Annotated in this window: 99 protein-coding genes, 1 tRNA gene and 1 CRISPR repeat array (2 of these 101 only partly in view); of the genes, 47 read left to right on the top strand and 53 right to left on the bottom strand. The window is 43.6% G+C overall.

Features of this window, described 5'->3' with window-relative positions; all coding sequences use genetic code 11:
- On the bottom strand, positions 1-403 hold the 5' end (the start) of the coding sequence (locus AC3E9V_RS24805; protein WP_488750865.1) for a bile acid:sodium symporter family protein. It extends 515 nt beyond the left edge of the window; the window shows 403 of its 918 coding nt (coding positions 1-403); the start codon lies at positions 401-403; its stop codon lies off the left edge, out of view.
- Between the two features lie 226 nt (positions 404-629).
- Between AC3E9V_RS24805 and AC3E9V_RS24800 the strand changes: the two genes are divergently transcribed.
- From AC3E9V_RS24800 to AC3E9V_RS24790, 3 genes are read left to right on the top strand one after another with little or no spacing between them, the layout of a single operon-like run.
- The gene (locus AC3E9V_RS24800; RefSeq protein ID WP_488750864.1) at positions 630-1211 is read left to right on the top strand and encodes a penicillin-binding protein activator LpoB; all 582 of its coding nucleotides are present in this window, start codon (positions 630-632) and stop codon (positions 1209-1211) included.
- A gap of 10 nt (positions 1212-1221) precedes the next feature.
- Entirely contained in the window at positions 1222-3531 is a 2310-nt protein-coding gene (locus tag AC3E9V_RS24795) for a COG3014 family protein (RefSeq protein ID WP_488750863.1), read from the top strand.
- A gap of 18 nt (positions 3532-3549) precedes the next feature.
- The gene (locus tag AC3E9V_RS24790) at positions 3550-4083 is read left to right on the top strand and encodes a hypothetical protein (RefSeq protein ID WP_488750862.1); all 534 of its coding nucleotides are present in this window, start codon (positions 3550-3552) and stop codon (positions 4081-4083) included.
- A 65-nt stretch (positions 4084-4148) separates the two neighbouring features.
- Here AC3E9V_RS24790 and AC3E9V_RS24785 read toward each other — a convergent pair whose 3' ends face one another.
- The 6 genes from AC3E9V_RS24785 to AC3E9V_RS24760 all read right to left on the bottom strand — a co-directional run bounded on the left by AC3E9V_RS24785 (position 4149) and on the right by AC3E9V_RS24760 (position 8569).
- Positions 4149-4964, bottom strand: coding sequence for a DUF4097 family beta strand repeat-containing protein (locus AC3E9V_RS24785; RefSeq protein WP_488750861.1), 816 nt, complete (start codon positions 4962-4964; stop codon positions 4149-4151).
- A gap of 11 nt (positions 4965-4975) precedes the next feature.
- Positions 4976-5818, bottom strand: a complete 843-nt coding sequence (locus tag AC3E9V_RS24780) for a DUF4097 family beta strand repeat-containing protein (RefSeq protein WP_488750860.1) — start codon at positions 5816-5818, stop codon at positions 4976-4978.
- A gap of 145 nt (positions 5819-5963) precedes the next feature.
- The gene (locus AC3E9V_RS24775; protein ID WP_488750859.1) at positions 5964-6752 is read right to left on the bottom strand and encodes a HEAT repeat domain-containing protein; all 789 of its coding nucleotides are present in this window, start codon (positions 6750-6752) and stop codon (positions 5964-5966) included.
- Positions 6749-7357: an RNA polymerase sigma factor gene (locus tag AC3E9V_RS24770; protein ID WP_488750858.1), complete on the bottom strand. Its 609-nt coding sequence runs from the start codon at positions 7355-7357 to the stop codon at positions 6749-6751. The genes AC3E9V_RS24775 and AC3E9V_RS24770 overlap by 4 nt, the downstream gene beginning before the upstream one ends.
- Before the next feature lie 5 nt (positions 7358-7362).
- On the bottom strand, positions 7363-7836 hold the full coding sequence (locus AC3E9V_RS24765; protein WP_488750857.1) for a serine hydrolase domain-containing protein: 474 nt from the start codon (positions 7834-7836) through the stop codon (positions 7363-7365).
- Positions 7829-8569 (bottom strand): serine hydrolase domain-containing protein, encoded by a 741-nt coding sequence (locus tag AC3E9V_RS24760; RefSeq protein ID WP_488750856.1) that lies wholly within the window; start codon positions 8567-8569, stop codon positions 7829-7831. The genes AC3E9V_RS24765 and AC3E9V_RS24760 overlap by 8 nt, the downstream gene beginning before the upstream one ends.
- Before the next feature lie 282 nt (positions 8570-8851).
- On the opposite strand from AC3E9V_RS24760, the gene AC3E9V_RS24755 reads away from it, so the two are divergent.
- The 6 genes from AC3E9V_RS24755 to AC3E9V_RS24730 all read left to right on the top strand — a co-directional run bounded on the left by AC3E9V_RS24755 (position 8852) and on the right by AC3E9V_RS24730 (position 16528).
- Positions 8852-10870: an alpha amylase C-terminal domain-containing protein gene (locus tag AC3E9V_RS24755; RefSeq protein WP_488750855.1), complete on the top strand. Its 2019-nt coding sequence runs from the start codon at positions 8852-8854 to the stop codon at positions 10868-10870.
- Positions 10870-11703, top strand: a complete 834-nt coding sequence (locus tag AC3E9V_RS24750) for an endonuclease/exonuclease/phosphatase family protein (RefSeq protein ID WP_488750854.1) — start codon at positions 10870-10872, stop codon at positions 11701-11703. Before AC3E9V_RS24755 ends, AC3E9V_RS24750 begins: the two co-directional genes overlap by 1 nt.
- Positions 11704-11805: 102 nt before the next feature.
- Positions 11806-14730 carry an FAD-binding and (Fe-S)-binding domain-containing protein gene (locus tag AC3E9V_RS24745; protein ID WP_488750853.1) on the top strand — a complete coding sequence of 975 codons (2925 nt, stop codon included), beginning with the start codon at positions 11806-11808 and terminating at the stop codon, positions 14728-14730.
- 103 nt (positions 14731-14833) lie between these two features.
- Positions 14834-15244 carry a type VII toxin-antitoxin system MntA family adenylyltransferase antitoxin gene (mntA, locus tag AC3E9V_RS24740; protein WP_488750852.1) on the top strand — a complete coding sequence of 137 codons (411 nt, stop codon included), beginning with the start codon at positions 14834-14836 and terminating at the stop codon, positions 15242-15244.
- Positions 15237-15635: a type VII toxin-antitoxin system HepT family RNase toxin gene (gene hepT / locus AC3E9V_RS24735; RefSeq protein ID WP_488750851.1), complete on the top strand. Its 399-nt coding sequence runs from the start codon at positions 15237-15239 to the stop codon at positions 15633-15635. Before mntA ends, hepT begins: the two co-directional genes overlap by 8 nt.
- Before the next feature lie 2 nt (positions 15636-15637).
- Positions 15638-16528: a patatin-like phospholipase family protein gene (locus AC3E9V_RS24730; protein WP_488750850.1), complete on the top strand. Its 891-nt coding sequence runs from the start codon at positions 15638-15640 to the stop codon at positions 16526-16528.
- Positions 16529-16664: 136 nt separating this feature from the next.
- Here the strand turns inward: AC3E9V_RS24730 and AC3E9V_RS24725 are convergent, their stop codons facing one another.
- From AC3E9V_RS24725 to AC3E9V_RS24715, 3 genes are all read right to left on the bottom strand, one after another.
- Positions 16665-17549 (bottom strand): hypothetical protein, encoded by an 885-nt coding sequence (locus AC3E9V_RS24725; RefSeq protein WP_488750849.1) that lies wholly within the window; start codon positions 17547-17549, stop codon positions 16665-16667.
- Between the two features lie 68 nt (positions 17550-17617).
- Positions 17618-19033, bottom strand: a complete 1416-nt coding sequence (locus AC3E9V_RS24720) for a sensor histidine kinase (protein ID WP_488750848.1) — start codon at positions 19031-19033, stop codon at positions 17618-17620.
- Positions 19030-19707 carry a response regulator transcription factor gene (locus tag AC3E9V_RS24715; RefSeq protein WP_488750847.1) on the bottom strand — a complete coding sequence of 226 codons (678 nt, stop codon included), beginning with the start codon at positions 19705-19707 and terminating at the stop codon, positions 19030-19032. Before AC3E9V_RS24715 ends, AC3E9V_RS24720 begins: the two co-directional genes overlap by 4 nt.
- Before the next feature lie 402 nt (positions 19708-20109).
- Here AC3E9V_RS24715 and AC3E9V_RS24710 point away from each other — a divergent pair, with 402 nt between their 5' ends.
- Positions 20110-20880, top strand: coding sequence for an AMP nucleosidase (locus tag AC3E9V_RS24710; RefSeq protein ID WP_488750846.1), 771 nt, complete (start codon positions 20110-20112; stop codon positions 20878-20880).
- Between the two features lie 60 nt (positions 20881-20940).
- On the top strand, positions 20941-21276 hold the full coding sequence (locus AC3E9V_RS24705) for a hypothetical protein (RefSeq protein WP_488750845.1): 336 nt from the start codon (positions 20941-20943) through the stop codon (positions 21274-21276).
- A gap of 547 nt (positions 21277-21823) precedes the next feature.
- On the opposite strand, the gene AC3E9V_RS24700 is transcribed toward AC3E9V_RS24705, so the two are convergent.
- On the bottom strand, positions 21824-22711 hold the full coding sequence (locus tag AC3E9V_RS24700; protein WP_488750844.1) for a DUF4382 domain-containing protein: 888 nt from the start codon (positions 22709-22711) through the stop codon (positions 21824-21826).
- A gap of 413 nt (positions 22712-23124) precedes the next feature.
- Here AC3E9V_RS24700 and AC3E9V_RS24695 point away from each other — a divergent pair, with 413 nt between their 5' ends.
- From AC3E9V_RS24695 to trhA, 4 genes are all read left to right on the top strand, one after another.
- Positions 23125-23619 (top strand): holin family protein, encoded by a 495-nt coding sequence (locus AC3E9V_RS24695; protein ID WP_488750843.1) that lies wholly within the window; start codon positions 23125-23127, stop codon positions 23617-23619.
- The gene (locus AC3E9V_RS24690; RefSeq protein WP_488750842.1) at positions 23616-24452 is read left to right on the top strand and encodes an N-acetylmuramoyl-L-alanine amidase; all 837 of its coding nucleotides are present in this window, start codon (positions 23616-23618) and stop codon (positions 24450-24452) included. The genes AC3E9V_RS24695 and AC3E9V_RS24690 overlap by 4 nt, the downstream gene beginning before the upstream one ends.
- A 17-nt stretch (positions 24453-24469) precedes the next feature.
- The gene (locus tag AC3E9V_RS24685; protein WP_488750841.1) at positions 24470-25471 is read left to right on the top strand and encodes a patatin-like phospholipase family protein; all 1002 of its coding nucleotides are present in this window, start codon (positions 24470-24472) and stop codon (positions 25469-25471) included.
- A 220-nt stretch (positions 25472-25691) separates the two neighbouring features.
- Positions 25692-26330 (top strand): PAQR family membrane homeostasis protein TrhA, encoded by a 639-nt coding sequence (gene trhA / locus AC3E9V_RS24680; protein WP_488750840.1) that lies wholly within the window; start codon positions 25692-25694, stop codon positions 26328-26330.
- Here the strand turns inward: trhA and AC3E9V_RS24675 are convergent, their stop codons facing one another.
- Both AC3E9V_RS24675 and AC3E9V_RS24670 read right to left on the bottom strand, forming a co-directional pair.
- On the bottom strand, positions 26331-27227 hold the full coding sequence (locus AC3E9V_RS24675; protein ID WP_488750839.1) for a hypothetical protein: 897 nt from the start codon (positions 27225-27227) through the stop codon (positions 26331-26333).
- Positions 27228-27295: 68 nt separating this feature from the next.
- Positions 27296-28864 carry an NAD(P)/FAD-dependent oxidoreductase gene (locus tag AC3E9V_RS24670; RefSeq protein WP_488750838.1) on the bottom strand — a complete coding sequence of 523 codons (1569 nt, stop codon included), beginning with the start codon at positions 28862-28864 and terminating at the stop codon, positions 27296-27298.
- Positions 28865-28977: 113 nt separating this feature from the next.
- On the opposite strand from AC3E9V_RS24670, the gene AC3E9V_RS24665 reads away from it, so the two are divergent.
- Positions 28978-29544: an EF-hand domain-containing protein gene (locus AC3E9V_RS24665; RefSeq protein WP_488750837.1), complete on the top strand. Its 567-nt coding sequence runs from the start codon at positions 28978-28980 to the stop codon at positions 29542-29544.
- A 2-nt stretch (positions 29545-29546) separates the two neighbouring features.
- Here AC3E9V_RS24665 and AC3E9V_RS24660 read toward each other — a convergent pair whose 3' ends face one another.
- The 4 genes from AC3E9V_RS24660 to AC3E9V_RS24645 all read right to left on the bottom strand — a co-directional run bounded on the left by AC3E9V_RS24660 (position 29547) and on the right by AC3E9V_RS24645 (position 34157).
- Complete coding sequence (locus tag AC3E9V_RS24660) at positions 29547-30131, bottom strand: NifU family protein (protein WP_488750836.1); 585 nt, start codon at positions 30129-30131, stop codon at positions 29547-29549.
- 71 nt (positions 30132-30202) lie between these two features.
- Positions 30203-31615, bottom strand: coding sequence for a dicarboxylate/amino acid:cation symporter (locus AC3E9V_RS24655; protein ID WP_488750835.1), 1413 nt, complete (start codon positions 31613-31615; stop codon positions 30203-30205).
- Positions 31616-31631: 16 nt separating this feature from the next.
- Positions 31632-32714, bottom strand: coding sequence for a chorismate synthase (gene aroC / locus AC3E9V_RS24650; protein WP_488750834.1), 1083 nt, complete (start codon positions 32712-32714; stop codon positions 31632-31634).
- A gap of 6 nt (positions 32715-32720) precedes the next feature.
- Positions 32721-34157 (bottom strand): BatD family protein, encoded by a 1437-nt coding sequence (locus AC3E9V_RS24645; RefSeq protein WP_488750833.1) that lies wholly within the window; start codon positions 34155-34157, stop codon positions 32721-32723.
- Between the two features lie 144 nt (positions 34158-34301).
- Here AC3E9V_RS24645 and AC3E9V_RS24640 point away from each other — a divergent pair, with 144 nt between their 5' ends.
- Complete coding sequence (locus AC3E9V_RS24640; RefSeq protein WP_488750832.1) at positions 34302-34493, top strand: hypothetical protein; 192 nt, start codon at positions 34302-34304, stop codon at positions 34491-34493.
- Between the two features lie 76 nt (positions 34494-34569).
- Here the strand turns inward: AC3E9V_RS24640 and AC3E9V_RS24635 are convergent, their stop codons facing one another.
- The 7 genes from AC3E9V_RS24635 to AC3E9V_RS24605 form a co-directional block, all read right to left on the bottom strand.
- A complete protein-coding gene (locus AC3E9V_RS24635) occupies positions 34570-35907 on the bottom strand; it encodes a PhoH family protein (RefSeq protein ID WP_488750831.1) in 1338 nt (445 codons plus the stop codon).
- 98 nt (positions 35908-36005) lie between these two features.
- On the bottom strand, positions 36006-36650 hold the full coding sequence (locus tag AC3E9V_RS24630) for an AlbA family DNA-binding domain-containing protein (RefSeq protein ID WP_488750830.1): 645 nt from the start codon (positions 36648-36650) through the stop codon (positions 36006-36008).
- 17 nt (positions 36651-36667) lie between these two features.
- A complete protein-coding gene (locus AC3E9V_RS24625; RefSeq protein ID WP_488750829.1) occupies positions 36668-38191 on the bottom strand; it encodes a sigma 54-interacting transcriptional regulator in 1524 nt (507 codons plus the stop codon).
- Positions 38192-38200: 9 nt separating this feature from the next.
- On the bottom strand, positions 38201-39298 hold the full coding sequence (locus tag AC3E9V_RS24620; RefSeq protein ID WP_488750828.1) for a vWA domain-containing protein: 1098 nt from the start codon (positions 39296-39298) through the stop codon (positions 38201-38203).
- A gap of 339 nt (positions 39299-39637) precedes the next feature.
- On the bottom strand, positions 39638-40252 hold the full coding sequence (locus tag AC3E9V_RS24615; protein ID WP_488750827.1) for a sterol desaturase family protein: 615 nt from the start codon (positions 40250-40252) through the stop codon (positions 39638-39640).
- Positions 40253-40319: 67 nt separating this feature from the next.
- Complete coding sequence (bshA, locus tag AC3E9V_RS24610; protein WP_488750826.1) at positions 40320-41468, bottom strand: N-acetyl-alpha-D-glucosaminyl L-malate synthase BshA; 1149 nt, start codon at positions 41466-41468, stop codon at positions 40320-40322.
- Between the two features lie 41 nt (positions 41469-41509).
- A complete protein-coding gene (locus AC3E9V_RS24605; protein WP_488750825.1) occupies positions 41510-43882 on the bottom strand; it encodes a serine hydrolase domain-containing protein in 2373 nt (790 codons plus the stop codon).
- 103 nt (positions 43883-43985) lie between these two features.
- Here AC3E9V_RS24605 and AC3E9V_RS24600 point away from each other — a divergent pair, with 103 nt between their 5' ends.
- The 5 genes from AC3E9V_RS24600 to AC3E9V_RS24580 all read left to right on the top strand — a co-directional run bounded on the left by AC3E9V_RS24600 (position 43986) and on the right by AC3E9V_RS24580 (position 56453).
- Entirely contained in the window at positions 43986-44330 is a 345-nt protein-coding gene (locus AC3E9V_RS24600; protein ID WP_488750824.1) for a hypothetical protein, read from the top strand.
- Complete coding sequence (mutL, locus tag AC3E9V_RS24595) at positions 44331-46175, top strand: DNA mismatch repair endonuclease MutL (RefSeq protein WP_488750823.1); 1845 nt, start codon at positions 44331-44333, stop codon at positions 46173-46175.
- Entirely contained in the window at positions 46172-46966 is a 795-nt protein-coding gene (locus tag AC3E9V_RS24590; RefSeq protein WP_488750822.1) for a rhomboid family intramembrane serine protease, read from the top strand. The genes mutL and AC3E9V_RS24590 overlap by 4 nt, the downstream gene beginning before the upstream one ends.
- Before the next feature lie 2 nt (positions 46967-46968).
- A complete protein-coding gene (locus tag AC3E9V_RS24585) occupies positions 46969-47913 on the top strand; it encodes a rhomboid family intramembrane serine protease (protein ID WP_488750821.1) in 945 nt (314 codons plus the stop codon).
- 191 nt (positions 47914-48104) lie between these two features.
- Positions 48105-56453 (top strand): DUF8202 domain-containing protein, encoded by an 8349-nt coding sequence (locus tag AC3E9V_RS24580; protein ID WP_488750820.1) that lies wholly within the window; start codon positions 48105-48107, stop codon positions 56451-56453.
- A 225-nt stretch (positions 56454-56678) separates the two neighbouring features.
- A CRISPR array of direct repeats spans positions 56679-58296; the repeat unit is 36 nt; unit sequence GTTGTGATTAGCTTTCAGATTGTATTTTAGCAGAGG.
- A gap of 105 nt (positions 58297-58401) precedes the next feature.
- Here AC3E9V_RS24580 and cas2 read toward each other — a convergent pair.
- From cas2 to AC3E9V_RS24550, 6 genes are all read right to left on the bottom strand, one after another.
- Positions 58402-58755 carry a CRISPR-associated endonuclease Cas2 gene (cas2, locus tag AC3E9V_RS24575; RefSeq protein WP_488750819.1) on the bottom strand — a complete coding sequence of 118 codons (354 nt, stop codon included), beginning with the start codon at positions 58753-58755 and terminating at the stop codon, positions 58402-58404.
- Positions 58752-59645: a type II CRISPR-associated endonuclease Cas1 gene (cas1, locus tag AC3E9V_RS24570; protein WP_488750818.1), complete on the bottom strand. Its 894-nt coding sequence runs from the start codon at positions 59643-59645 to the stop codon at positions 58752-58754. Before cas1 ends, cas2 begins: the two co-directional genes overlap by 4 nt.
- Before the next feature lie 33 nt (positions 59646-59678).
- Entirely contained in the window at positions 59679-64403 is a 4725-nt protein-coding gene (cas9, locus tag AC3E9V_RS24565; RefSeq protein WP_488750817.1) for a type II CRISPR RNA-guided endonuclease Cas9, read from the bottom strand.
- A gap of 431 nt (positions 64404-64834) precedes the next feature.
- Positions 64835-65074 (bottom strand): hypothetical protein, encoded by a 240-nt coding sequence (locus tag AC3E9V_RS24560; protein ID WP_488750816.1) that lies wholly within the window; start codon positions 65072-65074, stop codon positions 64835-64837.
- A 41-nt stretch (positions 65075-65115) separates the two neighbouring features.
- Complete coding sequence (locus tag AC3E9V_RS24555) at positions 65116-65760, bottom strand: hypothetical protein (protein ID WP_488750815.1); 645 nt, start codon at positions 65758-65760, stop codon at positions 65116-65118.
- A gap of 11 nt (positions 65761-65771) precedes the next feature.
- Positions 65772-66107 carry a hypothetical protein gene (locus tag AC3E9V_RS24550; protein ID WP_488750814.1) on the bottom strand — a complete coding sequence of 112 codons (336 nt, stop codon included), beginning with the start codon at positions 66105-66107 and terminating at the stop codon, positions 65772-65774.
- A 383-nt stretch (positions 66108-66490) separates the two neighbouring features.
- Here AC3E9V_RS24550 and AC3E9V_RS24545 point away from each other — a divergent pair, with 383 nt between their 5' ends.
- On the top strand, positions 66491-66745 hold the full coding sequence (locus tag AC3E9V_RS24545) for a hypothetical protein (protein ID WP_488750813.1): 255 nt from the start codon (positions 66491-66493) through the stop codon (positions 66743-66745).
- 4 nt (positions 66746-66749) lie between these two features.
- Here the strand turns inward: AC3E9V_RS24545 and rlmN are convergent, their stop codons facing one another.
- On the bottom strand, positions 66750-67793 hold the full coding sequence (gene rlmN / locus AC3E9V_RS24540; RefSeq protein ID WP_488750812.1) for a dual-specificity RNA methyltransferase RlmN: 1044 nt from the start codon (positions 67791-67793) through the stop codon (positions 66750-66752).
- 240 nt (positions 67794-68033) lie between these two features.
- Here rlmN and AC3E9V_RS24535 point away from each other — a divergent pair, with 240 nt between their 5' ends.
- Together AC3E9V_RS24535 and AC3E9V_RS24530 are read left to right on the top strand one after the other, a co-directional pair.
- A complete protein-coding gene (locus AC3E9V_RS24535) occupies positions 68034-68597 on the top strand; it encodes a hypothetical protein (RefSeq protein WP_488750811.1) in 564 nt (187 codons plus the stop codon).
- Positions 68594-68980, top strand: a complete 387-nt coding sequence (locus AC3E9V_RS24530) for a hypothetical protein (protein WP_488750810.1) — start codon at positions 68594-68596, stop codon at positions 68978-68980. The genes AC3E9V_RS24535 and AC3E9V_RS24530 overlap by 4 nt, the downstream gene beginning before the upstream one ends.
- Here AC3E9V_RS24530 and AC3E9V_RS24525 read toward each other — a convergent pair.
- From AC3E9V_RS24525 to AC3E9V_RS24510, 4 genes are read right to left on the bottom strand one after another with little or no spacing between them, the layout of a single operon-like run.
- On the bottom strand, positions 68977-71226 hold the full coding sequence (locus tag AC3E9V_RS24525) for a hypothetical protein (RefSeq protein WP_488750809.1): 2250 nt from the start codon (positions 71224-71226) through the stop codon (positions 68977-68979). The two genes, AC3E9V_RS24530 and AC3E9V_RS24525, sit on opposite strands and share 4 nt — an antisense overlap.
- 2 nt (positions 71227-71228) lie before the next feature.
- Positions 71229-72416 (bottom strand): DUF4249 domain-containing protein, encoded by a 1188-nt coding sequence (locus AC3E9V_RS24520; protein WP_488750808.1) that lies wholly within the window; start codon positions 72414-72416, stop codon positions 71229-71231.
- A 12-nt stretch (positions 72417-72428) separates the two neighbouring features.
- On the bottom strand, positions 72429-75176 hold the full coding sequence (locus AC3E9V_RS24515) for a TonB-dependent receptor (protein WP_488750807.1): 2748 nt from the start codon (positions 75174-75176) through the stop codon (positions 72429-72431).
- A 38-nt stretch (positions 75177-75214) separates the two neighbouring features.
- Positions 75215-75988, bottom strand: coding sequence for a hypothetical protein (locus AC3E9V_RS24510; RefSeq protein WP_488750806.1), 774 nt, complete (start codon positions 75986-75988; stop codon positions 75215-75217).
- A 114-nt stretch (positions 75989-76102) separates the two neighbouring features.
- Here AC3E9V_RS24510 and AC3E9V_RS24505 point away from each other — a divergent pair, with 114 nt between their 5' ends.
- The 4 genes from AC3E9V_RS24505 to AC3E9V_RS24490 all read left to right on the top strand — a co-directional run bounded on the left by AC3E9V_RS24505 (position 76103) and on the right by AC3E9V_RS24490 (position 79531).
- Positions 76103-76618: a TRAP transporter small permease subunit gene (locus tag AC3E9V_RS24505; RefSeq protein WP_488750805.1), complete on the top strand. Its 516-nt coding sequence runs from the start codon at positions 76103-76105 to the stop codon at positions 76616-76618.
- On the top strand, positions 76593-77900 hold the full coding sequence (locus AC3E9V_RS24500) for a hypothetical protein (protein ID WP_488750804.1): 1308 nt from the start codon (positions 76593-76595) through the stop codon (positions 77898-77900). Before AC3E9V_RS24505 ends, AC3E9V_RS24500 begins: the two co-directional genes overlap by 26 nt.
- Positions 77897-79201, top strand: a complete 1305-nt coding sequence (locus AC3E9V_RS24495; protein ID WP_488750803.1) for a TRAP transporter large permease — start codon at positions 77897-77899, stop codon at positions 79199-79201. Before AC3E9V_RS24500 ends, AC3E9V_RS24495 begins: the two co-directional genes overlap by 4 nt.
- Before the next feature lie 75 nt (positions 79202-79276).
- Positions 79277-79531, top strand: a complete 255-nt coding sequence (locus AC3E9V_RS24490) for a hypothetical protein (RefSeq protein ID WP_488750802.1) — start codon at positions 79277-79279, stop codon at positions 79529-79531.
- 182 nt (positions 79532-79713) lie between these two features.
- On the opposite strand, the gene AC3E9V_RS24485 is transcribed toward AC3E9V_RS24490, so the two are convergent.
- Positions 79714-80889 carry a trans-sulfuration enzyme family protein gene (locus AC3E9V_RS24485; RefSeq protein WP_488750801.1) on the bottom strand — a complete coding sequence of 392 codons (1176 nt, stop codon included), beginning with the start codon at positions 80887-80889 and terminating at the stop codon, positions 79714-79716.
- Between the two features lie 231 nt (positions 80890-81120).
- Between AC3E9V_RS24485 and AC3E9V_RS24480 the strand changes: the two genes are divergently transcribed.
- Positions 81121-81438, top strand: a complete 318-nt coding sequence (locus tag AC3E9V_RS24480; RefSeq protein WP_488750800.1) for a rhodanese-like domain-containing protein — start codon at positions 81121-81123, stop codon at positions 81436-81438.
- A 10-nt stretch (positions 81439-81448) separates the two neighbouring features.
- Positions 81449-81592 carry a hypothetical protein gene (locus AC3E9V_RS24475; RefSeq protein WP_488750799.1) on the top strand — a complete coding sequence of 48 codons (144 nt, stop codon included), beginning with the start codon at positions 81449-81451 and terminating at the stop codon, positions 81590-81592.
- 11 nt (positions 81593-81603) lie between these two features.
- Here the strand turns inward: AC3E9V_RS24475 and AC3E9V_RS24470 are convergent, their stop codons facing one another.
- Complete coding sequence (locus tag AC3E9V_RS24470; RefSeq protein WP_488750798.1) at positions 81604-82557, bottom strand: hypothetical protein; 954 nt, start codon at positions 82555-82557, stop codon at positions 81604-81606.
- Positions 82558-82631: 74 nt separating this feature from the next.
- The gene (locus AC3E9V_RS24465; RefSeq protein WP_488750797.1) at positions 82632-83741 is read right to left on the bottom strand and encodes a TRAP transporter substrate-binding protein; all 1110 of its coding nucleotides are present in this window, start codon (positions 83739-83741) and stop codon (positions 82632-82634) included.
- Between the two features lie 438 nt (positions 83742-84179).
- On the opposite strand from AC3E9V_RS24465, the gene AC3E9V_RS24460 reads away from it, so the two are divergent.
- The 5 genes from AC3E9V_RS24460 (at position 84180) to AC3E9V_RS24440 (ending at position 89566) form a co-directional block, all read left to right on the top strand.
- The gene (locus AC3E9V_RS24460; RefSeq protein WP_488750796.1) at positions 84180-84833 is read left to right on the top strand and encodes a cupin domain-containing protein; all 654 of its coding nucleotides are present in this window, start codon (positions 84180-84182) and stop codon (positions 84831-84833) included.
- 304 nt (positions 84834-85137) lie between these two features.
- Positions 85138-86232, top strand: a complete 1095-nt coding sequence (locus AC3E9V_RS24455) for a PIN domain-containing protein (RefSeq protein WP_488750795.1) — start codon at positions 85138-85140, stop codon at positions 86230-86232.
- Between the two features lie 140 nt (positions 86233-86372).
- Positions 86373-86582 (top strand): hypothetical protein, encoded by a 210-nt coding sequence (locus AC3E9V_RS24450; protein ID WP_488750794.1) that lies wholly within the window; start codon positions 86373-86375, stop codon positions 86580-86582.
- A 744-nt stretch (positions 86583-87326) separates the two neighbouring features.
- Entirely contained in the window at positions 87327-88430 is a 1104-nt protein-coding gene (locus AC3E9V_RS24445) for a tetratricopeptide repeat protein (RefSeq protein WP_488750793.1), read from the top strand.
- A 116-nt stretch (positions 88431-88546) separates the two neighbouring features.
- Positions 88547-89566 carry a hypothetical protein gene (locus AC3E9V_RS24440; protein WP_488750792.1) on the top strand — a complete coding sequence of 340 codons (1020 nt, stop codon included), beginning with the start codon at positions 88547-88549 and terminating at the stop codon, positions 89564-89566.
- Positions 89567-89669: 103 nt separating this feature from the next.
- Here AC3E9V_RS24440 and cdd read toward each other — a convergent pair whose 3' ends face one another.
- The 10 genes from cdd to AC3E9V_RS24390 all read right to left on the bottom strand — a co-directional run bounded on the left by cdd (position 89670) and on the right by AC3E9V_RS24390 (position 99550).
- Positions 89670-90143 (bottom strand): cytidine deaminase, encoded by a 474-nt coding sequence (gene cdd, locus AC3E9V_RS24435; RefSeq protein WP_488750791.1) that lies wholly within the window; start codon positions 90141-90143, stop codon positions 89670-89672.
- A 69-nt stretch (positions 90144-90212) separates the two neighbouring features.
- Positions 90213-90836, bottom strand: coding sequence for a rhomboid family intramembrane serine protease (locus tag AC3E9V_RS24430; protein WP_488750790.1), 624 nt, complete (start codon positions 90834-90836; stop codon positions 90213-90215).
- A 1-nt stretch (position 90837) separates the two neighbouring features.
- Positions 90838-91818, bottom strand: a complete 981-nt coding sequence (locus AC3E9V_RS24425) for a polyprenyl synthetase family protein (RefSeq protein ID WP_488750789.1) — start codon at positions 91816-91818, stop codon at positions 90838-90840.
- 24 nt (positions 91819-91842) lie between these two features.
- Positions 91843-93045: a hypothetical protein gene (locus AC3E9V_RS24420; protein ID WP_488750788.1), complete on the bottom strand. Its 1203-nt coding sequence runs from the start codon at positions 93043-93045 to the stop codon at positions 91843-91845.
- Positions 93042-95207: a ribonuclease R gene (gene rnr, locus AC3E9V_RS24415; protein ID WP_488750787.1), complete on the bottom strand. Its 2166-nt coding sequence runs from the start codon at positions 95205-95207 to the stop codon at positions 93042-93044. The genes AC3E9V_RS24420 and rnr overlap by 4 nt, the downstream gene beginning before the upstream one ends.
- Positions 95208-95213: 6 nt before the next feature.
- Positions 95214-95939: a 3'-5' exonuclease gene (locus AC3E9V_RS24410; RefSeq protein ID WP_488750786.1), complete on the bottom strand. Its 726-nt coding sequence runs from the start codon at positions 95937-95939 to the stop codon at positions 95214-95216.
- Positions 95940-95948: 9 nt separating this feature from the next.
- Positions 95949-96344: a hypothetical protein gene (locus AC3E9V_RS24405; RefSeq protein WP_488750785.1), complete on the bottom strand. Its 396-nt coding sequence runs from the start codon at positions 96342-96344 to the stop codon at positions 95949-95951.
- Positions 96341-97792 (bottom strand): ATP-binding protein, encoded by a 1452-nt coding sequence (locus tag AC3E9V_RS24400; protein ID WP_488750784.1) that lies wholly within the window; start codon positions 97790-97792, stop codon positions 96341-96343. The genes AC3E9V_RS24405 and AC3E9V_RS24400 overlap by 4 nt, the downstream gene beginning before the upstream one ends.
- A gap of 60 nt (positions 97793-97852) precedes the next feature.
- The gene (lipB, locus tag AC3E9V_RS24395) at positions 97853-98569 is read right to left on the bottom strand and encodes a lipoyl(octanoyl) transferase LipB (RefSeq protein WP_488750783.1); all 717 of its coding nucleotides are present in this window, start codon (positions 98567-98569) and stop codon (positions 97853-97855) included.
- A complete protein-coding gene (locus AC3E9V_RS24390) occupies positions 98570-99550 on the bottom strand; it encodes a type I phosphomannose isomerase catalytic subunit (RefSeq protein ID WP_488750782.1) in 981 nt (326 codons plus the stop codon). It abuts the gene before it with no gap.
- Between the two features lie 19 nt (positions 99551-99569).
- Between AC3E9V_RS24390 and AC3E9V_RS24385 the strand changes: the two genes are divergently transcribed.
- The 3 genes from AC3E9V_RS24385 to AC3E9V_RS24375 all read left to right on the top strand — a co-directional run bounded on the left by AC3E9V_RS24385 (position 99570) and on the right by AC3E9V_RS24375 (position 101302).
- Positions 99570-99911 (top strand): YraN family protein, encoded by a 342-nt coding sequence (locus tag AC3E9V_RS24385; RefSeq protein WP_488750781.1) that lies wholly within the window; start codon positions 99570-99572, stop codon positions 99909-99911.
- A gap of 56 nt (positions 99912-99967) precedes the next feature.
- Positions 99968-100945 (top strand): endo alpha-1,4 polygalactosaminidase, encoded by a 978-nt coding sequence (locus AC3E9V_RS24380; RefSeq protein ID WP_488750780.1) that lies wholly within the window; start codon positions 99968-99970, stop codon positions 100943-100945.
- 75 nt (positions 100946-101020) lie between these two features.
- Positions 101021-101302, top strand: a complete 282-nt coding sequence (locus AC3E9V_RS24375; RefSeq protein WP_488750779.1) for a GNAT family N-acetyltransferase — start codon at positions 101021-101023, stop codon at positions 101300-101302.
- 31 nt (positions 101303-101333) lie between these two features.
- On the opposite strand, the gene AC3E9V_RS24370 is transcribed toward AC3E9V_RS24375, so the two are convergent.
- The gene (locus tag AC3E9V_RS24370) at positions 101334-102803 is read right to left on the bottom strand and encodes a M28 family peptidase (RefSeq protein ID WP_488750778.1); all 1470 of its coding nucleotides are present in this window, start codon (positions 102801-102803) and stop codon (positions 101334-101336) included.
- A gap of 179 nt (positions 102804-102982) precedes the next feature.
- Here AC3E9V_RS24370 and AC3E9V_RS24365 point away from each other — a divergent pair, with 179 nt between their 5' ends.
- Positions 102983-105463: a glycoside hydrolase family 9 protein gene (locus AC3E9V_RS24365; RefSeq protein ID WP_488750777.1), complete on the top strand. Its 2481-nt coding sequence runs from the start codon at positions 102983-102985 to the stop codon at positions 105461-105463.
- A 46-nt stretch (positions 105464-105509) separates the two neighbouring features.
- Here AC3E9V_RS24365 and AC3E9V_RS24360 read toward each other — a convergent pair whose 3' ends face one another.
- The 3 genes from AC3E9V_RS24360 to AC3E9V_RS24350 form a co-directional block, all read right to left on the bottom strand.
- Positions 105510-106628, bottom strand: a complete 1119-nt coding sequence (locus AC3E9V_RS24360) for a Gfo/Idh/MocA family protein (protein WP_488750776.1) — start codon at positions 106626-106628, stop codon at positions 105510-105512.
- A gap of 96 nt (positions 106629-106724) precedes the next feature.
- On the bottom strand, positions 106725-108338 hold the full coding sequence (locus AC3E9V_RS24355) for a hypothetical protein (protein ID WP_488750775.1): 1614 nt from the start codon (positions 108336-108338) through the stop codon (positions 106725-106727).
- Positions 108339-108375: 37 nt separating this feature from the next.
- Positions 108376-109386 (bottom strand): isoaspartyl peptidase/L-asparaginase family protein, encoded by a 1011-nt coding sequence (locus AC3E9V_RS24350; protein ID WP_488750774.1) that lies wholly within the window; start codon positions 109384-109386, stop codon positions 108376-108378.
- A 73-nt stretch (positions 109387-109459) separates the two neighbouring features.
- On the opposite strand from AC3E9V_RS24350, the gene AC3E9V_RS24345 reads away from it, so the two are divergent.
- Genes AC3E9V_RS24345 through AC3E9V_RS24335 form a run of 3 tightly spaced genes read left to right on the top strand, consistent with a single transcriptional unit; the run spans position 109460 to position 111187 of the window.
- Positions 109460-109840 carry a TraR/DksA family transcriptional regulator gene (locus AC3E9V_RS24345; RefSeq protein WP_488750773.1) on the top strand — a complete coding sequence of 127 codons (381 nt, stop codon included), beginning with the start codon at positions 109460-109462 and terminating at the stop codon, positions 109838-109840.
- Entirely contained in the window at positions 109841-110404 is a 564-nt protein-coding gene (scpB, locus tag AC3E9V_RS24340) for an SMC-Scp complex subunit ScpB (RefSeq protein ID WP_488750772.1), read from the top strand. It abuts the gene before it with no gap.
- Positions 110405-111187 (top strand): pseudouridine synthase, encoded by a 783-nt coding sequence (locus AC3E9V_RS24335; RefSeq protein WP_488750771.1) that lies wholly within the window; start codon positions 110405-110407, stop codon positions 111185-111187.
- Between the two features lie 392 nt (positions 111188-111579).
- Here AC3E9V_RS24335 and AC3E9V_RS24330 read toward each other — a convergent pair.
- A tRNA-Phe gene (locus tag AC3E9V_RS24330) sits at positions 111580-111652 on the bottom strand.
- Positions 111653-111741: 89 nt separating this feature from the next.
- Between AC3E9V_RS24330 and AC3E9V_RS24325 the strand changes: the two genes are divergently transcribed.
- From AC3E9V_RS24325 to AC3E9V_RS24310, 4 genes are all read left to right on the top strand, one after another.
- Entirely contained in the window at positions 111742-113061 is a 1320-nt protein-coding gene (locus AC3E9V_RS24325; RefSeq protein WP_488750770.1) for a 4Fe-4S dicluster domain-containing protein, read from the top strand.
- Positions 113062-113085: 24 nt separating this feature from the next.
- Positions 113086-113883, top strand: a complete 798-nt coding sequence (locus AC3E9V_RS24320; RefSeq protein WP_488750769.1) for a (Fe-S)-binding protein — start codon at positions 113086-113088, stop codon at positions 113881-113883.
- A 9-nt stretch (positions 113884-113892) separates the two neighbouring features.
- Positions 113893-114384: a hypothetical protein gene (locus tag AC3E9V_RS24315; RefSeq protein ID WP_488750768.1), complete on the top strand. Its 492-nt coding sequence runs from the start codon at positions 113893-113895 to the stop codon at positions 114382-114384.
- A 202-nt stretch (positions 114385-114586) separates the two neighbouring features.
- A protein-coding gene (locus AC3E9V_RS24310; protein ID WP_488750767.1) for a CHU_0125 family OmpA-like outer membrane integrity protein crosses the window boundary here: on the top strand, positions 114587-115343 show its beginning. Its footprint extends 1235 nt past the window's final position; only the first 757 of its 1992 coding nucleotides appear in the window; its start codon is at positions 114587-114589; its stop codon lies beyond the right edge, outside the window.

The raw sequence follows: 115343 nt of genomic DNA, 5'->3' as shown, positions 1-115343 counted from the left end.
GTCCGTACATACTGGCCCAAAAAGAAAGATTGATAGGTGTCATAAAAATGGCCAGTACACTGGAGATGGCAGTGAGACTTACCGAAAGAGCAATGTTGCCCTTGGCCATAGCAGAAAAGAAATTGGAGATGTTCCCCCCCGGACAAGCCGCGACCATCATCATGCCCAGTGCAAAGCTGGGTCTTGGCTCCAGTAACCAAATGATAATAAAGGTGAGAAAAGGGAGCACAAAAAACTGTGATATTACCCCCACAAAAGTACCTAGCGGTTCCGCTAATACCATTTTGAAATCCTGGGGTGTGAGCTTAAGTGCCACACCAAACATAATAAATGCCAAACTCAGGTTGAGTAGAAAAATATTATCCTGAGAGAAGTTAAGGGTTATGTTGTCTATCGATTCCATTGCTTTTCAAAATCGAAATATAGCAATTTCATGAGACTTGGAAACAGGACTTAATATCGGATACCCCGGATTTCCAGCTAATTCTTAAGCGCTTATTTATGCAACCCACAAAGAAAATCACGCAAACCATAAAGTATCCGGCCTGTTTACAGCTTCCCGGTTTCATTCAAGCCTATATTTGATCACTACCAAGAAATTTTAATAGTCACGCTAACCTCTCATTATAATGAACAATAAACTTTACTTCTTGATCCTGTTAATGTCTGTATTATCCTATGCATGTAACAGACATGTGACCCGAATAGATCCTAACCAACAGATAGATCTGAGCGGACGTTGGAATGACACAGATTCTAAACTCGTAGCTGAGGAGATGATTTCAGATGTTTTGTCGAGACCATGGCTAAGCGATTTTCGTCAGGCCGAAGACAAGAAGCCGGTCGTCATCGTAGGAGTCGTTACTAACAAAAGTCACGAACATATCGAGGAAGAGGTCTTCATTAAAGATCTTGAAAGAGCCTATATCAATAGTGGTATGGTTCGGGTGGTTGAAAACTCGCTTTTCCGGGAAAAACTAAGGGAAGAAAGAGCTGATCAGGGCGAATTTGCTTCTCCTGAAACTCAGGCACAATGGGGCCGGGAGCTTGGAGCAGATTTTATGTTAAATGGTTCTATCAACTCACAAATCGACCAGTATGGAAGAGAAAAGGTGGTAAACTATAAGGTGAACCTCTGGCTTTCAAACATCACCACAAATGAAAAAGTCTGGCTAGGCGATAAAGAAATCAAAAAATACATCAAGAACTAACCACCATTTTATGAGAATTTTCCCAGCCGATCTTATCAGAGGATTCCTTGGAGTTTCCCTAATGACATTATTGTTTTTTGTCCAGGCCCAGGAAGTGAGAGACCTCAAAGGGTTTGGACCGGCAATAAGTAATTTGCAATTTAACGAGGCATTAAGCATTCTCGATTCCAATGCTGAAGAGCTCACTCAAAGTAAAGAAAAGCTGCTCTACTATATGAACAAAGGAGCAATCCTCTCCATGCAGGAGCAATTTGAGGAGAGCAACAGAGCCCTGGAGCATGCCTGGATTTTGATTGAAGACTATAAGAACAAAGTAGCTGATGAGGCCTTATCCATGCTTACCAATCCGCTCACCACAGAATATGAAGGAGAAAATGCAGAGAAGCTTTTTGTGAACTACTACAAGGCGTACAACTTTCTTAGGCTTTATGAATACTCCAAAGCCCTGGTGGAGGTACGACGTATGGATCTCCGTTTACAGGAGATAAATGATAAGTACAAAAATGAGAATAAGTATCAGCGTGATGCTTTTATCCATCTGATCATGGGGCTGGTATATGATGCTAACAAAGAGTATAACGATGCCTTTATCGCTTATCGAAATGCCTATGAGGTGTATACAGAGGATTACAATACCATGTTTGGCCTAAACGTGCCGATGCAGCTAAAATATGACCTGATCCGTACAGCTGAACTTGCTTTTATGTATGATGAGGCTGCGGAGTATAAGGAGCTGTTCGGAATTGACTATGATTTCTCCAGTGTGGACAACATGGGAGATGTGGTGGTTTTTTGGAACAATGGAAAAGGTCCCGTGAAAAATGAAGCATCATTCAATTTCACCATGGTAAATGGTGCCTCGGGCTTTGCTTTTGCTGATGCCAGCACCGGTGAACAGTTCCCGGCGGGTGTAGCAGCTACAGCCACTGTTTTTAATGTACTGATAGGGAATAGTACCATGGTAAAAATGGCTTATCCGGTGTATGAAGAGTTGGGCCAGAAATATGTTACCGCTACGCTGAGCAACGGGCCTTTCAGATCAGATTTTGAAATAGCTGAAGATGTAAACGCCGTACTGTTCCAGTCTATTAAAGACCGAAAAACCCTTGAGATAAGCGAAATGCTCACACGCTATGTCGTAAAACAACTGGCAGGAGCAGCTGTCAAAAAAGGAGCAAAAGAGCTGCTTAAGCATGCAGGAGCAATTGGATCCATTGCCAGTGCTGCTACTGACGTTGCGGTGGATGCAGCTAATGTTGTTTCTGAAAAAGCGGACGTGAGAAACTGGCAGTCTTTGCCACACAGTATTTATTACTCCAGGATTACCCTTCCCGAGGGAGAGCGAAAACTAAACTTCACTGCTCAGACGGAAGACGGGGAGACATTCACCCGATCGTTTACTGTAAACGTCAGGGCCGGGAGAACCACTTTTACCGGAGTGAATACTATGGATTGGTATGATATTCCGGACCCTATGATGTCTTTTGCTAATTATGGAGGTGGCGGATATGGAGCTAATCCAAATGCTGCTGTAAATACCACAGAGGAAATAAGAACAGAAACCGCTATTCGCAGGGGGCATTCGTCCGCAGGCAATGTACATAACGTCTACCTGTCCATTCCATCAGAAGAAATTCCGATATCCGGAAAATTGAATATAAAAAAGGCTGAAAAATCCTTTAGCGCTGTGGTGCAGGATGATGGGTCCACTGCTATTGACTTTTCACTGTATCACCAGAAGATTGATCGTTACTTTACATTCTTCAGGTATACCACAGATGACTATCTGGCAGAGCCTTTTGCGGGGACAGTAAACCTGGAGGTGCAAAAACTGGGAAAAGTAAGGGAGAATATCTTCGCGATGAAAGGGTTTGGCTCACAGCTTCCGGAACTTATAGAAACGGACCTTAAGCATACGGCAATGCCGGGGCTGGGAACCGGACTGGAGACTGCTGACTACCAGCTGTACATCGATATCAATGAGCTGAAAGCCAATAATAATACGTGGGCACTTTTTGTCCCCACAATGGTTTCTCCGGCTATTTTAGGTTTACCGGCAGGTTTTCCGACAGCCTCTTTCAGTATCGATGCGCGTCTGGTTGATAGTACTGGCAGCACTGTATTTAGCAATAGCTATTCCAGTAAGGCAAGCAAGTACCTTTCGATATATAGTTTCAAAAATCAAATGGGAAGAGCTCCGATGAAAAAGGGGAAGGTCTATACAGCTGAGGATCCGCTGGAAATTGTTATCAGTGATGTGATGGAGCAACTGAAAAGTGATCTGAGCAACCTGGAGCCGGGTGTAACCGCTTCGAGATAGGGTAACCATTAATAAGTTATGAAAAAAATAGTATTGATTTTAGTGCTGACTGCTTTAGTCCTGAGTGGCTATAGTCAGAGCCTGCTGATCAGAATAGACCGTCCGGCTATTGTGAAGCTGGATGGCCAAAACCTGGGTCAGTTTGAAGCCGATGACATCAGGAAAGTCCCTACGATCGGTCAGGGAGAACACATTGTTCAGGCGGTAACGCCTGACGGATTGTACAAAATGGAGCAGGTGGTTTATATCCTGGATACTACGCAGGAAGTATTCTATCTGAAAAACTGGAAGATCCAGCCAAACAGGGTATTGGATTTTTACTTTGAAGATAAGTTTGATGCGTATATTGATTCACCGTCCGGGAAAGCATTTCTCCTGAATGAAGACGGGTCGCTGAGATCCAGGTATTTCTTCATAACCAATGGAAATCCTGTAGAAATACTCAGGCCCACGATTAAAATGATCAATGGACATGAGGCGGTGTGGGTAAAATGTCGTCACACAGAAGGGTGGATGCTGATGGAAGAGATGGAGTTTTTAGAAAATGGATAAACCGGATTCCGGTGATAAAAAGGAAAGGAGGCCGTCTCACCTACTTTTGAGACGGCCTCACAATATCAGCCTCCTTTCCTGACAATGATATTTCCATTCATATTTTTAAAGGTGTATTCCGGCCCACCCCCGTTTATTTTTCCATAAACCCAGGCGTTGATGGAGACTTTGTATTCTCCGTCATCCTGCTTCACATTTGGCTTTTCCCTTTCAAGAGCCATATCAAAATCCGTATAGATCTCACCACGTTCAGAGCGAAGTTTTGCGGTGGCTTTGGTTGCAGCTGGTAGTGTTACGTCCACGTCCCCATTCAGCGTGACAAAAGACATGGGTTCACCGCTTTGTATGCTACTAAATAAAACCGTTATTCCGCCATTTACGGTGTTAGATACCACCGATCCTGAAATATTCGTAAGCTCTACTTTGCCATTCACTCCGGAGATCTCCATTGCACCATTCACGTTTTTTACAGTAATAGTACCGTGGACTGTGTGCAACTCCAGGTCTGTCTTCGTGGGAACCTGAATGTCCACATTGATCTTTCGTTTCCAGGACTCTGTATCGATGTACACGGTATTGGACTTTTCCTTCGCGCTGATCTCCAGCGGATTGGCGCTGATGCGTTTCATGCCAGGCGGCACCTTCGCATCTCCATTGTCTTCATCCATATCCTTTGAGTTTCCAACAGCGGTGGCTGTTATGATTACCTCTTTACCGGTATATCCCGTCACTGTAATGTCACCATTGATCTGGTTGAGCTCTACTTTGCCCCGCTCTCCCGGTGAGGAAAGCGGGATCGCAAACTTTTCAGAGATGTTTTCCTGTGCTGATACTGTAAATGCAAGTAGCAGGCAAAATGAAATTATTATAAAATGCTTCATGATTAGTCCTTTTATAGTTTTCTTAAATAAATATCTCCATTCAATGTTTCGAAGCTGAGTGTTGGTCCGTTTTGGCCAATTTCCAATCCAAATGTTTCTTCCAGCTTATAGGTTGTTGTGTTGCCCTTTTTGCTGACCTTTTTGACCAGCTTTGGCTCCATCATTTTATAGTCAAATGCCGAATAGAGCTCTCCCTGCATGGTTTTGGCAGTGACAACTGCATTAAGGGTTTCCTGGCAGTAAATGTTGATAGTACCGTTGATGGTATGAAAGCGACAATCGATTTTTGGTGCTTCTTTGTAGTGGATATCCACATTTCCGTTTACCGTGCCAGCTTCAGCCACATCTACAGCCCCATAAATCATGATACCTCCATTGACATTACTGGCTTTGATCATCCCCTCTATTCCTGAAACTTCAACCGATCCATCTGTGACTGTCTGAACGTCCAGAGTGGCTGATTTTGGAATTTCGATGATGTAGTCCAGCTTAAAATCGTAGTGAGGGTCTTCCCGGTTATAGTGCTTGCCTTCATCACAGCCATTCCAGTGCTGGCAAATAAATGGCGCATCAGTATAAAAGATCACTGAGTCATTTCTCTCCAGCACCTTTAGCTGAAGCTCTTTCAGGCCTTTGTCTAATAGCGACTGAGATTTCGCACTGATGGTTTTCAGAACCCGATAAGATACTTTATCAGAGCTCCCCTGACGTACCTCCACCTGACCAAAAATATTATCAACCACTACAGTGACCTTTGGTCCAACTGAAAGTTCATCTGCTATTTTCACCTCCTTTTTAAAATCAGGAAAGTGATGAAGCGGTAATAAATTAAGAAGTAATAATAATGGTTTCATGTGTTTAAAAATTTAGCTTTTAGCTCTTAGCCTTTAGCTCTTAGCCTTTGGCTTTTAGCATTTTGCCTATTTTACCTTGCCCACTGCTTACTGCTTACTGCTTACTGCTTACTGCCTCTGCCTATTGGCGTTGGCCATTTTACTATTAGATTTCCTTTAGTGTTTCAATAGTTGATTCCAACTTAGACCGGACATTTTCATCAACCTGGTTGGACTCAAGGATTCTGTCAAATTGCTCCACGGCTTGTTTTTCCTGGAGCATTAGCATAGCATCTGCCAGCGCCACCTGCATCAGTGGAGATTGCTGCAGGGCAATAGACTCTACCAGTTTGGTTCTCACTGCAGGCTCATCCGCATAGTGGAGCAATGCGTCAAGAGCAGCCAGCCTCACATTCACATTTGTATCATTATTTAAAGTCGTAAAGAGCGAGGTAGTAATTCGATCATCTTCGCTGTTCAGTCTACTCACCATATTGACTGCCTTGATGCGTTCCTGGGCCTGAGGCTTATCGATCATGCTGAGCATCAGCATTTTCTTCATTTCCTGAACCTCACCTGAAAGAGCCCTGACTTCATTATCATCTTCAGGAAGCCACAAAAAGCCAATTACCAGCCCCACGATCAAACTAACCAGACTTGGCTGCCAATGCACCTGCAACCAACCACGAAGAGTGGCTAAAACATCCACCTTTTCCTTAGCTGAGGTATAACCAGTCAGCATTGCATGAAACCGATGATCCATTTCAGGACTTGGAGAGGGTACTCTGACATTCCCCAGCTCCTCCCAGGTGGATGCACTTTCATTAAGCTCCCGGTGGAGTTTCGGGTATTCTGCCAGGTATTTATCCAGCGTCTCCTTATCGGTCGGGTCCAGCTCACCTGCCAGGTGATCCATCCACCAGCTAATGGCTTGTTCTTCAGTTATTTTTGTCATCCGTCCAGTTTTAGATAGTTCTCTCGCAATTCTTTTAGTGTACGGTGTACGCGTACTTTGACCGCACTTTCCGTAATCCCAAGTAGTTCAGCCACCTGATCATACCTTAGTTTTTGAAACCGCGTGAGCTCAATGAGCTCTCGCTTTTTCACAGGCAGTGCATTCAGCGCTTTATTCAGATTATCCAGCTCATTGGTCTTTTGCATCAGGGATTCCTGATTGCCTTCATCTTTCAAGTGGCCTTCCAAGGTCATCATATCTTCCTGCCACTGATACCTTTTGTTTTTCTTTATGTGGTCCAGATGGACATTTCTGGCCAGATGAAAGGTCCAGGATTCAAAATTCCCCGTATCTGCATACGAATGTTTATACTTCAGCATCCGCATAAATACATTCTGTACCAGATCTTCGCTGGTAGCCTGATCGGAGGTCATTCGGAAGAAAAAACCGAACAACCGGCGACTGTACCGATGAAAGAGCAGGCCGAGCTTCTCCACGTCTCCGGCCTTTACTTTCAGCATAAGTGAATGATCATCCAGTGAATCCAATATCGAGTCTGAGTTTCGTTTGGCGGCCTTCCTTCTCCCAATATTTCTACTTTTCATTGGCCCTATTCACGCATAAACATAGGAGACCAGTTGTATTCTCTGGCAACTGCTCTTACAATTTCGTGTATCAGATGAAACCCATTATCAGAGTTTGTCATAATGACCACTCCACGTCCTGTATTTGCAAAAGATACAGCATAACAACTAAAACCAGCGTTTCCACCAGTATGTCTAAAGCGAAACGCCTTTCCTTCTCCATCAATACCAATTCCGGTTCCACCTGCGTTTGGTACTCGTGTCATCATGATTTGTGCTGAACTTTGTTTCAATAAGTTATTATCTTCACCCCTATACGATTTTCCTAAAGCAATCATAAATCGAGCTAAGTCAGAAGATGTTGACCAAAGCCCTGCGGCAGCTTTCTCCGGATATATGTGATACCCTCCATTAATTGCATCCCCTTTTTCGTCATATCCAATAGATGTTAAACCACTTAATCTTTCCGGTAAAGGATAATCAAAGGAACTATTATGCATTTGCGTTGGGTTTAGCACCCAAATCATCCATTAAATCAGAAAATTCCTTTCCTGTAACGTCTTCCATAAGCATTTGAAGAACTGTCATTCCTCCACCAGAATATATTTCTGATTCCCCTGGTTTTTGAATTACTCGCACAGGTTCAGAATTTGTCATTTCGCTCCCTTGCAATAATTGTTTTAATGTTGGAATGGAGTCTTGCTGTTTATAGCCTTGGAAACCATAAGTTCCTAAACCAGATGTATGACTCATAATTCTTCTTGCTGTAACTTTTTCGTTTTTAGTAAATTCGTTATCAGGAATCTGCCATCTTATCAGTTTTGAATTCACATTTTCATCAAGAGAAAATTTATTTTCCTCTATTAGTTTAAATGCGCCCACACTTGTTACAGGTTTTGAAATTGAAGCTGCTTGGAAAAGAGTGTTTTCAGTTACAGGTTTTCCAGAATTTTTATCTTTTACGCCATAACCTTTTGACCAAAGTATTTCATTATTATCGAAAAGAGTAATACTTAACCCAGGGACATTTAAATCGTTCATTCGGGATGTCAGCGTAACCGCCACAGAATCATCTTCGCCCTTTTCGTTGATTGGATAGATGTTATTTTCAATTCTATTTTGAAAATTTATTTTTTTATCCACAGCAACATCACTACCACTTTCGTTCTTCTTGGGTTGACAGGAAGAAAGTAGTATTAGGACTGAAATTATAATAGGATTTAATTTTTTCATAAGAATGTTTTTGCTTGTGTTGATTGCCACTAACATGAGGGTAACTGCACCTTTTTTGAGAGGTTACATTAAAAAAGTAAAATAATTGAATTGGAGCGATCTGCTTTTAGAAATGTTTTTGCAACACTTATGTAGTGGAAAGTGTTTACCCCTTAGACATGAGCATTTGTTAATTAAATTAGATATTCGTTACAAAATTTTTAATAGAATTGCATCCTGATTAGTTTGTTTGGGATCGGAAAGATTGATCAGTATCTTACAAATAACAGAGAATGAAGAAGTATGGCATCTAAGGAAACGCCCATTTTGGTAAAAAATGATCCATGGTTATCTCCCTATGAAGAGGAGGTCAAAAACAGGGTCGAAAGATACAAAGACCGAAAGGCTCAGATAGAGAAGAAATACGGTAGCCTGGATGCTTTTGCCTCCGGTTATCAGGTCCTTGGTTTTAATTATGATAAAAAAGCAAAGGGCTGGTGGTATCGCGAATGGGCTCCAAAGGCAGAGTCCGTTTCATTGATAGGCGACTTTAATCAGTGGGACCGTACTGCAAGCCCAATGGAGCGTCGTGAGGATGGAGTTTGGGAAATTTTCTTAGCGGATAAAGACCACAAGGATAAACTGATTCATGAGAGTGCGGTAAAAGTGCACGTGAAGGGAGCCAAAGGGGGAATAGATCGGATTCCGACGTTTGCCAGATACGTAACCCAGGACGAAAAGACTTACGACTTTACTGCCCGGCTGTGGGACCCACCAAAGCCCTACAAATGGACCGATAAATCATTTAAGCCCGATGATGCGCATGAAAACCCGTACATCTATGAGTGCCATGTAGGGATGGCGCAGGAGAAAGAAGGGATTGGTACCTATGTGGAGTTTGCCGATAAGGTCCTGCCGAAAATTAAAGAACAGGGATACAATGTCATCCAGGTTATGGCCATTCAGGAGCATCCTTACTACGGCTCGTTTGGATATCATGTAAGTAATTTCTTTGCTCCGTCCAGCCGTTTCGGGACACCTTATGATCTGAAATACCTAATTGATAAAGCTCACGGCATGGGTATCGCGGTGGTCATGGATATCGTGCATTCTCATGCGGTGAAAAATATCGCCGAAGGCCTCAATGAATTTGACGGTTCGGATGATCAGTATTTCCATGAAGGTGGCCGGGGCTTTCATACCTTATGGGACTCCAAGCTGTTTAACTATGGCAAAGAAGAGGTTCTCCGGTTTTTGCTTTCCAATGTAAAATACTGGATAGAGGAGTTCCATATTGACGGGTTCCGGTATGATGGAGTGACCTCCATGCTTTATTTTCATCATGGCGATGTTTCATTTGACAACTATGATAAATACTTTGACCATGTGGACTGGGATGTGTTGACGTATTTCCAGCTCGCTAATACGCTCATCAAGGAGCTCAAGCCTAAATCCATTGTCATAGCAGAAGATATGAGTGGCATGCCCGGCTTATGTCGGCCGGTGAAGGAAGGTGGATTGGGGTTTGATTTTCGCCTGGCTATGGGTATCCCTGATTACTGGATCAAGATGCTCAAGCACAAGAAAGATGAGGAGTGGAACATTCACGAAATGTGGGAGACACTTTCCAACCGTCGTTATGGTGAGCGGACAATCGCCTACGCAGAGTCGCATGACCAGGCGCTGGTGGGTGATAAATCCATCGCATTCTGGCTGATGGATAAGGAGATGTATACCCACATGCACAAAGATTATGAAAGTCTGATTGTTGACCGGGGAATCGCACTGCATAAGCTGATCAGGCTTTTTACACTAAGCCTCGGTGGGGAAGGCTGGCTAAACTTTATTGGAAACGAGTTTGGTCATCCCGAATGGGTGGACTTCCCGCGGGAAGGAAACAACTGGAGCTATAAGTACGCTCGCAGGCAGTGGAATCTTCAGGAACACCCGGATCTCAAATACCAATACCTCTACAACTTTGGTGCGGCCATGGTTCGCACTGCTAAAGAGGAAAGGCTTGTGGCATCCCTGCCAGCTAAGCAACTCAATATGGACGAAACCAATAAAGCGATCATTTTTGAACGGAATAACCTGATTTTCGCTTTTAATTTTTCACCAACCAATTCTGTTCCGGATTACCGGTTTAAGGTTCCTGAGTCCGGAAAATACAAGATTATCCTGAATTCTGATCGTGGTGAGTTTGGTGGTTACGACCGGATCGATGATGAAATGACCTACCCGACAGTCACTCTTTTTGGAGAAACTTTCCTCAGTGTTTACCTTCCAAGTCGCGTAGCTTTGGTGCTCAAAAAGATTAAATAATGAAGCGGACTCTCTTTGGATTTTTCCTCACATTAAGCCTTATGGGATTTGGGCAAGACCTGACAGTCTTGACTTACAACATCCGGCTGGACTATAGCGGAGATGGCGAGAATCAATGGACCAACAGGAAAGACCGGTTAGCGAATCAAATTCGATTTTATGAGCCTGATATTTTCGGGATCCAGGAAGGGCTGCCCAATCAGGTAAAGTATCTGGATGAAGCCCTGGGGGCCTACAGCTATATTGGGGTAGGTCGTGATGATGGGTGGGAGAAAGGCGAGTTTAGCGCCATTTACTACAAAAAGGAAAACTTCAAGTTGCTGCAGAGTGGCACCTTTTGGTTGTCCACCACTCCTGAGAAGCCGTCGGTTGGCTGGGATGCTGCCCTGCCCCGGGTCTGTACTTACGGGCTTTTTCAGGATGCGGTCACCGGCAAACAATTCTGGCTTTTCAATACCCATTTCGATCATGTGGGCCAGGAAGCCCGCGTCAACTCCATGAAACTGATCCTGAAAAAGATCAACGAATTCAATTCCCAAAATCTTCCGGTCGTATTGATGGGAGACCTCAATGTGCAACCACAGGATGATCCGATTCTGGAAATGAAAAAAGAGTTGAAAGATACCAGGGATGCAGCCGGTGTTGTGTTTGGTCCTGATGCTACTTTCAATGGTTTTAAGTTTGACGAGACGCCTCAAAGACGGATCGATTATATAGCTGTCAATGATAATAAGATAGAGGTGCTCAAATATGCTGTTCTCACAGACTCTTATGATCAGAAGTACATTTCGGATCATTTTCCTGTTTTTTGTTCACTTTCATTTAAGGATTGATCATAAGTTTTTTACTTGTAGGTAAATTACCACCTGGTAAAAAATGGTTGGTAAAAAATAGATTTTCTTATCCCTCTGGGATATTTGAGCGCATAAATACTCATGGATTTTAGTCAATTAAAGGGAGAGCTGGAAGGTGAATTTTTCACTGACGAGACTACCCGAAAACTTTTTGCTACAGATGCTTCAGCCTATCGGGAAATCCCCATAGCAGTAGCCATACCAAAAACGGATGAGGATATCATTCGGCTGGTAAAATTTGCAGATGCAAACGGCACCTCCATAATACCAAGAACAGCCGGTACTTCCCTTGCCGGACAGGTGGTGGGTGGAGGTATTGTCGTTGACGTATCAAAGCATTTCAACCAGGTACTGGAAGTCAATGAGCAGGAAGGCTGGGCCTGGGTGCAGCCGGGGATCGTGCGGGACGACCTGAATGACCATTTACAGCAATACGGCTATTTTTTTGCTCCGGAAACCTCCACAGCCAACCGTGCCATGATCGGTGGCATGATCGGCAACAATTCCTGCGGGGCCAACTCCGTGGTTTACGGAAGTACCCGTGAACACCTGCTGGAAGTAGAGGTCATTCTGGCCGATGGCAACAAGACCTCCTTCGGTTCGCTGGATGACGAGGCATTCCTCGCCCGGACCAATGGTATGGGTACTTCAGGGCAGCTGGAAGCTACAACCTATTTTCAGATCCGGGAGATGCTTTCCAATGAAGATAACCGAAGATGTATTGAAGAAGGTTTTCCGAAAGCCAGCGTTGAACGACGAAATACCGGCTATGCCATCGATCTGCTGGCCCGTATGCAGCCGTTTAATAATGCAGGAAAGCCTTTCAACTTCTGTGAGCTGATAGCAGGCTCGGAAGGAACGCTGGCTTTTGTCACAAAAGCGAAAATCAAACTCTCCAGGATTACTCCGCCTCATAAACGGCTGGTGTGCATCCATTGCAAAACCATAGATGAATCATTAAGGGCGAACCTGACCGTACTGGCTCATCAGCCTACGGCAAGTGAGCTGATGGATCATTATATCCTGGAAGCTACTAAACGAAATATCACCTATCGGGAATACCGTTTTTTTGTGGAGGGAGATCCGCAGGCTATTCTGGTCGCTGAGCTCACCAAAGGAAGTGAGGAGGAGGCTGATGCTGCGGCAAATGCCCTGATAGCTGACCTGAAGAAAAACAATTTGGGCTACAGCTACCCGGTCATTTCGGGTGACGATATCAAAAAAGTCTGGGGTCTGCGGAAAGCAGGCCTGGGTTTGCTTTCCAACGTGGTGGGAGATGCCAAGCCAGCTCCGGTCATCGAGGATACGGCAGTGGATGTTCGGGATCTGCCGACTTACATTGCTGACTTCAATAAAATTCTGGATAAGCACGGCCTGTACTGTGTGCACTATGCACATGCCGGATCCGGGGAGCTTCATTTGCGCCCCATCATTGACCTGAAAACAAGTGATGGCGTGCGCCTTTTTCGTGTCATAGCAGAAGAAATTGCCACCCTGGTAAAAAAATATAAAGGCTCACTCTCCGGTGAGCATGGCGATGGACGCCTGCGCGGAGAGTTTATCCCGCAGATGGTAGGAGAGCATAATTACCAACTGATCAAGCAGATCAAGCAGGCCTGGGATCCGAAAAACATTTTCAATCCCGGGAAAATTGTCAACACTCCTCCAATGGATACCAGCTTGCGGTACGAGAAAGATCAGCAGACTAAAGAGTTTGATACAGTACTTGATTTTTCAGATACACTTGGCTACCTCCGTGCAGCTGAGCAATGCAATGGGTCCGGAGACTGCCGTAAGACCGAGCTGAGTGGAGGCACAATGTGTCCCAGCTATATGGCCACCAGGGATGAGCGGGATACTACCCGCGCTCGTGCGAACATCCTGCGGGAGATGCTTACTCGCTCGGAGCAGCCCAACCCGTTTGCGCATGAAGAGATAAAAGAAGTGCTGGATTTGTGTCTGAGTTGTAAAGGGTGCAAGTCTGAGTGTCCCTCTAACGTAGACATGGGCAAGTTGAAGCAGGAGTGGCAGTACCAGTATTACAAAGAGAAGGGTGTTCCTTTCCGAAACCGACTTATTGGCAATTTCTCCGGAGGTATGAAGCTGGCAAGTGCGCTTCCGTGGGGGTATAAATTCACTTTTGGCAATAAGGTAACTTCTACACTGGCAAAATCCATTATGGGATTTGCTCAGGACCGGAGCATGCCGGCCATCTCAAAAGTGACCTGGAAGAAATGGTTTTTAAAGCAGTTTATTCCAACGGTAAAAGATCCGATCAAGACGGTCTACATTTTTATTGATGAATTGCTGAACTACAATGAGGCAGAGATTGGTATCACTACGGTGAAACTTCTGGACAGGCTTGGGTACGTAGTAAAATTTGTGGAGCATGAAGAGTCGGGACGCAGCTTTTTGTCAAAGGGATTGCTGAGGGAGGCACAAAAACTGGCCAGAAAAAACATCAACACTTACAAAGACCTCATCACAGTGGATACTCCGCTGATCGGCGTGGAGCCAAGTGCGATCCTGACATTCCGGGATGAGTATCCGGACCTGGTGAGAGGTGAAGAGAAAAAGGCTGCACAGAATATTGCTACACACACTTTCATGGTGGAGGAGTTTCTGGCCAAAGAACTGGATGCGGGCAACATCAGACTGGACCTTTTCAAAGAAAATGGCGGACTTGTCAAGTTGCATGGGCATTGCCAGCAAAAGGCTTTGTCATCACTTACCCCTGTGAAGAAGATCCTTACACGCATGGGCAATCATGAAGTCCACCTGATCCCCTCCGGCTGTTGTGGTATGGCAGGCTCATTTGGCTATGAGAAAGAGCACTTTGATCTTTCGATGAAAATCGGTGAGCTGGTCCTTTTTCCAGAGGTACGAAAACAGCCAGAGGAGGTGATCATAGCAGCGGCAGGAACGAGCTGCCGACACCAGATCAAAGACGGGACAGGACGTAAATCAAGCCATCCCGTAGAGATCCTGTGGGAGGCTTTGGTGTGAGGTGATTTGTTTGAGGTATTTTATCCAGGAGGTAGTTTCCAGGAATTAAGGGTTGCCGGAAGATACTTATTGCCGTAGTGATCAAATCCACTAAATTTAACCCATGATCCTCAAGCAAAATCAAATCGATCAGGTTGTAAGCCTGTTGCAGGCAAAAGTACCTTCACTTCGGGCAGTTTATCTATTCGGTAGTGGAGTGACAGACACCTACACCGATGAGAGTGATGTAGATCTGGCAGCTTTAGCTGATGATACCATTGGAAATAAGCTTATTTGGGATTTGAAGTATGAGCTTGCGGAGTTACTAAAGAGGGAAGTAGATCTGGTTGATTTGAAGGTTGCCAGTATGGTCCTGAAAATGCAGGTCGTTTCTGCAGGTATTCGCGTTTATGAGGCCGATTATCAGGCAGCCGAGGCGTGGGATTCCCTGGTTTACAGTATGTATCTTACCTTTAATGATGATCGCAAAGAGATTTTAGAGAAGGTGGCGAAAACCGGAAGAATCTATGGATGATGTGCTACAAGCCAAGGCGACAACTATTGAGCGTTGTATGGTGAGGATTCGTGAGGAAGGCCGCCAAGACTGGAAAAACGATTACTCTCATCAGGATGCCTTGCTGTTGAATCTCGAACGTGCCTGTCAGGCCGCGATCGATGCGGCATCCCATTTAGTAAGGATCAAAAAATTAGGGATGCCAAAAATGACCAGGGAGTTGTTCGATCTACTTGAAAATAGTGATCTGATTAATCCTGAGCTAAGTGTGGAGCTGAAGAAAATGGTTGGGTTTCGGAATCTGGCCATTCATGATTATGCCAGTCTCAATATGGATGTGATTGAATCTATTATCACCAAGAAGTTGCTTCACCTGGAAGCATTTGCAAAAATTCTTGTTACAATTACCTGAATATGTCCCAAAAAGTAGCGCTTGTACTGTCCAGCGGTGGTGCCAGAGGGCTGGCCCACATTGGAGTGATCGAAGCATTGGAGGAAAATGGTTATGAGATCAGCGCCATTTCCGGGTCATCCATAGGGGCGGTGATCGGGGCATTTTATGCAGCTGGTAAACTTCAGGAGTACAAAAAATGGGCGCTGAACCTTGACCGGGTGGATGTGTTTAAGCTCATCGATTTTACCTTTTCTGTTCAGGGGTTTATCAAAGGAGAGCGCGTTTTCAAAACACTCGAAGCAATCATCGGCGACTGCAGAATAGAGGAGATGCAGATCCCGTTCACAGCAGTTGCTACGGATATTGTGAATAAAAAAGAGGTTGTATTTAATTCCGGGAGCATGTATCAGGCGATCAAAGCTTCGGTGGCAATCCCCACGGTGATCAAGCCCGTGATTTACAAAGGACGTGAGCTGATAGATGGAGGTGTCACCAATCCCATCCCAATGGAGCATGTGAAAAGAATGGAGGGTGATCTGCTAGTGGTGTCCAATACCAATGCCATGATCCCTTACAAGAAAGAGGTAAAGAGCAAAGTCAAGGAAGCCGTAGAAGTCGCTTCGTACAACCGAAAGATCCAGAATTTCCTTAACCATTGGAACAAACTGCTCCCAGGTTCCGGCGAGACGGCCAAGAAGCTGGGATTTTTCGACCTGCTCAACCAGTCCATTGACCTGATGCAGGATAAACTCACTCAACTTGTTCTGGAAAAACACCGCCCGGACCTTTTAATCAATGTTTCACGAGATGCCTGTGGCACGTTTGAATTTTACAAAACCGAGGAGATGATCTCTGCCGGAAGGAAGGCATGTGAGGAGACTTTGGAGGGGAAGAAGGTTTTGGATAGCTAATAATTTCCAGAGAAAATTATTCCCATCTCTCTGCTTCTTGATTGTGTTTTTCTGTTATTTCGGCGTGTTACAGGTTAGGCATCATGAAAACAGAAAAGGGCCACCTTTCGATGACCCAATTCAATTACCGCCTGAATTATTTTAACCTTATTTGGCTGCTTCCAACGTAATTGTTTTCCGCATAGATATCGATCTTATAAACTCCTCGTTCTAGTTTACGCTCCGGCTTATAAGTTAGTACCACTCTCTTGTTACCATTTGTTTGTGAGGTGATGACTCCTGTTGTGCTGACAACGGTTTCAGAGTTACTGAATTCAAAATCATCCTTCACAGCGTATTTTATAGTTTTGGAATTATTACTGGCGACTTTCCCCCCATCCGGTGAAGTGATTGTAAAAGACAGTTTTTCAGTCACATCCATTGGGATGTCAAAGCCAAGAACAATCGCTTTTGCCCTTTTCGAATTTACAGTGAGCTTTTCCCTTTTCTTGTGGGCTTCTGTACCGTAATTATTGGCAATAAATTGTGAGAGCACATAGTTTCGGTCAGCCAGTGACTCGTTACTGACCTCCATTGCTGAGAGCGCATTTTTCAGACTGGAGTTTTCATTTTGTAAAGTCAACAGCTGGTCTTTCAACCCGAATACATCTTCGTTCAATTGGTCTCGGAGAGCTTGTAATTCACTGATCTGCTTTTTGTAATCAACTAGAGCCTTATCATTCCTGGCTATCGTTTTCAACTCTGCTTCTTTTTTCTTCAGCTGCCCTTCAAGGGTTGCCAGCTTCTTATCCAGTTCACTGTTTTTGCCTTTATAGGTCTCTACGTCTTTTTTCAATTTTTCCAGCTCCTTGGAAAGGGCCAGTTTTTCAGATAGCATTTTCTCTGCTTTTACTTGCTCAGTGACGAGGGCTTCTTCTGTACCGTTTTTCACTGAATAGAAATAAATAGCAAAAAAGGTAGCAACAGCTAATAGGAGGGTTACCGTCACCGCAGTAACATTCTCCCTTGATCTTGTAATCATATCTTTAGGTTTTCTCTTTAATTTGAGTGTATGAACGGTGAAGGGATTAACTCCACCTAAGCAGGAGATTAAAATACGATTAAATCGGAATGTGTGGGTAAAGAGATCGTAGCTGTGGTACCTTTTTTCAGTTCAGAAGACAACTCGAAAGAGCCATGATGAATTTCAATAATCTTTTTCACAATACTCAGGCCGATACCACTTCCAGGTAATTCTCCGGTGTTTGAACCCCTAAAAAATGGTTCTCCGATTTTTTTAAGGTCATCCGGGGACATACCAATACCCGAATCTGCCACCTTGAAAAGGAGCTGGCCTCTCATGGAGCTAACGGTCACATGGACATCCTGACCCCTTGAATATTTACAGGCATTTTCCAGAATATTTAAGAAAACACTTTTGATCAACTGTTCACTACCATGAATAGTCAGGAGCAGGTCATCATCAATTTTGGCATCAAAATCTACATGGATCAGGTTGGTGAAATTCTGCGAGACCTCAGCCACGGCCTGCCACAATGTAGTATCCGCCCTGACCTGGTGCAGGGATTCCTTAAAAGCATCTACTCTGGCCAGCAGTAGTAGTTTAGTTGTCAAATCCGAGAGCTTTTTAATTTCCTCCCGAACAGATGCCAGAGACTGTCTGTAACTGTCAGGTGTTCTTTTCCGAAGAAGTGTTACGTCTACTAAAGACAACACACTTGTCATAGGTGTACGCAATTCATGAGAGGCATTGGTGATAAAGCTTTTTTGACTCATGAAGGCACTCTGGATCCTGTCCAGCATCCGGTTGAAGGTAATGCCCAGAGTGGCAATCTCATCCTTTCCGTTGCCCTCCGAAACGCGCTTGTCAAGGTTCGTAATACCAATTTGATTGACCTCCTCTACTACTTCCGACATGGGTTGAAGGGCCTTCCCGGCGTAGAGCCGTGCTGCCAAGCTTATGATAAATAGGGATGACAAGAATACGATCAAAAGGATATTCCGCAGGTTGTCCAGTTTCCGAATACCATAAAGGTCTTTGGCGCCAGCCACCACCACAAAGCGGTCAAACCGATCCGTATAAAGAATTCCCAAAACCTCTACCTGACCCTGCTTCCACTTCACCTCCCCCTCGAGTCTAATCTCATTAAACCGCTCCTCATTCATCTTAATGGAGTCCTGGCTATCTGTGCTAAACAATTCTTTATTGTTATAATCGTAAATGATGATCTTCTCCCCGGGAAGTCTGATAGGGGTTGCAGCTTCTATTTTTTGCAGGAGCAAAGCATCTACTTCCTCAACCTCTATCAACAGCTTTGCAGCAGTATTTGCTTTTGATTCCAGTCGCTGATAAAATTCTTCCTGCCTGAAAGCTGCTGAAGAATAATAAATAGCCAGTGAAGCAATGACCCAGATGGTGGCAAAAGTCAAAACAAACCTTAACGTAAGTTTGTCTTTGATCTTCATTTGAAAAACGGATATCCTGCGTGTAGTCAGTCTTTTCATTCCTCATCCAGGTAATAACCCATCCCTACGCGCGTATGGATCAGTTTCTGTTCGAAATCCCGATCGATTTTTTTCCGAAGGATATTTACATATACGTCGATCACATTAGTGCCAGTATCAAAATCCAGGTCCCAAACCTTCTCAGTGATTTCCATTCTTGATACTACCCTTCCCTTGTTTTTCATGAGGTATTCCAGCAGGCTGTATTCTTTTGCAGTGAGTTCTATTTTTTTGCCAGATCTGGTAGCGGTCTTCATCCCAATGTCCAGTTGCAGGTCTGCTATTTGTATTACCGAAGACTGAGAATAAAAGGCTGAACGCTTTGTAATAGCTCGAATGCGTGCAATCAGTTCACGAAAATCAAATGGCTTTACCATAAAATCGTCTGCTCCTGATTCCAGCCCTTCAACTTTATCATCAGTTGATCCCAGGGCCGTAAGCATAAGGATCCTGACATTTGGGTCAAGCGATCTGATCACTTTGCATAATTCAAATCCGTTTTTGCCTGGCAGAATGGCATCCACCAGCAATAAGTCAAAGTTTTTTTGCTTGAACAGCCTTAGGCCGGTATCCCCATCATACGCAATATCCACCTTGTATCCCTGCTCTTCGAGCCCTTGCTTTAAATTATTAGCCACTTTTACCTCATCTTCGATAACCAGGATATGTAACATGGTATGCTGAGTACGTAAAAGTGTCTCATTTAGTTGATACCAATGAACAGATATTTCTCATGTACTGAATGAGAGCGCAAAAGGGCTACACAGCCAGCAACATCCCTGAAGGGGTGGCATTATAATTATATCACCCTTCAGGGTTTAGATGATGGTTTATTGTCTATGTCTAATAAATATTTCATCCCTTCGGGATTTATTCTTATTTTGAGTTGTTGGTAATGCTTTCCGCATTTCCTGACCGATAACCATTCATTCATGTCTGCTAGCTCAGTTAGCATACAATAGAACGGTAAAGTTGGAAGCGGAAGCTCCTGGAAAACCTTCTCTAAAGAACAGGTATCCGGGAATAAAAGCTACATTTGAATATCTTCATGTCAAATTTTCGCCACCTTTGCAGGTATGAAAACGAAGGACGAGATCATTTCTAACTGGCTTCCGCGGTACACCGGCCAGCCGCTAGCAGGGTTTGGGAAATACATCCTGCTGACCAATTTCAGGAACTATGTGAACCTCTTTGCTGAGTGGAACAAGGTGCCGGTCATTGGTGAAGGGCACCCCATGCAGTGTGCTACGGCAGACGGCATCACCATCATCAACTTTGGGATGGGTTCAGCCAATGCGGCTACCGTTTGTGACCTCCTGGCAGCCATTGACCCTAAGGCGGTTTTGTTTCTCGGGAAGTGCGGCGGTCTGAAAATGAAGAATGAGGTCGGGGACCTGATCCTGCCCATTGCGGCTATCCGTGGTGAGGGGACTTCCAATGACTACATGCGCCCGGAAGTGCCTGCATTGCCTGCATTCGCACTACAAAAAGCAATATCCACCACCATCCGTGAGTATGGCCAGGACTACTGGACCGGTACGGTCTACACCACCAATCGCCGTGTTTGGGAGCATGACTCAAAATTCAAAAAATACCTGAAAAAGATCCGTGCCATGGCCATTGACATGGAGACCGCTACCATCTTTACAGCAGCCTTTGCCAATGAAATGCCTGCCGGAGCGCTTCTTTTGGTTTCGGATATTCCCATGATCCCTGATGGCGTAAAAACGGATGAAAGTGACAAAAAAGTAACCTCACAGTATGTAGAACAACATTTGAAGATCGGTGTGGACTCATTAAAACAGCTGATCAACAATTCGCAAACGGTAAAACACCTGAAATTCTAAAAACAGGCCTGATTTTTGCTTTTGGTTAGAGCGATCACTTATTGCCTAAAGCCAACAACCATGAAGAAAGAGGTTACAATTGCCGTATTAAGTTTATTGATCTTTGCCGCCTGTGAGTCCGGAGATGTGATCATTGTCCGCTGCGATTCGCCTGCCATGCTACTTGACCAGGATACCACAAGCCAGGTTTGCGGTAACTACTTCACCTTTTTTATGGAAGAAGAAATGGACACCGTCAGGGTTCAATACAACCCTGTACTTCGCGATTATTTCCAAACCAATGACCTGGATCAGGCCGATTATCCCCTTTCAGTCTACATCGAGTATACAGAGCTTCCCAAGGACGATCCCTGCCGTGAGGCATTGAAAGAGTTGGTTTGTATTCGCAGAAAATAACTTTAACCGCTCCCGGAACTATCTTATTGATTTTAGTTGCGCCCAATTTCGTGTCTCCACGAAATTCTAAGGAGTATGACAGTTTTGCAAAAAATGACCCTGGCGTATAAGAGATTTTCACACAAAAACACCAATATTCCCCTTTAGAAAAAGGGGCGTAGGGGAATGTTTATAAGCAAAATTTGTTTTTGTGTGAAAATTGTTGGGAACACTCAGAAATGAAAACTGTCGTGCCCCAAATTCTATGTTGATAAAACAGATCGTGAAGACACGGTCTTGGGGCGATGGTTTAATATAAAAAATTTCTCCTCATAACTCCGTTATCTCCGTGGTTATAAAGCGATTAGCTTAGATTCTATCGGCTTAACCGCAGTATAACCAGAATAGTTGTCATAGCTCAACAAGGGTGAAACCTTATAACAAAAAAAGCCCCGGAGCTTCTCCGGGGCAGATCTACGGGATGAGCTAAAGGCTCATTATCTTTAAAAGTCCGCTGTAGCGGCCTGACAAAATGCTGGAGTCCAGCATTTTCGTCAAGAGTCAATAACTACTCTTCAAATCTTATCGTATCCAGTTCAGTTGTTTCACCTCCAAGAACCTCTACAGGGTCTACGGTGATGTTGCTAAATCCTGATTCTTCTTCAGGCACTGCTACTACTGAATAGGTATCTTCTTCCAACATTTCTATCAAAAATGATCCGTCACCTTCGGTCGTGGTAGAGACGCTATCTTCGTCCTCGTTTATTGCCCAGATAACTGCTGATATGGTATCCGGCAAAATTGCTCCGGAGATTCCTCCAAATTCTTCATCATCACCTTCACCAACAATAGAAACTCTTATTACCGGCTTTAATAGATACTTGCCTGAAGTTCCGGCCTTTACCACAGATTTAGCCGCATCAAAGTCAATAATAACTTCGTACTCTTCTCCTGATTCAATATCCGCATCTACTTTTACTTTCAGACCGGATTCTGCTCCTGATGGTACTGTCAGATCTACTGTGTCTCCGTCAGTGACCAGCTTGTTATCAGGACCCAGGATAAGACGGACCTCTTTGAGCTCTCCCGGCTCAATATCTACATCAGCAAGCAATGCTTCAGCACCATTATTCAACTCAAGGAGATCATACACCATTGGCTCGATTTCCACCGTATGCCACTGGCCTTCATCGTCATCGTTTGCCAGCCTGCTGTCAGAGTCATTATCTTCAGATTCTTCTTCTTCAGAATCACCCTCTTTATCAGCAGTGTCCAGTTTGTATTCCAGTCCCTGCACATCGATAAGCACAGCCTCATAGTTGGCCGGATTATCTATCAGTTTGAATTGAACATCTGCAGGCTCATTCATATTGGCTGGATCTTCAGAGTTTTCACAGCTGGCTATGACTATAACCGCCGCAAGAAAAATCCCTAATAATTTCAATTTAAAATTCATAGCTGTTTGAAAATTTGTGGTTTTAATAATGGTTCTAAAAAAAGGATCCCGAGAGTAGTCACTAGACTTTCCAACTCGGGACCCCAATTACCGCCTTTTGGCATTCTAATAGACGAAATGTGTGCCAAACTAAAAATTTTTCTTAAAGAGCTGATAACAAGTAACTTACGAAATACACAGTTATCAAATTTTTCTCAAAACGAGAAATTCCTGTTCAGTTTGAAAAACCCTGCCCCTCGATTTACCCCATTTAGGGTATTGTTTCCCAACTCAGTTTTTCATACTTTGATACAAGAATCATTCAGTTTTATATCATTTGATACACAATCGGCTTTAATTGTTCCCGTTTTATTATCATTTGATATATAAGTATCTGAAGTTCAATTTTTTATGAAAATATCCGACCTAATCTTATGAGTTTTTTATCGAAAATTTTTGGAGGAGGACTTAAGGGAGTCCTGGATGGTGCTGATAACATTATCAGCAAGTTCAAATTGAGCCCTAATGAGAAAAACCAGTTTAAGCTGGAAATGGAAGCCTTGCTTCAGCGGCAGGAGAGTGAGCTGGAGGAAACGTATCGTAAAGAGCTGGGTGCCAAGGCTGAGGTAATGAAAGCTGAACTGGCTCAAGGGGATAATTATACCAAGCGTGCCCGCCCAAGTGTCGTTTACGCAGGGCTGTTTTTTATTTTTCTCGTTTATGTCTTCTTGCCGTTGATCACCTACATCAGTGGCAATTCGCAGCCTGAAATTACCCTTCCCGAGGAGTTTTGGTGGGCATGGGGTAGTGTGGTGAGTGTCTACGGTATCGGTCGAACGGTGGAGAAGGCAGGCGTCCGCAACAAGGTGACCAATGCAATTACCGGGTCGGGAGCAGTCAAGGTGGATCAAGAAAGACCAGTAGGATGAAGGTAGTCAAACACTTGCTCGAGGGTGACCAGGTCACCCAAAAGAAATCGCCAAATAGCAGTGGGAAGTTTAGCGACAATTTGCCGGACACCCTCGTTATTCATTTTACCGGAGGACGATCAGCAGCTTCGTCCGCAAATTGGCTGTGTAATCCTGATGCCAAGGCTTCCGCTCATATAATCATCGGTCAAAAGGGTGAGATCATTCAGCTCGTCCCCTTTGATACCATAGCCTGGCACGCAGGTAAAAGTCAGTGGGGTGATCGGTATGGGTTGAATAAATACAGCATAGGCATAGAGATAGATAACCCTGGTAGGTTGGAAAAGCGTGAGAGTGGATTTTTTACCTGGTTTGGGACAATGGTAAAAGATGAAGATGTGGTGTGTGCCACACACAGGAATGAAGACAAACCAACCTATTGGCAGGCTTTTACAGAGAAACAAGTAATGTCGACCATGGATCTTTGCCAGCTACTTATAAGTTCATACGGTATCAAGACGATTGTGGGCCACGAGGAGATATCTCCCGGAAGGAAGGTAGATCCCGGGCCTGCTTTCCCTCTTGATAAATTGAGAAACTCCCTGCTTTACCAGGATCGGGAGTCTGATGATCCTGAATCATTCGAGGAAGTGGCACTGGAGGCCACAGCTTCCGGTTATGTGACTGCAAACCTGCTGAATATCCGCTCTTCACCATCAATAAATGCCGGCACTGTCACAAAACCGCTGCCTAAAGGCACTATGGTAAAAATCCTGGAACGCCAGGGCAGCTGGTGCAAAGTAAAAGTGGAGACTGAGGGATGGGTAAGTAGCGATTATTTGAAAACCTATTAAAAATTACCGTCTAAATCATGAGTAAACTAAAGAAAGTACTGTCTATTGATGGTGGAGGCATAAGAGGTATTGTGCCCGGTACCATCCTTGTGGAGGCCGAAAAGGCCTTCGGGTTCAAAGTAGTTGATTACTTTGATTTGATTACCGGCACCAGCACTGGTGGTATTCTCACCTGTGCATACCTGTGCCCGGACCCTAAAAACCCCAAAAAACCAAAGTTTAATTCACAGGAAGTGGTAGATCTTTACTTTGATAAAGGGGATGAGATATTCAGCATTTCCCTGTTTCATAAGATCAAATCGCTGGGAGGGCTCGTGGATGAGAAGTACCCGGATGACGGAATAGAGGATGCCCTGCAGGAGTACTTCGGTGACGTGTGGCTGAAGGACCTACTAAGGCCTACAGTTGTAACCTCTTATGATATCAAACATCGCAAAGGTCACTTCTTTTACCAGCATAAAGCAAAACAGGATCCGGCGTACAACTTTAAGATCAAGGATGTATCACGAGCCACTTCTGCAGCGCCCACTTATTTTGAGTGTGCTAAAATAAACAATGAAATGGGCCACCCTTTTGTGCTGATTGACGGGGGTGTCTTTGTGAATAATCCATCAATGGTGGCTTACTCAGAATTAAGATCAAATAAAGCTGAGTTTCAGAACGAAGAGGGTAAGCCCTGCACGGCAAAAGACATGAAAATTCTATCTCTGGGCACGGGATTTCATAAGCAGAAATATTTTTATAAGGAAGCCAAGGACTGGGGAATGGCCGGCTGGGTAAAGCCCATTGTGGACATCATGATGTCCGGTAGTGTAGAGGTGGATGATTTTTACCTGAAGCAGATCTTTGAGACTCTCCCCGATGTTGAGCAGTACTGCCGGGTGAACGGCTATATGCCTGACACCGTGGATCCGGCTATGGATTGTGCCACCAGGACAAACATGGAAGCCTTGCGTGCTTTTGGGAAACAATTGTTTAAGGAAAACAAAGCCAAGCTGGAAAAGTGGTTTGAAATGTAAATCATACCATTTAAGTTAAGCGGGTTTCATGTCCGTTTTTACATCTTTCTCGGTGTACTTACTTTCAACCTTAAGATGTGAAAGCTGTACTCCGGCAAACTGACTGGATGACCAAATCCCTTAGCTGGATGGTGTCGTCCAAAAAATGACGAAAAGAAAATTTTACAGGCAGCTTAATGAATCAAAGGTCTTTGGATTTCGTTTAGTGTGAAAAGTGAAGATGAAAAGACCCATAACCTATTATCCGTATAAAGAGGAGATCTTTAATGTCCTGAGTCACCTTTTGGGTCTCATCCTTAGCGTTGGGGGTCTTGCTCTGTTGGTCACCTTTGCCAGTATTTATGGTACGGTTTGGCATATTGTGAGCTTTAGTATTTTTGGCAGCAGCATGGTCTTGCTTTATCTGGCATCCACACTGTATCATTCGGCTAGAAAAAAGGAGCTCAGGAAAAAGCTAAATGTCTTTGATCACTCGGCAATCTATGTTTTGATTGCTGGCACCTACACACCCTATTGTCTTGTAGCCCTAAATGGTACGATGGGCTGGGTGCTTTTTGGGATCACCTGGGGGTTAGCTCTTACAGGTGTGATCCTGAAATTTTTCTTCGCCGGGAGGTTTGACCGCATTTCTACGATTGGTTATGTCTTAATGGGGTGGGTGGCTGTAATTGCGGCCAGGCCACTTGTAAGCAGCCTGCCAACTGAGTCATTGATTTTCTTGCTGATAGGAGGCATCAGCTACACTATTGGCGCGTTGTTTTATTCTTTACACAAATTGGCTTTTAATCATGCCATCTTCCATGTGTGGGTTCTGATAGGTACGGCCTCACATTTCTTTTCTATTTTCTATCTGCTGTAACTATTTGTTTCTTCCTAATGGTGTAACCAGGCCAAGCCATGGGATGGCGATAAAAACATCCTGGCCGTAGGTTATGGGAAAGAAAAGACCGTAATCAAGACTTACTTTGTTAATTATACTTCGCCCGGCTAAGGACAGGAGGGTGAAGCCCTCATCTTCGAGATTTATGAAGTAGTTTTCTGAAATGAGGTAACCTCTGGGCCCAAGCCTCATCATACCACTCATTGTAAATGTAGGAAGGCGAGCAAAACCATCCCCGGAATAACCCCAACCTGCTCCAATGCTGAGATTTAGGTCTTTTGACCCAAAAGTGGATTGACCATATAAAATTCCAAAATGCATTTCTTCTCCTAAGTTGCTTTCTGCTCCCAGGACAGTGCCCAGCAGTGCCCCACCTCCTACATTAAACTTATCCTTTACAACTGGGATGGATACCTTAGGCGTGACCCAGATCGGGGTGGGACCTCCATTGAAAAAGAAAAGCGGGATCATGCCTCCACCCAGAGAAAATTTATCAGAGAGCCCGAAGGCCACCTGGTTGAAAAAGATCCAGACATTTTGATAGTAGCCTTCACCTTTTTTTAACCCATAGCCATTTGGAGCCCAGAGATACCTGGTGGCCTGTGGGTTTTCAAAATAGTACGCACCATCAATTATCTGCTGATCCGGAATGGCCTCAATCCGCTTGATCTTAGACTGACGCAGTTCGATATCACCATATACTTCTGATCTAAGTACGATTTTTTCCGGGTTTTCGGATAGCTTAAAGCCAATGAATTCATTGCCGTCCATCATTTCTACAGAATAAAGTGTAGAATCCTGAAGTGCCTGAGCCTTCAGCTGTGAGGTAGTAATTATGGCTACCATTGCGATGGAGAATAAGAAGGGTTTTTTCAAGGGTTTAAGAGTTTGGGTACCAATTAACGGAAAAGACCCACTAAAATCAAAACACGTTGGAAGGCTTTTTACTTTTTGATGTTAAGGGTTGTAATGATTGCTTCCATCACTTTTTCTCCATCCATAGCGGCAGAGGCAATACCGCCGGCATATCCGGCACCTTCTCCGCAAGGATAGAGGTTTTTGATCTGGGGATGCGCCAGCGTATCTTCACGCCTGGGTATGCGGACGGGTGACGATGTGCGGCTTTCCACTCCCACTATCTGGGCTGCATTGGTCAGGTATCCTTTCATTTTCTTTCCGAAAGCCTTAAAGCCTTCTTTTAGTCTGCTAGAGATAAATTCAGGCAAGACTTCCTCCATAGATACGGAAGTGAGCCCGGGCTGGTAGGAGGTTTCTAAAAGCTGACTTGAGGCTTTTCCATCTACAAAGTCAACCAGTCGCTGGGCGGGAGCCTGTTGTGTTTGGCCACCCAGTTCCCAGGCTTTTCGTTCCACCATAGCCTGAAACTCCATGGCAGCCAGATCACCATACTTGCTAAATGCTTTTAAGTCTTCATTTTCTACAGCCACTACAATGCCCGAGTTGGCAAATCGGCTATCCCGCCTTGACGGGCTCATTCCATTCACCACCACTTCACCCGGGTTAGTAGCTGCAGGTACGATGAAGCCACCCGGACACATACAGAAGGAGAAAACGCCTCGCTCTTTTTTCTGATAGTGTGTTTGGGCTACCAGGCCGTATGAGGAAGCTGGCAAATAGGGCCCCCGGTCGTCACAGTGGTACTGGATCTGATCTATCAGCTGTTGTGGATGCTCTACCCGTACGCCCAGGGCAAATGGTTTTGATTCGATAAGAATTTTATGCCGGTCCAGGAGCCTGAAGATATCCCTGGCAGAATGGCCCGTGGCCAGTAAAGTGGCAATACCGGTAATTTTGGTGCCATCCTGAAGCAGTACACCCTGTATGTAATCCTCTTTTATGATAAAATCTACCACCCTGGCATTGAAAAGCATTTTCCCGCCGGCATCTTCAATGGTTTCGCGGAGTGCAGTAACGATTTTGGGCAGCTTGTTTGTCCCGATGTGGGGATGGGCCTCTGTGAGAATCTCTTCGGGAGCGCCATGGGCTACAAAGATCTCAAAAATGCGACGTACGCTTCCTCTTTTTTTAGAGCGGGTATACAGCTTACCGTCAGAATAGGTGCCAGCACCCCCTTCACCAAAGCAATAGTTGCTCTCCGGATTTACTATATGCTCTTTGTTAATAGCAGCCAGGTCTCTTCGTCGTGATTGCACGTCTTTTCCACGTTCCAGAATAATGGGTCTCAAGCCATTTTCTATAGCTTTTATGGCTGCAAACAACCCGGCAGGCCCCGCTCCTACGATAATTACCTCCGGAGCAGTGGAAACATCCCGTATTTTTTTATGGTATTCTACAAATATTGTTTTTATGGGTTTTTCATCAATCTGAATGCGTAAATTGACTTTAACCTGACGCTGGCGGGCATCTACGGATCGTCGAAGAATACCGAAAAATTCCCCTTCAGAGAGCTCTCCCTGCCGTTTTAGGTGAGTCTCAAGCTCTTGCTCATTAAACCCGATATGGGGAGGTACTACGATATTAAATTCGCGCATCCTGCAAAACTAATCCATTATTCACCCTCAAAATTTCTAATTTCGTCCTGATTTTGATCTTTTTTGACGAAAAAAAGCGTAGAATAACCATCGGCTTTTAATAACTTAACACTATGATTAATGACGTACAGAAGAAAAAAATAACTCATCTGTTTAATATTCTCGATGCTAACAAGAATGGTGTGTTGCAACCTGATGATTTCACCATTGTGGCAGACCGCATCAGTAACTTGCTTGGGTATGCGCAGGATTCCACTGCCAGGTTAGCGTTGGAAGTACGTTCTTTCAGACTTTTCATTCAGCTACTTACTGATATAGATAAAGAAGAGGCTTCCATCAATTACACTGAATGGTTGCATCTTTTTGATGAGGTTTTGTTCAAAAATGAGCGCCTCATGAAAAACTACATCCAGCGTACTGCTGCGTATGTGTTTACACTGTTTGACCAAAACGATGATCAGGTGGTTCAGGAAAACGAATTTCTGGACATGTTTAAGGTCTATAATATCCCTGAAGAGTACGTAAAAGTAGCTTTCAAAAAGCTGGATGACAATGGGGATGGTGTGCTACAGCGAGAAGAGATCCTTCATGGTTTCCACGACTTTTTTATGTCCACCGATCCTACTGCCAAAGGCAATTGGATTTTCGGAAAGTGGGATGATGTCACGATAGTGGTGTAGTTTTATACGCCTTCTGCTTCTACCTCTTTTACTTCCGGAACCATTTTTCTTAGCAGGTTTTCTATACCAGCCTTAAGCGTAATGGTCGATGATGGGCATCCGCTGCAGGCTCCTTTTAGTAAAAGTTTCACTTTGCCGTCCTTAAAAGAATCGAAGGAAATAGCACCACCATCCATTTCTACCGCAGGACGGATATATTCATCCAGTACACCTTTGATCTTAGCATCCAGGTCAGAATCAGATTCTTTGATTTTGTGATCCTCCTCTACTTCTGTTTCCGTCAGGATTTGCTTACCGGATTCCAAAAATGATTTGATATGATTCTGGATCTCTCCTTTTACCTCATACCAATCAGTCTGCTCATCCTTGGTTACTGTGATAAAGTTACTCATGTAAAACACGCGTTTCACATAAGGATATGCAAACAGCTCAGCAGCCAGTGGAGCTTCTTTGGTGGATTCTTTACTGTCAAAATCCCTGCTTACTCCTTCCGGAAGCAGCATCAGGTTTGCTACAAACTTCAGCGAGTTAGGGTTAGGGTTTGACTCTGTATAAATATTTATTACTGGTTTCTCTGTCGTTTCCATAAGTGAAAGTTTTGGTTCTTATGTAAATGCAAAAGTGGCGCAATAGTTCAATAAAACCTGAGAAATATTGCTTATTCTGCTGGAGGGTTCAGTTCGCCTTCTGTGCTGGCAATCAAAGTAGCCACTGTGGCATCACCTGTTACATTGACCACAGTTCTGCACATATCCAGTATCCTGTCTACCGGGAAGATGATGGCGATCCATGCCGGATTAAGGCCTACTGATTGGAGGACAATGATCATCATGACTAAGCCTGCGCTGGGTACTGCTGCCGAACCAATAGAGGCAAGTGTGGCTGTAAGCACAATGGTAAGCTGCTGTCCCAGGGTGAGATCCACAAGGTGCATTTGTGCCATAAATACCACAGCTACTGCCTGGTAAAGACTGGTTCCGTCCATATTCACTGTAGCGCCAATCGGTAGCACAAAGCTTGCTACATTTTTGGAGACACCTATATTTTCTTCAACACACTCCATAGTCACAGGGAGTGTAGCAGCGCTGGAGCTTGTAGAAAACGCCAGAAACTGAGCCGGCGAAATGTTTCTGAGAAACCTCCGGTAGTTAAGTTTTTTGATAAAAACAGAAATTATAAGGGGGTAAAAGACAAAGACCATAAATGCCAGGCCGATCACAAGTGTGACTGAATATGACCCCAGCCCCTTGAAAATTTCAAATACCTCTGCTGGCGTATCGGCCATCTTGGCAATGACACCCGCTAACAGAGCGAATACGAAAAAGGGCGCTGCTTTCATCACCAGCTCCACCATTTTCAGGAATACTTCGTTGACGCTATTCACAAAATCAATGACTGGCCGGGCCTTTTCGGTGGGGATCAACACCAGGGTGATTCCAAAAAAGATGGCGAAGAAAATTACCTGAAGCATTAGCTTGTTGTTGGAGATACTTTCCAGGATATTTTCCGGAACCATATCCACTAAAAACTGAAGCGGAGGTGCGTCTTTGGTTTTCTCCGCACTCTTCATTTTTTCTTCTACTTCGTCACGTTCGGCCTGGTAGTTCGGGTTGTTTGTCACTTCCTGCACTACGTCGGCATATTCCGGATCGTTCAGAAAGTCCTTCTTGTCTTTCGGCTTCACTCCCTGAGTCTGGTCTACCCATAGCTCATAAGAGATCCTGTTTTTAACCCGCTGATCCTCATCAATGTATTTGCCGGGCTTTATGGTGTTTACTAATAATAAGCCAACGGATACTGCTGCTACTGTTGTAATCAGGTAAATTGAAAGGGTTTTGAGCCCCATTCTTCCAAGCTTGGTAATATCGCTCAATCCTGAGATGCCGCTGATGATGGAAAAAAGGACCAACGGCACGGCGATGAATTTTAAGAGACGAATAAATATTGTTCCGAAGGGGTCAATCCAATTGATGGTGAATTCATTCCACCCCAGTGAGCTGGAGATGAATGCCCATACAATTCCTAAAGCAAGACCAATGATAATTTTGACGTGGAGGGGTAAGTTTTTCATGCAGTCTGGTTTTACTTTAATCCCGCAATTTATTGGTTCTGGCGATCAATAGGAAATCGGCTATTACGAGTGCTGCCATAGCTTCTACAATTGGTACTGCCCTGGGAACCACGCACGGATCATGACGACCTTTTCCCGAGACTATTACCTCATTCCCCTCCTTATCGATGCTGGTCTGATCCTGCATGAGGGTAGCGACAGGTTTGAAAGCAACATTGAAATAAATGTCCTCTCCATTGGAGATACCACCCTGAATTCCTCCGCTGTAATTGGTTTTTGTGCGAATGCGGTCTCCCTCTGTGTAAAATTCGTCGTTATGTTGAGAACCCCGCAGCTTTACACCTTCAAACCCACTGCCGTACTCAAATCCTTTAACTGCATTGATGCTGAGCATCGCTTTGCCCAGTTCCGCATGCAGTTTATCAAAGGCAGGCTCACCCAAACCAACCGGCGTGCCTTTGATCACTCCGGTGACGACCCCACCTACTGTATCCTTGCTTTTTCTGACCTCATCTATGTAATCAAACATCTTCTGAGCCATTTCAGGGTCCGGGCACCTCACTGCGTTTTCTTCAGTCTTGGCCAGGTCCAGCCCGGTATAGTGTTGGTCCAGTTTCAGATCTCCCACCTGGCTAACGTATGCCTGGAAAGACACCCCAAATTCTTTGAGCATCAGCTTCGCGACAGCTCCTGCCGCAACACGGGCAGCAGTTTCACGGGCAGAGCTTCTTCCGCCACCGCGGTAGTCGCGGATTCCGTATTTTTTTTCATAAGTGTAGTCAGCATGGCTGGGCCGAAATTTGTCCGCAATGTGGCCGTAGTCTTTACTTTTCTGATCTTTATTCCGGATAACCAGAGCTATGGGGGTACCGGTGGTTTTTCCATCAAATATCCCTGACAATATTTCTACTTCATCTTCCTCTTTTCTCTGTGTGGTGATTTTGGATTGCCCCGGCTTCCGTCTGGAGAGCTCTCTCTGAATAAAGTCCGTATCAATGTCCACCCCAGCCGGACAACCATTTATTGTTACTCCAATGGCCGGGCCATGTGATTCACCAAAAGTGGTAATACTGAAAATTTTCCCGAAAATGTTCCCCATGAGCGCCTACTTGCGGATTAAAACGAAAAGTGAGAGCGCTAACATAGCTAAAATAAAAATGTTGACAAAGATCTTTATCCAGGAGGTCTCGTTTAATGCCTGCAACTTGTTGTCTTTAAATTCTATTCCATCGTAGAATGACCCCAGATCATTGGACAGTATATATTCATTTTTTCTACTCTCACCACTTACTGTAAGAACTTGCTGTGATTTCAGGGTATCATAAGTTTCTTTTTCGGGGTTGAAAAATATCCACTGAAAATAGTCGCCCAGAGCGTAAGAACCAGGCTCATTTGGGATGCCATAATAATTGAAAGTTTTTGTGCCTTTCACCGTTCCATTTGAGCGGGTGATGTTCTGCTTTATATTTGGTGCGTAGAAGTCAAAGTTGTCTGTGGCGGGAAGAGCGGGAGCTTCTAGAGCGCTTATATTCCCTTCTCCCAGAATGTTAAAAGTATAGCTGAAGCTTTCACCTGTTTTTAAATCCAGACTATTGATTTTTTCAGCGAGCCGGTAATCCCCTACAGCTACCTTTTCCTTAAGGGGATGTGGGGGCAGCTCATTTACAACCACCTTTTTAGGTTTTGAATAGAAGGTCTCAAAATCTTCCTGTCGGTTTCTTCCAAAAAAGGAGGGGTTTTTGGCTACCTTATATTTGATCAGTTTCAGTCCAACCGAAGGGAAGTTGATGTCATCCACATTCAGTGGGTAGTATGTAGCCTGATATATTTTGTATTGGGTGTATCCGCGGTTGTTTACGGTTACAGGCTCTCCATTGATATTGTCAATAGAAAAATTTTCTTCCCAGCAGCTAGTTGGCTTTATTTCCTTTACGATCTCGGTGATCTGTTTACCCAAATCATAAAAGCGCATATCGGCCCTGTTGGATTCCGCCACATAAAAAGCCAGTGTGGTTGTAAAACCTTCTCCAACATAAACCCTGGACTTATCCGTAGTGAGGGCAAGGAATGCATCAGCTTCCACATCGATAAATTCCATAGGTTCGCTTTCGCGCTTGTCAAAAAAGTTTTGAAAAGGGTCATTGGATCTTCTTCGTTGCTGTACTGCCTCGCCTACTTTTACGGTAGTCCTTTCAGCACGCACTTCTTCACCATTTACAGTCATCGTGAATGAAGGTACTGTATAAGTTCCCTGATTTGTGGCCTGATAGTTTTGAGTGATACTCTGTGATGAGGTCATCCGGCCATTAACAAAACTGGTGGACGTAGACGAAGAGGTACCACGCTTTACAAAACCATCGATCTCAGGAAAGGGACTGTAATTTTTCAGTCGCTCATTTTCAATAGTGAGTGTGACCGTAAAGTATTGATTTATACCGATTTCTGTAGAGCCGTACTCGATAGACGCTTCCTGCCCTTTAACCTGAAAGGCAAAAATCATCATCAGGAGACAACCAAACAGAATTTTGCTCGTTTTTATCATATGGTTGCTTGAAATCGTTTGCAATTTATGGTAGATAAATTTCATTCAAAGCTATAAATTGTTTAACTTTTAAGTAACGATGTTTTCAATGGAAAACGTCACTTTTACATCATTAGTTAACCTCTTTAACAAATTTTCAGAAATATGTTAGAGTATTTCAAAACTATCCTTTCAAAAGTGAGTTTTGACCGGTGGCTCTTTGAGAAAGAGCTTAGAAAAGCGATCCAATCATTGATCCCGGAAGAAATAAAAACTTTGAGGGATTGGTGCTACGATCAATTTGGTCAAATCTATGAGTCAATTCTTAATACGTGCTTTTCTAAAGCGCTGGCATAAACGACAAAAGCCCTTCTGAATTTCGGAAGGGCTTTTGTAATTAACAGGGTATTTTAAATCAATTTTCCTTCTTTTTTTAAAGAAGCTCATTTGCGAGGTTAGCCAGCTCTGATCGTTCTCCTTTTTCCAATGTGATGTGTGCATACATGGGGTGGTCCTGGATCCGGTCTATCAGGTAGGATAACCCGTTACTTTGTGAGTCCAGGTAAGGGGTATCAATCTGGTAAATGTCGCCGGTAAAGATAATTTTACAGTTTTCCCCGGCACGGGTAATGATGGTTTTGATCTCATGGGGAGTAAGGTTTTGAGCTTCATCCACGATAAAGAAAATATTGGACAGGCTCCTTCCCCTGATGTATGCCAGCGGAGTGATCATTAGTTTTTCCTGATTGACCATTTCGGTTATGTGCTTAAACTCTTTATCACTTTCCTTGAACTGATTCTGGATAAATTTCAGGTTGTCCCAGAGCGGTTCCATGTAAGGGTTAAGCTTGGATTTGATATCTCCTGGTAAATACCCGATATCCTTATTACTCAGTGGTACAATGGGTCGCGCCAGATAGATCTGCTTAAAGTTGCGGCGCTGCTCAAGGGCCGAGGCAAGTGCAAGGAGTGTTTTTCCGGTTCCTGCCACGCCATTGATGCTGACCAGTTTGATTTCGGGGTTCATCATGGCATGGATGGCAAAAGTTTGCTCTGCATTTCTTGGCTTTATGCCATAAACGGGCACCTTATCCACCTTGTCAATGGCCTTCTCAATAGGGTTGTAGTAAGATAAAACAGAGTTTTTCTCACTTTTTAAAATATAATAGGCATTAGAAATGGGTTTCTTCCGCTTTAGTATATTTTTCTTATCAATGCTCCCTTTTTGAAACAGGGTGTCAATATCTTCTGAAGAAATATCTTCGAGCTCCTGTTTACCCGTATGAAGTGTGTTTACGTTTTTGATCTTGCCGGTTTCATAATCTTCTGCAGGCAGGTCCAGTGATTTGGCTTTTAGCCTCAGGTTGATGTCTTTGCTGACCAGGATGACTTTACACTTCTTCTCACTTTTCTTCAACGCAAGGGCTGCGTTGAGTATACTATGATCATTTTTGCGCTCACCAAAGATCTTGTGGGCGTCAAGCTCGCTCTCCGTTTCCATGAGTACCTTAAATTTCCCTTTGGTCTTGCCATTGAGAGGTATCCAGTCCTGGAGCATATGGCCTTCTGCCAGCTTGTCCAGCAAACGGGTAAATTCCCGTGCTTCAAAGTTTTTGGTGTCATTACCTTTCTTGAAAGTGTCGAGCTCTTCCAGTACGGTGATAGGAATGCCTACATCGTGTTCGGCGAAATTTAGAATGGAGTCATGTGAATAAAGAATAACAGAAGTATCAAGAACAAAAATCTTCTTTTCTTTAGTGGATTTGGCCATATCAAATAACGAATTGCGAGTGATAAAATGTGGCTTCTGTAAATTAAGAACTTGGAGAAAATAACTCCTATGAAACTCCGATTATTTATCTAAAAATATTACTCAACAGCACAATACCAATCCTCCTTCTCGCGAGGGATGATCTTCAGGGCATTAGCTAAAACCATCCGGATCATCGTAGTGGAGGCTGCTTTATAGTCCAGTCCGCTCAGTTCCCGAAATTCATTGACAGTTACCTTTTCATTGTCATGGAGGTAATTGAATAACAGCTTTTCTTTGGGGCCATACTGGAAATGCCGGTCTACATCCTGGTTGTTGAGCTTTAGTATTTTTCGTATTTCCGGGCTGGCCTGGATGGAGCGGTCATCCACTCTGACAAAGGCCTTGCCATATCTGTGGCGTTTTTTTTCAAATGCGAAATAGGGTTTTTTTTCTCCCGGAAAAATCTCGTAATGGAGAATGGCTCGCTTTTCATTTAGCGGGATCGTTTCTACAGTAAATTTTATCGCTGGTTTGCATAGCTCCTTAATTGCTTTCTGGAGCAGGTAGTCTTCCTCTTCTGCATATTTGAGGCCTACTATGGATTTATTGTCATTTACTCCTACGATTAAATGGCCTCCTTTAGAATTGGCAAAGGCTACAACTTCCCTGATCACTTTTTCGGGGTGATTGATTTTTCTTTTAAACTCGACCTGATCATTCTCCCCGCCAAAGACCAACTTTCTGATCTCGCGCAGTTCCATATTTCAAACTTAAACATCTAGTAGATTTCTTCATCATCCTCATCGTCAGGCCCGGGCATAGAAAACATACCGCTAAGCAGGTCCTTGAACTGCATGCCCCGCTCGAGGATGTGTTTGCTGAGCATGCTGTACTCGGCCAGTCCATACAAAGCAAACTCCATCAAAAATAATTTAAATTCTTTGGGTTGCTTACTATGGTGATCAAGAATTAACCCTTCCAGCCCCGGAACGCTCATTAGTTCTTTTTCGTATTCATTCAGGGAGTAATCGTAGATGAGATCTACCATGTTTCCTTCACCAAACCAGTCGGTGATTTGCTTGTACGGGTTTTTTCCTTCTTTGTTCTTTCGGATTTTTTCAGGATCCGGGAAATAATTGGTAAACTGGTTTCTGATGGCTTTTCCAACCAGGTTCTGAGCTACAATGGCCGGACCTTCCTGCTCTCCTTCATAAACCAGTTCTACCTTTCCTGTGATAGCGGGATGTATACCAGCAAAGTCTGCTATTCTGGCAAAAGTTTTTTTCTCTCCGTTGACGAGCAATCTTCTTTCAGCGGCACTGATGAGGTTTTCATACGCAGATATGGTTAACCGTGCAGAAACCCCACTCTTTGCATCCACATATTCACTTTCGCGTGCTTCAAAAGCTACCTGCTCGATCAGGTCTTTTATCAGGTCAAAGACTTCCACATTTTCCGATTGTACCTTTTCGAGGCGGGCTTCCTGCTGGGTGATCTTCTTGCCGATCTCGATGGTTTTAGGATAATGGGTGATGATCTGACTATCGATACGGTCTTTCAGAGGAGTGACTATACTCCCCCTGTTGGTGTAGTCTTCCGGGTTTGCTGTAAACACAAACTGAACATCCAGAGGCAGACGTAGCTTAAATCCCCTGATCTGTATGTCACCCTCCTGTAGGATATTGAACAAAGCCACCTGAATACGGGCTTGTAAATCAGGAAGCTCATTGATCACAAAAATACCTCTGTGGGATCTTGGGATGAGGCCGTAGTGAATAACGCGCTCATCAGAATAGGGAAGTTTTAGAGAAGCAGCCTTAATCGGGTCCACATCCCCGATAAGGTCAGCAATCGTCACATCCGGAGTAGCCAGCTTTTCGGTATACCGTTCGTCTCTGTGCAGCCAGCTAACGGGTGTGTCATCCCCATGTTCCCTGATAAGGTCTTTTCCCTGACGGGAAATTGGTTTAAATGGGTCATCATTCAGGTCTGTGCCTTTGATCACCGGAATTACCTCGTCAAGAAGGAGTGTCATCATCCTGGCAATTCGTGTTTTCGCCTGACCTCTCAGCCCTAAAAAATTGATGTTGTGTTTTGCCAGGATGGCCCTTTCGATATCCGGGATAACCGTATCTTCATAACCCCAGATGCCTTCAAAAACATTTTCCTTTTTCCTTAGCTTCTCAATAAGATTTTTTCTCAGCTCTTCTTTGATCGTTATTGGCTGGTAGTTTGTATTCTTAAGCTCTCCAAGCGTTTTTATCCTGTGTTTCTTTTCGCTTGATAGTTCTGAATAATTCATCCTTTTCTTTTAAAGGTTTTTCCTTCTGTTTCGTTTGTAGTCTTCAAAGACCAGATTGCCTAGTCCCTTAAGGCTGCTATAATAGGCATTGCCATTATTTACCTGGGTAAATTCTCTGACAAATTGCTGCAAATAGGGATCTGATGCAATCATAAAAGTAGTGATAGGTATATTGATCCTTCTGCACTGTGCAGCCAGGTTTAAGGTTTTATTCAAAATTTTCGGGTCCAGACCAAAGCTGTTTTTATAGTATTTGATGCCATGCTTAAGGCAGGTAGGTTTACCATCGGTGATCATAAAGATCTGCTTGTTTTTGTTTTTTCTTCTCCTCAGCAGGTCCATCGCCAGCTCCAGACCTGCTACGGTATTCGTATGGTACGGGCCCACGTTCAGATAGGGCAGATCCCTGATCTCGATTTGCCAGGCATCATTTCCAAAAACGATAATATCAAGTGTATCCCTGGGATATTTTTTAGTAATAAGCTCGGCCAGGGCCATAGCTACCTTTTTGGCCGGGGTGATCCGGTCCTCACCGTACAAGATCATCGAGTGGCTGATATCGATCATCAGTACGGTGGAGGTCTGTGTTTTAAACTCCCGCTCCCGAATCTCCAGATCATTTTCAGTAAGCATAAAATTGCCAAAGCCATGATTGATCTGGGCATTTTTAATGCTCTCGGTTAACTCGATTTGCTCAGGGGCATCTCCAAACTGGTATTCGCGGTAATCGGTACCCACCTCATCACCTTGTCCGGGCTGATTGGTTTTGTGGTTTCCCTTTCCGGATTTTTTCAGCTTACCAAAGATCTCTTCAAGGGCGCTTTTGCGGATGTTTTGTTCGCTTTTAGCCGTGAGCTTAAATTCTCCCTTTACATTATCCTCGGTGATATATCCTTTGGATTTCAGTTCGTCAATAAAGTCCCCTACTCCATAGTCCGGGTTGGTCAGGTTGTATTGGTTGTCCAGGTTGGTCAGCCAGCTCAGAGCCTCACTCACATCGCCCGAGGTGATGACCATCAGCTGAAGGAAAATTTCGAGCAGGTTATCAAATGTTGACTGCTCTTTGCTCTTTTCAGGAATGAATTCGGTAAATCGATTTCCGATCATACAGACAGGTATTTGAAAATACTTAACTAAATATAAGTCAGAATGATTTCCGAAAAAGAAGATAAGTTTCAATAATCACTTTTCGTCATGGTATTGACTGGGCTACAATAAAATCGTACATTTATAGGCACAAGCCTATGATTTTACTATGCCCGGAAGAAAACCCATTTTTGCATCCTTAGTTACAGATATCTACAGGTTCTTACGAGATGCTCTCTTTAAGGCCACATTAGAACCTGCATCTCCTGCTAAAAGAAGAGCGAAACGGATGAAGAGACGCAAGGACTCAAAACAAAAAAAGGAAGACTAGCTTCCCTTTTTGTTTACTAAATATTGGTTCTATTTCTTAGGCATGGTGCCAAATATGACATCCCAGAATGGAGAGGAGACTCCAAAGGCATTATGGGGGTCTTTATAATGGTGTATACCATGGTGTACCCAAAGAACCTTGAAGAAGTTTTTTGGTGGTTTAAACGCATGAACCATATAGTGAACCCACAGGTATGATGCATACCCGATTAGGAAACCGGGTAAAAATGCATAGACAAGGTTACCCATCATTAACCAGAACAAGCCAAAAAACAACGCGCTGAGCAAGAGGCTTAGTGGAGGAGGCATAGCCAGCCGGTCTTTATCTTTAGGGTAGTCGTGGTGAACTCCATGCACAGTATAAGCAAATTTTTCCTGACGTTCATTTTTGGGCTGAAGGTGGAATACAAATCGATGCATGATGTATTCTATCAGCGTAAACGACAATAGTCCGCCAATGAAAAGAAGTGGCGCATTGATTGCATTAATGTACCCTTGCTGTAGTCCATAGATCATCAATCCCGATGATATCAGAGAAAAGATAATCAATGGGATAGAAATATGGGTTCTGGTGAGTTTCTCAAGAATCGGGTTCTTAAAGAGTGTCTTGCTTCCCTTAATATGAGGTTTATTTTTAAGCTCCATGACTGATCAATAGATCTTGGTTTTAACGCTGCAAATTTAAATGTAAAATGTGAGAACTAGGTAATGTCTACGCAACAGTAGTTACGTTGTTTTTAGTTTTCTCAAGTATTTTTTGGTAAAGTTTCTCATAAAGTGGGAGAATGTTGCTTACATCAAAATCTTTTGCTCTTTCCAGGGCTCCCTTTTTGAATCTGGCTAAATTGTTGTCATCCAGGATATGAATAGCTTTTTCTGCCATCGTTTTTGTGTCCCCAACGTTACAGACAAAGCCAGAAGTTCCATCCAGGTTTAATTCAGGCAGACCACCGGCATTTGTGGAAATGACCGGCACTTCACAAGCCATGGCCTCAAGTGCCGCCAGCCCAAAGCTCTCTTTTTCTGAAGTCATAAGGAACAGGTCACTTACTGAAAGTACTTCCTCTACAGCCTCCAGCTTACCAAGGAATCTTACATCATCGATATTGCAGAGATTTCTGCAGAGTTCTTCAATTCTCGATCGTTCGGGGCCATCTCCAACCATGAGTAATTTGGAAGGCACTACCATGCGTATACGGTTGAATATTTCAACAACGTCTTCTACTCTTTTTACCTTACGGAAATTGGAGGTGTGAACGATTAGCTTTTCGTTATTTGGGCAGATTGCTTTTTTGAAGTGGTCCTTTTTTTGTTTTTTGAAACGATCCAGGTCAATAAAGTTGGGGATCACTTCGATATGTTGAGTGATGTTGAAATGATCAAGCGTATCTTTTCTCAAGTCCCGGGACACAGCAGTTACTCCATCGGATTGGTTGATAGAGAAAGTAACTACAGGCTCATAGGTGACATCTTTTCCTACCAGGGTGATGTCCGTGCCGTGCAGGGTGGTAATGAATGGAATAGTGATTCCTTTGGTCTGGAGGATCTGACGAGCCATATAAGCTGCAGAGGCGTGAGGGATCGCATAGTGAACATGAAGGATATCGATCTTCTCGTGCTCTACTACATCCACCATCTTGCTGGCAAGGGCCAGCTCATACGGAGGGTATTCAAATAACGGATAGGATTTCACCGAAACTTCATGGTAGTAAAGGTTTTCACTGAAAAAGTCCAGCCGCGTAGGCTGCGAGTAGGTAATGAAATGAATTTCATGGCCTTCTTTAGCCAGGGCTTTGCCGAGCTCAGTGGCTACCACGCCACTCCCTCCGTAAGTGGGATAACAAACTATTCCTATCTTCATAATTGAATGCAAAGGTAACCCCGGATGATTAGTCTTTGTTTTTAATTAAGCCATTTTGCGAGAATTGCCTCGTACACGACATCCTGAATTCTTGTACGTATGTTTCTTCGATTAAGTTGATAGTTATTGGCATTTGGGTAAATGCGATTGGAAAGAAAAACGAAAATGAGGTCGAACGCAGGGTCTACCCAGACGACCGTGCCTGTAAAGCCCGTATGTCCAAAGCTGATATCAGAGGCGTACCGGGAGGTATTACCTATTCTTGTGTCCTTTTTGTCCCAGCCCAGGGCACGTCTGTTTTGTGGGAAATATTGGTGATTGAAATAGTCTACTGTTTCCTGCTTAAGGAACCTGATACCCCCATATTTGCCTTCCTGAAGCATGGTCTGCAGAATGATGAGCAGGTCATGCGCATTGGAAAAAAGACCCGCATGACCGGAAACGCCACCGAAAACTGCTGCATTGCGGTCATGGACCTCTCCCCAGACAAGCTCGTCTCTGAAGTAATAGTCATATTCGGTAGGTGCGATTTCAAACAGTTCGAAACCTTTGTCTTTGGGATTGAAAGTGAGATGTTCGAGCTGCATCTTTTTATAAAACTCATCTTCCAGGTAGTTGTCCAACGGCTTACCGGCAACTCGTTCTACTACCTGGTGTAGTATCATGAAACCTATATCACTGTAATTGTAAAAAGGGTCACGGTCATTATTGATCAGGGGTGAGCCAATGATCCAGTTGCGGAGTGAGTCTAAAAGGATGGGATCAGGTTTCAGACCATAACTTCTATTGTCTGCCTGTGCATCTTCTTCAGACTCGTAATAAAAAGTTTCCAGCCTTTCACTGTTAAGGGCCTTTTTCCAGAAGGGCACATAAGATTTTAAGCCTGAATTGTGAGCAAGAATAGACCGGATTGTCAGGTTTGTTTTATTGGATACGGAGTATTCCCCCAGGTATGTACCCAGTGTTTTGTCCAGGTCTATTTGACCTTCTTCATAAAGCTTCATGATTGCCAAAAGTGTGGCAGTGACTTTGGTAACAGAGGCCAGGTCATACAGTGTCTGGCGATCCACAGGCAGCAAACTATCATATGTGAGGTAACCGTAAGCCTCATCAAAGATTATAGCCCCATCCAGGGCAATGGCCAGCTGGCAGCCTGGAGTACTTCCACTTTGAATGGCTTCAGCTACAATGCTTTCGATTTTTTCTCTGGCCACCATGTCAAGTCCCGTCATTTCAGGAGGTGCGTATCCCAAAATATCTCTGCCATCTATTTCATTGTTTTCAAAGGGAGCAAATGACTCATCCTCTATCGGAAGGCGACCTGAAGCACTGGTAGAGCCAAATATCTGCTGTGGCAGTGTGTAATCGTAAATTTCACTATACCGGGTATAGACCAGTGCAGCATCGATACGACTTAGCCATGGGGCAGAATGGTCTAATGAACCTACAAAAACCACGTTTCGGTGGTCAGAGATCAACTCCTCCGGCACATAAGAGCTATCATCTATAACAATGGTCGAGCGGCTTTGAGCTATATCCGGATAAGAAGTGATTACATAGGCATATTTTCGGATCATATTGGCCATAAGCCCATAAGGCTCATCTGTAATAAGGCAGATGGTATCTTCTGAAACGGGTAGCAAGCCTGCCTCCCTCTGCAGGGGGATTACTGATCCGCGGCTCAGCGCTACTGCCAGTTGATTGGGCAGGCGACGGACCTGGTGATCTTTATTTTCATTAAAATTATAAAGGGCATTTTTAACTTTGAGCTCATGGCTACTTACGCCAGATCGCTTTACATATTTCTTTAATCCTTTGTTAGCATGCTCCAGGTAGTCAGAGGATACGACCCAGTAATCCCTGGATGAGAAAATACGCTGCAGATCCTTTCTCCTTTTTGTTTCTTCAAACGAAAGTGCATTTTTTTTCTTAAAAAAGGAGGGGTCAAATGCCTCCATTTTGTCCAACACGTTTTGTTGTACTGTAGCTTTTTCAGAAACCTGGGGAAGGATTACATAATCTATTCCGTAGGCCTTGCAGTTGGATTTCAGAAAGTAAAAATAGGTACTAAGAATGTCCGCCTGTGTGACGGCTGCTAAAGTTATAAGGTCCGGCAGGCTTTCCATTTGCCGGGGCAGCGGGTTTATTTGCTCATCAAGCTGGACAGCTACAGCTACTCCATCAAACAGGGGTGGAGTCTCTAAAGGCTGATCAAAATACACACCCCCAAAATTATAAATATCATGAGTCAGCTCCTCTTCAACTGAGCTTTGGATCCAAACCAACTGACTTATACGGTCAATTTTGCTCAGGTGCTGGTAAATACTATCTACCTTGCTGTCCTTTAGAGCATATACACTCAAGGTTGTAAAGAAGGAACTAAATACGAAGAATATGTATTTAGAAAAACGCATTGTATCAAATTAACTTAACTTTGATCAAAGTAGTTAAAAAATTGTGCCAGAATTGAATAATATTCGTTGACTGGCCTGATTTTTCAGTTATAAATAGCTTATAATGAGATTTCCTTCAATAATAAAAGTCCCCAGAAACAGGCGTTTTCAGATGGAGCCTCGCTATTATGACCCGGTAAAGGAAGAAATAGCTGAAAGGACAGAGCGGATCAAGCGAGAGATGCAAGGAGAAGCATCAGATGAGCCTGAGGGAAAACGGATCAGTTTTGAGCGTAAGACCTCCAGTGTCCCGAATACATCGTTTCTTCAGTTGCTTATAGCGGCTATTTTGGGTGTTACCGCCATAGGGTGGCTATATTATGGTAATCAGATCTTTTATGCCTTGTGGGCAGTAGTACCTGTTTATTTGTATTTCCGGTTTAGAAAAAGAAACACGCGGAACAAATAGATGGAAGACGTCATACACTTATTGCCTGACAGCATTGCAAATCAGATTGCTGCCGGAGAGGTAGTCCAGCGTCCTGCTTCAGTGGTTAAAGAGCTTTTGGAAAACAGCATCGATGCAGAAGCTACTTCCATTACCCTGGTGGTGAAGGATGCCGGAAAGACCCTCATCCAGGTAATAGACAATGGTAAAGGTATGAGTGTGACTGATGCCCGCATGAGCTTTGAGCGACATGCTACCTCTAAAATCCAGACGGCGGAAGATTTATTTAAGATAAGAACCATGGGCTTCCGGGGGGAGGCTTTAGCGTCTATTGCTGCAGTGGCGCAGGTAGAGATGAAGACAAAAAGAGGAGCAGATGAGCTGGGGATACTGCTCCAGGTGGAGTCTTCTGAAGTGAAAAAACAAGAGCCTGCTGCTACGAAGGATGGTACGGTAATCGGTGTAAAAAACCTCTTTTATAATGTGCCGGCCAGGCGAAATTTTTTAAAGTCCAATCCGGTGGAGTTGAAGCATATTACCGATGAGTTTCAGCGGGTAGCCCTTTCTAACCCCCAGGTGGCTATGACCATGATCAACAATGACCTGGAGATGTTTCAGCTGGATGCCGGGAAGTTAAGCAAGCGAATCGTTCAGCTCTTTGGTAAGAACTATCAGCAGCAGCTGATCCCGTGCCAGGAAGAAACGCCCCATGTAAAGGTGACGGGCTATGTTGGTAAGCCGGAGTTTTCAAAAAAGACCCGTGGCGAACAGTTCTTTTTTGTGAACGGAAGATTTATCCGTAACAACTATCTGAATCACGCGGTGACGAATGCTTATGAAGGTCTTCTGAAAGAGGATTATTATCCGTTTTATGTGCTTTTCATAGGGATGGATCCGCTTCATGTGGATATCAATGTACATCCTACCAAGACGGAAGTTAAATTTGATGATGACCGGATGCTGTATGGTGTGATCCGGTCGGCTGTGAGGCAAGCCCTGGGTGCGCATAATGTAACTCCTTCACTGGATTTCGGTACCGATGTAAATTTTGAGCAATTTACCAGAACGGATTTTTCTGAGCGGAAAACGAACTCAAAACAGGACCGCCAGTACGAGCAGTTTAAAAACATTGGGACGGAGCGGGAAAAAGCCAAAAACTGGGAATCTTTATACGATTTTGCTAAACGGGAAGATATCATTTCGGATGAGGAGATGCAGAGAGAGGTAGCTGGTACGAGCCATGAAGAAGAGATGATAACGATCTCCAGTGCTATTAATGACACGGAGGAGGCGCCGATCGAGGAGGGTAAGACTTTGCGGCTTCACAGAAAATATTTGCTGAGACAAGTGAAGTCAGGCATGGCTGTAATAGACCAGCGGGCAGCCTATGAGCGGATCCTGTTTGAAAGGTACGAGCAAAACCTTTCTCATAAATCCGGCTCATCACAAGCATCATTGTTTCCTCAGCAGTTTTCATTAAACCCGTCAGACTATGCGCTCGTTATGGAGATAAAGCCGGAGATTCTCAGGCTGGGGTTTGATTTTGAGGAGATGGGCCAGCACATGATCGTTATCCAGGGTGTACCGGCAGAGCTGGCCAGTTGTAATGAAAAGGAGATCTTTGAAGAACTTTTAGAGCAATTTAAATTTAATAAAAAAGAACTGGGGCTGACCCATCAGGAAAACCTGTGTCGTTCACTGGCTAAACGAACAGCGGCAATAAAATGTAAAAACCTGGGTGATGAGGAGGCTGAACAACTGATAGATCAGCTGTTTGCCTGTAAGCAACCCAACTACACACCTGACGGAAATCCCACCTATAAATTAATTAGTTTAGAAAAAATAAAAAGCTGGTTTAGCTCATGATGCGACTTACCCCTATGGTAAAGAATATCCTGATCATTAATGTCGGGATTTTTTTGATTCAGGCCATTTTCTCATTACCACTTTCTCAGATAGGAGGGCTTAGAGTGATCTTTGCAGATTCCTTTGCTCCTTATCAGTTTGTGACCTACATGTGGATACATGGTGGTTTTGGGCATATATTAGGTAATATGTTTGCCGTTTTCATCTTTGGGCCTTTGCTGGAGCAAGTCTGGGGATCAAAGCGTTTCCTGACTTTCTACCTGATCTGTGGCATAGGCGCCGGAGTACTGTATGGAGCGGTGGACTACCTGGAAAAAAGAGATCTGAAAAGTGATACTGAGGCCTATCTGTCGGACCCTAACCCGGAGGATTTCAGGCTGTTTATTCTGGATCATAAGTCTCCGAGATACAACCTGGAGCGATTGGCGGAATTTTCAGAGGACTTCTATAAGCATCCTGATGACCCGGCTTATATTTCTCAGACCCGGGATGTAGTATCAAATACTTACTCTGACATTAGCAATATTCCGATGGTTGGAGCCTCAGGAGCTGTTTTCGGAATATTAATGGCGTTTGGTATGTTGTTCCCAAACACACAGCTCTTTCTGTTGTTTCCACCAATACCGATTAAGGCAAAATATCTGGTCCTTTTTTATGGTCTGTATGAACTTTATGCCGAATTTAGTCGTATGCCCGGAGACAATGTAGCTCACCTGGCCCACCTGGGAGGTATGCTGATCGCATTTATCCTTTTGAGGATATGGAAAAAAGACAATAGAAGGTTTTATTGAGCATGATGAATAACAGTTTTTTCAACGACTTTAAAAATGCCTGGGACAAGCCAAACAATGCCCCGGCTCAGCTGATCATCATCAATGTTGTGATCTTCATATTCATGGCAGTGCTGAATATGGTATCCTTCTTTGCCGGATCAGATGTTATTTTTAATGCTATTCATAATCAATTTACGATCCCCCCACTTTTTGAAGACTTTATAAGAAGGCCCTGGACCATCATTACCTATGCCTTTGCTCATAGCTTAAGAGATATTCTCCATATCCTTTTTAACATGCTGATCTTTTACTGGTTTTCGAGGTTAATTGTGGAGTTTCTCGGGAATAAAAAGGTGATCGCACTTTATGTGCTTGGAGCTTTGGCCGGTGCAGTTGCTTATCTGATTGTTTACAATTTTGTTCCGGTTTTCCACGAGACAGCCATGAAGGCGATGGCCACCAATCCAAATTTTGGGATGGTGGGAGCCTCAGCTGCTGTGTATGCAGTGGTAGTAGCTGCTGCAGTATTTATGCCTGATTATACATTCTTCCTTTTGTTTCTGGGCCCTGTCAAGATCAAATACATTGCGCTTTTTTATGTGGTGCTTTCGTTTCTGGGTTCTACCGGAGGTAATGCCGGAGGTAATATCGCTCACCTCGGTGGAGCCCTGATCGGCTGGGTCTATATCAGTCAGCTCAGAAAGGGCAATGACCTTGGGGGCTGGGTGATCTCTTTTATCTACTGGATAAGAAGTTTTTTTGTCGCTTCACCCAAGATCAAGGTCACCCACAGAGCGGAGAAAGCGAAGAAGAAGACCAAACGTCGAAGTGTGGATGTATCTTCATCAGACAATGATCATGATCAGGCAGAAATAGATGCCATCCTGGATAAGATCTCCCAGTCCGGTTACGACAGTCTGACCAAAGAGGAGAAGCAAAAACTCTTCAATGCCAGTAAGAAGTAGGGTTATATTCGATCGGTACCTGTTCCTGATATAATGATCACCGTTTCCCTGAACCTTGGAGTTACGGATTTTCGCCCGGATTAATCCAATTAATCGTGTTAATCACTATTCTGATCGAAAAATTTCATAATATAATCTTGGATTAGTACTACTTTTTTTAATTTACCTGATTCAAACAATTACTCGCCTATATGAAATTTTTGCTCGGCAGCCTTTTCATCCTTTTTTTTAGCATTCCTGCATTAGCTCAAACCACCGCATACTCAACCGATTTCGATACGGGTGATGAAGGTTGGGCTAATACGGGTACCAATAACTGGGTGCGCGGAGACAACAGTTTCGGGACCGGCGCTGATGGCAACTACTGGGGCTACCCGAATGATGGGGCAAACTATGGGAATAGTGAATATGCTGAAATTACCAGTCCGGTTATAGACCTGTCGTTGTATGGGGATCTCACTTTTAGTATAGATGTAAGATATGAAGCAGTAGATGAAGTTGCCGGTGTCTACTATGACGGGTACAATGTAGAATACTCTACTGATGGTGGAACGAACTGGTCGGTTTTGGGTTCATACGGTGAAGGGCAAAATTGGTATAATCAAACGGATATTGATGAGTTGGGTGAAGACGGATGGGCTGATGATAATGATGCCTGGCAAACAGCATCCATAACACTCCCCTCTGACCTTGAGTTCATCTGTGAGGCAAGGTTCCGGGTGATATTTGCTTCGGATGCGGCTTGCTGCACTGATGTGGGTGTGGCATTTGATAATGTGACGATCACAGGAACCAAAGTGGGTTCCGGACCATCAGTGAGCTTGAGTCCTGGTGATGTCTCCGAATCACTTCTGCTTTGGATGAGGTCAGATAGCGGAGTGGCCTATACAAGTAATAATGAAGTGGGTTCATGGGAAGATTGGAGTGGCAACGGTCACATAGCCTCAGATGTAGGATGTACCAAACCCCTGTATGTGGAAGATGCCGTAAATGGACATCCGGCAATACAATTTGACGGGAACGATGACTACCTGAACCTTGGCGACATCCTTGACCTTCAACCTTCTACGGACGAATGGACGTTTTTCTCCGTTTTTAATACAGACGCTACCGGGACGATCTTCTCCAGGGCACTAAGTGCGACGGAAGCAAACAAACAATATCAGTTTCGGGTCTCAGGGACTGAATATGGTCAGATTATTGGCGGTACCCTTTCGACAGGTTCTGCTGTGGTGACGGGTTCGTGGAATATTTCATCGACGGCAATCAATACGGGTAACCTGAATGGTTATATCAACGGGACAGCAGATATCTCAGGTGCTACAATTGGAGCTGCCACCGAGACAACTGATGTACTGATCGGTGCGCGGTCCGATGGAGCCGGATTTTTATATGATGGTGACCTTGCCGAACTCATCGTTTTCTATTCCGAGTTGAGTGCATCCGACATCCGGGATGTGGAAACCTATTTAGGTATTAAATATGGGATTTCCCTGGACGTTTCTACGACAGGTTATACACTTGACGGGATTGAGATTTTTGCCCCTGCCGACCTTTCAGGCTATCAGAATGATATTGCTGCCATCGGTATAGATGATTCACAGGGACTATCACAAACTTCCGGGGAGAGTGCTTCCGGTGGAATCGTGGAGATCTCCAATGCTTCTGACCTTTCGGATGGAGAGTTTTTGTTTTGGGGAAATGATGGTGGAGCGACAACTACCACTACCGGTGATGTTCCTGGCGGGATAGATAACCGTGTGACCAGGATATGGCGAGTGTCTGAAACCGGTGAAGCAGGAACGGTGGATATTTCATTTGATATCACATCACTCGGATTGACTATCAGGACATTTAACCTGTTGACAGCTCCCAGCGGAGCTACCATCCCGACAGATCTTTCCAGTGCTGCGGTATCGGCTGCCGGGACTATTTCCTATGTGGATGGCAGGGAAATTGTCACTTTTTCAGGCGTATCTATAGATAACCAGGAATACTTTACTTTAGGTGTCTCTGACCCGTTAAGTCCGGGGGGTATAAGCAGCAACCTTGCGCTTTGGCTGAAAGCGGATGCCGGGATCACTCATTCTGATAATGCTGTTTCTGATTGGTCTGATCAAAGTGGTAATGGAAATGATGCTACAGAATCTGCAGGTGATTATCCTACCTATGTAGCAAATGCTATCAACGGCAATCCGGTAGTCAGGTTTAATGCAAATGCAACATCGCTGCAAGGTACTTTTGATAATAATGACGGAGATTGGACATTCTTTTTGGTAGGAGTTGATAACGATGCGGCTACTTTTGCGGATGATGCTTTTTTCGAATTCCGAGGTGGATCAGGGGATGATCGGTACTTTTATTTAGACAGTCGATACGCAAGTAATAATGATTTTTCATCCGCAATTGCTCAGAGTGCAGCTACTTTATGGAGGATTGATCATTCGGGAAATTCAGCCGATATTTTTGAAAACAGTACCTCCCTGGAATCAGGTTACGGTACGGGTTTTGGTACAGGAACTACAGGTACATTTGATTATGTACTTGGGGACGATGATACTGGGGGAAATGAACTCGATGGAGATATTGCGGAGTTACTGGCATATACTACTTCAACTCTAACTTCAACGGAAATACGGGATATTGAAACTTACTTGGCTATAAAATACGGGATATCCCTTGATATTTCAGCCTCAGGTTATACAGTAGGTGGTACTGATATTTATAACTATACAACTTATGTAAATGACATTGCCGGTATAGGACGTGATGATTCGCAAGGTCTGAATCAGACATCCTCAACGAGCGAAAGTGGCGGCGTGTTAACATTTGCCAACGCTTCCGGCCTGGATGATGGAGAGTTTTTGGTCTGGGGCCATGATGGTGCAACCACAGGCCTGACTACTGGTGATATACCAGCTGGTATTGACAACCGGATGACCAGGGTTTGGAGGATGGATGAGACCGGGGATGTTGGTACAGTGGATATATCTTTTGACCTTGGTACTGTGGGACTTGTTTCGGGGGGTACTTACTATCTCATAATATCCAGTAGTGCAACGATGGCTTCTGGTACGGTCACTTCTGACCCTTCATTATCAGGATCTGTTGTCACCTTTTCAGGAATAGACGTTGCAGATGGGGATTATTTCACTCTGGGAGCGGATGATCCTCCTACCCCTGGTGGTGTAAGCACCAACCTTGCGCTATGGCTGTATGCAGGAACAGGTGTAACACTGAATGGCAACAATGTATCAGACTGGGCAGACCAAAGTGGCAATGGCAACAATGCAGTACAGGCTACAGCAGATGCACAGCCGGAATATTTATCAGAGCAATTAAATGGCAATGCCGTTCTCAGCTTTGATGGAGGAGACGTATTGACTGGTGATGCTGGTTTTTATACTCAGGAATACTTTGTGGTTACTTTCCCAAATGAGATCTACAATAGTGGCGAATCCTCCGGTACAATTGTGAGTTTTGAGACTGGAGAATTTGCACGGCTCGGCCTGGGTCCTACTTCCGCCCAGATCGCTGATGAAGTCATTACTCATAGCGCAGGAAGCGGTGCCAGCTACAGGGGGGCATTCACCTCTACATCTGCAGACCTGAATCAACCGGCAGTTATAAACCCCAGAGAAAATGCGGCGAGTACAGGGCATGAAATTTATTACAATGGAGTAGATGTGCTGAACGCTGAAACAAACGTAGGAACGTATACCAATTTCAATGATGCATCTTACGAGGTAGGTGATGAAGTGGGCTTTACTCCAAGTCATCCATACAATGGGACGATTGCCGAAATAATTAGCTACACATCGCGATTGAGTGATTCGGACCGAAGAGATGTCTCAACTTACATGGCTATTAAGTATGGTATCACCCTTGATATTACTTCCCAGGCCTACACCGCAGGAGGCACAGCCATTTTTGATGATACCGGCTATCCCAATGATATTGCCGGGATCGGGATGAGTACAGCTTCCAACCTGAATCAGACCAGTTCCAAAAGCGTCAATTCAGGTTCCATAGTCAGGATTGAAAATGCTTCTGACCTGGAAGACAGCGAATACCTGGTATGGGGAAATGACGGCAATGTAAATGATTTCACTACCAGTGATGTTCCTCCGGGGAATTCAGAAAGATTTGAGAAGATCTGGACGATCAGCGAATTTGGCGGTGATGGTGTAGGTACGGTTTCAATTTCATTTGACATTACCTCCTTAGGGATTGACATTGACAACTCCACCATCAATCTATTTATCCTGGCGACTGGTTCCACCATACCGGATGACTTTTCCGGTGCAACCGTAAATAGTTCGGGAACCATCTCCAATGTAAATGGCAGGGACATAGTCACTTTTGACAATGTGGATTTTGCCGATGGAGACTATTTCACAATAGGCGGTGACGTCCAGACCGCATCCCCGGGAAGCTCAGGGCTGGCACTATGGCTCAGGGCTGATCAGGGAATAACCTCCTCCGGTAATCTGGTTAGCAACTGGTCTGACCAAAGTGGCAATGGAAATGACGTACTACAGGGAGCCACCAGTCTGAAGCCCACATTAGTCAGCGACGAGATCAATTACAATGATGCCATATACTTCAACAGTGATGTTCTCGAGACGATCAATGGATTCTACACCCATGATTATTTTGTGGTGATCAAACCGGATGCTGCAATAAATAATACCCTTGCGAATGGTTTTGTCCTGGGATTTGAAACACAGGCTGCCAGCGGATTTTACGTAGGTGATCAAAATATTATAGGAAATGATCTTTTCGGACAGACTTTGGATACTGATGGATATGATGCAGCTGCCACCGCTTCATCCATAAGTAATGATAATGCAGTGATTTTCAATGCAAGAAATAATGCAGGAGCTTCATCCCAGGATCTATTTGCAAACGGCAGTTCATTTACTGTAACCACATCCGGAACGTTTGCCAACGTGTCAGACAATCCGATCCGAATTGGTAATAACTTTGATGGGGACAATGCTTACGAAGGGTATGTGGCAGAGGTCCTGAGCTATAGTGCAAGGCTGACCGACAACCAGCGGAGGGATGTTGAATCCTACCTGGCATTAAAATATGGCATTACCCTGGATGTTTCCTTGGATGCTTACACGGCGGACAGCGCAGATGTTTTCGCCTTTACTACTTACATAAATGATATAGCGGGTATTGGAATGCACCTGGACTATGGTCTGGATCAGGTACAATCTGTTTCGCAGAATACCGGGGCCATCATCAAAATGGAATCGGCCGCTGATCTGGATGACGGTGAATATATCATCTGGGGCAACGACGGGGGCAGCAAAACCACTCCGCAAAGCTCAGAGCTGCCAGCAGGCTACGATGAGCGGCTGCCTGCAGAGTGGAGAGCTTCTGTGGTGGGAAGTCCCGGTGCAGTCACGATCAAGCTTTATACCGGTGGTATTGATAATTTCAGTGAACGCCCTCAAACAGCATCTTTGTATGAGCTGCTGATCGATACGGATGGAGATTTTTCTACTATTTCGTCATCTGTCTCCGCATCTACTTTGAGTAATGATACGCTGACTTTCAGTACGGTCAGTCTGGATAGCGGTAATTACTTTACATTGGCATTACCTGCACAGCCGGACGTGACCGGACTGACCCTTTGGCTCAAAGCCGATGAAGGGATTGAGGAAGCAGATGGAAACGATGCGGAAAACAGCGACCTGGTGGAATACTGGAGGGACCAGAGTGGCAACAACAACGATGTGACTCAAAACACCTTTGCCCGCAGACCTACTTACCGGACCAATTCCCTCAATGGCAATCCGGTTGTCAATTTTGATGACGGCTATACTTATATGGAGCTGGCTCCTACTAATCTGAATCCCAGGTCGGTATTTATTGTGTACCGTGACACTTCCACAGCCCAGTGGGCCACTCCGTTCACCAATGATGACGGTGACGGTATCGGTCATGGTCACAGTGATGATTCGCAGTTGTTCAATGCTACCTACACGCCTGCTGATGTCAGGAACGGTGACAATTATGTAGATGGAACGGATATAGGTGATGGAACCACACAGTCCAGGCCGGATTCTTATGAGCTGCATTCCAGGGTTTTTGTTTCCAATTTGTCTGACGCTACCCATAACTATTATGTGGGCATTGACCGGGGCTTTGATGACCGGTCGATAGATGGTGATATAGCCGAGATCATGGTGTATACCTCCGCGCTCACGGACACTGAAAGAAGAGATATCGAGACTTACCTTGCTATTAAGTATGGTCTCACGCTGGATATTACGTCACTGAACTATACCTATAATAGTGGCACATCTATCTATAGTCAAACCACTTATAGTAATGATATAGCAGGCATCGGGGCCAATTCCACATACGGACTCTCCCAGGGAAGTTCACAGAGTATCAGTACTGATGCTATTGTCACGGTCAGTAATGCTTCCAACCTGAATAACGGAGATTTTCTGGTCTGGGGGAATGATAACGGGGCTACCTCCGAAACGACTGGCGGTGTCCCTCCGGGGATGGGTGACCGAATGACCCGGAAATGGGGAGTCACCGAAACCAACAATATCGGGACCGTTACAGTGGCTTTTGATTTAACAGGATTAGGATACAGCGCCAAAGACGTTTCGGATTTTTCTTTGATCGTGGATGTCAATGATGACTTTACCGATGGTATTTTACGAAGCTATTCGGCAGAGTCTTTCACTTCTGATGTTGTTACTTTTTCTGCAGTTGATTTTACCGGCAGCACTCATTTTGGCTTAGGCACGACGATTGACCTTTTAACAGATACGGATACGGACGGCATTCCTGATTACTTTGAGTCTGCATACGGCACATTATACAATGACGGTGATGATCCCGTAAGCGGAGGCGCAGGAGGTACCGATTCGAATGCCTCAACCGGGATCAACGGTGACGGGATCAGTGACGCCCTGGAAGATATTTTGATTTCCAATGGAGCTTCAGCTCCGGTCACAGTCTTTACGGATACCGATGGAGATGGCATCCCGGACTATCGTGAAGTGACAGATGGCTCTGATCCGTTTAATGCCAATTCCCCTACCACTTCGGGAGATTCTGATGCAGATGGAGACGGACTGCCGGATGCACTTGAGGTGCTGATCAATGCAGAGGGAGGAGCTGCAGATCCCGATCTTTCGACTGATACGGATGGAGACGGGGTGCCGGACTATACCGAAGTTGTCAATAATACCAATCCTAATGATGTTAACGACCCCACCACAAATGGCGGAAACGATAGTGATGGTGACGGCATTTCCGATGCATTGGAGGATGTCTTACTGGCTGGAGGTGCTGCTGCTGCCGACACAGATACCGATACCGATGTGGATGGGATCCCGGATTATGTGGAAGCCCGAACGTACACCGACCCGTTTAATTCAGCAACACCCGCAGCAGGTATCAATAATGTTCGGACCATACTGGCAGATTACGAAGCTGCAGGCGGCCAATGTGTCGATTTAAGCGGTTATCAATGGATCGATTTTACTGATCAGTCAGGTAATCTCGTATTCTCTATCAATCCTTTTGGAAATGACCTGGGGTCAACTTGCTGGGGCATCCGGATATTGAATGGTGAGAGCAATGTAAGGGTTTCAGGAGGCCTCTACTACTTAAACAGGAACTGGTACATCGAACCTGCCACCCCTCCGTCTACAAATGTGTATGTAAGACTGTATTCCCTTGACCAGGAAGCTACAGACCTGGCTAACCGCGCAAATGGTGATTACGGTACCTCTGAATCAACGGCTGATATTTTAGCGGCGATGACCGTATTGAAAATTGATGGTGATACGGACCTGGACCCGCTGACTGTTGGTGGTCCCTCCACAAACGAAGGTCCGACCATTGTAGACTTTTCAGCGGCATCAGCGGATGCTTTTGTTTTGGAGCTGAGTTCATTCTCCAGTCTGAATCCCGAATTTGACGGAGAATCGGTACTGCCTATAGAATTACTATACTTCAGGGCAAGGAATTCTGACAAAGTGGTAGCAATTGAATGGAGCACCGCTTCGGAGGTTAACAATGACTTTTTCACCCTGGAGAGAAGCAGGGATGGTGAATACTTTACTGAGATTGCCAGGGTAGCTGGCGCAGGTAATTCCAGTCAACAGCTCACCTATGAGTTTGCTGACAGGGTGACTGGTACAGGTATTTATTTTTATCGTCTCAAGCAAACCGATTTTGATGGCAAAACCTCCTATTCAGAGATCATTGCCATTAATGTGACAGGAGGGCTTACTACTGACAAACTGGTCGTTTATCCAAACCCTGTCCTGGAGCAAGTGTTTTATGTGTCGACAGCTAATATGGAGTTTGGAACTGATTTACAGGTGTCGATCATAGGTCTCTCCGGAAGGACGATCAAGTCACAAACCCTGAAGCCGGCATTAAATAATGTGTTGGCCATCAATGCTTCTGATTTACAAGATGGCATATACCTTCTCCGTATCGAATCGGGTGAAAATGTTGCAGAGGCTAAGTTCATTATCGACAGGCAATAGGGTCAGAAGATAGAGATTGATAAAGATACCGGCGAGGTGGTGATGCGGTTTAAGCTGCCGGGGTTTGGTAAGAGGTAGGTGAATCACAACTCCAATATTTCTAAATCAGCGAGAGAGATCTTTGTGGTGGAAAGGTTACAGTTAAGGTTTTAATTTGAAGATTCTTTACCTTAATACCAGTTAACGCCTAAAACCATGAGCTTATGGATCGGTCACGAAAGACCATTAGTTGTGAGCTTTCAGATTGTATTTTAGCAGAGGGAGGGAAAACAACTGAATGCGAGATTGTGAGTTGTGATTAGCTTTCAGATTGTATTTTAGCAGAGGCGGTCCACTTATGAAGTCCCCTGAAGGATTGTTGTGATTAGCTTTCAGATTGTATTTTAGCAGAGGTGGCTGGTTGTATGACCTGTTTGAAGATCTGTTGTGATTAGCTTTCAGATTGCATTTTAGCAGAGGACACTCTCCAGTATGTGATCATAAGAACGCGTTGTGATTAGCTTTCAGATTGTATTTTAGCAGAGGCGGCAGCCCGAAGCATCCGCTTTACTGCCGGTTGTGATTAGCTTTCAGATTGTATTTTAGCAGAGGTTTTCCTGCATTTCTCCAACCAGATCATCGTTGTGATTAGCTTTCAGATTGTATTTTAGCAGAGGGAGATGATATCCTGCCTATCAAACTATATCGTTGTGATTAGCTTTCAGATTGTATTTTAGCAGAGGTTACTCTCCTTCCCTACCTGTTACTATTAGTTGTGATTAGCTTTCAGATTGTATTTTAGCAGAGGGCTGGTGCCGGCACACCAGGCGAAAAACCGGTTGTGATTAGCTTTCAGATTGTATTTTAGCAGAGGAGAGTCTTTTGAGATACCTCCTGCGTCTACGTTGTGATTAGCTTTCAGATTGTATTTTAGCAGAGGAAGTTTCAATGGGCCTTTCTTATATCCTTTGTTGTGATTAGCTTTCAGATTGTATTTTAGCAGAGGTAGGTAAGCTTTTTGACAAAGTGCAGCATCGTTGTGATTAGCTTTCAGATTGTATTTTAGCAGAGGTTTTAAACGTGGATTCTTACCTGAATATCTGTTGTGATTAGCTTTCAGATTGTATTTTAGCAGAGGTGATACGCTGGTATGGAGATCGACCGTACAGTTGTGATTAGCTTTCAGATTGTATTTTAGCAGAGGTCTTATTGGCTGTTTCGCGCCCAAAGTCTGGTTGTGATTAGCTTTCAGATTGTATTTTAGCAGAGGAGAATTAAGCTCCATGGTGGACATCATGGAGTTGTGATTAGCTTTCAGATTGTATTTTAGCAGAGGGGTGGGTTCTTTCAATAGTACGTGATTGCGGTTGTGATTAGCTTTCAGATTGTATTTTAGCAGAGGTGAAGGGGAGGACACAAAATCAAATCAGTAGTTGTGATTAGCTTTCAGATTGTATTTTAGCAGAGGATTGATCCTTAGCGCCGTGGCTCCCGTCATGTTGTGATTAGCTTTCAGATTGTATTTTAGCAGAGGAGCATTCTTGCCCGGCAGGCCGGGGAATGTGTTGTGATTAGCTTTCAGATTGTATTTTAGCAGAGGTATTGCTCCTACTGGTTAACAAAACATCGTGTTGTGATTAGCTTTCAGATTGTATTTTAGCAGAGGGTTCGCCTTGGTGGTTAGCTCCTATTTCTGGTTGTGATTAGCTTTCAGATTGTATTTTAGCAGAGGGTAAGGTAGAATTTAGTAAGTTAGACCTTAGTTGTGATTAGCTTTCAGATTGTATTTTAGCAGAGGTTACCACTTCTGGGGTACTAAACAGGATCTGTTGTGATTAGCTTTCAGATTGTATTTTAGCAGAGGATACCCTGGTATTACCTGCTAAAAATCAGCAACTTACGGGTCATATCTCGACCTCTAAACCTTCGAGGTTTTCAAAACCTCGAAGGTTTTTTGATTTTTTACCGGTCAAAACATCTCTAACTGCTGCGAAGGCTGGGGTAGTTTTTCTTTTTTGGCGGAGTAAAATACTTCCATCATCCCAAACTGTTTATCGGTCAAATGGGCAATGCCCACGTGACCTTTGGGAGGCAGGCCGGCTTTTATTCGCTTGATATGCACCTGGGCATTCTCCATACTGGGGCAGTGCCTCAGAAAAATGGAGAACTGGAAGCGGCTAAAACCGTCTTTTTCCAGCCGGTCTACAAACTTTCGGTAATTGTATCGATCCTTTTTGGTTTCTACCGGCAAATCGAAAAATACCATTACCCACATAACCCGGTATTGGTTAAAACGTTCTGTACTGACTCCGTTCGGGTTCATAAAACCGGAAACTTGATCTGCTTAGCTTCCCGCGCATAGCACTTATGTAGACTACTGGTGGTCTGTTGCACGGCCAGCATCAGCGGACTTTTCTGCTTATTGATCGTCACATCCAGTACGGGGATCTGAAGCAGTTTCTGCTTGATCTCCGTCGTTAATGTGCTGTAATCATCCTCGCTTCTCACCAGCTCCAGCACCAGCTCGTCTACAAACGGCCGGTAGGGCTCCATCACGTCATCGGCCAGGCAGTAGGCATTGTATTGGTTTTGGTGAAAATATCCCAGGGTAGGTAAAAGTCCGGAAGCCACCAGCGACCGGGCCACTATGGCCCGCAGCACTGCATAGCCATAGTTGAGTAGGTTGTTAGGCTCACCTTCAAAGCGTCCTCTTTTGAAACTTGTAAGGTGATCGACGAATAGCTTTTGCCAGTAATAAGCCGCTGCCCGGGCTTCAAAATTGTCTGGGTCGCCCGGTTGTACTTTATCGGCCCACCGGAGCATGTTTTGCACTTCAAAACCATTTTGGCTAAGCAGGCTGGCCTGGTTGGTGATCTTATACCGTACAGTCTGCTGCCAGAAGCGGGCTTTTTGGGCATCCGTCGCAGTGACCTGATCAGTGAAATGTGCCTGCTGGGTGTGGTGGCCATCCAGGTTGAGAAACAGACCATGTGGCAGGTGATGGGCATCACAGGTGATCACTGCAGTATTGTTGCCCAGGAGCTTGCCCAGCAGGGTCTGGGAAAGAGTAAGACTATGGTGGTCCAGGATCACTACACCAATATCCTCTATCGGTACCTTTTTCTCCTGCTGGTCCGGGTAGCTGGCCACCAGCTGATGTTTGTGGGTGCTCAGGTGCACTTCATTGCCAAAATAGAGGGTGCGCTTGATCATGGTCAAAGGTTTGATTCATAGTTATTCTCCACTTTAACGAGACTGACTATTGCTTCTTCTCAAGTTCCCTAAACGGTCTATCTCCAGTTTCCAGCAGTGTTCCTTAATCATCCTTTCATCCAGAGACTTTTGATTTTTTGATTGAGGGCTTCCCACTCCATATTCATTTTGAATGGGGTAATTCAAACCTATTTTGGCTTGATCTTTTTTATTCAAATTAAATATAACTTTGGATGAACTTCCCGGGATAAAGTTTGCTGTCGTTCCTGACCCATCAATAAATAAATAAACTCTTTCCCGTTGCTTTTTGGAGAGACAGGCAAAATCAACTAATGCTGGATTTTCTATTTCTTCCTCTGTTGGGAGATACACTACATCATTGGGAGAAAGTGAAAAAAGCAATGAGTATTCATTTCCTTTTTTGTCTATGAACTTTTCCAGTACTGGATTGAAGCCATCCTTCAATTGAGGAATTACCTCATTCAAGGGAACGGTACTAAATTGACGAACCGTTTCGCCCTTCTCGTTTTTGCCTTCATATACTGCGAAGAATAAGTTGGTTCCGGTGGCAGCAACTACATATTTCAACCCGTTATTCCCTTGTTCCCCAACAGAAAACTTTTTTCCTAAAGCTTCATATTTCCTTACTTTATAAATTGGTTGATGACTTTTTCCATCATTCAGTTGCTTCAGGTTTTGGTTTAGGTCTTCAATTCCCTCCGGCGAAAATGCAAGCTCATGAGCAGGAATAGGGTTACCATTTTCATCTGTTTGGTCCTTATATTTTTCAGACTTCAGGTGATTCCGAAGTATCTTTTGGATGCCCGTATCTGTGATACTCTCTATGGTTTTTTCATTAAAAGAAGTATCCAGAGACTTACGCGTTGCGGCATCAGGGTTTTTGATATCCACATAATGAACCTGCACCCGGCCAACTTTTTCACCTTCCCTGATATAAGGCTCTTTTTTGAATTGCCGAATAACCTCATCAATTGTTAACCCATTTTTGATTTTGTTTTTCACTACTTGCCTAAGCTGCCTATCTGCTATGTGCTCCCAATCTTTGATGGCATCATTTAAGGAGACCTCCTTTTGTTTTTGCAAGGTGACTTTGCCATAAACCGTTTCGAGGTGTAGTGGCCTTCTTACTGCCCACCAGTCGGCATTCCTGACCTGTTTCTCTAATTTTTTCTTTAACTCTCCATTTTCAGTTTTCCACTTTTCATAGTGGTTTACATTTTTATTAATCACTCGCTTATTCTGTTTGATACTCACCACGGTTACTGCAAGCTTATCCTTGATCTCTTTGATAATATTTTTCCAGGGTTTCAGAAATTCTTTTGCTACCCGAATGGTTTTGTATTCTCCTGTTTTTTTATCCCTGACCTGTTTTTCTTCTAACCGTCTCAGTTTATTGCGCAAGTCAAATCGCTCATCTTTTTGAGATGCTGCCGCACTTTGGTTGTTTAGGTAATTGACGTGCCTTCTGTCTGCCAAGGCAACAACCAGGGCATCTAAGGCATGGTGACGGTGGTCAATGCGCTTAGGGTCAAAGTCTTTTCTTAATTCGTGAGGCACTTCATTCCTAAAGAACCGGTTACCACCTTTTTCATCCCAATATCCAAAATCACTCGTCCCAGTAAGCTGATTCATCCGCTGAAAGCGAGGAGAAATCAGGTCATTCCACACATCATTTAGTCCCCAATCCCTTTTTAGTTGGGTCGTCACTTTTCCAGTGACAGGTACCACATGTTTTGATGTAGCTTCTTCTTCATATTCTTCCCGAACGAGATTGCTCATGAGCTTCATGACTACTTTACTGATGTACCGGGAATCACTCAATTGCCTGTTGGTAAATGACTCAGGAATGTCCTGCATCAGCAAGATTTCCTTTTTTCTGCCCTTAAAGCTTCGTTGAATATGTTGTTCGTATTTTTCTTTGGAAAATACTTTTACTTGTTTCCCATTTTCACAAGGCACAATTTCACCTCCATGCTTTTCAATGAATTCATAACCGGTCTGGTTATCCTTCAGCGAGTTTACCTCAGCCTCACAGATCACTTTGTTATTGAGGGAATCATCAAAATATCGGGACTGAGGAAGGATATGTTCTATCTCATAGGCTGAAGTGAACAGCTTGCTCAAGGAAATGGCTTGCCCGGTATATGGAGAAACATACTTTTGCTCCATCCATAGACGGTATTTTTGAATTTCTCTCTGGGTAGGCTCTGCTTTTCTGCTAATCTTTTCAATATCATCAGGTAGTTTTTCTGAAGCAGTCAGCACGCCTTCCTCATAAATCTTTAACAAGTCTTGTTGGCTTGGGGAATAATCCTTCACATCACCATTTACACTTGGGTCATTCATTAGCTCTCTCAGCAAAGCCCGAATTCTCAGATTAGTGTTTTGATTTTCAGTAATCCGTTCTGTCATTCTTTTTCTTTTATCGGCAGGGTTTTTCATATCTCTTCCCAGCTCCACGTGTATTTCATCAAAGAAATTTTCCTGACCGTCACCATAATAGGCCCAAATGTCCTTTATCACTTGCAGTGTCTCATTAATCACTTGTTCGACAATGGGGTTACGAAGTGAGTGCTGTTTCAATCGCACTATATCTTCCGGCTTTTTCCAAAAGGTTTTTTCGCTAACTTCCGAATGCCTTCCATACACCACGTAAGAAGCTAGCCAAAGAGGTAACCCCTGAAATTTTTCCATGGAATCGAGATTCCTGTCAAATGCCTTTTGCCGGGCTAATAGCTGTATGGTATCATCATCTTCGCCATTGATTATTTTCTCAATTCTACTTTTTACTTTGCTTGGTATGTTTGTTTCTTTCCAATGGCTTCCGAGGCGCAGCAATGGTAAAAGCTTACTTAAAGCTTTGTATGAAAAGGCTCCGTAATCCCTTTTGAAAGGGGGGTAGTCATTGAACGGTTCGATGACACAAGGATCTATTTCAAGCCGTCCGGCTAGTTTTTTTAGTGCGTTTTTAAGTTCATCTTTCTCTAAAATGGAATAAAGGGTATGCCATAATTCAATTTCTTTTTTCTGGGTCAAAAACTTCGCCCAATCAAAGTCTTTATTCTTTTTTAGGACGGTAATAAACCCTGCTCGTGTCTCATTGCAGGGATATTCCTTGTCTTCCACGTAATTCCAGCGGTAAGTTTTTTCCGTCAGCTTTTTTCCGTCCTTTTTGAAATGTCCAAGCAAGGTCTTTTGCTTAATGCTTTTTCTATTGTTTAGCTCTTCAAAGAGCTTTGCCCTGTCCTCAATGGAGGGGAGTAATCCATCAGTAATATTTACATCGGTTTGTAGCCGGCCGTCTATCCGTCTTTCCCGCTCGTAGATCTTAAGGTTTTGAACAAACTCCCATAGCCTGAACTCCTGATACAACGGATGGCTTTTTGCTATGCATTTCAACCATTGTTTTTTCTTCTCGCCGGTTTCTTTGTCAGTGTATGCCCTGTACTCATATTTGCATTCCTCTATCAGTGATTTTTTTGTTTTTAAAGGGCGCTGATAAAAGATGATATCTTCTGTGAGTAGGTGAACAAAATCTTTCTTCAGCAAATCAGTCTGATGAGAGGTGTTGTGGGGGTATAGATGTTTTACGCATTTCTCATAAAGTTCGCCGGTAAACTGCTCCGGCTGTAATTGAACCTGCTTGTTCAGGATAGTTGCAAATTCTTTTTTGTAGAAGTCTCGCTCGATCGTCCTTACCAGCTTGCCCCTGATCTTTTGATTGGGCCTTTGAAGTAGAGTGTCATAGATGTAGCCACCTACGGTTTTGCCACTCTCGTTGATTGTCTTTTCAGATTTGGTTTTAATAGCAATCCAATCTTCTTCTGAATCAACAGATTTAAAAGAGCGCTTAACATCCCCTTCCTTGGTCATTTTTTCTGATCCGTCATCATTCAGTTCGGTGGTTACAATAAACTCGCGTGTTTTTCCTTTCCATTCAACTTCCTTTTTGCTTGGTTTTATGAAGGATAGCCCATTACCCAGAATAATTTTATATTTCCTTTGATCTTTGCCCTGTAGCTCTCCGGTATCGATAACATCAGTGACCAGTGTTTCAATGAACTCAATGTGTTTATTATCATCTTTTGCTTTATCTATGTCATCTCCTCGCAACTGATAATACCCCCGTTTCTGGTTAAAATGGAGGATAAGCCAGGCCAATTCTTCTTTGGATATCTTTTCAGACAAAGCTTTTTTTCGCAAGTAATAAATGGTCCAGTCATACGGGATTTTGGTTTCATCTCCATTTTTCTTTTTGTAAAATAGAGAAGGTTGATTTTCCTTAAAGTCCTGCACCATTTCCTCGAAGGATTCTTTAAAAAGAAATTCGAATTTCCCGTCTCCGTTTCTTCGATATGGAACCTTAGGCTCTTTATTTTCAAAAAACTGTCCTAACCTTTTTTCAAAATCGATATCCTCGGCATAATGTTCTGGAAGAAAGCCTAGTATGTTCAATACTCTATGTAATCGTTCCCGTCGGAGTAGATGTCTTTGGCGTAACCTCCTGATACCTCTTTTATCAGTTCTTTCTGCGGTTTGAGAAACGGTATTCCCTTTTCCAAACTCTGAAAGCAAAGCTTCATTCATAGGAATAATCCTACTCCCCACCCCAAGAATCTCCCCATTCCCCAAAAAGGTTTGTTGCCTGTTTTCATAGTCAACATTGACCAAAGCCCACCCAATAGAGTTGGTACCCAGATCTAATCCCAAAATCTTTTTTCCCTTTGATTCTTCCATTATTAAAAATGATCGTTATCTTTAAACTTACAATTTGAAAGCTAATCACAATAAGGATTATTCCGTTGTGAAAACATTTAAGCTGCCTCGCCTTACCATGCGGGGCTTTTTTATGCCCATCCTACTAATTGCATAAATACACTATTTTCCCCTCCAGCTACTGCTTTTCTTCCCAACCACCCTGTAAACTTTCCGAATGCCGGACTTATGAATCGGTTCCGGATACCGTTCTGATCAGAAAAGGCAGTCTTCTAATTTAACGGTTTATCTTAAAATGCACCTACCTATTTTAGGGTTTTTAGTTTGGAATGGGACTATACGGAGGGTAAATTGTGTTTTTGAAAGGAGACTACTGACGGTAGAACTTTTTTTATTCATCCTATGACTCTTTCCACAGGCATGCATCCGCAGAGTCATGCCATGAATAATCATTAGTCCTCATCAATAATTTGCACTGCATAGCTCTCCTTCAGAAATGCATCAGAAGAAGTTGGCAGGTCCAAGAGCTCTATTGCAAGCTGCTGGTTGCATAGCGTACCGTTCCTCATCCCTGCAAAATCCTGGAATGAACTCATTTCATAGTTCTCCATTCGCTCGACCAGCTTTGCCTTCATCGGGTTTTGATGGATGTAGTGGAAACAGGTGAAAGGATAATCCAGGGAGGCAGTCATGCCACCACTCCGAGTGGTGGCATGACTTACAGAGCAGGTTTTTAACCTACTATCGTCCGGCTCTGCTCATATTCAGTATAAAATTCCGGATGGGTAAACCGATACCTGAGCATCAGCTTGTCCAGCACCTCACTTAGGAGCTCACGTGCCTCCCCGATCACCGAGTCCAGGCTTTGCTTGGCCGCATTGATCGCTGCCCTTTTTTGTTTGGGCCGTCCCATCAGCGGTCGAAATTCATCCAGGGTAGTACTTACATCCGTGAGCTCGGCTTCTGTCACACCGTACTCATTCAGCTGTTCAGGTTGCAGCTCGCCCGCAGCCTTCAGCAGGCTTTCCACATAGGTCACCAGCTCCGTTTCACGCATGTCTTTGAGGTTAGAGATACTTGTTTCTGCCAGTGCTTTTAGTTGCTCATCGTTGGTGAGTACCCCATGACTATAGATGGCGCCCCCCAGGACCAAAGCCTTTATCTCCAGTACTTCCCGGATGGTATCTTTGTTGCGGGTACCACCCTTTGTATTAGCAGAGGCCTTTTCATCCAGCTGCTCTATGGCATCCAGCTTTTCATCAAGTTGGTTTTTTACCTCTGCAAATTTCGGATTGCCTGTCCAGATGCTTGTATTATCATCCAGGGCATTTTGTGTACTGAGGTACGCACGGTAATAGGTGTTTTGTTCTTTGTTCATGTAAAAAATATTTAAAAGTTAGAAAATAATGGTTCTAAAACGTAACTCCCCACCTCACTCCATTTTTCAGGACCTCTCATCCGGACGACCGGCGCCTCACCCGGGCGACCCTGAACCTCATCCGGGTGACCGGCAAGTTCATCCGGACGCGCCTGGACCTTATCCGGACGACCGGCGAGTTCATCCGGGCGACCCTGGACCTTATCCGGACGACCGGCGAGTTCATCCGGGCGACCCTGGACCTCATCCGGGCGACCGGCAAGTTCATTCGGACGCGCCTGGACCTTATCCGGGCGACTGGCAAGTTCATTCGGCCAACCCCAGAATTTATCCGGGCGGTTTGACACAGTATCAGACCGATATTGAACCTTAGTAGAGGGCTAAATGAGAGCATCTGATTAGACGGTAACGAAAAACGGAATAGTGATCAATCCAAAAGACCGGGACCTATGCTATTGAGACTTCTGTGAAAAGCCCTTTTCTTTAGGATCAAGTGCACGGTCAGGTAAGGCAGATATACTTTTCAATGTGATATTGAGGCAGTGTCTTTGATAAGTAATAAATGGAGTAAACTGGATCGAATGTGAGTATGTCATTTTAGGCGTTTCTTGAAAAATGAGGCAAGAAGTATTTCTTTGCTTATAATGTTACTATGGCTAAGAAAAGAAACAGGATATTAAGAGTCAAGTCTAAAGGTCATTTTTTATAAAAGACGGTGCGTTGATTAGTCATGGATGCCGGTTCATGGAGGTGGGGAGAATTTGGCTTCCTTCTCGAAGTTCTTATTCCGGATAGTGTCAGTGCATCTTACGAGGATTTTCATTCCGGCGGAATTCATTCCAGGTCCCCGTCAGGGGTTTTGGTAGATGTAGTGGAAGCAGGTGAAAAGATAATCCAGGGAGGTAGTCGTGCCACCACTCCGAGTGGTGGCACGACTACTACCGTTCTTCAGGGGTTTCACTTTGGCTTTACCTTAGTGTGTTGACACCTTATGCCGCCTTATTCTTATTGGCCAGCTGACCACAAGCAGCATCTATGTCTTTGCCCCGGCTTCTTCGCACGTTTACGGTGATGCCATTCTTTTTGAGGTAATGGGCAAATTTATCCAGCCGGTCCTCTTCGGTATTTTTAAAATCAGCTTCCGAGATGGGATTGTATTCGATGATGTTGATCTTAGAAGGGATCTGCCGGGCAAATTTTAACAGGTTGTCAGCATCTTCTAAGGTGTCATTGAAGTTGTAGAACAGAATGTACTCAAAGGTGATCTTATTACGGGTTTTATCATAAAAATAAAGGAGCGCTTCTCTCAATGCTTCCAGCGTGTTGGTTTCATTGATGGGCATGATCTGGTTACGCTTCTTGTCGTCAGCCGCATGCAGGGAAAGCGCCAGGTTAAACTTCACCTCATCATCGCCCAGTTTTTTGATCATTTTAGCAATACCGGCGGTAGAAACGGTAATGCGCTTTGGTGACATGTTCAGCCCGTCCTCACCGGTAATCCGGTCTATGCCTTCCAGGACATTTTTATAATTGAGTAAAGGCTCTCCCATGCCCATAAACACAATGTTAGAAAGCGGCAGGCTAAAACTTTGCCTGGCCTGAGCGTCAATAGCCACTACCTGGTCATAGATCTCACCTGCTTCCAGATTCCTTTTTCGGTCCATGTATCCGGTAGCACAAAATTTACAGCTTAGTGAACATCCGACCTGAGAAGAAACACAAGCTGTCATTCGGTCCTCAGCAGGGATCAGGACCCCTTCTATGAGTTCATCGTCGTGCAGTCGAAAGGCGGACTTGATGGTGCCATCTGTAGATTTTTGGGAGGTAGCTGTGCTGATTGACCTGATCTCAAACTCAGCTTCCAGCTTTTCCCGAAGTGGCTTGGATAGATTGGTCATTTCTTCGAATGACCTGGCAGATTTTTGCCACAACCATTCCCATACCTGCCTGGCTCGAAAAGCTTTTTCATCCGCTGACACAAAATATTCTGTCAGCTTCTCCAAACTCAGTTTCCGAATATCCTGCTTTTCCATGATGCAAAGGTAGTTTAATAACTACGTTTTTCAGCACTGCCGGTGGGAACCGCATTGTTTATCATAGCTGTCAGTTCATTGGTCGGGGTTACCGGGGATGTCTCCAATTTTGCGATCGACTGGTTTTTTCTTTCGCGTATCACATTGTTGGCCGTGGTTGGTATCCCCTTATTTTCGGATTTTGGTTAATTTGGCATAGAATGTGTTAATTAAAATTTATAAACCTAATTTTTTACCTGTGTGCGAACATTAATCACCATCTTCTTTACTACCACTTCCTTTATAAGTCTGGCTCAGGATATTGAAGTGGAGGACCGGTATGAAGAATGGTATGGTCCTAAACCTGCCTTTCATCTTTCATTTAGAAATGTGTTATTCTCTGATGATTATCTGATGGGAGTAGAGGGTGGCATGATCACTGCCTCTCGAGATTTTACATTGTTCGCGTCTCTTGATTTTCGGCCGTACAGGAAAAAGGTGCTCAATTACCAGGGTGGTAATTTATTTTATCAGAACACAGAAGAGCGTTATTTCTTTGGAGTAGGAGGAGAGTACCATAAGTATTTGAAAGAGAAGAAATACGGAGGGTTTGTACAACTGAATGCCGCATATACCTGGGGAGAATATGGTGGTACGGAGATAAACCCGCCAAGGGGATGGGTGGTGGTTCCAAGGGTGGGAGCTTTTTGGAAAATGACCCGTCATTTATATTTAAAGGGAGGCTACGCTTATGTGGATACCAAAAATGACGAAATAGGGAAACATAGATTGTATTTGGCCTTAAGTGGAATTCTCGTACGATGAAAAGCTTTTTGAAAATAAGTATTCTTATAGTTAGCCTATTGTTCCTGATCAATTGCACGGATGACCTGGATTGTGATCCGGGACCTTATTATGGAGAGCTACGGGTAAAGGTTACCATAAATGATGAAAATCCGGAAGTGCCTTTGGTGGTTTTTCATGGCCGGATAGAGGATCAGGACACATTATATAATGAAATAGTTACCGAAGAAAATTCTTATTACAGTCTCGAAGCAGGTCAGTACTACTCTGCAACTGCATTGTACCAGTCTGGTCCTCGCCAGATCCTGGCTATTGACGGGAAAAGAATGGAAGTAAATGATGGTGATGAAGAGACCTGTCCGTCAGCATCAGATATTACGCTGAGACTTACGCTGGCTGATTAGTTTGCAGAGATTTTTTCCTCTTCTACTTTGAAGGTTTTCTTCAGGCTAAATGCCTCACCGTCCTCATAGTAACCTTCCATTACCACCTCAAATTCTCCAGTAGTATCACCGGTATAAAATTCCAATTGGTAAGGTGATTGGGGGGAAGCGCCAGCCTCCGGCTCCCAATATAGCTGTTCACGGTAGTCGGGTATTCGGGAGAGTTTTTGTTCCTGAGTTTCATATTCAGGAAAACGGTACTGGATACCGGGCTCTACTCCCTGGTAGGGGAGCTTTAGAGCATTGTCACCAATCTCAAATCCCTGAAGGTTCTTTTCGAAGGTATGAAACGACACAATTCCGTCTACCACCAGGGGACCGATAAAGTATCGACTGTTAAAGACCCCGATACTCTCAACCTTGTAAGGATTAAAGTCCAGGATTTTTTCGATGCTTACGGGCACACCATCCAGTAGGATCAGCGGTGGATATTCGTCCTGCGTCAGGTATTTCAAAAGTACTTTAAGTTTAGATCTGGACTTACTTTTTCGGGCTACTACCATCGGAATATATTCAATAAAATGCTCATGCATCTCGGGAAACCGGTTGTAATCATCCATCACGTAGAAGTAATCAAAGGCCCCAAAAGGTGAGAACCAGTTGGTTGAGGTGACTATGGAGTCTGGCCTGGTCTCGTAGTAGGCATTTTCGATCTGGTTTCGGACGCTGCGTTTCACGAGCCTCGCTACCTGCAGGGAGTCCAGGTACAGGGGCTCAGGAGAAAAGACCGGATAATTTTCAAGAAAAGGGTTATCGAGTGTTATTGCCTCTCTGCTGATCTCTTCCGAAAACAAAACCGAAATATAGGCTTCCCGTGCACCCATGGACGGGTTGATTTGGAACTGGAACTCTCCACTTGTATCCGGCTTCTCGGTGTATAAGTGGTATTCTTTTCCGCTAATGGTATAAGATAACGTTTGTTCCTGCGGGTCTTTGGTGTTCAGCCGGCCGGATACCAGCTCTCCTCTTAATTCAGGTAAATACTCAACTGTTTTTGGTGTACTTATACTCTGATCCCATTTCCATTCAGATATCAAAGCCAAATTGTCAACGTGTTGCCAGTCAGCCAAAGAGAGCTGCATTGAAGAGCTATAGCTGTTCGCATACTGATGTTGTTCTGCCGTGTAGGATTGGCTCCGGCTATCCGTTTTTCTAACTGATACGGAAAAATCAACAGCTCTCTCAAATGATATGGGAATTTTCACTAACGACCTTGTCTTGTGCACAGGAATCTCTGACAGGGTGGGAGCGGGACTTTCTTGATAATGGATAAAAGCCCTGCTTGCCAGCTCCTTTCCGCTCTCACCTACCACCGATGCTCTATAGCTGCCAGGTTGTAGTTTGTCTCCCCTGATTAGGATGGCCCCGTTTGTGTAAACCAACTGGTCAAAAACCATGTTCTGGCCATCATGGATCCGAAGGGAGACCTCCCGTGCTGTGGGATCTGAATCCACTATTTCAAACCGGTAGCCTCTTGCATCTTTTGACAGATGGATGAGCTGGCCGGTTTCAGCTACTTCAGGAAGTTCATAAAATGAAAAATTTCCGGCTTCATCTTCAAGTATTACCTGGTATTTTTCGGAAGGTTTAGGCCGGAAAGTAAATCGCCCAATGCTTTTTTCTCCACTTAACTGGCTGACTTGTTCACCGGATTGGGAGATTACCCTGCCCGTCATTTTCACAGGTTCGCCTGCCAGGTTTGTGATTTTATACGCGATCGTATTCTCCTTTTCTGCTAAAAGCAAACCGCCTTCAGGGTAGAAGGAAACAAGCGTTTGGGCATCTTTGGGTTGAACCGGAGGTTTATAGGCTTCAAAAGGATTGACAATCGTGATCGTACTTTCAAAATAGTCGCCAAAGTTTTTCATCCACCTGGTGTAGGCCAGCAGCTGGTAGCGACCGGTTGCTACGAGAGACGAGATAAAAAACTGCCCGTGTCCCTTACCATTTTCCAATGCGATTTTTTGCTGAAACACCTGGTTTCGGGCACTGTCCACTAATTCAACATACAGGATCTTGCTAAGGCCGGAAGGTTGGCCGGTGGACATACCTCTGTTGTAAGCTGAGAAGTAAAGCGTTTCCCCCGTCAGCAGAAAGCGACTGTTGAGATGGAGATATACTTTTTCCCGAATATTAAGTTCCTGGCCTTTCGTAAGGCTGACGAAGCTTAGGAGAAGTATAAAAAATAGGGTTCCTTTTCTAATCATAATCAATCGATCCAGTACTCCGGAGGAGTGGTGTCAGCATAGTATGAACAATCAGTACATGGTCGTGAATGAAGGTAGACTTCATTGAAGAAGGGATCATAACCATAGATTTTGTATCCACTATTCACGTAATATGTTGCACTGTCAGTGGTCGTTTCAATGGCGCTTGCCTGCAAACAGGAGTAATTGAACCGTATAAACCCAAGGTCATCAAAATCGCTGTTATTAAAGAATGTTCTTTTTTCAGCAACTCCCGATACTTCAAAGAAACCCAGTACCGGCTGATCAGGATTGTCTACAGGTGATACGTTTCCGAAAATAGATCCTGTTTGCTGGTCAAATAAGGAGCCCCCGGACTCATTGTTTTCATTGAGCCGCTTGTAGAAGAGATAGGCCGATTCGGTTATTGCAAACTGTCTGACAAGTATCGAGTACCTGATACGCAGTATTTGTGTCTCACTGGAAACAAACCGGACGGGAAACTCTACCATGCGGTTTTCCTGAGAGCCTATGGTGGTACCATATATGAGCTCATTGGAAAAGTTTTCGCTGTAGCAGATACCGATATTTGTGTCTCGTGGTATTATGCTGCTATCCGGGGCCAGGTCATAGATGGAACCGTACGGTGTAATTATTTGATAACCTTCCTCCCATTCGTATCTGAAATACCCGGCACTTCCACCGGTATTTTCAGAGTCAATGAAAAACTGTATGCCCGTCGTATTTCGATCACCTTCTGAAGTTGGGAGTTCTGCCAGTTTCCCATAGATCCGATCAATTCCCGGTGATTGGATCATTGGTTCTTCTGTAGAACTGTAGGTAGTTCCATCCGCCATTTGTATAAACAGTCGGTAGCTTTCTCCTACTTGCCCCTGAAAATCCGGAGGTGAAATATAGGTGCCCTCTTCTGACCAGTTGTAATCGATGCGATTTCCGTTACTTGTTTCTACCCAAACCAAAGCATCACTTACAAATTCATTAAGTGTGGTGTCTAGCGGGTAGGTATAGGTGATCTTTACCCGATAAGGACCAGCTTCGTTGGTTAATGTTCCATCTACTACCAGAATTTTATCGAAACTACCCGCATCAAAGTCATATGGTTTGACACAGGCATAAAAGAGAACAAGTATGAGGATACTTGTTGCTGACAGTACCCTTTTCTTATTAGTATGTATAAACTGACTGATCATTTTTCCCGCTTATCAGAATTTGAAGTTCCATGAAAGTGTTGGAATAGAGCTGCCAAATACAATCAGCTGTGAGCCAACAACTTCCCCGTCCCGGACATCAAAAAACACCGAAAAGGGATTATCTCTCCCCGTGAGGTTATAGATGGATAATGACCAGAAGGAGTGAGACAGCTTTTCGATTTTATGATTCCCTTCCAGGTTTATACCCAGGTCAATTCGGAAGTAATCCGGAATCCGAAATGCATTTCGGTCCGAAAAGTGAATGTTTTGAGCACCTTTAAAGTCAAAAGCAGCAACCGGAAAGGTTACCGGCCTGCCGGTATTATAAGTAGTGTTCAATGAAAAACTCAATCTTCTAGTCAGCTTGTAATTTGCCACCATATTAACTGTGTGTGGCTTATCATAAGCAGTAGGAAAAAACTCACCACCATTTACGATTTCTTCCTGAAAGTTGCCATCCAGTTTGATGAAAGTCCGGGCATAGGCATAGTTTATCCACCCGTTTAGTCGTCCTGATTTCCTGACAGAAAGCTCTAAGCCATAAGATTTTCCTGGTCCCTGCAATACGTCACGCTCTATGGTCTTGTTGAGCAGGAAAGTAGATCCGGTTTTAAAGTCTACCAGGTTTTTTAATTTTTTGTAGTATCCTTCTAATGATACTTCCACAGTGTTGCGAAGAAAATTCCTGTAATAACCTAAAGCTACCTGATCTGCCATCTGTGGTTTCAAATGCTCACCTGAGATTCTCCATGTATCGGTGGGGGATAGGGATGCAGAGTTGGACAGGACATGTAAGTACTGGCGGTTGCGGCTAAAGCTGAGTTTTAAAGAGCTTATGTCATTCAGTGCGTATCGGCCGGAGATGCGCCATTCAGGTCCATGATACGTTTTTGCGATTTCCCCTGCTTTATATCCGACAGAGTCGATCCTGGTGTCTCCGTTTTTTGGTAATCCCGGTTCATAACTATAAACGCTTTGAGGTCCGAGCGCATTGAAAACAACATACCTTAACCCTCCGTAAATGGAAAGATTTCCATTGAGATCAAATTGATCAGAGACGTAGATCGCCGTTTCCAGTCCCTGCTCATCGGGCACTTTTCCCCGAAGTACGATCGATTCCTCACCAAGCGGTTTTTTTTCTCCGGGGTTTACCCCGTAGCGTTTCGAGCTTATGCCAAAATTTATCTTATGAACTTCTTCAATATAATAGTTGAAATCAGCATTTAAACTGGCTTCATTCAGGTCAAAGCCCTGGGTGAAGGCGTTCGGAATGGATTCGTCATAAGTAAGGTCATAATTGTACTGGGCATATATTCCTGAAAACTTACCTTCAAATGCATCGCTGAATCGATGGGTCCATTTCACCGAACCGTTCAGGTTTCTGAAGGAAAAGTTTGAAAAAGAAAAGAGCGTGTCAGAAGAAAGTCTGAACTGGTCGTTGCTTAGATAGGCGGATACTTTCAGGTCATTTTTTTCATTGATATTGTGATCTATTTGGGCTATCATATCATAAAAGCTTACCCTGTTACTATTGAAGCTGGCGTTTTTGACATTTTTTAGCATCCAGTTACTATAGGTGGTTCGCCCTCCGAAGAGCAACGCCGTTTTTTCTTTGATCAGGGGTACTTCAAGCGTGAGTTTAGAGGTGATGGGACTAATGCCCCCTTCTCCGGAAAATTTTTTCTTATTTGGTTCTTTTGCTGTAATGTCAAATACCGAAGATAAACGCCCTCCAAACCGGGCGGGTATCCCACTCTTGTAGAGCTCCATGTTTTGGATGGCATCCGAGTTAAATACAGAGAAGAAGCCAAAAAAGTGAGAAGCATTATAAACCGGCGCATCATTAATCAAAATAAGATTTTGATCCGCTTTACCTCCGCGCACATTGAAACCGGAAGCGCCCTCTCCTACGGTCTGCACACCAGCTTTGGTAGCGGCAACTTTCATGATATCGTTTTCTCCAAGGACTATGGGTATGGTTTTTACCTCCTCCACACTGATCTTACTGACTCCCATTTGTACATTCCTGACATTGATGTCTCTGTCGGATTCTACAGTGACTTCCTGCAGGGCGATTACATCAATATCCATGTTGGCGTTGAGCTTACCATTCGAAAACAGGACGATGTTGCGTTGTGTGGTTTTCATCCCTACAAACTGGAAAAACAACTTGTGCTTGCCATTAGGCAGGGTGATGGAGTAGAACCCATTTTTATCAGTGGTGGCAGCGGTGAATGGGTGCTGTATGTAGACCAGCGCGCCTTCTACAGGTTCCTGAGTCTCCGCATTTTTTACATACCCGGCAATCGTCGACTGGCCGTCTACAGCCATTTCATTACGGTTGCCGATTTCAAACACATAGTTTTCAAGATCAGACTCGTCATCTGTCTGGTTTTGGTATTCACGGGAGAAGACCAGCCCCTTTTCGATGACAGGAGAACTGCGCTCCTGAAAAGAGTTAAGTATAGCAGGCTGATCAATGATGAGAGTATTTTCAGTAAAGATCACCCGCTCGTCAAGCAGGTAAAAGCTTAGGCTTGTCCCATCCAGAATTTTCGTCAGTACATCTTTAAGAGGAGTATTTTTAAATGAACCGGATACGAAAAGTGAATCTGTCCATAAACTTTCGTAGAAGAATTTTCCGGAGGTTTGCTCCTCCATCGAAAGCAAGGCTTCTTCCAGCGGCGTCTGATCAAAATCCCCCGTAAAGTGAGCTGTATCCTGTCCTACCACCTGTATGCCTGCCAGTAGGCACATCATTAAAAGTAAAAATCTTGATTTATGTATGGATATTGCTGTCATTCTACCAGCTCGTTTTCGAAGAATTCAGCAAGTACAAGGAGGTCAGAGTCATAGCCTTTTCTTATTCTTAAGCCGTTTATTTTGATAAACTGTTTTAATTTCTTTTTCAGGCCTTTGTTGTCATTGAAAAGTCTGAGGAAAGATCCCCTACCTCGCAGGTGGGTAAACTCTCCCTTGTAGTTTATGATATATACTTCTTCCTTTTCATAGATGAGGTCTCTTTGGTCTTTTGTTTCCAGGTTTTTGATATGTTTAATGAGAAAATCAATGTGTTCGCCTGTAAACAGCTCCTCATAAAAACCTGGCTGGAAGCTAAAAATTCTTTCTGAGTAAAATCTGAAGAAGTGGTCATTTACGGTAAACCATTCTATTTGCTCCCGATTCAATCTTATTGGATTACTGAAATATTTGTATTCGGTCGGGTGCCGAATGAGGAGGTTGTCGTTTTCTATATCATAGATGAGGTAGACACTATCAAAGACCATTCCTCTGTAACTGACCTTGTTGATGTCCCAGCTTTCTTCTTCGAAAAAGGGGCTTGAAAAGGGGAACCGGTCTATTTTTTGATATGCTCCTCTTACAATATCAGTATTTTCAAGGCCCAGGGACTGATCGTACCATGAGTACAGATCATTATCCAGGTCAAGACCTCCGGTGGCGTACTGGCCTTTTGCTGAAATCAATAGCAACAATAAACAAATGGTCAACCAGGCGGATTTTAAGTAATGGTTGGCTTGCATACCCACAATGATATATTGTAATTGTCGCATTTAACAATTATCTGTTATTCATTTTGACCATTTGCCTTATATTGTTATGTTCGGTGAATAATTCTTGTAATGAGATACTGATATCATTAAGTTGGTGTCCTAACATTCGATGAAGTGCTATTAATTTCAGACCTGATTAATAAACTAAATACCTTAATTGGCAGATCCGTGAGCTGGCTGAGTGTGCTGCTGGTGGCAGTGATCATTTGTGATGTTTTTTTGAGGTATGTTTTTTCAATCACTTCTGCGGCTTCATTTGAGTTAGAGTGGCACCTGTTTGCAGCGCTTTTTCTTTTGTCAGCAGGCTGGGCACTACAGAGGGACCGACATGTGCGGGTGGATGTGTTTTATCAAAAGTTTTCTGATAAGCAAAAAGCTGTGGTAAATCTTACTGGTACAATGCTGTTATTACTTCCCCTGTGTATTGTTGGGTTTTTGGAGGGTGTGCAGTTTACAAAAAATGCGTTCCTTTTAAATGAAACAAGCCCTGATCCCGGGGGGTTGCCTGCCCGATATATTATCAAATCAACCATACCGGCAGGTTTTTTACTGCTTGGGCTTCAAGGGGTGAGCATGGTGCTGAAAAACATGTATATACTGCTTAATGAAAAAGGAGAAGAAAAAAATTGAGGTAGTCGTAGATGAGGACACCCCAAACTGGTTACGCTCTATCCAGCTGAACTCCTGGGAGGCAGAGCTACTGATATCTGCGTTGTTTTTATACATCTTGTTCCAAATACCGGATTACCTGGACACCTACAGGAAAATGAGCTTTAGCTCAGATGAGATCATCTATCGCATGATCGGGATCTTTAAGGATGCCCTCAGAATCCTGAGCATCGGGTACGTGATCCATATAATTTCCAGAGGTATATGGGTAGCCAACATTGGCTTAAGCTATGTTTTCCCAAAAGGGATAGACATGACCAGGGTAAAACTGAAAGGGAGGTTTAGAAAGGAAGTGGAGAAGGATACCACACTGGATCACTCTGTACTTCAGCTGGAGCGGATTTCCAGTATAGTGTATGCGGTTTCTTTCATGTGCTCGGGCTTGCTGTTGAGCTTTGGGGTGGTGATCATGACTTTGGTCTATTATGTTGAGTGGGCATTGCGGCCGTCCATAGAGTCAGGAAGTGGACTTTATTATGGCCTTACATTGCTGCTATTACTCGTTTATCTTTTGGTCATCCTGATCGTATTTATCGATTTTCTCACCAATGGATACTTCAGGAGAGATAGCTGGGCATCTCGGCCGTATTACTATATCGCTATTGCATTCAGGTACCTTACATTATCCTTTATCTACAACAGGGTACTTCTGACAATCCTTTCAAATCTTCCGAAATGGAAAGCTCATCTTATTCCGTTCTTGATCATAGGTTTTCTGGCCGGTTATAAGTGGGTGGATGATGAGATTGACGATCACAAGCGTGAAGAATACTATGCCGGATCATTTCAAAATATGCGATACGAGAATTTCGAAAATCTCAGGGTCAATGAAGAGAAGCTTTTTGTGACGATACAAAGTGAGATCGTGAAAGATGAGGTTATTAGGCTTTTTGTGAATAGTCTGGAGGAGTTTAGCCGGTTGTATGCACGAGATTCTACCCGAGTTACAGGTTGGAGTGCGCTAACTCCTGAAGAGAAAAGAAGATATGTGGGAAGCTATCTCCTGGTGAAGGTAGACACCACTGCTTTTAAGGGACAAAAATGGTTAAGGTTTAAGCATCCGGTTTCTTTGCAGTATGGCTATCTCACGTATCTGGATGTATCGGAGTTTCCGCGAGGAGACCACCAGCTTATGGTGTTGCTGGATACACTGGCTATGCAGCCCCGCCAAATCAAATACCTGAGAGAGAGTAAGCCATCTACCGTTGTTCAAGCAAATATTCCGTTTTATTTGACAAAATGATCGAATACTTACCAGTCATACTTTTTGCCGCTGTTTTTTTCCTGATCTTACTGGGGTATCCGGTGGCGTTTACCTTAGGTGGCTTGTCCATCTTAGTTGGTATTTGGGTTTTTGACATTGACTTTTTTTACCTGCTTTCTCTAAGGGTTTACGGCACCATGCAAAACTTTGTGCTCCTGGCTGTTCCTCTCTTTGTCTTTATGGGGATTATGCTGGAGAAATCCGGTATTGCCGAGCGTTTACTGGAGACGATGGCGTTGCTGTTTGGGCGTTTTAAAGGTGGCCTGGCAATATCTGTAGTTATTGTTGGAGCGATGCTTGCGGCATCCACGGGCATTGTAGGAGCCACAGTGGTTACTATGGGGTTGATCTCTCTGCCCACCATGCTCAAGCGTGGATACGGGCCCAGACTAAGTACGGGTACCATTGCCTCATCAGGTACGCTGGGTCAGATTATTCCGCCGTCCGTTGTACTTGTTTTACTGGGGAGCGTACTTAATGTATCTGTAGGTGATTTGTTTCTCGCAGCAGTTATTCCAGGTATTGGGTTGGTTAGCTGCTATCTGATCTACATTTTTATTTACGCACGTATTTACCCAAAACGGGTCCCTGCCATGCCCGCTGATGAGGTCAAAGCTTTCAGAAAAGAAGGCTTTTCCAGGCAGCTGGTGACTACTTTTATTTTTCCTTTTCTGCTGATTCTGGCGGTGTTAGGCTCAATATTCGCCGGAATTGCATCTCCCACAGAAGCTGCCGGTGTAGGAGCTTTTGGAGCTGTGATCCTGACAGTTGCTCAGCGGAAGTTTAGTTTCACCATTTTGAAGGAAGTAGCTCAGGAAACTACTTTACTGACATCAATGGTCTTTATGATCCTGGTGGGTGCAACAGCCTTTTCACTGGTGTTTAGAGGGCTGGAGGGTGATAAGCTTTTCTTAAGCTTTATAGAACAAGCTAACCTTGGGCCATATGGGTTCTTGTTTTTGGTAATGGTCCTTGTTTTTGTTGCAGGGTTTTTTATTGATTTTATCGAGATTGTTTTTATTATCGTCCCTGTGGTAGCGCCCATATTTTCTGCAATGGGTATTGACCTGATCTGGATCGGGATTTTACTTGCGATCAACCTTCAGACTTCTTTTTTGACTCCACCATTTGGTTTTGCCTTATTCTACCTAAAAGGAGTGGCGCCTCCGGAGGTAAAAACGCAGCACCTGTATCAGGGAATCATCCCATTTGTGTTTATCCAGCTTCTCTTTTTGGTGCTTCTGGTGGTTTTCCCGGAGATGGTTTCTTTGCTGAAATGATGGGAGCAAGCAATAAACCTGCGGGGTAACTTGCTGGAGTACAATTGCAATATCTTGCATTCTTTGATTTTACCATTGGCAAAAGAGCTGACCTGGAGGGAAAAAAGAAAAGATAGAAACAAAGCTGTCAGGGGGCAGCCCAATGTTATTAAGTTAAGGTCACTCCAGAATGGAGTCTTTGGTAATTTGAGCATTTTCGTTTCAATAATTGATAGATCCTATCCGGATGGAATCCCGGATGGAATCACTGGAATGACTGATCTTTTCGGAGCAATAAACCTTAACTTAATACCATTGGGGGGCAGCCTTTCAGGACAGTCTTTGGGGTAACCTTATTAATTCTACTTTGACATGTTCGAAAAATCTGACTGTTTTACCCTGGCCGGGCGCCCCTGCACCCTGAAGGGAACAGCCAGATTTTTCTCCACATCCACCAGCTGGCGGACAAGGGGTAAATCAGGAGAAAAATCGAGTCCCTTTTTAATCTGTCAAAGTAGAATTGAGGTGCATCGTTATTTCGAGCGGTCTAGGGCCTGCTCTATGTCACTGATAATGTCGTCTATGTGTTCTAATCCCACTGATATCCGCACCAGGCCGGGAGTAATGCCCACAGCTTGTCGTTCTTCTTCCGAAAGTTTGCTGTGCGTAGTAGATGCCGGATGAGTAGCTATGGTACGGGTATCTCCCAGGTTGGCAGAGAGGGAGATCATTTGGAGGGCGTCCAGAAACTTGCGCCCCTGTTCGATCCCGCCTTTTACCTCAAAGGTCACAATCCCACCCCCTAAGCGCATTTGTTTTTTTGCAAGCTCATATTGAGGGAAGGATGGCAGAAAAGGAAATCTGACTTGCTTCAGAACAGGGTGACCTTCCAGATGCTCAGCAAGGATCAGTGCATTTTCAGAGTGTTTTTCCATCCGTACGGCCAGTGTTTCCAGACTTTTAGAAAGCAGCCAGCCATTGAATGGACTCATAGCCGGTCCGGTATGTCGTGACATGAATTTGATTTCAGGAAACAACTCTTCAGAAGTGACGATCGCTCCTCCGATCACTCGTCCCTGACCATCTATAAACTTGGTGGCTGAATGTGTAACAATATCTGCTCCAAAATGAATAGGGTTTTGGAGGTATGGCGTAGCAAAACAGTTGTCGACATTCACAAGGACACCTTTTGATTTCCCCAGTGCGCAGATTTTTTCCAGGTCGATCAGGTCCAGGGCCGGATTACTTGGAGTTTCCAGAAAGATCATTTTGGTTTTTGGCGTGATGGCCTTTTCCCAGCCTTCCTCATCCAAAATATCTACATAAGTGTGTGTGATGCCCCACCTGGGGAGCAGCGTGGTGAGGATCTGATGGGTAGATCCAAACAGAGATCTGGAAGCAACCACATGATCCCCACTACTCAGAAAAGCGGCCATACTGGTAAACATAGCGGCCATGCCGGAAGCCATTGCCATTCCGGTCTCAGCGCCTTCCAGCAAACATAGCTTCTCGATAAACTCATCGTTATTCGGATTGGAGTAGCGCGAATAGATATTACCCTCTTTCTCTTCCGCAAAAAGAGCACGTGCATCCTCAGCGTCATCAAATTTGAAACTGGAAGTAGCATAGATCGGGACGGAATGTTCTTTCTGGGAAGATCGTTCCAACTGATGTCGTATTGCTGCTGTTTCAAACTTTTTTTCACTCATGAGACTTATCTTTAAGGCCGGAAAGGGTAAAATTGGGACGATTTTATTAGAAATTTGCCATTGAAAACAAAATCTTTAGAATAACTACACTGATGAAATGAGCATGATGCTCAACCTACGCGGTCCGACCCAAACATTGAGAACACCAACCAGGTATGCCTGGCTGGCCACAATCAAAGTTGGGCAGCAAACCGCCTACGCGGCGCGGCTTATTTCGGAAACTTTGAACACATGAAAGAGATAACTGTAAAAGAACTGAAAGAATTAATAGACAGTGGAGCTGATTTTCAACTCATTGACGTGCGAGAGCCCAATGAATATGAAGTGGCACAGATTGGTGGGGAGCTTATCCCCCTGGCTACAGTGCCTGATAATGTAGATAAGTTTTCTAAGGATAAAAAGGTGGTGGTACACTGCAGAAGCGGTAAGCGAAGTGGGAATGCCATCCAGTTTTTGGAACAACAGCATGGCTTTGATAACCTCTATAACCTGAAAGGCGGTATCCTGGCATGGTCTGATGAGATCGATCCAAGCGTGGTAAAATATTAAGGCTTAGGAGATGAGCAAGGAATACAAAATACCGGAAGAGAATATTGATGATATCACTCTGCTGGAGCCTGAGGCTACGTATTCTTATGCTGATTATTTAAGGTGGTCTTTAGAAGGACTGCAAATTCCAGTAGAAGATATTTTTGAAGACTAATCTGTTAAAAACTATTTTAATAGATGGTCAGTATCATAAAGCTGGCTGAAATATTCCTTTACCCAATCGGGGTTTGTGTGTTCAATGAGCATTGCTTCCGCAGCTCCGAGCGAATAAAAGAAATCTCTTTTCATGTAGGCAAAGTCCGCTAGGTTAAGGTCCTTTCTGATCCGTTCATGGTATTTATTTCGTAGTGCAATAAGCTGGTCAAATTTAAACTGCTTCTGATCAACTTTATTTAAGTATAGTATCCACTTTTCCAGAAGTCTGATTTCAACGAACCGGGCATACCCTTCCTGCCAGAGTTGAAGGTTGAGGTATTTATGGTTTTTATCTCCGGTGAGTTCTTTTAGCTCCTCCTTTATTTCGATGTGCTTTTGTAAAATTGAGTTATAATCTGGTTTGTCCTCGTAGACGGAAAGTAAGTTTTGGCTCATTTTTTTAATGAGTAAACCTACTTCTTCCTGCTCATAAGGATAAGGATAGTTGAGCATCCACATGCTGGTATTATCTCCATTGGACAACTCTAGTTTCTCTTGTGCAGCCTGATAATCCGGCCGTGACATCTGAAGCTGGTGAAAGTGCTCATGTAGTAAGGTCACTACCCAGCCTTCAGGAGATTTCCCCGTATTTTCTGGTGTGCCGACGACAATGGTAGGTTTCCAGTTGATGAGCGGGAAAGTAGCCAGAAACTGTTTGCTAAAAGAGGTTGGCCGAAACTGGATACTGTCACACCCAAATTGAAATGTGGTATCTGTAGATCTCGCATTTAAAACATATTCGTTCTGATCGGTTACGAGGAGAACATTAAAAGGAATTTTTGTCCAATCTCGCCAGTATTCACCACCAAACCCGGATTTAATTTCCAGAGCAATCTCAACAAGGTCTGTGTGTTGCGGATCAGGGCATTGCCCGCTCAAAAAGAAGGGACAAAGCAGAGGAAGGATAAAAAGCAGTTTACTCATTTAGCAAAATAAATGAGCAACAATGTTAAGTGCCGTTAAAGTAGGTTAAGATCGGTTAAACCCACCTGGTTAAATTAACCTATTTGCTCATAAAACATCTTTTCACCGATATTCATCCAGCTTTTTATTTGTTTTCTAAAGCTTTGATAGTGTTCATAAACCTTTTTGCTTTGGGGGTCAGATGCTGTAAGGTCTGCAAGTACATCATCAGTTGCTTTCTTTAAGCCATCCATCACTTCTGTGGGGAAAGGGATTACCTCTACATCGGTTTCATTAATTATTTTCTGAAGATACTCTCCATTCTTAGCGTCAAACTCAGCCATCATCCAGCGATTGAGCCGGTAGCTGGCGGTTTTCACAATTTCCTGTAAGTCGGTCGGCAGCTGCTCAAGCTTTGTTTTATTGACCACCAGCTCGAGCACCGGACCCGGTTCATGCCAGCCGGGGTAGTAATAATACTGAGCCACCTGGTGAAAGCCCATTTTATAATCGTGATAGGGTCCGATCCATTCCGTAGCATCTATGACTCCCCGCTCCAGGTTGGTATAGATCTCACCGCCCGACACAAGCATGGGCGTACCTCCTGCCCGGGCTAATACCTTGCCTCCAAGGCCAGGCATTCGCATCTTCAGTCCCTGGAGGTCATTGAGTGTGTTCACTTTTTTGTTGAACCAGCCGCCCATCTGCACGCCGGTGTTCCCGCATATGAGTGGTTTCAGGTCAAAAGGTGCGTAGACCTCATCCCAGAGGGCCTGGCCACCACCGGAGATGATCCAGGATCCCATCTGCTGAGCATTCATGCCAAAAGGGACCGCTGTGAAAAAAGGAGCAGCAGGAATTTTTCCAGCCCAGTAGTAGGCTGCCCCGTGGTTCATCTCCACAGCTCCGTTGCTCACGGCATCAAATCCTTCCAGCGCCGGGATCAGTTCTCCACCTCCGTAGACTGTGATTTCCATCCGTCCTCCGGACATTTGCCTGACCCATTCGGCCATCATTTTGCAGCCTTCGCCTACTACGGGGAAGTTTGGTGGCCAGGTGGTCGTCATCTTCCACCGGTATGTGTTGTTGAAGTTGATGTAAGGGCCTTTTGCCTGTTGTTTGGGATCTGAACATGCAGTGAGGCCGGCGGTTATTCCTGCCAGCGAGGCAAAGCCTGCTTTTTTGATAAAATCACGTTTATCCATGCGGATAAAGCTAAGAAAAAATTTACCGGCTCACACAATTTGAGTGCTCAGTGTAAAACTTTTGCGACCTTCAAAAAAGCCCTGGAACTCAATGCGGAAATTTTTACTGCCTCCCAAAAACTGGAAGTCTCAGTTGCAGTGTTCAGGTTTATGGTAATTGGTGCTCATGTTGATTTCATGTGTTCAAGGGTTGCTGAAACAAGCTGGGCCGCATAGGCGGTTTGTCGCCCAAACTTGATCATACCCGGCCTGCCTTTGCACGCTGGCGCTGAAGCTTTAGCGTAAGAGTCCGAAAGTGGCTACTGCAGGCAGGTTGGTGTTTCCGCTTCGGCGGTCCGATCAATGTTTTGGGTTGAGACTACGCGTCCCGACATCATGCTCATTTCATGTTTTTGAAATTTCATTAACTTTAGGTTTAGCCAACTTAACCTGTAAAAAATGAAACGCCTTAACACACTAATTACAATTTTCATCACAGCTCTGGTATTTTCCTGTTCTCCAGGTAATGAGGAAGCTCATTCGCACGGTGCGGAAACTCATTCTCATGATAAGACAATGGAAACATTCTCAATAGAAAACCTCGTCGATGAAGTCAAGTCCGTGCCTGACTCAATTATGGAATACCTGCATGCTCAACATCATTCACACAAAGTACTGGAAAGAAGAACTGTACCACCTGGTTATGAAAGCAAAGAACTGAAAAACTGGAGTGAATATGTAGCCCAGGTAGAAGACTTACCTGCTATAAACCCTGGTCCGGGAGAATATGTACACGTTATGGAGGGATACAAGCATGGTTATCAAAATCTTGTAATTGGCATAACTGAGACATTTCCTGGTGGCGCTCCTCCAATGCACACTCATAAGGGGGAAGAAGCTCATGTGTTACTTGAGGGAACGATTCTATATGCTCTGGGGGATACCCTTTTTACCATCGAGGCTCCATATATTGTGAACATTCCTCCAATGGTTCCGCATGCCTTTAAAAATGTTGGTGAGAAAACTGCTAACCTCGTAGTAATCTTTCCGACAAACGTTTGGGAATATGACGTACTTGACTACTTCCCATTTAAAGAAGAAGATGGAGAGTGAAGAACACCCATAATAGTATATAAGACAAAAGCTTAGCTTCTTCCACAGGACCGGCATGTTAGATCCTTGGAGCCTGGCACAGAACTTCGCCTGTTCAAAAAAGTCCCGAAGTTCCAGGCCGAAGATTTTTTTGATTTCTTTTTTCGCTGATCGAAGGGGTTTGCTACAAACATTCCAGGAGACGATTGCATGTAATCCATGACGGAAAAAATGACTTTTTTGCCTGGATAAATGGCAGGTTTTCGTAGGTTAGTGAAATGACATGACCGGTCATGTTATGATTTTGCTAGACATAATTTCCTAAATGAAGATAGTCCTTGATACCAATATTATTGTCTCAGATTTTTGGATGCAAGGATCAAATTTCAGAATACTGATTGAAACATCTTCTGATAAAAAGGATCAAATTTTCGTTCCCAAAATTGTTGTAGACGAAGTATTAAACAAATTCCGTCAAAGACTTGAAGCAGGTCAGAACAAAATAAATAATGAAGTTGAAAAATTAAGGAGACTTACTTACAAGAGTATAGATATTAGTGTTACCAATGAGAACATTCAAAAGTTGTACAATGATTACATAGGGCATTTGACAAAGACTCTTGATGATAGCAACTTCATTATTTTGGAGTACCCAAAAACTCCACATGAAAAACTTGCGAACAAGGCAATTCAGAAAACAAAACCTTTTAAAGAAAATGGGGATGGGTATAGAGACAACTTGATATGGGAGTCAATTAAAGAACTACTTACAACTGATGAAGAAAAACTAATTCTACCAGAGATAATCTTTATCACTAAGAACACGTCAGATTTCGCAGATTCGAACGGACTCCATGAACAATTAAAAGAAGAGCTTGAAGAGGAAGGGTATGATGAGGATTCAGTAATTCTTTATGATGGTTTAAGTAGGTATGTTGACGAAAGAGCGAAGACAGAACTCCAATTTTCCCAACAACTTACGAAAAAACTCATTTCAGATCAATTTGATTCTTTTTCTTTAAAGAAGGAAGTCGACAATTGGTTATTCGCCAATTTAATTGGTAAGAGATTTGATGCTGAGGAATTGGGAATAAAACGAGAGTTTGAAGAACCTACCATTGATTCTATAAACGAAGATTTTGAGTTTCAGGAGATTTCAGTCAAAAGACTTTCAGATGATGAAATTGTAATCGATATTAAATTTGAGATGGTAGTCTATTTAGCAGTGTTTGTTTATCACAGTGACTACTGGAGTATAGATGACGAAGAGGGTTTATATATTATTGATGATAATTGGAACGATCATGTTATGCTTGGGCAACTGGTAAAATACTTGACATTTGACATTAGCATTGTAGCCACAAACGAAATGGAAATAAAATCAATGCAGATAGTCAAAATCAACGACAACTATGTCTAACAGTCATTATCATCCATAAGCTAATGGAGCTATTTGCTAAGGCTGATGCGGTGAGATACTTTTATAGATATTTGAAAAGTCTACGCGACCCGGTCCAGCTTACGGATAATAGTTAGTTGGTGTACATGCAAAAACAGACAATGAACAGACTTAACAAAATATGGAAAGATTTGAAGGACTTGACAACAGATGCTCAAGTTTTAAGCTATTGGGATAACCGACAATCCAGAATTTTAGAAGCCTTTAAAACTGCTGATTCAAACTTTGAAACGGTGACCAATATCATTCACCGACTTGCAAAATCGCTCCAGCAATTGGAAGATTTGCGATTATGGTTGCCTACATTCTGATTACCGTTAAGACAGAAGAATTCCTAATCTCAACGACAGTTTTCATAATTCTCTTCGAACTTTATGAGACTTGCTGGTATCAATATCGAGTTTCAAGTTATTTAAAGGAATTTGAAGATTCGCCAGAGATAATGGATATTAAAAAGAACATCAAGAAAAAGATATTGATTGAACTTGGAATTTCGCTTCTATTTTATCCCATTTATTTCTTGAAACAAGGATGGTTACTTCCGTTAGTATTGATAATTGCAGTTTATTTTCAGGGTTTCCATTACGGACTGAACTACTATTATTTACCGAAACTGATAGGAGACTTAAATAGAAAAAGCACAACACGCCAACATCAGCTCTGAACTTCGAATAATCAAGTCGGGTTGCGTAGACATCATCACTTCATGTCAGAGTATTTTAGCTAAATACAGAAACCGAATCATGTGGAAATATGCTAACACCTAAACCAGAACTTCATCGGTAAGCAACGTTGCCCGACCTTCGCTACTCGGCCGTGTGAGGGAAAACTTCATGCACAGCCTGTCTCGGGTATTCTGGGAGTTTGATGAGGGGGGCTGACTAGGCGTCCCCGACAGTTCTATTTTGCTATATTTATAGGAAAGTAGGGCTGTAAGGCTCTACTCTACCAATAGACTTTCACAGATGGAATTCCCGATAATTATTGTTACTCTCATTTTTTTAGTAGCTCTTACGAGAGTTTTCACAGTTTTCATACATGAAATGGGACATGCTGTGGCTGGACTGATTCTTTTAAAGGGAGGGATATCAATTTATATAGGTTCATATGGTGACCCTAAAAAAGGCATTTATTTTAGAATTGGCAGACTAAAAGTCCATTTCAAATACAACCCGCTAATGTGGAACCATGGATTATGTACTTCTAATTCTCACCATATGTCATTTATTCAGGGTTATTTGTTTACCCTGGCTGGACCGTTAGCCTCTTTAATTGTGGCTATCACAAGTATCTATTTTCTAATTAACCCTGAATTACATGGTGCCTTGAAAATGGTATCAATTTTCCTTCTATTTTCAGCTATACCAGATTTCTTCCAAAATATAAGTCCTAACAAAAACCCTATATTCCTTCATGATGGCACGTTGACTTACAATGATGGCCAAACCTTAAAAATGCTTAAGGAATATAGAAATGTGTATAAGGAAATAACTCAGTTAAGCCAACATTACACAAATAATGAAATAGAAGAAGGCATATCTCTTTTTGAAGAAATCTATTCGATGAATCAAGATGTTAACATCCTTCGAATCGGAATAGCACTGAACATAAAGGGCGAAAACTATAAAAGGGCAATAGCCCTAGTTGATGAGTTCGGGCAAGAAAATGAATTGAATTCTGATGATTATTGCAATTATGCCTTAGCTCATTCTCACTTGGGGCAACACTCAAAGGCTTTAGAACTCTACAATAAGTCTTTGGAACTGAACCCCACAGCATTTTATGCTTTGAATAATAGAGGTTACACCTTAAATATCCTCGAAAGATATGAAGAAGCTATTGCGGATTTTAATAAAGCAATTGAATTGAATCCAAATTTTGCATATGCATATAATAACCGTGGACTATCTAAAATAAAATCAGGTAACGTCAAAGAAGGACTTTCTGACATAGAAAAATCAATGGATCTTGACAATGAGAACTCATATGCTTATAAAAATCTAGGAATTTATTACAAAGATAAAGGTGACCTTAACAAGGCAATGAAATTTTTCCAACAAGCCAAAGAATACGACCCTAAAACAGATGGATTGAGTGACCTGATAAATGAAACAGAAATTGAAATAAAAAGGCATATAACAGGCCAATGGACTCAATGAGCAAACTGAGCCATGAGCAATTTTCAGTGCGAAATGTTAACTTTAGAAGCATAATCCGGAAAGGTATGCTCACAACATGAGCTTATCTGGACGTTATAATCAAGTCTCTTTGGCAAATGATGAAGAAGAAACTTCTAATCTCACTTGGCACAATTGGAATTTTAGTAACTGTACTACAACTGACCTCCATTAATCCTTTTATTTTCAACTTTCCTAAGGACGTTTCCGAAAGTATTTTTGAAGAACTTGTTCCAAGACCTGCAACTGATCAGATTCATATAGTCAATATATCTGGAGTTTCAATTAAGGACATTAATCGCCAATTCGAAAGAATCAAAGACTTAAATGCAATCTGTGTATTTGATTATTGCGGGATAGAATTGACGGATGAAGAAAAAACAATCTTAATGGATTGGCAAAGTCAAGGAAGTATTATTGGAGCTTGCTCAGATTCCTTTCTTAATTCATCCATTGTGAACTCAGATATGGCAGCATATTTTGACCCTAATATTAACTCATTTGAGATTCAAGCAATTAATAAATACAACCCTGCCCTGACAGCTGAACTCCGTGGCAGGAAGGGCTATGTGCTCATTAACTATCAATCAACATATTCGGGAATTCCAATCATGGATTTTGATTTCCTAATTAATAGAATTTCTGGAGATGACGTGAAAAATAAAATTATACTTTTTGGAAACCTGGGCAATCAATATACTCCAAAAGATACTGAAGTGCCTGATTTAAGTGGGGAGAAAAATGCGATGTTAACACCTATTACATATCGTAATAAACTCCCAGACATGTTCAGAACAGAGGTTTCTGGAACCATCATGCTTACAATAATCAATAAGGAATACATTGATGAGTACGACCTTATTTCTAATATGTCTGTCTTAATTTTAGTATGCGTTAACCTGTTATTACTAAATCTGGTGTATAGATATTCAGTGGTGTTATATTGGATAATTGGATATGTCCTGTTGGCCCTCGAATCCTTTTTTTTAGGGTATTTGATTATCTATTTCTTTGATACAAAATCAATTCTATTAGACTTCTCTTATGCACAGATTTTGTTGGTCCTTGGAATTGTATTTGGTTTTTTCTACAAAATTCAAAGTACAGACAGATCATAACAACCGTAACTGTCCCACAACCTCTCAATAGTTGGTAAATGCCGGGTTTCACAAACTGACTACCAACACACAGATCACGGACCACCGATTACCGCCCACCGATTCACCTAAGCATCCTCGAGTCAAAATTAAAAGGCAGCAACAGCCGTACATCACCCACCACAATAAATTGCTCCTCCTGATCTCTCATTAGTATTTGGATAGGCTTCTCCTGCATTCCAGCATATTCCATCATGACTTGCCGGCAATTTCCACATGAAAACGCATCTGCAGCAGCGCCTGACTTATTTTTAGCCAAAACCACAATGGAATCTATTGGCTCCCTGCTGTCTGACATAGCCTTAAAAAGCGCGACACGCTCAGCACAAAGCCCTGAGGGATAAGCTGCATTTTCCTGGTTGTTACCAGTTATGATCTTTCCGCTTTGCAGGATCAATGCACTGCCCACTGTAAAATGTGAGTACGGGGCGTGTGCTTTTTTCATGGCTTTCTCTGCCTCCACGACGAGCCGTTGCTCTTTTTCAGAAAGCTGAGAAAGTGTTTTTCTCACAAAAGGTACCTGAAAAGTCTCACTCATTTTCTTTAAGGATGGAGGTGTAGATACGATTATCCATGGGAATAGGTTTCCGCTGGACTTAGGGCCCTCTTAAAACAACCTGAAGCTGGCTATCTCCTCGAAAAAATTCATAACAGAAGGCGGGGACATGATAATTCCAAACACCAGCCCATAAACAGCTCCGTAAAGGTGTGCCTCGTGATTGATGTTATCACTCATATTTTTCCCTTGAAAATAAGAATATAGCACATATAGGATACCCAGGATGAAGCCTTGGATTCCTACTATTCCAAAGAGATAGATTTTTCTAAGTGGAAAATATAAGATACTGGTAAAAACCATCGCCGAAACCGCCCCAGAAGCTCCAAGGGAATTGTATCCGATGTTATCCTTCTTTTTAAAAACCGTCGGCAGGTCTGAAATCACTATTGCAGAAAGGTAATACCCCACAAAAATTAACGTGCCGGAAGGGCCGGCCAGCTGATTAAAAACCCGCTCTACAAGCAATCCAAAGAAGTAGAAGGTGAACATATTGAAACCCAGGTGAATGTAGCTGCCGTGAATAAACCCGGAAGTGATCAGCCGCCAGAACTGCTGCTTGTGAACAACCATAAACGGGTTCATGAGCGTTTTTTGAAATACCGCTGCATTGTTAAAAGCCCAAAAGCTTACCGCAACTGTAACAACTATGATTAAGACCGTAGTGGATATCATTTTATTTTTCTCGTTTCATTAGCTGACCGGCAAAATCCTTAAGCAGGCTTTTACCTGGTCCTGTAGAGTCTATTGCTTCCAAAAGTGTAAATGAAGCATCAAAATAACTATTCATTTTCTGAGTTGTCAACTCTTTGATGTTTAGCTGGTCATAGATTGCGGTTACGGCCTGTACTTTCTCCTCTACCTCAAACGCCTCCTTCGCCAACCAGCTTTGCAATTCCTTCCTGGTCTGACCAGTAGCCAGCGCCAGGGCTCTGATGAGCAAAAATGTTTTTTTATTGGATACGATATCTCCACCCACCTGCTTTCCGAACTTTGACTTGTCTGCATACACATCCAGCAGATCATCCATGAGCTGAAACCCAATGCCCATGTTTACCCCCACATCGTAAAGCTGCTTACGCTGAGGCTGGTCCAGTCCGGCCATCAGACCACCAAACTCCAGGCTGAACCCAAGCAGTACAGCCGTTTTCAGACGTATCATATCCAGGTATTCTTCCTCAGTCACGTCTGTCCTGGACTCAAAATTCATGTCTATTTGCTGTCCTTCACAAACCTCCACCGCACACTGGTTAAACAACCCGATGGCTTCAGGCAGGATCTTTGGATCAAGGTCCAAAAGCAGGTCATATGCTTTTACCAGCATGGTATCACCACTGAGAATAGCCACGGTATTGTTCCATTTTTCATGAACGGTGGGTTTGCCTCTGCGCAATGGCGCTTCATCCATGATGTCATCATGCATCAGGGTGAAATTATGAAATACCTCTACTGCCAACGCAGGGCGGATGATTTTCTCAGGATCTGACTTCCTGAATAAGTAGCCAAGTAAGACTAAAAGTGGACGCATGCGTTTGCCCCCAAGGGACAGAATATATGAGATAGGCTCGTATAGCTCTTTCGGATGGTCGCCAAAGTGCAACTGATCAATTTCCCTGCTGATCAGATCCTGTAGTGATTTGATGTCTTCTTTTTCCATTAAGTTGTGCTGAAGCAATACTCCCTACATAATATTAAGTCTCGTATGTAATCCAATGGAAAGATTATGGCTGATCCCTACATCTGCGTTGATATGTTTATAATAGACGTTTGCTCTTGAATACTTCGCTTTCATGTCAACGCAAAACCTGCCCAAATCATAACCGATGTTCAACCCTCCTTCCGGACCCTTGATTTTATTGATATTGAAATATATTTCGGAACTATAATCTTCTGTATAAGTCGAACCATCATTAGGATCAGTAAAGGTAACCAGTTGTCTGAAATCCTTCGTGGTGATAGCAGAGTGAAAGTACCCCAGGGAGAACCCATAGCGAAAAGCCTTAATTTTATTGATAAATTGAAGACCTAAAGGAAACTTAAGTATGTCATAAGAGAACCATGTTTCTGCTTCATAGTCCGGATTATCAGGATTGATTTTGAAAGTTTCGGGTTGATTACTAAATCCATGATAGGAGGCTTCGGCAAACTCTACACCCGCATATAACTTTAGTTTATCCTTTTGAATAAGATCAACATCAAGGCCCAGTACCAATGAGGTGTAGTAAGAAGGATCCAGATTGTCTCCCCCGAACAACACTCTATTATCGATTTTTAACAGGTTTCTATTTAGGTGAATTTCCGCAAAAACTCCCAGTGATTTTCCTGGGCTTGAATATGCTACATCTCCTCCCACACATTTTATGTAATTTCTATATGTCTTTGTTGTCGAGGCTTTGCTAAGGGAGCGTTTCATCGGATCAGTGAAATCACTTTCACACCCTTTTAAGGCTTTGCTCGTAGTGAAGAGATATTCCTTATTCTCCGTTTGATAGGTTCGTCCGTTAACAATCCTGGTTTTTTTCTTATCGTTCAGGTGATATAGAGTATCACCTACCATTAGATAGAGCTCCCCCCTGTGAAATAACACTGATGAGGAATCTGATTCAATTAATAACCTATAGCGATTTCTTTCACCATCAAAATACTTAAAGGTGTAATTGTTATCGAAATATATCTTTGAGATGTTCCATGAATTGAGCACTTGCTTGTTGCCGTCATTCCAGATTGTCAAATCATCACCTCCATGACCAAATATCTGATATTGAATTGTGCCGTATAAGGTATCCCCTTTATTGGTTACAATCTTTCCATTTCTAAAATCTCCCTGTGCGTTGAGGTGGATTGATACCGGTAGTAAGAGTAGAATAAGTATGTTTCGTATCAATCTAATTGGATTAGGTCCAGATCGATTGTTCTTCGATCAATATCTGTTTTCACGACCCGAACAGTCAGTTTATCACCCAGGGTGATGATCCGTTTATTTCTTTTCCCGATGATTCTGAAATTCTTTTCATCAAACTCGTAGTAGTCATCGTCCAGATCTGACAGGCGAACCATTCCTTCACATTTTGTCTCAATGATCTCCACATAGATGCCCCACTCTGTCACCCCGGAAACCAGTCCCTCGAATGCCTCCCCCAGCATGGATTCCATAAACTCAACCTGCTTGTATTTAATAGAAGCCCTCTCAGCATCCGCGGCATTTTTCTCACGTTCTGATGAGTGGACGCACTTTTTCTCTTCAGGCTCTACCTCCACCGGCTTTCCGCCTTCCAGGTAATGCCACAGCAGTCTGTGTACCATCACATCCGGATAACGGCGGATCGGGGAGGTGAAATGCGTATAATGATCAAACGCCAGCCCAAAATGACCTTTTGGCTCTGTGGTATATTTGGCTTTTGCCATGGAGCGAATCGCCAGTTGCTCCAGCACATTTTGCTCCGGTTTTCCTTCTATCTCATCCATGAGCTTGTTAAGGCTCGCGGAAATGTCCTTCTCCGTGCTGAGTTTATGTCCAAAACGGGCCGCAAACTTGGAAAAACTATCCAGCTTTTCCGGGTCAGGCGCATCGTGCGTTCGGTATACGAAAGTGTACTTACCATCTTCCCCACGGCCCCACTTGTAGATGTAGGTTGCTACCTCGCGGTTAGCCAGCAGCATAAACTCCTCGATCATTTTATGAGCATCCTTTCTTACCTTGGGCACTACTGCAAGTGGTTTTCCCTTCTCATCCAGCTCAAATTTCACCTCGGTGGTTTCAAAGTTAACCGCCCCATGTTTGAAGCGTTTATCCCTTAGCACTTTGGCTATGGAGTTCAGGGTTTGCAACTCCTCTGCATAGTCTCCTTTTCCACTTTCTATTCGTTCCTGGGCTTCCTCATAGGAAAACCTTCGGTTAGAATGGATGATCGTACGGCCAAACCACTGTTTTTTCACCTTTCCGTTCTTATCCATGATAAACACAGCCGAAAAGGTGAGCTTATCCTCCTCAGGCCTCAGTGAGCATAAGCCGTTAGACAACTTTTCGGGCAGCATAGGAATGGTACGGTCTACGAGGTAAACAGACGTGGCCCTGGTAAGCGCTTCTTTCTCCAGGATGCTTTTGGGTGTGACGTAGTGCGATACATCTGCAATATGTATCCCTATTTCAAAATCACCATTATCCTGCTGCTCTATGGAAAGCGCATCATCAAAGTCCTTTGCATCCTCCGGGTCCACGGTAAATGTGGTCACATTTCTAAAGTCCCTTCGCTTCTCCAGGTCTTTCTCAGTGATCTCGGTTGGAATTTTTGCTGCCGCCTCCTCTATATTATCCGGAAACTGAAACGGCAGGCCAAACTCTGCCATGATGGAATGGATCTCAGCTTCATTTTCTCCGGCGGGCCCCAGTACGGCAGTCACTTCACCCATCGGGCTCCGGTTGCGTGCATCATGCCACCTGGTGACCTTCACCATCACCTTATCATTGTGGCGGGCCTTCATGATTTTCTCCGGATAGACAAAAATGTCAAAGTGGATATTGCGGTTGTCCGGTACCACAAAGGAGAATTTTGGTGAGATCTCGATCCGTCCTACAAATTCTTCCCGTGCCCTGGAAATGATCTTTGTGACCTTGCCTTCCGGTCTGAAGCCATCCATGGCAGGTTTGGTGATCTGTATTTCCACGCGATCCCCATCTATGGCAAACTTAAGGTCATCGGTTTTTACCCAAACATCTTCCTCAGTCTGCTCGCTGATGATATAGGCAAATCGTGAGTTCACATGGTCTACCCGACCGGCAATCACTTCAGCCTCCATCGCACTGGTAAACCGCCCGTCTGGGGCTTTCTTTAGCTTCCCCTGACTCTCCATTCCGAAGATGATATCCTTTAGCGTCTCTTTTGATTTTTTGTCACGGAGACCGATCAATTTGATCAGTTGTCTGTAGCTATATCGTTCGCCCAAATTGTGTGCGAAAATGCCTCTTACCTGATCTTTAATCCGTTTTACATTGGTTGATTTATGTGGAGATTTTCCCTGTTTATTCTTTTTCTTCTTTTTACTCATATAGAGCTACGTAACAATCATTATGTTTTTTTCTTCAACAATCGGCAGTGTGTGCATTTTTAGAAATAGCTGAGCCGTTGCTATCACATCACCCTGGCAGTACTTTCTGATCCGCTCCAGGCCATTTTTATCGGTGTAATATACCTCATTTACCCTGGATCCATCAATATCCGATTTGCTGGAAGGAATATCAAAAATGGTTGTCAGGAGATCCAGAGAGGTAAAATTTTTACGATCACCAAATTTCCAAAGTTCCAGGGTGTCCAAAAAGTTGACTTCCCACGGCTTCTTGCCGGAGTTGTCCAGCACATAAGGGAGCTTAAGGCCGTTTATAAGCATACGCCGACTCAAGTAGGGGAAATCAAATTCTTTCCCATTGTGTGCACATAACCTTAATCGATCAGGATCAAATTTTGTTTCCAAAAAGGTTTTAATTTTTGATAACAATGCCTTTTCATCATGGTCAGCCATAGAGGTAGTGCGTATAGCCAGGTTACCATCTTCCAGCTCATGAAAAATGGCAAAAGCCACACAGATCACTTTCCCAAACTCGGCATAGATCCCGGCACGCCCGGCAAACAACTCATCCGGTGTAAGATCCTCCTCATTCCTGAGAAATCCTGCTTTTCGCTCCCAGTGCTTCCTTAATGCAGGTTTCAGCTTCGAATAGTCATCCGTGGAGGCTACGGTTTCAATATCCAGAATAAGAAGGTCTTTGAGGCGATGATCCATATGGTGGATTTATTGGTGTAAAACCCCTTCCATATCGAGTTCTTCTATGAAAGTGAGGTTTTCTGCTATAATGGTCTCAGGCACAAAGATGTACTTTTTATCATACAACCGGCCATCTATAAAAAAACTTACCCAATACTCATTGTTGAGGTGAAACACCTGCTCATCTATTGGCTCGATAAGCGCATATTCTCCGGGCTCAATATGCGGGATCATGTGACGCAGTATAGAGGTTTTTTGCTTTTCGCCATTTTTCTCACCATATCCTTTGCTGGTGACCATGACCGTATCCAGCTTTTTGTCATGCCTGTTGAGTAAGAAAACCTTCCACTGATCTTCAGACTCATCTTTCACAATGGTCACATACACATTTTCGATTTGCGGAAATTCTATATCCTTTTTCATTCTTTGGATCTTAGAGCTTTTCGTTTTATGAGATTCTTGCCTACAGTATAACAGTAGATACTTGAAGGTATAAATCCGAATTTTATATCATTATAGTTTCTGACTCCAACGAAAGATTCAGTTGTAACAAAAGGGGGGATTCCCGAATCAGAAAAATGTTTTTTATAGAACTCATAAACATGTTTAAGTTCATTCAATTTATCAGGATACCTATCTGAATATTTAATCTCAACCAGCCAATCTGGTGCTTCTGTTTTAGTGTCCATATGAACCATATCTATTTCGCCAACTTTCCACCTGGCATAATATAGTGCCATTCGTTCAGAATGGAGCCATTGTGAATAAATAGCTGTTTCTACCAGACTACCCCATAACTTGTCAGAAGGAGTAATAAGTCCAAATAATGCGGTCCTTAATGACGGATTTGTTAAATAAACTTTAAAGTAGTTAGCTCTTTTGAATTTCTTTGCGTTGAAATCAACCCTTTTAACAATTTTGATCAAGAAGGCTGCTTCCAGATAGGTCAAATATTTCTTGATTGTATTCTTAGACACACCGGAGTTTTGGGCCAATCCATCCAAAGATATTTCTGCTCCTGTATTATAAGCCAGAGAAGTAAATAAAGAATTCAGTTCCTGGATATCCTGAATCCCATATAAACTGGGCAAATCCCTAAGCAAAACCTTGTCCACAATATCACTACGAATAAATCTGCCAGGGTCTGATTGAATGTCTTTTGAAAAAATTACCTCAGGGTATCCTCCGTAGTTTATGTAATTCTCAAATTGAGTATTTAAAGATTTTATGTCAGTAACCTTATTAAACTTTAAATTTTCATCAAATTCCTCGTATGCATTGTTAGTAAAAAGTTCAATATCCTGAAGATCCAAAAATTCCATAAAGGTTAGAGGAGGAAGCAAGAAGTTTGTGAATCGTCCTGCTCCGGATTCATTGCTTTTAAGTTTTAGTGCAGCTGCCGCAGAACCCGAAGCTACAAACTTTACTGAATGATAAGAGTCTACCATAGACTTCAGGTGAACTTCCCATTCCTTCAAGTACTGTATTTCATCAAAAAAGATATAATAGCTATCATTAGATGTATCTGATATTGCTTCCTTAAAATATTTGAACAGTTGTTCTAGACCCAACCCGGTATATACAGGAGTTTCAATGGATAGGTAACAAATTTTCATCGGATCAACTCCTTGATCAATCAAATTTTGGATTGTGTGATATAAAAGAACCGTTTTACCTATCCTTCTTGGTCCCATTAGCACCACGGCTCTTTTAATGTCCCAATTGGTGACTAAGGGATAAAACAAATCAAAGTATGCCCTCCTTTTCATTTTATAAAAGAACGGATCTACTTTACTAGTTTCCCACCAGGGATTATCAAACTTAATTCTTTCAAGAACCTGCTCTTTACTTACTAGATTTAACTTACTCATTAAGATCAATCTTTTGATCTTACAAAGATATTAAATTTAATTAAGATCAAAATGTTGATCTTAATCGACAAGCTCCATCTCAAACAGTGCCGCAATATGCCATTTCAGCTTGTACTCAACCTCTGAAATATCCGGATCATAGCCAAGCTCCCTGTTGAGGGAAGTCACCGCCTTATCGGCTATTCCACAAGGCACGATATACCTAAAGTAATCCAGGTCTACATTTACATTGAAAGCAAAACCATGCATCGTTACCCATCGGCTGGACTTTACTCCCAGCGCACAGATTTTTCTGGCTTTAGATTCATCCTCTACATCTAACCATACTCCTGTAAGCCCTGGTATCCGGCCAGCTTCAATCCCATAGTCCTTCAATGTCAGTATCACAGCCTCTTCCAGAAGCCTTAGGTATTTGTGAATATCTGTAAAAAAATTGTCCAGATCAAGGATCGGGTAGCCCACAATCTGCCCGGGGCCATGATAGGTGATATCCCCACCGCGATTGATCTTGTAAAAGCTTGCTCTTCTCGCTTTCAGACCTGCCTCATCCAGTAGCAAATTTTCAGGCTTTCCACTCTTGCCCAACGTGAAAACATGGGGATGCGAGCAAAAAATCAGAAAATTTTCCGTAGGGATCTGCTGCGAGAGATCCAGCTTTCTGTTTTCTATTTTCCGATCTACGGTTTTTTTAAATACCGCTTCCTGGTAGTTCCAGGCTTCCTGGTAGTCTTTTAACCCCAGGTTAATAAACGTTGTTTGCTTATTTTTTTCAGACACTTATTTACCAATATAAGTCTCCAACAGCGTGACATCCCCTGAAGTTTCAAGATCATACTTCTCGATGCTGGCCGGGATCAGGATAACCTCTCCCATTTTCAGCGATTCCCTGCCACTGCCGTAATCAATATGGAGCTCACCATCCAGGCAGATGTACACCTTAAAACAATCAAGCCCGGTATGGTCCACTGAAAATCCTTCTGATAAATGCAGCTTGTTGGTAGTAAAATAAGGGCAGGATACGAGGTTTACGCGCTCATTCAGCTTATCAAGGTAAGGTGTCTTGTACTCATCGTATTTTTTATAATCAATCGCATCCAGTGCTTCCTCCACGTGTAGCTCCCGCTTATTCCCCTGATCGTCTACCCGATCAAAATCGTATATCCGGTAAGTAACATCTGAGGTCTGCTGGATCTCTGCCAGCAAAAGCCCTTTTCCAATGGTATGGACCCTTCCTGCGGGCAGAAAAAATACATCCCCTGCATGTACCTGCTCCCTGTTAAGAATATCCGTAAGCTTTCCTTCATCAAAAATCTTCTTATACATCTCTTTGTCCAGGTCCTGATTAAATCCACTGATGAGTGAAGAGCCCTCATCGGCCTGCATGATGTACCACATCTCGGTTTTCCCAAAGGAGTTGTGCCGCTTTCTGGCCAGTTCATCATCGGGGTGCACCTGGATAGACAAGTCCTGGTCCGCGTCTATAAATTTGATCAGGAGTGGAAACTCCGTCCCAAAATGTTCTTTGATCCTGCTGCCCAATAGTGCTGATCCATGTTTTTCGATAAGGTCGGTCAGCAGCATCCCGGACAAAGGCCCATTGGCCACATTGGAGATATTACCCTGTACTCCGGAAAGCTCCCAGGTCTCTCCACAGTTAGGTAAAGGTGAAAAATTCTTACCAAGAATGGTTTTGATCTTTTCTCCTCCCCAGAGCTTATCTTTAAATATCGTTTTGAATTTTAAGGGATATAACTGCACAGTAAAAATAAATTGCTAAGTGAATACAAAAACCAGGGGCAAATATGGTGAAGATTTGGCGGTTTCTTACCTGGAAGAAAAGGGTTTTGAGATCCTGGAAAGAAATTACCGCTATGGTCGGGGAGAGATTGATTTAATTGGATTGCTGGACAATAATCTTTTGGTATTCTTTGAAGTAAAACTGCGAAAAAACAATGCCTTTGGCGAACCAGAGACTTTTATAAGCAGAAATCAACAGCAAAAGATCATAGCCGCAGCGGAAGATTATATCTACGCCATCAACTGGCAGAAGGACATTCGGTTTGACATCATTTCCATCAAAGGAGATGAATTGGTCCATATAGAAGATGGGTTTTATTGACAAATTTGAGCCACTATGATCATTCAGTATAACTTGACAAAGGATTTAGTAACACTATGAAAAAAATTTACCTGATACTGCCTGTTTTATTATTTGCCTGTGGGGGAGATGAAAATGAAAAGTCTGAGTTTGAAGGAGATCCGGATTTCCGGCAGGAAATGCGAAATTTTGTGATCGGGATCAGTGACTATGCAAAAGCAGAAGATCCAGGGTTTATCATCATCCCCCAAAATGGGATAGAACTTGTAACAACAGATGGAGACCCTGGAAGTGACCAGAGCGGCGATTACTTAACGGCAATAGATGGAAATGGCCAGGAAGACCTCTTTTACGGCTATGATAAAGATGATGTACCCAGCCCTACAGAAGAAATCGAATACCTGACCGACCTTCTCAACGTTTCTAAGAATGCCGGAAATACGATCCTTGTCACAGATTACTGTTCCACTTCGGCAAACATGGATAATTCCTACCAAAAAAATCAGGAAGCAGGATATGTCTCCTTTGCAGCGGATGAACGGGAGCTGGTTAACATCCCCGGGTACCCGGATCCTATCTATGAAGAAAATGCAAATGAAGTGACCCGGCTCAGTCAGGCGAAGAATTTTCTCTATCTCATCAACCCCGAAAAGTTTACCTCCAAAACTGCCTTTATTAATGCCGTCACAAGCACCAATTACGATCTGGTCATTATCGACCTGTTCTTTCATGATGGAGTAGCCTTCACCACACAGGAAATAGAGTCCCTGAAGAGTAAAGCTAATGGAGGCTCACGGCTGGTGATCTGCTACATGTCCATTGGAGAAGCAGAAGATTACCGGTACTACTGGAAGTCAGAATGGAATTCTACCAGGCCGGACTGGATGGATCGTGAAAATCCGGATTGGGAGGGAAATTTTAAAGTCAGGTACTGGGATCCGGAGTGGCAGGCTGTCATTTACGGGGGCCAGGAAGCCTATCTGGATAAAATTCTATCGGCAGGGTTTGATGGTGTATACCTCGACATTATTGATGCATTCGAGTTTTTTGAATAAATATTTTAACAAAACAAACACCCGTCAGGCTCGTTGCTCTAAATAGAGCTTTTACATGAAGTTAAAAGAAAGAAAATGAGCAACATCAATATAAAGCACGACATGATAGGCCAGCTATTTTATGCCAAAGTGAAAGGGGGTACTGCAGAATTGCATTACGACCGTTATGGGGATGACTATTTAGATTTCACATCTACCACAGTACCTGAACCCTCGAGAAATTTTGGTATCGGCAGCCAACTTGTTCAGCAAGGGCTGGAATTTGCAAAAGGACAACAGCTCAAAGTGAAACCTTCATGCCCGTTTGTGAGGGATTACATTGAAAAGCATCCGGAGGAAACTCCTGTTACAGTATAAAAAAGCGGTGTTTCCGCCGCTCAGGTATATACTATTTGTAAAGCTCCTTCCCTGCATCATAATACTTATCACCCTCCACCCAAAAAGGTGCTTCCTTACTATTTGCAATTTTTCGACCTGCCAGTACATAAGCTCGATAGAATTTGAATAAATAATCCATATCAATGGTTTCAAATTCATCAGAGGGCTGGTGGTACGTACTCAATACCTGCTGATCAAAAGCCGTGACCCCCATTGAGAAACAAGGTGCAGGGATCCCAACTCGTGCAAAATTGACATTATCAGACCGATCAAAAAGATTTTGCTCTTTGAAGTTCTCGTCATCCTTTGCGGTAAGTCCGAAAGTCTCAAGTGCCTCCACTATATGCTCCTGAGCAGTAGTCCTGTCTAAACCAATGATAGTGGCAATGGAAGTATCGTTGTATCCGCCATTATCGCTGTTGAAGCAAAATACAATATCCTTCAGTGCTACAGGGCTATTCTCTACATACCATTCGCTACCCAGAAGACCTTTCTCTTCACCTGCAAAAAGCACAAACAATGAGGAACGTTTAGTGGAGTACTTTGCGAGATTTTTGGCAGCTTCTAAAACAGTCACTGTGCCTACAGCATTATCACGGGTACCATTGTAAATATCATCGCCTGTACTATCCGGTCTGCCTACCCCCACATGATCATAATGTGCAGTGTAAGCTACGTACTCATCTTTCAGAGAAGCATCTGTTCCTTCTACATAGCCTACAACATTACTCACTTCAAATCGCTCAACTCCGGCTCCACTAAAATTGACCTCCAGCTCACCTGAAGCTTTAAAGGCCTTACTGCCAGCTCGATCAATATCGTTCATCCATATGGAGACAAAATCATCCTCTTCTTCCCCCTTATCCAGAGTGATCCGTTCACCGCCTAAATAACGAACTAACAATCGCCAGGGAATCTGCTGAGAGTTGTACAACTCTATAAGCGCCACACCCCCGGCTTCTTTTACCCTGGCCCTCTTTTCCCCGGACATACGAAACCAGGCTCTGGGGCTTTGTTCTACTCCATCACCAATACCTGCAACTACTATCTTGCCATTTACGTCAGCTTTTTCCAGCTCATCCGGATTAGCGTTGGGTAAAAACACATATTCGCCTGACCAATTAATATTTCCGCCACTGAGAAGCAAAAAATCTTCTTCCAGGGCAAAGACAGTAGTATCCGTCCTGATAAGTCCTTCACCGGGTTTACGGATCTTTTTCATAGATACAGGCTGTAAATAATCCGGGTATTCGGGAAAAGCTTTTACACCATACAACTCCAGTTGCGTTTTTATGTACTCAGCAGCTACTTCCAATCCCTGTGACGGGGTGTCTCTACCTCTTAAAGCATCGGAGGAAAGAAACTTTAGATGGGTTGCGATGTAAGATTTATCAACGGTCTTTTCGGTGATCTTCTTGTCTTTCTGAGCGAAAGCTAATCCGGATACAAGTAATGCGAGCGCTATTAAAAAGGTCCTCATTTATCAAAATAAGTTTAGGGGTATTACAAAGAATGAAAGATAAACAGATGCACAATAATGATTGGTCTGAAATTCAACCAACGGCAACATAAAGAGGAATAAGGAAAATAAAGCGGACAAATTTTATATCTTCGTTTACGCAATCGATTGATTAATTCCTTAGATCTAAGAAATTTAAAATGATGAGCAGAAATTTTTTGACCGTTTTTCTCGCCTGTACCTTACTCCTTCTTTCATGCCAAACCGATTCAAATCAGGGTCTCGTCTTAAACGAAAAAGACTATTTCGAGACCAGGGGTTTAAATGTTCTTGTTTTCAGTAACTGGTACAATGGCCTTTTCAGTGACTCCAAAATGAGTGGAGTAGAACTTATCCATCACGAGGTACGCACCGCCACGAATGGTGATGTGCGATTAAGTCCCACTCCTGAACAGTGGGATCCTATACCTGAATTTGTAGAGCGAAAAGTTGACCATGAGAACAAAACTATTGAAGCATTCCTTAGGTATCCGGGCTATGATTTTAACTACAGCATCCGGGCTGTCGCCGATGGATCAAAGATAAAGATCAGTGTAATTCTGACGAATGAACTTCCAGCTGAGCTGAAAGGAAAAGCCGGCTTTAACATGGAATTTCTGCCGCCTGTATACTTTGAAAAAAGTTACGTGATGGATGGCCAACCAGGAACCTTCCCCCTATATCCGAGCAGTGATATGGAGATCGAAAACGGAATAACAAACCCGCTCCCGCTGGCCAAAGGCTCCGAACTGGTTCTGGCTCCTGAAGATCCTGAAAGGAAAGTATCGATAACCTCTGGAAAAGGTCAATTAATGCTTTATGATGGTCGGAATAAAGCGCAGAACGGCTGGTATGTAGTGCGAACTCTTTTACCGACAGACGAAACAGGGGAGGTCCTGCATTGGACTATAAAAGCAAACACCATTACTGACTGGGTTCGTCAACCGGTCATTGGTCACTCACAGCAGGGCTACCACCCAAATCAGCCCAAAAAAGCGGTTGTTGAGCTGGATCTGACTGACCGATCAAGCAGGCTCATCGAGCTGGTAAGGGTGGAAAAAGACGGATTTGAAAATACGGCATTAAAAGAACCCCTCAGTCCATGGGGAAGCTATCTCCGCTATCGATATAGCACCTTTGACTTCACAGAAGTTAACAAACCGGGGATTTATTACCTAAAAACAGGTGACACTAAAACCAAAGCCTTTAGAATAGCGGAAGATGTCTATGCTACAGCCTGGCAGCCCACGTTGGACATATTTTTCCCGGTACAAATGGACCACATGGCGGTCAATGAAGCATACAGGGTATGGCATGGCAAATCCCACATGGACGATGCTCTGCAAGCACCCACAGACCACGTTCATTTTGACCTGTACGCCCAGGGGCCAACCACCGACACACCCTATAAACCAGGTGAGCATATACCAGGGCTAAACGTGGGAGGCTGGTACGACGCAGGTGATTATGACATCCGTACACAGACCCAATGCTATGTCATCCAAAACCTGGTAAGTACCTGGGAAAAGTTTGGAATTGCCCGCGATCAAACACTTGTAGACTATAACCAGGGTTACGTGGACATGCACTACCCGGATGGAAAACCAGATCTGCTACAACAGATAGAGCATGGTGCGCTCGCGCTCCTGGCCCAGCACCGGGCTGTAGGGCACGCCATTCCCGGAATTGTAGCCTCGCATATTTCCCAGTACACACACCTGGGGGATGGAGTAACCAAAACTGATAACCTCATTTATTCTCCAGCATTGGACAGCTTCAAAACCGATGGGTTCAGGAGTGGTACTTTTGATGACCGGTGGGCATTTACTTCGCGATCCACGCCCCTAAACTACCGGTCAGCAGCGGCATTGGCAGCAGCCAGCAGAGCCTTAAACGGCTATGATGATGATCTCGCAAATGAATGCTTGCAAACTGCCATTGCGGTTTGGAGTGAGGAGCATGGTAAGGAGCCGGATATTTTCCAGCATGGAAACACCACCGGAGGCGCTTTAGATGACGAAGAGCTCAAAGCCGCCGTCCAGTTACTGGTCACAACCAAAGACCAGCAATATGCTGACAGAATTGAGGAACTATGGCCGACCATCGACCAAAAGTTCTTTTTTCATGCTTCCCGGGCTGCAGCAATTGCTCCCCTGATGAATGAAGAATTTGTAAGTAAAGTAAGAGTCAGAGCAGAAAAACATAAGGTCTGGATGGACTCACTTGAATATCAGAATCCGTACGGTGTACCCGTGACCGCCGGTGGCTGGGCAGGAAGTGGGGCCGTGGTTGGTTTCGGGTTGGCAGCTTATGACCTACACAAGGCCTTTCCTGGTATCGTTGGTCCTGAATATGTCTTCAAAGCTGTTAATTACATCTATGGATGTCATCCCGGATCAGATATATCCCTGGTATCCGGCGTAGGGACCAAATCAAAAATGGTAGCATACGGCACGAACAGGGCCGACTATTCTTACATTGCGGGTGGTGTGGTTCCCGGAGTGTTAATCCTCCCTCCGGATTTTCCTGAAAACAAGGAAGACTGGCCGTTTCTCTGGGGTGAAAACGAATATGTAGTCTCTGTAGGCTCCTCGTATCTTTACTTGGCCAATGCGGCCAATGAGCTGGTCAAATCCAGGTAGTGCCGTTTTCTAAAAGGACCGACAACTGATCGCCGGGCATTCGATTTTACATCAGGTGGAGGATTTCCGGCATCCCTTTGAGAGAGACTTCATTATTTGTGTACATGGACTCATAAATTTTATCCAGGATAAACATATCCCGCTGGCCCATTTCGCCGCTGACGATACTCTTTTGTTTATTTAAAATACACCTGGCAAAGTCATCCATCTGAAGCGCTTGCTGGTTTATTTCAGGAAAAGTGATGGGTCCTTCATGGGTCCTCCCTTTGAGCCCGTTATAACTATATGCGGGTTCCAACTCCCAGTTACCATTCTCAGCTACCGACCTGGTATACCCATACTGTTCCTCATAGCTGGTTTTGATGAGGTTTTTCACGCCAGACTTAAATCTGAACGTTGCCTCCAGTGAGCCTTCTATTTCTTTATAAAAGTCAGTATCAATAGTGGTATCTATAGCTCGAACATGCGTGGGAAGCTCTCCGAGTGTATAGATCGCGCTTTGAACAGCATAGATACCTACGTCCATTAGTGGTCCACCACCGGCCATTTGCTTATCAAGACGCCAGCGTTTCTTATCTCTCAATGGAAAAGCAAAACCATTATTGGTCTCTAGCACCGGACCAAAAACTTCCTTCTGACCAAGACGCATAACTTCCAGATTATAGGGGTCAAAATGTAGCCTGTAGCCTACAGAGAGCATACGATCTGCCTTTTTACAGACCTCCACCATTCGTACTGCATTTTCATAAGTGGTGGTCATCGGTTTTTCGCAGATCACATGTTTACCGGCCTGAGCAGCTCTGATGGCGAACTCTGCATGCATGGAGTTGGGGAGGACCACATAGATGATATCGATATCTTCATTATCCGCTATCTCATCATAGTTGCTATAGTTGTAGATATTGCTATCAGGAATATTGTATTGATCTGACCATTTATCTGCTTTTTCCGGAGTACCTGTAACTATGCCGGCGAGATAGCATAGCTCAGTTTCCAAAAGCGCAGGACCGAGTTGGCCTGTGGCATAACCACCCAGACCTACTAGTGCAATGCCCAGCCTGGTTTTTGGTTTCTGGCTTGAACAACTTAAAAAGGGTAAAGAACCGGCAACTCCAATTCCGCCTGCGGCTTTCAGGGAATCAGCTAAAAATTTCCTTCTTTTCATGATCGGTTTTGGATTTGATTGGCTTGAGTCAGGCATAAGATAGCCTTATTTTCCCGCTAATTCAACTTTAAAATGAATCCGGATAGTCCACCAGGACTATTTCTTATACTTCACTCCTGCAGAATCAGGCCGCTCTTCGTCAGGATTTTTATAGAAAGGCACTACGGTATCCAGCAACCCAACACGGATGCTATTCCACAAATAATTAAAAAAGCCTTTGTTTTGATAACGAATGAAATAAATGGTTCCTTCTTTGAAAGTAAGACTGTCGGAACGTCTATTTTTACTCTTCAGGGCCGCATTTCCAAACACGCTTTTTAGCCATTGCCTCTCCCGGTTTTTATCAAAGACATTTACTTTGAGATCCGAGTATTCAAAAGAAAGATTCCCTTTTGAGGCGTATTGATCACCCCTGATATTAAAATGCATTCTATGTACATCTCCTGTAGCTTCCACACCAGTAAGAGGGGCCAAAACCTGGTTAACATAAGTCACCGGCATAGCTCCCAAATTCCCAACCACATTGAAAACTTCGTTTTCAGAGCTCATATCCATGCGAATGGTAGTATTCAGCAATCCACGTCCCATAAATTGACATTGGACATCCAGGGTAGTAACCGGATTTGTGTCAAGGGCACGGGCTTCATTCGAAAGGTTATAAGCTGTCATGTATAGGTCACGGAAGTAAATCTTCCCGGCCCGAGGAAACCTCACCGGCTGCTGCTCATAAGCAATGTAGCCCTCTTCAAATACCAAAGTATCCAGGGTAATCGTAAGGGGTAATTCCTTAATCAGCTGGCTCAGCAATGGCTGAATTTTCGGAGGCGGGTCCGGTTGCCGCTTATCCTTAAAAATGGTAACTCTTGGTGCCCTGAGAATGGTTTTTGGTGATGTGATCCATAAATGATTATCGCTTTCTATATCCCAGAGAAGTCGTTTTGAGCTGAGCATCTCCACCTCCACTTCAAACTGCTCTTTTTCGTGAGGATATTTTCTGGTCAGCTCTACAGGAGATAAAAGAGAGCTTAGTTTTAGTTGGTTTATGCTAAAAGCAGTATCAACAATCCGGAGATTTTTTCCTGACAACAGATAATGCTCACTCACCCTTACTTTCAAACTATCTATACCTATTTGAGACCTGCTGAATTCGAGAGGAAAAACATGCTGGATAGTACCTGAATCTACTAAAATGTCCTGAGCTGAAATAGAAAGGCCATCTACCCGCACCAGATCCTGGAGGCTATCCTTCCTCTTTACCAAAAAATCTCCATTGACAAGCCTGAAATCCTTAACTTCAATCTGTGTGAAAACTTCCTTGATAAAAAGATTGATTTTTTCCCTCTCTTCAATGGTAGTCCTCAACTGAGGTAAAATAATCTCTACGCCGAGACTATCTATTGAAAAGCGTCTTACACCCAGCTTTTTATTCATCAGGAGATCCCAAAAACTAAAGCCACTAATGGACGCATGGCTTGCAGTAGCATGGATTTCCACCCTGGAATCACTTTCCTCACTAGCCAGGTGAAAAACGGGCTTATAAAGCTTGGCAGAGCGATCCCAAAGGCTATAACTGTAATCTGCAATAGTAACTTTGTCACCAAGGACTTTTGGCAGACGCTCTTTGGCAAGATAATCCACTAAAAAATAAACCCCTGCCAGAATCGCTACGAATAGGAGAGCAGATATGACAATTAATTTCTGTCTGTTCATTAAAGAAACTAACCGTTAATAATCAAAATCGTTCAGTTCATTCTCCAGCGTAGATTTTTACTACAGGATTTTCTTCTTCTCTGAGGTAGCCCCGGTACATACCTGATGTATTAAATGGCATGGCTACGTTTCCGTACTGATCAAGGGCTATCATCCCCCCGGAGGCCTCCATTTTAGTCAGTTTATCCATAACTGTCTGTGCAGCCTCCTCCACGCTGAGTCCTTTATACTCCATAAGGGCTGATACATCGTGTGCAGCAGCTGCCCGAATGTAATATTCTCCATGTCCGGTCCCGGAAAAACCACAGGTATTATTATTCGCATAGGTTCCGGCACCTATCACCGGCGAATCTCCTATCCGGCCCCATTTTTTATTAGTCATCCCTCCGGTAGAAGTGGCAGCACATATATTTCCATTCCTGTCCACTGCCACTGCACCTACCGTACCAAATTCTTTTTCCTGCTTTTTGACAATGCGTTCCAGCTGTCTGGCCCTTCTTTCGGTTTTAAAATAATCCGGCTCCACGATATCCAGACCCTGCTCTGCTGCAAAAGCATCAGCCCCATCCCCGGCCAGCATAACATGTGGAGAATTCACCATAACTTCATATGCCGCTAAAATTGGGTTTTTGATCGTCTTCACGCCAGCTACCGCCCCTGCATTCAAATCACTCCCTCTCATAATACTTGCATCAAGTTCATTTTCTCCGGTTGCGGTAAATACTGCGCCTACTCCCGCATTAAAGAGTGGTGAATTTTCCATTAATACAACCGCCTGTTGCACCGCTTCACAGCTCGATCCTCCTTCCTCCAGCACTTTATAGCCGGCAGCCAGTGCTTCCTTAAGTTTTTTGCGGTAAGCCACCTCAGTCACTGAGTCCATATTTTCTTTTTTGATTGTACCGGCACCGCCATGAATAACTATAGCAATTTTTTTATCAGGTCCTTTTACCGAACTTTCTACTTTGTTTGCCGGTTGACAGGAAATAAACAGCACAAACAACAAAAAGCCTAAATATTTCTGAATGAGGGGGTTGTTATTCAGCATTGTTTTATATTTTGGGTTGATGTGTTACTTTAGCGGAATAAAATTTCCGCATTATTAAAGCAAAATAGACGAAATGGCTGAGAAGACTAAATATTCTACTGAAGAATTGAAGGAGTTCGAGGAACTCATCAATCAGAAATTGGAGAAGGCGAGAAACGAACTGAATATTTTAAAAAGTTCTCTCACAAGAAGTTCTGACGATGGTGCCGACGCTTCACAGGGAGCTGTCAAAACCCTGGAGGACGGGGCAGATACCGCTGAGAAAGAACAACTCAGCCAGCTGGCCGGTCGGCAACAAAAATTTATCAACAACCTGGAAAATGCTCTGATCAGGATCAAAAACGGCACCTACGGCATTTGTGTAGATACCGGAAAGCTGATCAGCAAAGAGCGCCTGAGAGCTGTACCTCATACCATGCATTCTATTGAGGCCAAGCTCAACAATGTGAAGTAAATGGATTACCTGGCTAACCACATTGAGGCCCTTATCTTTTGCTCGCCAAAGCCAATAACTGATAAGGAGATTCAGTCGTGCCTTAAAGAAATGTTTGAAGCGGATGTGCCGCTGAAAGACATTGCGGCAGGTATTGAAAAGCTGGATAAGAAATATCAGGACGATGAGTATTCTTTTGGTCTTACACAAAGTGGAGGTGGTTATCAGTTTCTTACAAAGCCAGCCTATCAGGCTAGCATAAGCATATTGCTAAAGCAGCAATCCAAAAAGCGTCTGTCCAATTCAGCCATGGAAACGCTTGCTATTATTGCTTACAAGCAGCCTATCACCAAGTCGGAGATTGAGCAGATCAGAGGAGTTAATTGCGACTATGCCGTCAATAAGCTTCTGGAAAAAGAACTGGTGGAAATTAAAGGGAAAGCGGATTCTATTGGTAAGCCATTACTGTACGGCACTAATCAGCAGTTTATGGATTACTTTGGCATCAACGATGTTAAAGACCTGCCTACCCCTAAAGATTTTGTGCAAGAGGATGAGAATGTCATAGGGGAAGAAGAAAACTAAATGAAAGGTAAAAGACCATCCAAACCCACTTTCAAGAAGGGGAAAGGAGCAAAAACGAGCTTTGAAGAAAAGCCCAAAGAAACCCGACTGAACAAATACATAGCAAACGCAGGGGTTTGTTCGCGCCGGGATGCAGATCAGCTGATTGCAGACGGCAAAATCCAAGTCAATGATGAGACCATCACCGAGATGGGGTTTAAAGTAAAAGCCGGCGATGTAGTAAAATATCAGGGCAAAGTCCTGAAGGGTGAAAAGCTACAATATGTACTCCTCAACAAACCATCAGACTTTATCAGTACAATGTCTGATCCTCACAATCGCAACACCGTAATGAACCTGGTCAAAAAAGCCTGTGAAGAGCGGATCTATCCTGTAGGACGATTAGACCGGAACACCACTGGCTTATTACTTTTTACCAATGACGGGGATCTGGCAAAGAAACTCACACACCCATCATATCGAATCAAAAAAATCTACCAGGTGACCCTGGATAAGCCCATTACCAACCAGGACTTTGATGATATCTTAAATGGCGTGGAACTGGAGGATGGCATGGCTACTCCTGACGAAATGGCGGTTGTGTCCGAAGATCGGCAGATTTTGGGAATTGAAATTCACATTGGCAAAAACCGAATAGTTCGCAGGATCTTTGAGCACTTTGGCTACCAGGTCGTAAAACTGGACCGGGTCATGTTTGGTACTCTTACCAAAAAGAATCTTCCACGCGGAAAGTATCGACATCTTTCTCCAAAAGAGATTATCCAGCTCAAAAACCTGTCGTAAAGAAGCTATAAACCGCATTCTGGTAGTTTCTTTCAACAAATTTAGTATGCATGCATACTAAATCCATGACTTTTATTAACTTCGAAGGAATGAGGGATCAAGCAATATTTCCGGGGACATGGAAAAATGGGATACCAGATCGTAGCAGCCGGGGGTCTCTCGCAGATGACGCAAATCGGCGCAGAATTACACTTTCAATAAAAAATTTCTGCGGGAATCAGCGTAATCAGCGGGAACCTTAACCTAACTTCCAAGTGTAATCCCCAGGTTTTACCGCTTAATCCGAACTGAGGTGGCTCAATCTTATGGAGAGGGGGAGCACAGTGGATACGATTTCATCCACTCGGAAAGACATAAAAAAAACCCAGACGATTCTGTCTGGGTTAAAAAAGTGGTGCTGAGTGGACTCGAACCACCGACTCACGGATTTTCAGTCCGATGCTCTACCACCTGAGCTACAGCACCGTTTTTGGGAGGTGCAAAACTAGATAATATTTGAGAACGTGCAAATATTTTATTTAAAATAACTTACGAGAGAAAAAACAACTGGTACCATGATTTCACAGATAGCTTTTATAGCTGTACTTGCTTTTTTTGGATTCTTATTGTTTAAAAGGATCCGAAGAATACGTAAAAACATCAATCTCGGAAGGCCACACTCTACTTCCGGTAACACTTCAGAACGACTCAAAACCATGCTTTTGGTTGCTTTTGGTCAGAAGAAAATGTTTAAAAGGATCTTACCAGCCTTTTTCCACTTTCTTATCTATATCGGTTTCATTTTGATTAACATTGAAGTGCTGGAGATCATTCTTGACGGGCTACTGGGCACACACCGTTTATTCGCTCCTTTTCTGGGTTCTTTTTACGCGGCACTGATCAGCTTTTTCGAAATTCTGGCCGTGCTGGTCATTATAGCCTGCGTGATTTTTCTTATCAGAAGAAATATCCTGAGACTTCCACGCTTTACAAAGGTAGAGATGAAAGGGTGGCCTACCCTCGATGCTAATCTCATTCTGGTCATTGAGATTGTGCTTATGGTTGCCATCCTGTCCATGAACTCCAGCGATCTGGTACTGCAGGCCCGGGGAGCAGATCACTATGCACAAACTGGCACCTTCCTCGTCAGTGGCCTTATGGTTCCGCTTTTTGACGGGTTTCCCACAGGATCATTGTTTGTAGTAGAGCGGGTAGCCTGGTGGCTTCATATCATTGGCATTTTTGCATTTGCTGTCTACATCACCTACTCCAAGCACCTGCATATCTTCATGGCCTTTCCAAATACCTATTATAGCAGGCTTACGCCAAAAGGGAAAATGATCAACATGGAAGAAATCACCAATGAAGTGAAGATCATGCTCGGAATGAGTGGCGGAGATGAATCAGCACCCCCGCCTGATGGTCTCCGGTTTGGCGCTAAGGACGTCAATGACCTCACCTGGAAAAACATCATGGATGCCTATGCCTGTACGGAATGTGGACGCTGCACCTCTGAGTGCCCGGCAAACCTGACCGGCAAGAAGCTTTCACCGAGGAAAATCATGATGGATACCCGCGATCGGGCAGAAGAAGTAGGGCGCTCGCTGGAAAAAGGCGGAAAAGGGCTGGAAGATGGTAAATCCCTTCTTGGCGATTACATTACCAAAGAAGAGATCAATGCCTGCACGAGCTGCAATGCCTGTGTAGAGGCCTGCCCGGTTAATATCAACCCTCTGGATATTATTTTACAGAGCAGGCGCTATGTGGCAATGGAAGAATCTGCAGCTCCACCAGCCTGGAACTCTATGTTTTCCAACGTAGAAACCAACTTTGCCCCATGGAAATTTGCACCGACGGATCGGTTCAGGTGGGCTGAAGAAATGAAAGAAAGCTAAATTTAAAAGCATTAAAAGAAAGATATGACTAACATCCAAATACCTATCATGGCTGATCTGGCCGCCAAAGGAGAATCCCCTGAAGTATTGTTTTGGGTAGGCTGTGCCGGATCATACGATGATCGTTATAAAAACGTAACCAAAGCCTTTGTAAAGATCCTCAACAAAGTAGGGGTAAAGTTTGCCGTACTTGGACCTGAAGAAACCTGTACTGGAGATCCTGCCCGCAGAGCCGGCAATGAATTTCTTTTCCAGATGCAAGCCATGGCTAACATACAGGTTTTGAATGGCTATGAGATCAAAAAGATCGTAACAGCCTGCCCGCACTGTTTCAATACCATCAAAAATGAGTACTCTGATCTTGGAGGTAATTATGAGGTCATCCACCATTCACAATTTTTGCAGGACCTGATCGACCAGGGAAAAGTTTCTTTGAAAGGGGGTGGAGAATTCAAAGGAAGAAAAATCACCTATCATGATTCTTGTTACCTGGGCCGTGCAAACAATGTATACGAGGCTCCACGTAAAGTTTTGGAAGCGCTGGATGCGGAGCTGGTAGAAATGAAACGCTGCAAAACTAAAGGGCTATGCTGTGGTGCCGGCGGAGCTCAGATGTTTAAAGATGCTGAACCTGGAAATAAAGAAGTCAACATCGAACGTACGGAAGAGGCCCTGGAGACCAAAGCAGGTACTATTGCAGTGGCTTGTCCTTTCTGTATGACCATGATGTCTGATGGGGTAAAAAACAAAGAACGTGAAGAAGATGTTAAAGTTCAGGATTTAGCGGAACTCATTGCAGAAGCTGAGGGTTTAAATGGCTAAATTTGAGCTATGACCACAACACTGACCATAGATACCATGCCCGATCATGCCCGGTTATGGATATACCAGGCAAACAGACCGTTTACAAAGGAGGAAGAAGATCAGATCAGTCAAACCACTCAGGCCTTTCTTGACCAGTGGGCAGCACATGGACAAAAACTCAAAGCTGCATTTAGCATAGAACATCACCAGTTTATCGTCATTTCAGTTGACGAATCATTTAACCTGGCAAGCGGATGCAGCATCGATGCCTCTGTAAACCTCATCAGAAAGATCCAGGACACGTTTGATCTGAACCTTCTTGACCGGACAAGAGTGGCTTTCTGGATCGAAAATCAGGTGGTGATGTATCCGTTATCAAAACTAAAGGATGCCATTCACAAAGGCCAGATCACAGGGGAGACACCTGTGTTCAATAACCTGGTACAAAATGCAGGAGAGTGGAAAAATAACTGGATAGTGCCGGCACAAAGCACCTGGCTCAATCGTTATTTCTCCTGAGGGTTTAAGTAGTTTGCCGTTGTTATTCCGGTTAGAAGCACTAATTCCTCAATTTTTCGTTAGTTTAGGGTATAGTTCTATCCGTATGAAATGAGCATGATGCCGGGACACGTAGTCCAGTCTCAACCCAAAACATTGATATGATCAAAGGGTTGTTACAAACCGCCTACCCGGCCCGACTGATTTCATCAATTTTAAACGCATGAAAGTAAGGGACATATTTTATTTAGCGGTCATAGCTTTTATCATTCAGTCATGTGCCAGTCAGATGGCTGGAAAAAGTTTTGAAAAAGGAGAGTACGACCGTGCGATTGAGTTGTATAAAAGGGGCCTGAAACCGCAAGATGGTTTCGAGAATTTTATGATTGCTGAAGCCTATCGTAAATCAAACCGGCTCAAAGAAGCAGCCCAGTACTACAACAACGCCATAAATGGCGGATATGAGGAGCCAGGCCTTACTTATTATTACGCCAGGTCACTCAAGGCCAACCAACGATACGATGAAGCCGAAAAAGTCCTTAATGAATACATAACCACGGCAGGCGGAGATCCGGATTTCAAAGAATTGGCCAGGTACGAATTAGAAAACCTAAATAAAGTCGATGTATTAGCTTCCGAGCAAAACTACTATCGGATCAAAAATCTGGAAGAGCTAAATACAAAGTATGCAGAATACTCACCGGTTTACATGAACAACTTCTTATACTTCACTTCTAACCGCCACGGGGGTAAAATTTATGGAGTGACCGGCACCCCGTTCACCGATATTTATCGTGTACGAACCCGCGGAGCAAATGTGGAAATACAGACTCTTGAAGCCCTTGAGCCAATTATCAATCATTCTGATGTGAACGAAGGATCGATAGCGATCTCCCGGGATGGGACCTCATTAATTTACGCTAAGGGGAACACAGGAAAAGCCACCGGCAATACGGAAGTAAACCTGTATTTTACCCGGT

This window comes from Marinoscillum sp. HNIBRBA16962, assembly GCF_057801515.1.
This window is presented reverse-complemented; position numbering and strand designations above follow the sequence as displayed.

Bases quoted from the DNA above. Each gene is read 5' to 3' on its own strand.
- AC3E9V_RS24695 (WP_488750843.1), top strand. From the start codon at position 23,125: ATGAGTTTTTTATCGAAAATTTTTGGAGGAGGACTTAAGGGAGTCCTG.
- rnr (WP_488750787.1), bottom strand. From the start codon at position 95,207: ATGAGTAAAAAGAAGAAAAAGAATAAACAGGGAAAATCTCCACATAAA.
- AC3E9V_RS24460 (WP_488750796.1), top strand. From the start codon at position 84,180: ATGAAACGCCTTAACACACTAATTACAATTTTCATCACAGCTCTGGTA.
- AC3E9V_RS24705 (WP_488750845.1), top strand. From the start codon at position 20,941: ATGAAGAAAGAGGTTACAATTGCCGTATTAAGTTTATTGATCTTTGCC.
- AC3E9V_RS24600 (WP_488750824.1), top strand. From the start codon at position 43,986: ATGAGATTTCCTTCAATAATAAAAGTCCCCAGAAACAGGCGTTTTCAG.
- AC3E9V_RS24560 (WP_488750816.1), bottom strand. From the start codon at position 65,074: ATGACTGCCTCCCTGGATTATCCTTTCACCTGTTTCCACTACATCCAT.
- AC3E9V_RS24425 (WP_488750789.1), bottom strand. From the start codon at position 91,818: ATGGAAAAAGAAGACATCAAATCACTACAGGATCTGATCAGCAGGGAA.
- AC3E9V_RS24720 (WP_488750848.1), bottom strand. From the start codon at position 19,033: ATGAAAAGACTGACTACACGCAGGATATCCGTTTTTCAAATGAAGATC.
- AC3E9V_RS24510 (WP_488750806.1), bottom strand. From the start codon at position 75,988: ATGCGACAATTACAATATATCATTGTGGGTATGCAAGCCAACCATTAC.
- AC3E9V_RS24730 (WP_488750850.1), top strand. From the start codon at position 15,638: ATGTCCCAAAAAGTAGCGCTTGTACTGTCCAGCGGTGGTGCCAGAGGG.
- AC3E9V_RS24685 (WP_488750841.1), top strand. From the start codon at position 24,470: ATGAGTAAACTAAAGAAAGTACTGTCTATTGATGGTGGAGGCATAAGA.
- AC3E9V_RS24375 (WP_488750779.1), top strand. From the start codon at position 101,021: ATGAGCAACATCAATATAAAGCACGACATGATAGGCCAGCTATTTTAT.
- AC3E9V_RS24370 (WP_488750778.1), bottom strand. From the start codon at position 102,803: ATGAGGACCTTTTTAATAGCGCTCGCATTACTTGTATCCGGATTAGCT.
- AC3E9V_RS24495 (WP_488750803.1), top strand. From the start codon at position 77,897: ATGATCGAATACTTACCAGTCATACTTTTTGCCGCTGTTTTTTTCCTG.
- AC3E9V_RS24745 (WP_488750853.1), top strand. From the start codon at position 11,806: ATGGATTTTAGTCAATTAAAGGGAGAGCTGGAAGGTGAATTTTTCACT.
- scpB (WP_488750772.1), top strand. From the start codon at position 109,841: ATGGATTACCTGGCTAACCACATTGAGGCCCTTATCTTTTGCTCGCCA.
- AC3E9V_RS24440 (WP_488750792.1), top strand. From the start codon at position 88,547: ATGATGAAGAAGAAACTTCTAATCTCACTTGGCACAATTGGAATTTTA.
- AC3E9V_RS24355 (WP_488750775.1), bottom strand. From the start codon at position 108,338: ATGAACAGACAGAAATTAATTGTCATATCTGCTCTCCTATTCGTAGCG.
- AC3E9V_RS24770 (WP_488750858.1), bottom strand. From the start codon at position 7,357: ATGAAAAGTAGAAATATTGGGAGAAGGAAGGCCGCCAAACGAAACTCA.
- AC3E9V_RS24555 (WP_488750815.1), bottom strand. From the start codon at position 65,760: ATGAACAAAGAACAAAACACCTATTACCGTGCGTACCTCAGTACACAA.
- AC3E9V_RS24380 (WP_488750780.1), top strand. From the start codon at position 99,968: ATGAAAAAAATTTACCTGATACTGCCTGTTTTATTATTTGCCTGTGGG.
- AC3E9V_RS24605 (WP_488750825.1), bottom strand. From the start codon at position 43,882: ATGCGTTTTTCTAAATACATATTCTTCGTATTTAGTTCCTTCTTTACA.
- AC3E9V_RS24465 (WP_488750797.1), bottom strand. From the start codon at position 83,741: ATGGATAAACGTGATTTTATCAAAAAAGCAGGCTTTGCCTCGCTGGCA.
- AC3E9V_RS24700 (WP_488750844.1), bottom strand. From the start codon at position 22,711: ATGAATTTTAAATTGAAATTATTAGGGATTTTTCTTGCGGCGGTTATA.
- AC3E9V_RS24780 (WP_488750860.1), bottom strand. From the start codon at position 5,818: ATGAAACCATTATTATTACTTCTTAATTTATTACCGCTTCATCACTTT.
- AC3E9V_RS24325 (WP_488750770.1), top strand. From the start codon at position 111,742: ATGATTTCACAGATAGCTTTTATAGCTGTACTTGCTTTTTTTGGATTC.
- AC3E9V_RS24670 (WP_488750838.1), bottom strand. From the start codon at position 28,864: ATGCGCGAATTTAATATCGTAGTACCTCCCCATATCGGGTTTAATGAG.
- AC3E9V_RS24775 (WP_488750859.1), bottom strand. From the start codon at position 6,752: ATGACAAAAATAACTGAAGAACAAGCCATTAGCTGGTGGATGGATCAC.
- AC3E9V_RS24620 (WP_488750828.1), bottom strand. From the start codon at position 39,298: ATGATCGGAAATCGATTTACCGAATTCATTCCTGAAAAGAGCAAAGAG.
- AC3E9V_RS24615 (WP_488750827.1), bottom strand. From the start codon at position 40,252: ATGGAGCTTAAAAATAAACCTCATATTAAGGGAAGCAAGACACTCTTT.
- aroC (WP_488750834.1), bottom strand. From the start codon at position 32,714: ATGGGGAACATTTTCGGGAAAATTTTCAGTATTACCACTTTTGGTGAA.
- rlmN (WP_488750812.1), bottom strand. From the start codon at position 67,793: ATGGAAAAGCAGGATATTCGGAAACTGAGTTTGGAGAAGCTGACAGAA.
- AC3E9V_RS24515 (WP_488750807.1), bottom strand. From the start codon at position 75,176: ATGATGTGCCTACTGGCAGGCATACAGGTGGTAGGACAGGATACAGCT.
- AC3E9V_RS24450 (WP_488750794.1), top strand. From the start codon at position 86,373: ATGAACAGACTTAACAAAATATGGAAAGATTTGAAGGACTTGACAACA.
- mntA (WP_488750852.1), top strand. From the start codon at position 14,834: ATGATCCTCAAGCAAAATCAAATCGATCAGGTTGTAAGCCTGTTGCAG.
- AC3E9V_RS24755 (WP_488750855.1), top strand. From the start codon at position 8,852: ATGGCATCTAAGGAAACGCCCATTTTGGTAAAAAATGATCCATGGTTA.
- cdd (WP_488750791.1), bottom strand. From the start codon at position 90,143: ATGAGTGAGACTTTTCAGGTACCTTTTGTGAGAAAAACACTTTCTCAG.
- AC3E9V_RS24525 (WP_488750809.1), bottom strand. From the start codon at position 71,226: ATGATTAGAAAAGGAACCCTATTTTTTATACTTCTCCTAAGCTTCGTC.
- AC3E9V_RS24520 (WP_488750808.1), bottom strand. From the start codon at position 72,416: ATGATCAGTCAGTTTATACATACTAATAAGAAAAGGGTACTGTCAGCA.
- AC3E9V_RS24690 (WP_488750842.1), top strand. From the start codon at position 23,616: ATGAAGGTAGTCAAACACTTGCTCGAGGGTGACCAGGTCACCCAAAAG.
- AC3E9V_RS24320 (WP_488750769.1), top strand. From the start codon at position 113,086: ATGACTAACATCCAAATACCTATCATGGCTGATCTGGCCGCCAAAGGA.
- cas9 (WP_488750817.1), bottom strand. From the start codon at position 64,403: ATGGAAGAATCAAAGGGAAAAAAGATTTTGGGATTAGATCTGGGTACC.
- AC3E9V_RS24750 (WP_488750854.1), top strand. From the start codon at position 10,870: ATGAAGCGGACTCTCTTTGGATTTTTCCTCACATTAAGCCTTATGGGA.
- AC3E9V_RS24485 (WP_488750801.1), bottom strand. From the start codon at position 80,889: ATGAGTGAAAAAAAGTTTGAAACAGCAGCAATACGACATCAGTTGGAA.
- AC3E9V_RS24645 (WP_488750833.1), bottom strand. From the start codon at position 34,157: ATGATAAAAACGAGCAAAATTCTGTTTGGTTGTCTCCTGATGATGATT.
- AC3E9V_RS24345 (WP_488750773.1), top strand. From the start codon at position 109,460: ATGGCTGAGAAGACTAAATATTCTACTGAAGAATTGAAGGAGTTCGAG.
- AC3E9V_RS24360 (WP_488750776.1), bottom strand. From the start codon at position 106,628: ATGAAAAGAAGGAAATTTTTAGCTGATTCCCTGAAAGCCGCAGGCGGA.
- AC3E9V_RS24410 (WP_488750786.1), bottom strand. From the start codon at position 95,939: ATGGATCATCGCCTCAAAGACCTTCTTATTCTGGATATTGAAACCGTA.
- AC3E9V_RS24630 (WP_488750830.1), bottom strand. From the start codon at position 36,650: ATGGAACTGCGCGAGATCAGAAAGTTGGTCTTTGGCGGGGAGAATGAT.
- AC3E9V_RS24585 (WP_488750821.1), top strand. From the start codon at position 46,969: ATGATGAATAACAGTTTTTTCAACGACTTTAAAAATGCCTGGGACAAG.
- AC3E9V_RS24350 (WP_488750774.1), bottom strand. From the start codon at position 109,386: ATGCTGAATAACAACCCCCTCATTCAGAAATATTTAGGCTTTTTGTTG.
- mutL (WP_488750823.1), top strand. From the start codon at position 44,331: ATGGAAGACGTCATACACTTATTGCCTGACAGCATTGCAAATCAGATT.
- AC3E9V_RS24790 (WP_488750862.1), top strand. From the start codon at position 3,550: ATGAAAAAAATAGTATTGATTTTAGTGCTGACTGCTTTAGTCCTGAGT.
- AC3E9V_RS24430 (WP_488750790.1), bottom strand. From the start codon at position 90,836: ATGATATCCACTACGGTCTTAATCATAGTTGTTACAGTTGCGGTAAGC.
- cas1 (WP_488750818.1), bottom strand. From the start codon at position 59,645: ATGATCAAGCGCACCCTCTATTTTGGCAATGAAGTGCACCTGAGCACC.
- AC3E9V_RS24640 (WP_488750832.1), top strand. From the start codon at position 34,302: ATGTTAGAGTATTTCAAAACTATCCTTTCAAAAGTGAGTTTTGACCGG.
- AC3E9V_RS24785 (WP_488750861.1), bottom strand. From the start codon at position 4,964: ATGAAGCATTTTATAATAATTTCATTTTGCCTGCTACTTGCATTTACA.
- AC3E9V_RS24405 (WP_488750785.1), bottom strand. From the start codon at position 96,344: ATGAAAAAGGATATAGAATTTCCGCAAATCGAAAATGTGTATGTGACC.
- AC3E9V_RS24760 (WP_488750856.1), bottom strand. From the start codon at position 8,569: ATGAAAAAATTAAATCCTATTATAATTTCAGTCCTAATACTACTTTCT.
- AC3E9V_RS24800 (WP_488750864.1), top strand. From the start codon at position 630: ATGAACAATAAACTTTACTTCTTGATCCTGTTAATGTCTGTATTATCC.
- AC3E9V_RS24590 (WP_488750822.1), top strand. From the start codon at position 46,172: ATGATGCGACTTACCCCTATGGTAAAGAATATCCTGATCATTAATGTC.
- AC3E9V_RS24635 (WP_488750831.1), bottom strand. From the start codon at position 35,907: ATGGCCAAATCCACTAAAGAAAAGAAGATTTTTGTTCTTGATACTTCT.
- AC3E9V_RS24715 (WP_488750847.1), bottom strand. From the start codon at position 19,707: ATGTTACATATCCTGGTTATCGAAGATGAGGTAAAAGTGGCTAATAAT.
- AC3E9V_RS24725 (WP_488750849.1), bottom strand. From the start codon at position 17,549: ATGATTACAAGATCAAGGGAGAATGTTACTGCGGTGACGGTAACCCTC.
- AC3E9V_RS24710 (WP_488750846.1), top strand. From the start codon at position 20,110: ATGAAAACGAAGGACGAGATCATTTCTAACTGGCTTCCGCGGTACACC.
- hepT (WP_488750851.1), top strand. From the start codon at position 15,237: ATGGATGATGTGCTACAAGCCAAGGCGACAACTATTGAGCGTTGTATG.
- AC3E9V_RS24625 (WP_488750829.1), bottom strand. From the start codon at position 38,191: ATGAATTATTCAGAACTATCAAGCGAAAAGAAACACAGGATAAAAACG.
- AC3E9V_RS24475 (WP_488750799.1), top strand. From the start codon at position 81,449: ATGAGCAAGGAATACAAAATACCGGAAGAGAATATTGATGATATCACT.
- AC3E9V_RS24455 (WP_488750795.1), top strand. From the start codon at position 85,138: ATGAAGATAGTCCTTGATACCAATATTATTGTCTCAGATTTTTGGATG.
- bshA (WP_488750826.1), bottom strand. From the start codon at position 41,468: ATGAAGATAGGAATAGTTTGTTATCCCACTTACGGAGGGAGTGGCGTG.
- AC3E9V_RS24580 (WP_488750820.1), top strand. From the start codon at position 48,105: ATGAAATTTTTGCTCGGCAGCCTTTTCATCCTTTTTTTTAGCATTCCT.
- AC3E9V_RS24500 (WP_488750804.1), top strand. From the start codon at position 76,593: ATGAAAAAGGAGAAGAAAAAAATTGAGGTAGTCGTAGATGAGGACACC.
- AC3E9V_RS24400 (WP_488750784.1), bottom strand. From the start codon at position 97,792: ATGAGTAAGTTAAATCTAGTAAGTAAAGAGCAGGTTCTTGAAAGAATT.
- AC3E9V_RS24470 (WP_488750798.1), bottom strand. From the start codon at position 82,557: ATGAGTAAACTGCTTTTTATCCTTCCTCTGCTTTGTCCCTTCTTTTTG.
- AC3E9V_RS24545 (WP_488750813.1), top strand. From the start codon at position 66,491: ATGGATGCCGGTTCATGGAGGTGGGGAGAATTTGGCTTCCTTCTCGAA.
- AC3E9V_RS24665 (WP_488750837.1), top strand. From the start codon at position 28,978: ATGATTAATGACGTACAGAAGAAAAAAATAACTCATCTGTTTAATATT.
- trhA (WP_488750840.1), top strand. From the start codon at position 25,692: ATGAAAAGACCCATAACCTATTATCCGTATAAAGAGGAGATCTTTAAT.
- AC3E9V_RS24795 (WP_488750863.1), top strand. From the start codon at position 1,222: ATGAGAATTTTCCCAGCCGATCTTATCAGAGGATTCCTTGGAGTTTCC.
- AC3E9V_RS24660 (WP_488750836.1), bottom strand. From the start codon at position 30,131: ATGGAAACGACAGAGAAACCAGTAATAAATATTTATACAGAGTCAAAC.
- cas2 (WP_488750819.1), bottom strand. From the start codon at position 58,755: ATGAACCCGAACGGAGTCAGTACAGAACGTTTTAACCAATACCGGGTT.
- AC3E9V_RS24315 (WP_488750768.1), top strand. From the start codon at position 113,893: ATGACCACAACACTGACCATAGATACCATGCCCGATCATGCCCGGTTA.
- AC3E9V_RS24335 (WP_488750771.1), top strand. From the start codon at position 110,405: ATGAAAGGTAAAAGACCATCCAAACCCACTTTCAAGAAGGGGAAAGGA.
- AC3E9V_RS24530 (WP_488750810.1), top strand. From the start codon at position 68,594: ATGAAAAGCTTTTTGAAAATAAGTATTCTTATAGTTAGCCTATTGTTC.
- AC3E9V_RS24480 (WP_488750800.1), top strand. From the start codon at position 81,121: ATGAAAGAGATAACTGTAAAAGAACTGAAAGAATTAATAGACAGTGGA.
- AC3E9V_RS24365 (WP_488750777.1), top strand. From the start codon at position 102,983: ATGATGAGCAGAAATTTTTTGACCGTTTTTCTCGCCTGTACCTTACTC.
- AC3E9V_RS24765 (WP_488750857.1), bottom strand. From the start codon at position 7,836: ATGCATAATAGTTCCTTTGATTATCCTTTACCGGAAAGATTAAGTGGT.
- AC3E9V_RS24655 (WP_488750835.1), bottom strand. From the start codon at position 31,615: ATGAAAAACTTACCCCTCCACGTCAAAATTATCATTGGTCTTGCTTTA.